At 49.5% G+C, this 115,343-nt stretch carries 112 protein-coding genes, 2 pseudogenes and 1 riboswitch (2 of these 115 running past the window's edge); of the genes and pseudogenes, 70 read left to right on the top strand and 44 right to left on the bottom strand.

Annotation, left to right across the window (positions count from 1 at the left end):
* Positions 1-2,249, top strand: partial view of an insulinase family protein gene (locus C2M29_RS06995; RefSeq protein WP_105189072.1) — the 3' portion only. It extends 628 nt beyond the left edge of the window; 2,249 of the gene's 2,877 nt are visible here — the last part of the coding sequence; the start codon falls outside the window, past its left edge; it ends in the stop codon at positions 2,247-2,249.
* Positions 2,250-2,361: 112 nt separating this feature from the next.
* On the opposite strand, the gene C2M29_RS06990 is transcribed toward C2M29_RS06995, so the two are convergent.
* The 4 genes from C2M29_RS06990 to C2M29_RS06975 all read right to left on the bottom strand — a co-directional run bounded on the left by C2M29_RS06990 (position 2,362) and on the right by C2M29_RS06975 (position 6,907).
* The gene (locus tag C2M29_RS06990) at positions 2,362-2,997 is read right to left on the bottom strand and encodes a PqiC family protein (RefSeq protein WP_105189071.1); all 636 of its coding nucleotides are present in this window, start codon (positions 2,995-2,997) and stop codon (positions 2,362-2,364) included.
* Entirely contained in the window at positions 2,997-4,655 is a 1,659-nt protein-coding gene (gene pqiB / locus C2M29_RS06985) for an intermembrane transport protein PqiB (protein ID WP_105189070.1), read from the bottom strand. The genes C2M29_RS06990 and pqiB overlap by 1 nt, the downstream gene beginning before the upstream one ends.
* Positions 4,648-5,874 carry a PqiA/YebS family transporter subunit gene (locus C2M29_RS06980; protein WP_105189069.1) on the bottom strand — a complete coding sequence of 409 codons (1,227 nt, stop codon included), beginning with the start codon at positions 5,872-5,874 and terminating at the stop codon, positions 4,648-4,650. Before C2M29_RS06980 ends, pqiB begins: the two co-directional genes overlap by 8 nt.
* A gap of 241 nt (positions 5,875-6,115) precedes the next feature.
* A complete protein-coding gene (locus C2M29_RS06975) occupies positions 6,116-6,907 on the bottom strand; it encodes a thioesterase family protein (RefSeq protein ID WP_105189068.1) in 792 nt (263 codons plus the stop codon).
* 185 nt (positions 6,908-7,092) lie between these two features.
* On the opposite strand from C2M29_RS06975, the gene dnaK reads away from it, so the two are divergent.
* Positions 7,093-9,009, top strand: coding sequence for a molecular chaperone DnaK (gene dnaK, locus C2M29_RS06970; protein ID WP_105189067.1), 1,917 nt, complete (start codon positions 7,093-7,095; stop codon positions 9,007-9,009).
* A 145-nt stretch (positions 9,010-9,154) separates the two neighbouring features.
* The gene (dnaJ, locus tag C2M29_RS06965; protein WP_105189066.1) at positions 9,155-10,285 is read left to right on the top strand and encodes a molecular chaperone DnaJ; all 1,131 of its coding nucleotides are present in this window, start codon (positions 9,155-9,157) and stop codon (positions 10,283-10,285) included.
* A gap of 57 nt (positions 10,286-10,342) precedes the next feature.
* Here dnaJ and C2M29_RS06960 read toward each other — a convergent pair whose 3' ends face one another.
* From C2M29_RS06960 to C2M29_RS06915, 10 genes and pseudogenes are all read right to left on the bottom strand, one after another.
* Positions 10,343-10,567, bottom strand: a complete 225-nt coding sequence (locus C2M29_RS06960; protein WP_105189065.1) for a hypothetical protein — start codon at positions 10,565-10,567, stop codon at positions 10,343-10,345.
* Positions 10,568-10,755: 188 nt separating this feature from the next.
* Positions 10,756-11,043, bottom strand: a complete 288-nt coding sequence (locus tag C2M29_RS06955) for a hypothetical protein (RefSeq protein ID WP_105189064.1) — start codon at positions 11,041-11,043, stop codon at positions 10,756-10,758.
* Positions 11,044-11,268: 225 nt separating this feature from the next.
* Entirely contained in the window at positions 11,269-11,655 is a 387-nt protein-coding gene (locus tag C2M29_RS06950; RefSeq protein ID WP_158684661.1) for a hypothetical protein, read from the bottom strand.
* A gap of 617 nt (positions 11,656-12,272) precedes the next feature.
* The gene (locus tag C2M29_RS06945) at positions 12,273-12,707 is read right to left on the bottom strand and encodes a hypothetical protein (RefSeq protein ID WP_105189062.1); all 435 of its coding nucleotides are present in this window, start codon (positions 12,705-12,707) and stop codon (positions 12,273-12,275) included.
* Between the two features lie 102 nt (positions 12,708-12,809).
* On the bottom strand, positions 12,810-13,175 hold the full coding sequence (locus C2M29_RS06940) for a hypothetical protein (RefSeq protein WP_105189061.1): 366 nt from the start codon (positions 13,173-13,175) through the stop codon (positions 12,810-12,812).
* A gap of 13 nt (positions 13,176-13,188) precedes the next feature.
* On the bottom strand, positions 13,189-14,163 hold the full coding sequence (locus C2M29_RS06935; RefSeq protein ID WP_105189060.1) for a hypothetical protein: 975 nt from the start codon (positions 14,161-14,163) through the stop codon (positions 13,189-13,191).
* A 190-nt stretch (positions 14,164-14,353) separates the two neighbouring features.
* Positions 14,354-15,370, bottom strand: a complete 1,017-nt coding sequence (locus C2M29_RS06930) for an ABC transporter ATP-binding protein (protein WP_105189059.1) — start codon at positions 15,368-15,370, stop codon at positions 14,354-14,356.
* Between the two features lie 13 nt (positions 15,371-15,383).
* The gene (locus C2M29_RS06925) at positions 15,384-16,874 is read right to left on the bottom strand and encodes an ABC transporter permease (RefSeq protein WP_105189058.1); all 1,491 of its coding nucleotides are present in this window, start codon (positions 16,872-16,874) and stop codon (positions 15,384-15,386) included.
* Positions 16,874-17,914 (bottom strand): extracellular solute-binding protein, encoded by a 1,041-nt coding sequence (locus C2M29_RS06920; protein ID WP_105189057.1) that lies wholly within the window; start codon positions 17,912-17,914, stop codon positions 16,874-16,876. Before C2M29_RS06920 ends, C2M29_RS06925 begins: the two co-directional genes overlap by 1 nt.
* Positions 17,915-18,726 (bottom strand): annotated as a pseudogene (locus tag C2M29_RS06915) (hypothetical protein).
* 214 nt (positions 18,727-18,940) lie between these two features.
* On the opposite strand from C2M29_RS06915, the gene ybaK reads away from it, so the two are divergent.
* The 6 genes from ybaK to C2M29_RS06885 all read left to right on the top strand — a co-directional run bounded on the left by ybaK (position 18,941) and on the right by C2M29_RS06885 (position 24,310).
* Positions 18,941-19,402, top strand: coding sequence for a Cys-tRNA(Pro) deacylase (gene ybaK, locus C2M29_RS06910; protein WP_105189056.1), 462 nt, complete (start codon positions 18,941-18,943; stop codon positions 19,400-19,402).
* Between the two features lie 311 nt (positions 19,403-19,713).
* A complete protein-coding gene (locus tag C2M29_RS06905; RefSeq protein ID WP_105189055.1) occupies positions 19,714-21,975 on the top strand; it encodes an acyl-CoA dehydrogenase in 2,262 nt (753 codons plus the stop codon).
* Between the two features lie 111 nt (positions 21,976-22,086).
* Positions 22,087-22,479 carry a thiol-disulfide oxidoreductase DCC family protein gene (locus C2M29_RS06900; RefSeq protein ID WP_105189054.1) on the top strand — a complete coding sequence of 131 codons (393 nt, stop codon included), beginning with the start codon at positions 22,087-22,089 and terminating at the stop codon, positions 22,477-22,479.
* Positions 22,472-23,170: an SDR family NAD(P)-dependent oxidoreductase gene (locus C2M29_RS06895; protein WP_158684660.1), complete on the top strand. Its 699-nt coding sequence runs from the start codon at positions 22,472-22,474 to the stop codon at positions 23,168-23,170. The genes C2M29_RS06900 and C2M29_RS06895 overlap by 8 nt, the downstream gene beginning before the upstream one ends.
* Before the next feature lie 21 nt (positions 23,171-23,191).
* Positions 23,192-23,827, top strand: coding sequence for a flavin reductase family protein (locus C2M29_RS06890; protein WP_105189052.1), 636 nt, complete (start codon positions 23,192-23,194; stop codon positions 23,825-23,827).
* An 81-nt stretch (positions 23,828-23,908) separates the two neighbouring features.
* The gene (locus tag C2M29_RS06885; RefSeq protein WP_233998372.1) at positions 23,909-24,310 is read left to right on the top strand and encodes a cytochrome b562; all 402 of its coding nucleotides are present in this window, start codon (positions 23,909-23,911) and stop codon (positions 24,308-24,310) included.
* A 26-nt stretch (positions 24,311-24,336) separates the two neighbouring features.
* On the opposite strand, the gene C2M29_RS06880 is transcribed toward C2M29_RS06885, so the two are convergent.
* The 3 genes from C2M29_RS06880 to C2M29_RS06870 form a co-directional block, all read right to left on the bottom strand.
* Positions 24,337-25,008: a glycine-rich domain-containing protein gene (locus tag C2M29_RS06880; RefSeq protein ID WP_199774866.1), complete on the bottom strand. Its 672-nt coding sequence runs from the start codon at positions 25,006-25,008 to the stop codon at positions 24,337-24,339.
* A 79-nt stretch (positions 25,009-25,087) separates the two neighbouring features.
* Entirely contained in the window at positions 25,088-26,065 is a 978-nt protein-coding gene (locus tag C2M29_RS06875; protein ID WP_158684659.1) for a substrate-binding domain-containing protein, read from the bottom strand.
* A 189-nt stretch (positions 26,066-26,254) separates the two neighbouring features.
* Positions 26,255-26,908 carry a DUF6058 family natural product biosynthesis protein gene (locus tag C2M29_RS06870; RefSeq protein ID WP_105189049.1) on the bottom strand — a complete coding sequence of 218 codons (654 nt, stop codon included), beginning with the start codon at positions 26,906-26,908 and terminating at the stop codon, positions 26,255-26,257.
* A gap of 167 nt (positions 26,909-27,075) precedes the next feature.
* Here C2M29_RS06870 and dapA point away from each other — a divergent pair, with 167 nt between their 5' ends.
* From dapA to C2M29_RS06755, 23 genes are all read left to right on the top strand, one after another.
* A complete protein-coding gene (dapA, locus tag C2M29_RS06865) occupies positions 27,076-27,993 on the top strand; it encodes a 4-hydroxy-tetrahydrodipicolinate synthase (RefSeq protein ID WP_105189048.1) in 918 nt (305 codons plus the stop codon).
* A 115-nt stretch (positions 27,994-28,108) separates the two neighbouring features.
* A complete protein-coding gene (locus tag C2M29_RS06860) occupies positions 28,109-28,819 on the top strand; it encodes a beta-ketoacyl synthase chain length factor (protein WP_105189047.1) in 711 nt (236 codons plus the stop codon).
* Positions 28,812-29,597, top strand: a complete 786-nt coding sequence (locus C2M29_RS06855; RefSeq protein ID WP_105189046.1) for a lysophospholipid acyltransferase family protein — start codon at positions 28,812-28,814, stop codon at positions 29,595-29,597. The genes C2M29_RS06860 and C2M29_RS06855 overlap by 8 nt, the downstream gene beginning before the upstream one ends.
* The gene (locus C2M29_RS06850) at positions 29,594-29,857 is read left to right on the top strand and encodes a phosphopantetheine-binding protein (RefSeq protein ID WP_105189045.1); all 264 of its coding nucleotides are present in this window, start codon (positions 29,594-29,596) and stop codon (positions 29,855-29,857) included. The genes C2M29_RS06855 and C2M29_RS06850 overlap by 4 nt, the downstream gene beginning before the upstream one ends.
* A gap of 14 nt (positions 29,858-29,871) precedes the next feature.
* Positions 29,872-30,117, top strand: a complete 246-nt coding sequence (locus tag C2M29_RS06845; RefSeq protein WP_105189044.1) for an acyl carrier protein — start codon at positions 29,872-29,874, stop codon at positions 30,115-30,117.
* Positions 30,117-30,689 (top strand): hypothetical protein, encoded by a 573-nt coding sequence (locus C2M29_RS06840; RefSeq protein WP_105189043.1) that lies wholly within the window; start codon positions 30,117-30,119, stop codon positions 30,687-30,689. The genes C2M29_RS06845 and C2M29_RS06840 overlap by 1 nt, the downstream gene beginning before the upstream one ends.
* Entirely contained in the window at positions 30,682-32,019 is a 1,338-nt protein-coding gene (locus tag C2M29_RS06835; RefSeq protein WP_158684658.1) for an AMP-binding protein, read from the top strand. Before C2M29_RS06840 ends, C2M29_RS06835 begins: the two co-directional genes overlap by 8 nt.
* Positions 32,012-32,365 carry an ApeI family dehydratase gene (locus tag C2M29_RS06830; RefSeq protein WP_105189041.1) on the top strand — a complete coding sequence of 118 codons (354 nt, stop codon included), beginning with the start codon at positions 32,012-32,014 and terminating at the stop codon, positions 32,363-32,365. The genes C2M29_RS06835 and C2M29_RS06830 overlap by 8 nt, the downstream gene beginning before the upstream one ends.
* Positions 32,366-32,367: 2 nt before the next feature.
* The gene (locus C2M29_RS06825; RefSeq protein ID WP_105189040.1) at positions 32,368-33,108 is read left to right on the top strand and encodes a glycosyltransferase family 2 protein; all 741 of its coding nucleotides are present in this window, start codon (positions 32,368-32,370) and stop codon (positions 33,106-33,108) included.
* Between the two features lie 10 nt (positions 33,109-33,118).
* The gene (locus tag C2M29_RS06820; protein WP_105189328.1) at positions 33,119-34,066 is read left to right on the top strand and encodes an LpxL/LpxP family acyltransferase; all 948 of its coding nucleotides are present in this window, start codon (positions 33,119-33,121) and stop codon (positions 34,064-34,066) included.
* Between the two features lie 3 nt (positions 34,067-34,069).
* The gene (locus C2M29_RS06815; RefSeq protein ID WP_105189039.1) at positions 34,070-35,614 is read left to right on the top strand and encodes an HAL/PAL/TAL family ammonia-lyase; all 1,545 of its coding nucleotides are present in this window, start codon (positions 34,070-34,072) and stop codon (positions 35,612-35,614) included.
* A complete protein-coding gene (locus tag C2M29_RS06810) occupies positions 35,607-36,032 on the top strand; it encodes an acyl-CoA thioesterase (protein WP_105189038.1) in 426 nt (141 codons plus the stop codon). The genes C2M29_RS06815 and C2M29_RS06810 overlap by 8 nt, the downstream gene beginning before the upstream one ends.
* Entirely contained in the window at positions 36,032-36,622 is a 591-nt protein-coding gene (locus C2M29_RS06805) for a LolA family protein (protein WP_105189037.1), read from the top strand. The genes C2M29_RS06810 and C2M29_RS06805 overlap by 1 nt, the downstream gene beginning before the upstream one ends.
* Before the next feature lie 2 nt (positions 36,623-36,624).
* Positions 36,625-38,898, top strand: a complete 2,274-nt coding sequence (locus tag C2M29_RS06800) for an MMPL family transporter (protein WP_105189036.1) — start codon at positions 36,625-36,627, stop codon at positions 38,896-38,898.
* The gene (locus C2M29_RS06795; RefSeq protein ID WP_105189035.1) at positions 38,885-40,135 is read left to right on the top strand and encodes an NAD(P)/FAD-dependent oxidoreductase; all 1,251 of its coding nucleotides are present in this window, start codon (positions 38,885-38,887) and stop codon (positions 40,133-40,135) included. Before C2M29_RS06800 ends, C2M29_RS06795 begins: the two co-directional genes overlap by 14 nt.
* On the top strand, positions 40,135-40,701 hold the full coding sequence (locus C2M29_RS06790) for a DUF3261 domain-containing protein (protein WP_105189034.1): 567 nt from the start codon (positions 40,135-40,137) through the stop codon (positions 40,699-40,701). Before C2M29_RS06795 ends, C2M29_RS06790 begins: the two co-directional genes overlap by 1 nt.
* On the top strand, positions 40,698-41,939 hold the full coding sequence (locus tag C2M29_RS06785; RefSeq protein ID WP_105189033.1) for a beta-ketoacyl-ACP synthase: 1,242 nt from the start codon (positions 40,698-40,700) through the stop codon (positions 41,937-41,939). The genes C2M29_RS06790 and C2M29_RS06785 overlap by 4 nt, the downstream gene beginning before the upstream one ends.
* Positions 41,932-42,387, top strand: a complete 456-nt coding sequence (locus C2M29_RS06780; protein ID WP_105189032.1) for an ApeP family dehydratase — start codon at positions 41,932-41,934, stop codon at positions 42,385-42,387. The genes C2M29_RS06785 and C2M29_RS06780 overlap by 8 nt, the downstream gene beginning before the upstream one ends.
* On the top strand, positions 42,384-43,109 hold the full coding sequence (gene fabG / locus C2M29_RS06775) for a 3-oxoacyl-ACP reductase FabG (RefSeq protein ID WP_105189031.1): 726 nt from the start codon (positions 42,384-42,386) through the stop codon (positions 43,107-43,109). The genes C2M29_RS06780 and fabG overlap by 4 nt, the downstream gene beginning before the upstream one ends.
* On the top strand, positions 43,109-44,326 hold the full coding sequence (locus tag C2M29_RS06770) for a beta-ketoacyl-ACP synthase (protein ID WP_105189030.1): 1,218 nt from the start codon (positions 43,109-43,111) through the stop codon (positions 44,324-44,326). The genes fabG and C2M29_RS06770 overlap by 1 nt, the downstream gene beginning before the upstream one ends.
* A gap of 3 nt (positions 44,327-44,329) precedes the next feature.
* Positions 44,330-45,139 carry a MipA/OmpV family protein gene (locus C2M29_RS06765; RefSeq protein ID WP_105189029.1) on the top strand — a complete coding sequence of 270 codons (810 nt, stop codon included), beginning with the start codon at positions 44,330-44,332 and terminating at the stop codon, positions 45,137-45,139.
* A gap of 2 nt (positions 45,140-45,141) precedes the next feature.
* Positions 45,142-45,570: an excinuclease ABC subunit A gene (locus C2M29_RS06760; protein ID WP_105189028.1), complete on the top strand. Its 429-nt coding sequence runs from the start codon at positions 45,142-45,144 to the stop codon at positions 45,568-45,570.
* A 124-nt stretch (positions 45,571-45,694) separates the two neighbouring features.
* Positions 45,695-47,929 carry a carbohydrate binding family 9 domain-containing protein gene (locus tag C2M29_RS06755; RefSeq protein WP_105189027.1) on the top strand — a complete coding sequence of 745 codons (2,235 nt, stop codon included), beginning with the start codon at positions 45,695-45,697 and terminating at the stop codon, positions 47,927-47,929.
* Here C2M29_RS06755 and C2M29_RS06750 read toward each other — a convergent pair.
* The 4 genes and pseudogenes from C2M29_RS06750 to C2M29_RS06735 all read right to left on the bottom strand — a co-directional run bounded on the left by C2M29_RS06750 (position 47,907) and on the right by C2M29_RS06735 (position 52,329).
* Positions 47,907-49,286 carry a DUF2254 domain-containing protein gene (locus C2M29_RS06750; RefSeq protein WP_105189026.1) on the bottom strand — a complete coding sequence of 460 codons (1,380 nt, stop codon included), beginning with the start codon at positions 49,284-49,286 and terminating at the stop codon, positions 47,907-47,909. The two genes, C2M29_RS06755 and C2M29_RS06750, sit on opposite strands and share 23 nt — an antisense overlap.
* Positions 49,287-49,320: 34 nt before the next feature.
* Entirely contained in the window at positions 49,321-50,271 is a 951-nt protein-coding gene (locus C2M29_RS06745; protein ID WP_105189025.1) for a Solitary outer membrane autotransporter beta-barrel domain, read from the bottom strand.
* 78 nt (positions 50,272-50,349) lie between these two features.
* Positions 50,350-51,946 (bottom strand): annotated as a pseudogene (locus tag C2M29_RS06740) (AbgT family transporter).
* A gap of 125 nt (positions 51,947-52,071) precedes the next feature.
* Positions 52,072-52,329: a DUF3081 family protein gene (locus C2M29_RS06735; RefSeq protein ID WP_105189024.1), complete on the bottom strand. Its 258-nt coding sequence runs from the start codon at positions 52,327-52,329 to the stop codon at positions 52,072-52,074.
* Positions 52,330-52,426: 97 nt separating this feature from the next.
* Between C2M29_RS06735 and C2M29_RS06730 the strand changes: the two genes are divergently transcribed.
* A complete protein-coding gene (locus tag C2M29_RS06730) occupies positions 52,427-53,392 on the top strand; it encodes a ribonuclease Z (RefSeq protein WP_105189023.1) in 966 nt (321 codons plus the stop codon).
* 543 nt (positions 53,393-53,935) lie between these two features.
* Positions 53,936-54,022, top strand: a riboswitch (cyclic di-GMP riboswitch).
* Between the two features lie 76 nt (positions 54,023-54,098).
* Complete coding sequence (locus C2M29_RS06725) at positions 54,099-57,107, top strand: NEW3 domain-containing protein (protein ID WP_158684657.1); 3,009 nt, start codon at positions 54,099-54,101, stop codon at positions 57,105-57,107.
* 86 nt (positions 57,108-57,193) lie between these two features.
* Here C2M29_RS06725 and C2M29_RS06720 read toward each other — a convergent pair whose 3' ends face one another.
* The 7 genes from C2M29_RS06720 to C2M29_RS06690 form a co-directional block, all read right to left on the bottom strand.
* The gene (locus C2M29_RS06720; protein ID WP_105189021.1) at positions 57,194-59,479 is read right to left on the bottom strand and encodes a DUF7507 domain-containing protein; all 2,286 of its coding nucleotides are present in this window, start codon (positions 59,477-59,479) and stop codon (positions 57,194-57,196) included.
* Positions 59,480-60,094: 615 nt separating this feature from the next.
* Positions 60,095-60,844 carry a DsbA family protein gene (locus C2M29_RS06715; RefSeq protein WP_233998371.1) on the bottom strand — a complete coding sequence of 250 codons (750 nt, stop codon included), beginning with the start codon at positions 60,842-60,844 and terminating at the stop codon, positions 60,095-60,097.
* 94 nt (positions 60,845-60,938) lie between these two features.
* Complete coding sequence (locus tag C2M29_RS06710) at positions 60,939-62,309, bottom strand: sigma-54 dependent transcriptional regulator (RefSeq protein ID WP_233998370.1); 1,371 nt, start codon at positions 62,307-62,309, stop codon at positions 60,939-60,941.
* A 317-nt stretch (positions 62,310-62,626) separates the two neighbouring features.
* Entirely contained in the window at positions 62,627-63,430 is an 804-nt protein-coding gene (locus C2M29_RS06705; protein ID WP_105189018.1) for a DUF1338 domain-containing protein, read from the bottom strand.
* 39 nt (positions 63,431-63,469) lie between these two features.
* Entirely contained in the window at positions 63,470-64,930 is a 1,461-nt protein-coding gene (gene astD, locus C2M29_RS06700; protein ID WP_105189017.1) for a succinylglutamate-semialdehyde dehydrogenase, read from the bottom strand.
* Positions 64,931-64,939: 9 nt separating this feature from the next.
* Complete coding sequence (gene astA, locus C2M29_RS06695) at positions 64,940-65,974, bottom strand: arginine N-succinyltransferase (RefSeq protein ID WP_105189016.1); 1,035 nt, start codon at positions 65,972-65,974, stop codon at positions 64,940-64,942.
* A 24-nt stretch (positions 65,975-65,998) separates the two neighbouring features.
* Positions 65,999-67,207, bottom strand: a complete 1,209-nt coding sequence (locus C2M29_RS06690) for an aspartate aminotransferase family protein (protein ID WP_105189015.1) — start codon at positions 67,205-67,207, stop codon at positions 65,999-66,001.
* Between the two features lie 158 nt (positions 67,208-67,365).
* On the opposite strand from C2M29_RS06690, the gene C2M29_RS06685 reads away from it, so the two are divergent.
* Together C2M29_RS06685 and C2M29_RS06680 are read left to right on the top strand one after the other, a co-directional pair.
* Positions 67,366-67,794, top strand: a complete 429-nt coding sequence (locus C2M29_RS06685; RefSeq protein ID WP_105189014.1) for an Lrp/AsnC family transcriptional regulator — start codon at positions 67,366-67,368, stop codon at positions 67,792-67,794.
* Entirely contained in the window at positions 67,795-68,055 is a 261-nt protein-coding gene (locus C2M29_RS06680; RefSeq protein WP_105189013.1) for a hypothetical protein, read from the top strand.
* A gap of 154 nt (positions 68,056-68,209) precedes the next feature.
* Here the strand turns inward: C2M29_RS06680 and C2M29_RS06675 are convergent, their stop codons facing one another.
* From C2M29_RS06675 to C2M29_RS06665, 3 genes are all read right to left on the bottom strand, one after another.
* A complete protein-coding gene (locus C2M29_RS06675) occupies positions 68,210-69,088 on the bottom strand; it encodes a mechanosensitive ion channel family protein (RefSeq protein WP_105189012.1) in 879 nt (292 codons plus the stop codon).
* Between the two features lie 71 nt (positions 69,089-69,159).
* Positions 69,160-70,065 (bottom strand): hypothetical protein, encoded by a 906-nt coding sequence (locus C2M29_RS06670; RefSeq protein ID WP_105189011.1) that lies wholly within the window; start codon positions 70,063-70,065, stop codon positions 69,160-69,162.
* Positions 70,066-70,209: 144 nt separating this feature from the next.
* Positions 70,210-72,363, bottom strand: a complete 2,154-nt coding sequence (locus C2M29_RS06665; protein ID WP_105189010.1) for a M3 family metallopeptidase — start codon at positions 72,361-72,363, stop codon at positions 70,210-70,212.
* A 446-nt stretch (positions 72,364-72,809) separates the two neighbouring features.
* On the opposite strand from C2M29_RS06665, the gene C2M29_RS06660 reads away from it, so the two are divergent.
* The 3 genes from C2M29_RS06660 to C2M29_RS06650 all read left to right on the top strand — a co-directional run bounded on the left by C2M29_RS06660 (position 72,810) and on the right by C2M29_RS06650 (position 75,822).
* Complete coding sequence (locus tag C2M29_RS06660; RefSeq protein WP_158684656.1) at positions 72,810-73,964, top strand: DUF418 domain-containing protein; 1,155 nt, start codon at positions 72,810-72,812, stop codon at positions 73,962-73,964.
* Between the two features lie 168 nt (positions 73,965-74,132).
* The gene (gene rluF / locus C2M29_RS06655) at positions 74,133-75,224 is read left to right on the top strand and encodes a 23S rRNA pseudouridine(2604) synthase RluF (protein ID WP_105189008.1); all 1,092 of its coding nucleotides are present in this window, start codon (positions 74,133-74,135) and stop codon (positions 75,222-75,224) included.
* 10 nt (positions 75,225-75,234) lie between these two features.
* Positions 75,235-75,822: a GDSL-type esterase/lipase family protein gene (locus tag C2M29_RS06650; protein ID WP_199774865.1), complete on the top strand. Its 588-nt coding sequence runs from the start codon at positions 75,235-75,237 to the stop codon at positions 75,820-75,822.
* Positions 75,823-75,836: 14 nt separating this feature from the next.
* On the opposite strand, the gene C2M29_RS06645 is transcribed toward C2M29_RS06650, so the two are convergent.
* Entirely contained in the window at positions 75,837-76,940 is a 1,104-nt protein-coding gene (locus tag C2M29_RS06645; RefSeq protein WP_105189006.1) for a glycosyltransferase, read from the bottom strand.
* 175 nt (positions 76,941-77,115) lie between these two features.
* On the opposite strand from C2M29_RS06645, the gene C2M29_RS06640 reads away from it, so the two are divergent.
* Positions 77,116-77,499, top strand: coding sequence for an energy transducer TonB (locus C2M29_RS06640; protein ID WP_105189005.1), 384 nt, complete (start codon positions 77,116-77,118; stop codon positions 77,497-77,499).
* Positions 77,500-77,550: 51 nt separating this feature from the next.
* Here the strand turns inward: C2M29_RS06640 and C2M29_RS06635 are convergent, their stop codons facing one another.
* Positions 77,551-80,607, bottom strand: a complete 3,057-nt coding sequence (locus C2M29_RS06635; protein WP_105189004.1) for an efflux RND transporter permease subunit — start codon at positions 80,605-80,607, stop codon at positions 77,551-77,553.
* Entirely contained in the window at positions 80,608-81,693 is a 1,086-nt protein-coding gene (locus C2M29_RS06630; protein WP_105189327.1) for an efflux RND transporter periplasmic adaptor subunit, read from the bottom strand.
* Between the two features lie 122 nt (positions 81,694-81,815).
* Between C2M29_RS06630 and C2M29_RS06625 the strand changes: the two genes are divergently transcribed.
* Both C2M29_RS06625 and C2M29_RS06620 read left to right on the top strand, forming a co-directional pair.
* Positions 81,816-82,700, top strand: coding sequence for a LysR family transcriptional regulator (locus tag C2M29_RS06625; RefSeq protein WP_105189003.1), 885 nt, complete (start codon positions 81,816-81,818; stop codon positions 82,698-82,700).
* A complete protein-coding gene (locus tag C2M29_RS06620; RefSeq protein WP_199774864.1) occupies positions 82,693-82,995 on the top strand; it encodes an MGMT family protein in 303 nt (100 codons plus the stop codon). Before C2M29_RS06625 ends, C2M29_RS06620 begins: the two co-directional genes overlap by 8 nt.
* 19 nt (positions 82,996-83,014) lie before the next feature.
* Here the strand turns inward: C2M29_RS06620 and trhA are convergent, their stop codons facing one another.
* Positions 83,015-83,641 (bottom strand): PAQR family membrane homeostasis protein TrhA, encoded by a 627-nt coding sequence (gene trhA, locus C2M29_RS06615; RefSeq protein WP_105189001.1) that lies wholly within the window; start codon positions 83,639-83,641, stop codon positions 83,015-83,017.
* 346 nt (positions 83,642-83,987) lie between these two features.
* On the opposite strand from trhA, the gene C2M29_RS06610 reads away from it, so the two are divergent.
* From C2M29_RS06610 to C2M29_RS06545, 14 genes are all read left to right on the top strand, one after another.
* A complete protein-coding gene (locus tag C2M29_RS06610; protein WP_105189000.1) occupies positions 83,988-84,209 on the top strand; it encodes a hypothetical protein in 222 nt (73 codons plus the stop codon).
* Positions 84,210-84,694: 485 nt separating this feature from the next.
* Complete coding sequence (locus C2M29_RS06605) at positions 84,695-85,252, top strand: sigma-70 family RNA polymerase sigma factor (RefSeq protein WP_105189326.1); 558 nt, start codon at positions 84,695-84,697, stop codon at positions 85,250-85,252.
* Entirely contained in the window at positions 85,245-85,931 is a 687-nt protein-coding gene (locus C2M29_RS06600; RefSeq protein WP_105188999.1) for a ChrR family anti-sigma-E factor, read from the top strand. The genes C2M29_RS06605 and C2M29_RS06600 overlap by 8 nt, the downstream gene beginning before the upstream one ends.
* Entirely contained in the window at positions 85,931-86,881 is a 951-nt protein-coding gene (locus C2M29_RS06595) for a YbgA family protein (RefSeq protein WP_105188998.1), read from the top strand. The genes C2M29_RS06600 and C2M29_RS06595 overlap by 1 nt, the downstream gene beginning before the upstream one ends.
* Positions 86,881-88,278 carry a deoxyribodipyrimidine photo-lyase gene (phrB, locus tag C2M29_RS06590; protein ID WP_105188997.1) on the top strand — a complete coding sequence of 466 codons (1,398 nt, stop codon included), beginning with the start codon at positions 86,881-86,883 and terminating at the stop codon, positions 88,276-88,278. The genes C2M29_RS06595 and phrB overlap by 1 nt, the downstream gene beginning before the upstream one ends.
* Complete coding sequence (locus C2M29_RS06585; protein ID WP_105188996.1) at positions 88,271-88,699, top strand: nuclear transport factor 2 family protein; 429 nt, start codon at positions 88,271-88,273, stop codon at positions 88,697-88,699. Before phrB ends, C2M29_RS06585 begins: the two co-directional genes overlap by 8 nt.
* Positions 88,696-89,403, top strand: a complete 708-nt coding sequence (locus C2M29_RS06580) for an SDR family NAD(P)-dependent oxidoreductase (RefSeq protein WP_105188995.1) — start codon at positions 88,696-88,698, stop codon at positions 89,401-89,403. The genes C2M29_RS06585 and C2M29_RS06580 overlap by 4 nt, the downstream gene beginning before the upstream one ends.
* Positions 89,400-90,656: an NAD(P)/FAD-dependent oxidoreductase gene (locus C2M29_RS06575; protein ID WP_105188994.1), complete on the top strand. Its 1,257-nt coding sequence runs from the start codon at positions 89,400-89,402 to the stop codon at positions 90,654-90,656. Before C2M29_RS06580 ends, C2M29_RS06575 begins: the two co-directional genes overlap by 4 nt.
* Before the next feature lie 64 nt (positions 90,657-90,720).
* Positions 90,721-91,434 carry a DUF1365 domain-containing protein gene (locus tag C2M29_RS06570; protein WP_105189325.1) on the top strand — a complete coding sequence of 238 codons (714 nt, stop codon included), beginning with the start codon at positions 90,721-90,723 and terminating at the stop codon, positions 91,432-91,434.
* Positions 91,434-92,699, top strand: a complete 1,266-nt coding sequence (locus tag C2M29_RS06565; protein ID WP_105188993.1) for an SAM-dependent methyltransferase — start codon at positions 91,434-91,436, stop codon at positions 92,697-92,699. Before C2M29_RS06570 ends, C2M29_RS06565 begins: the two co-directional genes overlap by 1 nt.
* A complete protein-coding gene (locus C2M29_RS06560; RefSeq protein WP_105188992.1) occupies positions 92,671-93,180 on the top strand; it encodes a DUF2878 domain-containing protein in 510 nt (169 codons plus the stop codon). Before C2M29_RS06565 ends, C2M29_RS06560 begins: the two co-directional genes overlap by 29 nt.
* A 14-nt stretch (positions 93,181-93,194) precedes the next feature.
* Positions 93,195-93,695, top strand: a complete 501-nt coding sequence (locus C2M29_RS06555; RefSeq protein ID WP_158684655.1) for a chalcone isomerase family protein — start codon at positions 93,195-93,197, stop codon at positions 93,693-93,695.
* Complete coding sequence (locus C2M29_RS06550) at positions 93,692-94,222, top strand: DUF3833 domain-containing protein (RefSeq protein ID WP_105188990.1); 531 nt, start codon at positions 93,692-93,694, stop codon at positions 94,220-94,222. The genes C2M29_RS06555 and C2M29_RS06550 overlap by 4 nt, the downstream gene beginning before the upstream one ends.
* A gap of 122 nt (positions 94,223-94,344) precedes the next feature.
* On the top strand, positions 94,345-94,620 hold the full coding sequence (locus tag C2M29_RS06545; protein WP_105188989.1) for an HU family DNA-binding protein: 276 nt from the start codon (positions 94,345-94,347) through the stop codon (positions 94,618-94,620).
* Positions 94,621-94,759: 139 nt separating this feature from the next.
* Here the strand turns inward: C2M29_RS06545 and C2M29_RS06540 are convergent, their stop codons facing one another.
* Positions 94,760-95,731, bottom strand: a complete 972-nt coding sequence (locus C2M29_RS06540) for an integron integrase (RefSeq protein WP_105188988.1) — start codon at positions 95,729-95,731, stop codon at positions 94,760-94,762.
* A 243-nt stretch (positions 95,732-95,974) separates the two neighbouring features.
* Here C2M29_RS06540 and C2M29_RS06535 point away from each other — a divergent pair, with 243 nt between their 5' ends.
* From C2M29_RS06535 to C2M29_RS06465, 14 genes are all read left to right on the top strand, one after another.
* Complete coding sequence (locus tag C2M29_RS06535; RefSeq protein ID WP_105188987.1) at positions 95,975-96,463, top strand: hypothetical protein; 489 nt, start codon at positions 95,975-95,977, stop codon at positions 96,461-96,463.
* Between the two features lie 103 nt (positions 96,464-96,566).
* Positions 96,567-96,983, top strand: coding sequence for a hypothetical protein (locus C2M29_RS06530; protein ID WP_105188986.1), 417 nt, complete (start codon positions 96,567-96,569; stop codon positions 96,981-96,983).
* A 108-nt stretch (positions 96,984-97,091) separates the two neighbouring features.
* The gene (locus C2M29_RS06525; RefSeq protein ID WP_105189324.1) at positions 97,092-97,961 is read left to right on the top strand and encodes a PhzF family phenazine biosynthesis protein; all 870 of its coding nucleotides are present in this window, start codon (positions 97,092-97,094) and stop codon (positions 97,959-97,961) included.
* Between the two features lie 102 nt (positions 97,962-98,063).
* A complete protein-coding gene (locus tag C2M29_RS06520; RefSeq protein ID WP_105188985.1) occupies positions 98,064-98,330 on the top strand; it encodes a hypothetical protein in 267 nt (88 codons plus the stop codon).
* Positions 98,331-98,465: 135 nt separating this feature from the next.
* A complete protein-coding gene (locus C2M29_RS06515) occupies positions 98,466-98,870 on the top strand; it encodes a hypothetical protein (protein ID WP_105188984.1) in 405 nt (134 codons plus the stop codon).
* Between the two features lie 120 nt (positions 98,871-98,990).
* Entirely contained in the window at positions 98,991-100,337 is a 1,347-nt protein-coding gene (locus tag C2M29_RS06510; RefSeq protein WP_105188983.1) for a serine hydrolase domain-containing protein, read from the top strand.
* Positions 100,338-100,414: 77 nt separating this feature from the next.
* Positions 100,415-100,876 (top strand): hypothetical protein, encoded by a 462-nt coding sequence (locus C2M29_RS16560; RefSeq protein WP_158677954.1) that lies wholly within the window; start codon positions 100,415-100,417, stop codon positions 100,874-100,876.
* 106 nt (positions 100,877-100,982) lie between these two features.
* Positions 100,983-101,849, top strand: coding sequence for a hypothetical protein (locus C2M29_RS06495; protein ID WP_105188980.1), 867 nt, complete (start codon positions 100,983-100,985; stop codon positions 101,847-101,849).
* 103 nt (positions 101,850-101,952) lie between these two features.
* A complete protein-coding gene (locus C2M29_RS06490) occupies positions 101,953-102,351 on the top strand; it encodes a hypothetical protein (protein WP_105188979.1) in 399 nt (132 codons plus the stop codon).
* A 137-nt stretch (positions 102,352-102,488) separates the two neighbouring features.
* Positions 102,489-103,538 carry an alpha/beta hydrolase gene (locus C2M29_RS06485; RefSeq protein ID WP_105188978.1) on the top strand — a complete coding sequence of 350 codons (1,050 nt, stop codon included), beginning with the start codon at positions 102,489-102,491 and terminating at the stop codon, positions 103,536-103,538.
* A 120-nt stretch (positions 103,539-103,658) separates the two neighbouring features.
* A complete protein-coding gene (locus tag C2M29_RS06480) occupies positions 103,659-104,111 on the top strand; it encodes a hypothetical protein (protein WP_105188977.1) in 453 nt (150 codons plus the stop codon).
* A 124-nt stretch (positions 104,112-104,235) separates the two neighbouring features.
* Positions 104,236-104,739: a peptide deformylase gene (def, locus tag C2M29_RS06475; protein WP_105188976.1), complete on the top strand. Its 504-nt coding sequence runs from the start codon at positions 104,236-104,238 to the stop codon at positions 104,737-104,739.
* A gap of 118 nt (positions 104,740-104,857) precedes the next feature.
* Positions 104,858-105,253, top strand: coding sequence for a hypothetical protein (locus C2M29_RS06470; protein ID WP_105188975.1), 396 nt, complete (start codon positions 104,858-104,860; stop codon positions 105,251-105,253).
* A 127-nt stretch (positions 105,254-105,380) separates the two neighbouring features.
* Positions 105,381-105,590: a hypothetical protein gene (locus C2M29_RS06465; protein WP_105188974.1), complete on the top strand. Its 210-nt coding sequence runs from the start codon at positions 105,381-105,383 to the stop codon at positions 105,588-105,590.
* 226 nt (positions 105,591-105,816) lie between these two features.
* Here C2M29_RS06465 and ilvN read toward each other — a convergent pair whose 3' ends face one another.
* The 8 genes from ilvN to C2M29_RS06425 form a co-directional block, all read right to left on the bottom strand.
* The gene (ilvN, locus tag C2M29_RS06460) at positions 105,817-106,314 is read right to left on the bottom strand and encodes an acetolactate synthase small subunit (RefSeq protein ID WP_105188973.1); all 498 of its coding nucleotides are present in this window, start codon (positions 106,312-106,314) and stop codon (positions 105,817-105,819) included.
* Positions 106,314-108,038: an acetolactate synthase 3 large subunit gene (locus C2M29_RS06455; protein ID WP_105188972.1), complete on the bottom strand. Its 1,725-nt coding sequence runs from the start codon at positions 108,036-108,038 to the stop codon at positions 106,314-106,316. The genes ilvN and C2M29_RS06455 overlap by 1 nt, the downstream gene beginning before the upstream one ends.
* 342 nt (positions 108,039-108,380) lie before the next feature.
* Positions 108,381-109,388: an isocitrate dehydrogenase gene (locus C2M29_RS06450; RefSeq protein ID WP_105188971.1), complete on the bottom strand. Its 1,008-nt coding sequence runs from the start codon at positions 109,386-109,388 to the stop codon at positions 108,381-108,383.
* 210 nt (positions 109,389-109,598) lie between these two features.
* Positions 109,599-111,305, bottom strand: a complete 1,707-nt coding sequence (locus tag C2M29_RS06445) for a hypothetical protein (protein WP_105188970.1) — start codon at positions 111,303-111,305, stop codon at positions 109,599-109,601.
* Positions 111,280-111,672, bottom strand: coding sequence for a DUF3192 domain-containing protein (locus C2M29_RS06440; protein ID WP_105188969.1), 393 nt, complete (start codon positions 111,670-111,672; stop codon positions 111,280-111,282). The genes C2M29_RS06445 and C2M29_RS06440 overlap by 26 nt, the downstream gene beginning before the upstream one ends.
* Before the next feature lie 61 nt (positions 111,673-111,733).
* The gene (locus C2M29_RS06435) at positions 111,734-112,537 is read right to left on the bottom strand and encodes a 5'-3' exonuclease H3TH domain-containing protein (RefSeq protein ID WP_105188968.1); all 804 of its coding nucleotides are present in this window, start codon (positions 112,535-112,537) and stop codon (positions 111,734-111,736) included.
* Between the two features lie 6 nt (positions 112,538-112,543).
* Positions 112,544-113,887: a nucleotide 5'-monophosphate nucleosidase PpnN gene (ppnN, locus tag C2M29_RS06430; protein WP_105188967.1), complete on the bottom strand. Its 1,344-nt coding sequence runs from the start codon at positions 113,885-113,887 to the stop codon at positions 112,544-112,546.
* 25 nt (positions 113,888-113,912) lie between these two features.
* Positions 113,913-115,343, bottom strand: partial view of a GGDEF domain-containing protein gene (locus C2M29_RS06425; RefSeq protein ID WP_105188966.1) — the 3' portion only. It continues 105 nt past the right edge of the window; only the last 1,431 of its 1,536 coding nucleotides appear in the window; its start codon lies beyond the right edge, outside the window; it ends in the stop codon at positions 113,913-113,915.

Below are 115,343 nucleotides of genomic sequence, written 5' to 3'. Positions count from 1 at the left end.
AAGAAGGCAGCTCACTGCATCAGGAAACCGTCGATTTCTATAACACCTATTATTCGTCGAATATTATGAAAGTGGCGATGATCTCGAATCGTCCCCTGAGTGAAATGCGCCAATTGGCCAAGCAGTATTTTGCCGACATTAAAAATAAGGGCATCGAAAAGCCAAGCGTAACCCATGAGCTTAACTACGATAACGTCGGTGGCAAGCGCGTTCATTACAAGCCAAACGAGGACGTCAAACAGCTTAGACTTGAATTCATTATTGAGAATAACCGCGACGATTTTGCCTACAAACCAAACCGTTTCGTTTCGTATCTGTTAAGCAATGAAATGCCAGGCAGCCCAGCGCAGATCCTCCGTGACAAGGGCTGGGTATCGCAGCTTAGCGCCTCCGATGCCTACAATAAATACGGTAACTACGGCGAGCTGAGCATTAACCTTGAGCTGACCGATGCGGGCATGGAAAATCGTGAGGAAATTCTTGCCACCATCATGCGCTATATCGAGCTAATTAAGGCTAATGGTGTTGATGCCAAGTACTTTAGCGAAATTCGCACCTCACTCAATAACCAGTTCCAGTTCCTCGAAAAGAGTGACGAATTCAGTTACGTGTCGGCGCTGACTCAGAGCATGCAGGACTACCCGCTTAATAATGCCATAAACGCCCCTTATTATTACGCCGAGTTTAACGAGCGCGCCATTAATGACGTGCTGGAGCAACTCAATGCCGATACGCTGCGCGTATGGTATGTGTCTAAGGAAGAGCAAACCGACAGCAAGTTACACTTCTACGACGGTGAATATCGCATTGAGGACATCAGTGCCGAAGAGCAGGCCAGTTGGCAGCAACCAAGTCAGTTTGCGCTGGCTCTGCCGAGCGTAAACCGCTTATTGCCAGAAAACTTTGATATTAAAACTGTCAGCGCACAGGCTGAGCAAAAACCAACCCTGAGCTATGATAAAAATGGTATCAAGGTGTGGTTACAACCGAGTCAGTACTTTGCCGAGCAGCCCAAGGGCGTTGTTGAAGTGTATGTGAATAGTCCGCTAGCCCAGCAGGACATCAAGGCCGGTGTGTTGCTAAGCCTATGGGCCGACTTATACAGCCTGTCGCAAGCAGCCTTGTCGACAGAGGCCGCGATAGCCGGTATGGCCGTTAATATGGATCCGGGTAATGGCTTTAGCTTGAGTGTCGGCGGTTTTACCGATAAGCAGCCGGTATTACTGAGCGAGGCATTGGGCAACTTAAAGATCAATGTTGAGCAACAAGCCTTTGCCCAGGCCGTGGACCGTTATACCCGCAGCCTGCAAAATGCTAAGAAGCAATTCCCTTTCTATCAAGCCTTCGGCCTGTACTCCGACCTAGTGCGCTCCGGCAGCCATGATACAGAGCAACTTATCGCCACCGCCAACAGCGTTAGTGTTGAGGATCTCAACGCCCTGATGGATGAGGTGTTAAGCCGCAATAATGTTCGTGTATTTGCCTTTGGTAACTATGATAAAAACAGCGTTGCGGCGATCGCTCAAAGCATTGCCAAGGCCTTGCCTGAGCAACAAAAAGACACCGCCTACACGCGTTCTAAAACCTGGCAGCCTAAGGCCGGTGAGACCTATGTGGTGCAAAAAGACATAGAGGTTGCCGATGTGGCCATTATCGATATGGTTTATCACCCGCAATCGGGCTACGCGCAAAAAGCCGCCGCCGCTGTATTGCAGGGCCATTTCCGTACCGTGGCATTTGATAAGTTGCGTACCGAAGAGCAATTAGCTTATGCCGTTGGTGCCACCGCTCGACCGCTGGAAGACTATGCCGGTATCGGTTTATATATACAAACACCGGTGAAGGACGCTAAAGCAATGCAGGCACGCTTCGATGAATTCAAGGTGCAATATGCCAAGGTGCTATCTGAGCTCGACGAAGCCACCTTTGCCCAGTTAAAGAATGCCTCTTTAGTGGCGCTAAAAGAAAAGCCGAAGAATCTGACCGATGAGCTAGGTCGTTTGATGCCGGATTGGTATCGTGAGCGCTTTGATTTCGACAGCCGTGCCAAGTTGTTGGCCGCCGTCGAGGCACTCACGCTTAAAGACATGCAGGACTTCTATCAGCAGACCATGATGAATCCAGAAGCTGCGCGCTTAAACGTGCAGTTACGTGGTTCCAAGTTTGCCGATAAGCCGTTTGCCGACTTGCCTAAGCAAACAAAAATAGAGTCGGTGGCCGACTTCCACCGCACCGTAAGCTGGCAATAAGCTGATAAAAAAAGGCTCCCTTGGGAGCCTTTTTATTTTCACTTGAATCAGTCCAGCGCAAGGCCGATAAGAGTTCATTCTTAATCGGATGGCAGCTAATTAATCTTACCCCTTAGGCGTTTGAGATAAGAGCATTAATGTCGGTGCTCATCTCGGTCAATGCCTGTTGCCAGGCCTGACTTAAGGCCTTGGCGAGAGCTTCGTATCCATCCTTGGCAAGGGCTTGGCTATGGTAAAAGCGGGCAATCTTCAATACATGCAGTTTTCCCTTGGCATCCACCTTAGACAGTCGCCAGGTGCCCGCTATTTCGGCGTCGTTATTCAGGCCACCATTAAATTGCTCAATATTGACATCGAGTTGGAAAAATGAGGCCTGCAACTGCTCCGCATATACATCCGCCCCTTTGACCACCATCACCTTATCCAGCTGTTGCATCAACTGCGATTGCGCCATGGTTACCAGCAAATGCGCTGGGGCATCAGCCCAAAAATGATAGTTGGCGCTGTAGACCTGATGCTCGGAGCGTTTAAGTACCATGGCGCGATTATTCAGGGTACCGCGTACCGCAATGGGGCTTAGACGCAACAGGTGTTCACTTTGCAGGTGGTCACGGCTAAATAGGGCTTGTTGGTTCGCGTCCTTATTTTGGTTGGCGCCTTGCAACTGATAATGGTGCAAACTTGTGCTGCTACTTGAACACGCACCAAGCAGGGCGCAGGCAGCCAATAATGAAAGTAATCGCGACATTAATCTTTGCTCCTTGGGGTGGGGTCGACGGGCAGCTCCTTATCGAAAATCAACATATTTGGCTGTTCGTTCAGACCTCGGGACAGGGGTTGTAACTCGTCCATCAGACGTTGCACCTGCTGTAATGTGCTTTGCAATTCTTGATACATACCCGAACCAGTTTGGAAGCTGGCCATGGTGATTTCGAATTGCTCCATGCTTTGCTCAAACTGGCGCATACTCTGACTGATGTCGGCCATGTCCTTGCTGATATCGCCGGGCAGGGCGCGAGTCGCAGGTTCATTAATAAAGGTGCGCATATCCGCGGCCAGGGCTTCATAATTCGCCATGGTTTGCTCAAACTGGGACAGGCTTTGCTCGACCTTAAGGTTTTTCACCTTGTTGAGTACATCGTTTAGCTGGTTTGCCAAGGCGGAAATGCCGCTCGATGTGCTTGGGAAAACGGTGTATTCACCGCGTTGAGTAAGCACCGCCGGCTCGGCGTCCGGGTACATATCTAAATCCACATAAACGGCCCCGGTTAACAGGTTGCCTGGCTTGAGCGAGGCTCGTAGGCCCTCGGCCAGCCAGCCGTCGACGCGGGATTGCCAATATTCCCTTGCTTGTTGAGTATCACGATAGAGACGGCCATACTCAATGCGTACCAGCACCGGCACGGCGCTGCTGGTATCACCGAAGTGGGCTGGTGCTCCATCGATAAGCACCTCGGCAGGCACCTGCTCTACGGTGCCGATACGCATGCCCCGGTATTCCACCGGCGCACCTTCGCGCAGGCCGCGGATCGACTGCTCAAATTGGATCAGGTAGTGGTCAAAATCGTAAAAACGTTGCTCTAATGCGGCGCTGTAACTCTCACTGAGGCTGAAGGTATGGCCCTCCTTAACCACGGGCCCTGGCGAGTTGTCCTCGGGGATACCTAAAGAGATGCCGCCTTTGAGTAACTTTGACAGTGAACCGGTTTTTATACTGATACCGTCCGCGTCCAGGTTTACCTCAAGGCCAGATTGCACCCAAAAAATCGTATTAAGGGTAACCAGGTTTTCGTAAGGAGCATTGATAAACACGCCATAGCGCATCAGTTGCTGATCCCAGTCAAATTGGGCAGTTTCAATTTGGCCGATGAGGTAACCTTTAAAGTAGACGCCGGTACCCACATCAAGTACCTCGGCGTTACGGCTGGAGAGCTTATAGCGGGCACCTTTTACATCGTTGCCAATCAGGGCCGGCTCCTCTAACAGGTCAAAGCGATTGACCAGTTTGTCGCTTTCACCGGGGGCAAATTCGATATACACACCCGAGAGCAGGGTGCTAAACCCAGTGACGCCGGTTTCATCGATACGGGGTTTCACCACCCACATTTTGGCATCTTCGCTCAGCAAGGAGTCGTAGTGCTTATCGATTTGGGCACGCACTATGACATGGTCGCGGGAGTTGGCCAGGCGAATTGCATCGACCGTACCTATTTTTACACTGCGTACCTTGATTTCCGTTTTACCGGCGATAATGCCATCGGCATGAGCCATTTTTATATAGATGGTTTGCCCTTTATCTAATTGATATTCAAGCAACATCCATGCACCGACAAACAGCGCCAGCAGGGGGATCAACCAAATGGGTGAAATTCTTGCCGCAGCTTGTATGTATGCAGGTTTAGTCATTAACCACTCCCTTTACCTGTTCAGGGGGATCCCAAATTAATCTTGGGTCGAATGAATGAGCGGCGAGCATTTGACAGATCACCATAGCTCCAAAACACATGGCGCCGAATCCCGGCTCCACAGACATGAGGTTTCCTAGCTGGACCAAGGCCACCAAAAGGGCGACCACAAATACATCGATCATCGACCATTTGCCAATAAACTCGGTAACCTGGTAAAGGCGGGTATAGGTGCTCGAGCGGCTACCCACCTGGCGATAGACGAGTACACACAGGGTCGCTAACACGAGGGCTTTAGCTAAGGGCACCACGACGCTGGCTAAAAAGATAATGGTTGCTATGGGATAAGAGCCCAGCTCCCATAATAAAATGACGCCGCCGATCAGGGTGGACGGCTCCTTGGAGCCTAAAGTCGTGGTGTACATAATGGGTAAGGCATTGGCCGGAATATACAGCAGTACCGAGGTCAGCAGCCAAGCCGCAGCCTTTTGCAGTCCTTTCATGTTGCGAAAGTGCGTGACGCTGTGACATCGGGGACACTGTTTTTCAGGGGTTAACTGGTGACAGACATGGCAGGCCCGTAATTGCGCATCGATGGCGCGAATACCGCTGCTCACGGGGAGTTCCTGATAGGGGCTTATTTGCTGCCACAGACGCTCATTGTTAACTCGGCTCAAGGTGGCGATATAACAGATAACAAAACCCACATAGGCCCAAAAGCTTTGCCCGAAGGACACATCGGCGAGGCTCATAATTTTGACCATGCTGATCAACACGCCCACAAGAAAAATTTCCGACATTACCCATAATTCCAGCGCCATGGTCAGCTTTAAAATGCGTCGCCCCCACTGTTTAGGCAGGCTGCGCAGCAAGCCCATATGCAGTGGTACCAGTAACAACAACATAAGTAGTGGCAGGATAATAATGCTGATATCGATAAATACCCCAAGCAGGGTACTGTCGTAGTTAAATAGCATGCGCCCCGCGTCGGGTAAGGTGATGGTTTGTGTCAGACCGTTACTGGAAAATGAAATAAAGGGATAAAACACCGAGCTGAGTAACAGCATGATGGCGCTCAGGCTTAAGGCGACAACCTGGGAGTCGTTATTTTCGGTGCGCAGATTAATTTGGCTGCGGCAATGCGGGCATTTGGCGACTTGCCCTGGTTCCAAGTCAGGAACATCAACAATGAAATCACAATGTGAGCAGGCTAGACGCATGATTTCCCGAAAATGATAAATTACCACGTATCCGTTAAGAATAGCCGTTTTAGCTTCTTAATCCTAGTAACTTATTGTTACGTAAATGCCGCTAAGTGGTGACTGGCAATGATAAAAATGCTCGGCGTTGGACCTGATGTGTGAGTGGATAAAAATAAGGCGAGAGGGTGGTTGTGCCCATTGTGGATCCGAAAATAGCAGGTCGATGCAAAGCACCGACTCGCTTATGGGTGTATCTTGTCTACGCAAACAAGGCGACGGTTTGCTTACTCTGAGCAATCACATCACCAGACTCTGTGTATAAGGTGGCGTCTTCGTAGGCATAGCCGTTATGGGCCGCGGTGGTGGTAATATCCACCCCCACCCATTGCTCGGTGCCAAGCTCGGGTAAATGCAGGCACTCTACATGCCAGCTCATGCTGCTGGCCGGTGCTGGGACCGGGAAGACCTGCAATTGTGAGGGCGGCCAGCTGTCGATCAGGGCGATCAGGTGGGTCCAATTGTAATTGTGTGTCTGTGCCTTAAAGCGCATCCAGCCGCTCAAATTCGTACTGGTGCTACCGCTGTAGGGCATTCCACCGCTAACTAGGTTTAGATCCACATATTGGAAGAAGTTTGGCATCACACCCTGCACAAAGGGCAGGCAATTCTCGGCGTTCGGCGTTGGTTTTCCCTGCATCCGCGCATAAGGCACCTCGACCACGGAATGCCTGTCTTTAGCAAAAAGGCCCTGCACGGTTAAACATACGTGATTATCTTGTGTAATGGTGGCCGCATATTGACTTGAATTCTTGCCCTCGCGGAGCAAGTTAAAAGACAAGGTAAAGGGCTCATCAGGAGCGAGAGGGCCGACAAATTGGGCGCTGAATGAGCGCAGGGTACGCTCGTCATGGCAATGTAGCAGCATGGACTGTAAGGCAAAGGCACAGGAAAGCCCGCCAAAGGCGGTGCGACCTTGCGTCCATGACTCGGGGAATTGCAGGGTTTGCGTGTCTTTTTCACTGACCAAGGCCATAAGCTGATCAAAAGTCATAATGTGATTCCTTTTCGTTCTTGTCCGACCAGTTTAACGCGTAAACCTTGTTTGTAGAGTGGCCAAAGTGAAAAAAATTTCAAAAAAACGAATTTTTTTTATGGTTCACGCTTGAATTAGCAAAACTGACCCCTATTTAGTAAGCATCAAACAGTTAAACAGATTTTTGAAGTTGGAGAAGATTCATGGGTAAGATTATTGGAATCGACTTAGGTACTACTAACTCTTGTGTTGCAGTACTAGATGGCGACAAGCCGCGCGTAATTGAAAACGCCGAGGGCGATCGCACTACCCCTTCTATCATTGCGTTTACCGAAGACGGTGAAACGCTAGTAGGTCAGCCGGCGAAACGTCAGGCGGTAACAAACCCTACAAACACAGTATTTGCGATCAAACGTCTTATCGGTCGTCGTTTTGAAGACGAGGAAGTACAACGTGATATCGGTATCATGCCGTTCAAAATTGTTAAAGCAGACAATGGCGACGCATGGGTAGAAGTGAAGGGCGAAAAACGCGCTGCACCTCAAATTTCAGCCGAAGTACTGAAAAAGATGAAAAAGACCGCCGAGGATTACCTTGGTGAAGAAGTAACGGGTGCGGTAATCACGGTTCCTGCCTACTTCAACGACTCACAGCGTCAAGCAACTAAAGATGCGGGTCGTATTGCTGGTCTTGATGTTAAACGTATTATCAACGAGCCAACGGCCGCGGCACTTGCTTACGGCATGGACCGTAAACAAGGTGACAACGTAGTTGCAGTATATGACCTAGGTGGTGGTACCTTCGATATCTCAATCATCGAGATTGACGAAGTAGAAGGCGAGCACACCTTTGAAGTACTAGCGACCAATGGTGATACACACCTAGGTGGTGAAGACTTCGATAACCGTGTTATTAACTACCTGGTTGACGAGTTCAAAAAAGAGCAAGGCATCGACCTGCGTACCGACCCGCTAGCCATGCAGCGTGTTAAAGAAGCAGCCGAAAAAGCTAAAATTGAGCTTTCAAGTGCACAGCAAACTGAAGTGAACCTGCCGTACGTTACAGCAGACGCATCAGGTCCTAAGCACATGAACGTGAAACTGACTCGTGCGAAACTTGAGTCACTGGTAGAAGACCTGGTTACTAAGTCTATCGAGCCACTTAAGAAAGCATTGGCCGATGCAGACCTATCTGTAGGCGACGTAAACGACATCATCCTGGTAGGTGGTCAAACACGTATGCCTCTGGTACAGAAGACAGTTGCTGAGTTCTTCGGTAAAGAGCCACGTAAAGACGTGAACCCTGACGAAGCGGTTGCTGTAGGTGCTGCGGTACAAGGTGGCGTACTAGCCGGTGACGTTAAAGACGTACTACTACTAGACGTTATCCCACTGTCTCTAGGTATCGAGACCATGGGTCAGGTTATGACCACGCTAATCGAGAAAAACACGACGATTCCAACGAAGAAGTCGCAAACATTCTCGACTGCTGAAGATAACCAAAATGCAGTAACTATCCACGTGTTACAGGGTGAGCGTAAGCGTTCGGCCGACAACAAGTCACTGGGTCAGTTCAACCTTGAAGGTATTCGTGCGGCGCGCCGTGGTGAACCACAAATCGAAGTTACATTCGATGTTGACGCCGATGGTATCCTACACGTGTCTGCGAAAGACAAGGACACAGGTAAAGAGCAGAAGATCACTATCCAGGCTTCTTCAGGTCTAAGCGACGAAGAAGTAGAAAAAATGGTACGTGACGCCGAAGCGAATGCCGAAGCGGATAAAAAGTTCGAAGAGCTTGTAACTGCTCGTAACCAGGCCGATGCCATGGTTCACGGTACGCGTAAGCAAATCGAAGAAGCCGGTGACGCATTACCTGCAGAAGATAAAGAAGCAATCGAAGCGGCCGTTGCTGAGCTAGAAACAGCAATTAAGGGTGAAAGCAAAGAAGAAATCGATGCGAAAACTCAAGCCCTGATTGAAAAGTCACAGAAGCTAATGGAAATCGCACAAGCGAAAGCCCAACAGCAAGGTGGCGCCGATGCAGGCAGCCAGCAACAAGCTAAGCAAGACGACGACGTTGTTGACGCTGAGTTTGAAGAAGTGAAAGACGACAAGTAATTCACAGCTCACAAGGGGGCGCGCTGGCGAATTCGCTTGACGCGCCCTTAGTGTATGTAGAATTTAGGAAATTGGCACACCCATGCGCGGTGTTACCCAGTTTCGAATTGCAGCCTAGCTGCAACAATCAACAATAGTGGTAGATATGTCAAAACGCGATTATTACGAGGTTCTGGGTGTAGCCAAAGACGCCAGTGACCGCGACATTAAAAAGGCTTATAAACGCCTGGCGATGAAATATCACCCGGATCGTACTGCCGGCGACAAGGAACTTGAAAGCAAGTTCAAAGAGGTGAAAGAAGCCTACGAAATTCTTGGCGACGCGCAGAAACGACAAACCTATGATCAGTTTGGTCATGCTGCATTTGAACAAGGCGGTGGCGGTGGTCACGGCGGCTTTGGTGGCGGCGGTGACTTCGGTGATATTTTCGGTGACGTTTTCGGTGACATCTTCGGCGGTGGTCGTCGCCAGTCGCGTCAACAGCGCGGCGCCGATTTACGTTACAACATGGACCTGAGCCTAGAAGAGGCGGTGCGTGGTAAAGAAGTTGAAATTAAGGTTCCGACCTGGGTGAGCTGTGAGCCTTGTGATGGCTCTGGCGCTAAGGCTGGCTCAACGCCGAAAACCTGTCACACCTGTCATGGTGCCGGTCAGGTGCAGATGCGTCAGGGTTTCTTTGCGGTGCAACAAACCTGTCCAACCTGTCAGGGGACAGGTCAGGTTATTTCCGATCCCTGTAACAGCTGTCATGGCCAGGGCCGAGTAGAAAAAACCAAGACCCTGTCGGTGAAGATCCCTGCGGGTGTTGATACCGGCGACCGTATTCGTCTGGCGGGCGAAGGCGAAGCGGGGGCCCATGGTGCACCAGCGGGCGATCTGTACGTACAGGTGAGTGTCCGTGAGCACCCGATTTTTGTGCGCGATGGCAATAACCTATATTGTGAAGTGCCGATTGGTTTCACCACCGCCGCGCTTGGCGGCGAGATCGAAGTCCCCACCTTGGATGGCCGTGCCAAACTTAAAGTACCGGCCGAGTCGCAAACGGGCAAAATGTTCCGCATGCGTGGCAAGGGCGTGAAATCGGTGCGTTCGGGCTCTGTGGGTGATCTTATCTGTAAAGTCGTTCTTGAAACTCCGGTTAACTTGAACAGCGAACAACGTGAATTGCTGGAGCAGTTGGAAAAGAGCATGAGCAAAGATAGCTCAAAGTATCGTCCTAAGGAGAAAGGTTTCTTCGACGGGGTGAAAAAGTTCTTTGATGACCTAACCAAGTAAGCGAAGAATAGTTAAAAAGCGCCTTAAGGCGCTTTTTTTATGCCTGTTTATACCGCCTTAATTGAGCAAAATGGCCTGCCCATCCTCGACGTTACAGCGACATAGCTCGGCGCTGTCGCTGTAGTGGATATTATCGATAGCCGTTTTCACCTGAGTTAATTGCTCACAGCGCAGCACACATTGGCGCTGCTGCTGCCAGTAACTATACTCGGCCTTGACCAACCAGGTCAGCAGCAGGCAGATCAAAACAAGGGTGAACACCCTGAGTCTTTTTAAAAGCATCTTCGCCTCCGCTCACTAAAGTCCGATACTTTAACTCTAGTGTAAAAACAATGAGCTTACCCAGGCACAGCTGCTTAAGTTTAGGTGCTGGGTGTATAAAGGATGGCCTAGATGAGCTCAGTAACTTCAGTTTGGGAGACTCGATGATAACAACGCCGCGAGCATGCTCTACCTCTACATAGTTGGTGTTATTTATAGATATTCTCGGTAACCCCTTTCAATCCGGCATATGGTAAAAATTGATCGGAAATCGTTAATATTGCATGAAGGTTATTTTTAAGCTTTTCTAGTTCTATTTCGCCGGGGTTGAGTGACGTTTGCAACAGGTGAATTGCCATGTCAGCAAGCAATATACGCTGTTTTTCAAGCCATTCATGCTCCCCTTGGGCTGCCGTATGGGATAAGTAGCCCCTTTCTACAAGGCTATGCATCTCCCAGCTTGCTTTTATTATTTCGTTACGTTGTTCGTTATTCAAACTTAAGCCTGCCCAACTTGTTGACGTGATATAGATTACTTTCTTTCAGTACAGCAATAAGTTAGCAGCATACCTATGATGCAACAAGTGAAGGCTATCGGTTTTAAACCGTGTTTTTAGACGGCGTCGCTATAGTTAAGCTAAATGAGTTATATGAGTAGCATTTGCATACCGAGCGGGAGCTTTGGTCTCACTTGGCACCGCTTGTTTGACGCATTCTTATCTTTACTCCACCCGGCAAAAATACTTTTTAAATTGCCACTTTCTTGAGCGCACATAGTAGCAGTTGTCCTCAAAAGTCAGAATCTGGGTGATATCCGCTCTTTGGGCGCGATTGAAATAGGTGGTTCTAATCGTAGTTTCGCCAAGAACTTCCAACTTATAGGGCTTAAATGTAAGTTGCTCCGGCATGCGATCCGCAGGATAGGTGGTAAAAGCGTCCTGGCGTAGGACATGAACAATACCGGGCTTGATATTGTCCTTCAGCATAAGTCTTTCCTGAGCTGGGATCTCTTGTTGCGTGAGCAGGCTCGCTAGGGTTTTCGCTTCATCGAATTGCCAAGCGCCAACATAAAACGGGGTTTGCCCTGCTTGATATACAAGGTAAGTCAAAAATAATCCCAAACAAAGAGGCACCTTCATAGTTTCCTCTGTTCAACCCGGTGTGCATCAGTTTGCACACCCTTGATGAGCGTTTGCCTGGTCGCAAATTCCCTTGATTGCCGCGTTTCCTTCCGCGTTGACGTAGTAGGCTACTAAACGCTGCAATTTTTCTAGTGGTACCGATACTTTGAAACCAAACCTGTTAGAGAGATCAGTATAGTGCGTAATTCATACGGCGCTCTTTAGACCTACAACTTCATTACTAAGCAACTGAATATGTGTGAATTTTAATCATTTTAATTGCGGAGTTTCTTGGTCTAAACGGGGACAAGCTTTTTAATTTAAAGGCTTAAGAGTTGGTAGATAGGGTGCTCAAGAGCGTCACAATAAGCAGGGCTGATGTTTTAACTAAGCACTTATTATTTATTGAGGTTAGAGTTGCTAAACGCCCGAGCTCACCGGGAAATATCCGGTACTTATTATCACAACAAAGAAAATAGCAAGTCGTTGTATCACTTTAAAAAAGCGGCAGAGTTAGGTGATGAGCCGGCATTGCGACGTCTTAAACGGATAAAAGGCTCGGATTGAACAACCTAGGCTTAATGCTTAGGTTGTATTTGGTACAGCTAGTTAACCGCAAGTTCAAAGGTTTTATCGTCGAGCAACTCTAATTGCCAGACGTCTTCGCAATCATCCGGGCCCAACATAAAATAGGTATAGCCTTTGTCCTTTATCAGATAAAAGTGCATGCTTTGAATATAGAGGGAGGCAAGATCCTTTATTTGCATCGGTGAGAGCGAGCCCTGCTGCTGGGCAAATGTGGATTTTTGTTTTTCTAAATTAGTTTCTACCCAGGCCGAGTCCCTGACTATTTGTACAGCGTAAGAAATTAGCTGCGGGTTTGGCTCTAAGGCGCCCTGTTCATGCTCGAGGGTGATGGCTTTGTTATTATAGTTGCCCACCCATTTATTACTCTCGTTATCGTATTTTAGCATGCCTAAAATAGTGTGGTTTAGCGCTTTTGCCATTTTGGTTTTTTTCTTAAAAATCCATGAAAACATAAGATCCCTTCCTAGGTAACATCTATTGTCAGTCAAGAGCGGGGCATTTTACGGGCAAATATAAAGACTGAAAATTATTTGAGATAGAACTAAGAGTGCACTTTAGGAATAGAGTGCGCCTACGCTTAAATCGATAGCGCCCGTTAGCATAACAATAATGACAAGGTAAGCTAGAAAACCGGCTAATATCTTGCTGCCTCGTTTAAAGCCGAATTTGCTGTAGCCGTAGGCGGGAATGCCGATAAAACCGATTAGGGCGCAAAACAAGGGAAAATAACCAAGATGGGTTATTGAGTTCTCTGCGCCGTGGTACCTACACCAGGCAAAACAGCAAAAGGAAATAAACAGGGTATGAGGTAAAAAGGTAATGCTTTCCTTGCCTTGGGCATAGAAAAAGTAGCTATCGATCAGTGCCGCTATGAGGTAAGAAAATAGCGCCAAGATGATTATTTTATTGGATTTTTTCATCTTCTTTGGGCCGTTAGGCAAGGCTATATTCGCGATTAGCCTTACACAAGTCGTCGTGCAGTCTCATCACATGGATTGCCTTTGGGTCGGTAATATCGGAGCCGAGTTTCATCATAAATTTGCACGAGGCATAGTCATTGGCCTTGCGTTCATAGGCGCGTATCCAATCCTGCCGCTCTTTGAGGCGCTCCGCCTTAATAGGCCAGACTCCCGGGCGTGGACGAAGCCTTTCGATGCCCACGCGCCAGGGTTTGGGGCTGACCCTGGCCCTAAAACAGCGCTGATTGCGACACATTTGCATATAGACCCTGTCCGAGCCAAGACTTTTTAACAGTGCTGCGCTGCTCTCACTGGTGGGCTCATAGGTTTGCTCCATAAAAAGTATCCGAAAGCCCATCGAGGTCTGGTAAATACGCAGATGCAGAGCGGGGTTATCGGCAGAGACCTGTTTAAAGCGCGTGATGGCCTCTTGTTCCAAGCCCCCCCTGCGGTTAATAAGCCGGTTGTTGATAAAGCCAGCCAAGGTGGAGGCGAATAGCAGCGACACCAGCAAGGCGGCAAATAACACCCACCAGGAGCCGGCGACCAAGGCGGCCGCGGCGCCAATCAGTGCCAGGCCAAGAAATGCCCAGGTAACGAGTCTCGTCGAGGGTGAACTATCGAGATCTATGTCTGCGAACATCACATCCGGGGTGTTTAGGCACAGGGCGCCATAGGAGTTTCTGGAAATAACCACGTCTTGATGGTTAGCCACCACCTCTTCGCGGATAGGGATCCCTTCGGCACCGTTATAGGAAATTTTATGATCAACCCGTCTTACGTCACCTTGCTCACTCAGGGTCTTGAGTGCGTCATCAAGGCGCTCGTCCGCGTGGCGTTTCGCATCTTCTTCACTTATATCCGACCAACCAAAGCGTTTGATGGTGTATTGTCGGTCGTTGGCGCGGGTTTTTGCTTGCGATTCTGACCAATACTTGGGGACTATCATGCCGTCTTCCTTGGGTGGCTAAGGCTGGAGAGCGAGAAAAGGTAATGCTTACCTTAGCACCTTTTGAACTCTAAAAACTAGGTTTTATTTAGTAAGGGCAAGGAGTTACCTCAATTTAGACGGGAAAGAATTGGTGAGGTTAGAGTGGGAAACGGGAGCCCAGCACCGCGGGCTCCTAGTGAGGCTTTAATTATTGATGTTGCCGATACACCGCCAGCGGGTGAGAGGTACTGAGCGAGATATGCACCTTATCGCCGGGACGTACCATCACCTCGTGGCTGACTCGGCTGGTGACTAGGGTATTGCAGGTCAGCTCAACCGCACACAGGCGGCTGCCGCCTTCAAAGCGTACCCAGGTCACGGTACCGTTACTGTTCACGCTATTTTGTGCCAAGAGTACGTCATCGGGGCGCAGCAGCACATCCACGGCGCCCGCCTCACAATCTATGCCTTGCGCCGGCGCTATTCCGATGGCGGTGCTGGCTTGGCCATGTTGATAGTCACCGGCAATAAAGCTGGCTTCGCCTAAAAAGCGCGCCACAAAGCGATTGCTGGGCAAGCTAAAACAGAGCTCTGGGGTATCGATTTGCTGAATGCGGCCTTCCTTAAGCACCCCGACTCGATCGCCTACCGACAGGGCCTCTTCCTGATCGTGGGTCACCCAAATCGCCGGGACACCTGCTGCTTTTAGGGCGTTGCGAATATCCCAACGTAAGGTGTCCTTAAGCGCCGCATCCAGGTTTGATAGCGGTTCATCGAGCAGCACAAAGTCGGGCTGGTGGGCCAGGGTCCGGGCCAGAGCCACCCGTTGCTTTTGTCCGCCAGACAAGGTGGCGGGCTTTTTATCACGAAAGGCGCCTAGGCCAAGCAGCTCAATCCAGTGCTCGGCCAAGGAGGTGTCCTTTAAGCGAAAGCAGATATTTTGCTGCACGGTTAGGTGGGGGAACAGGGCAAAGTCCTGAAACACCATGCCGACGCGACGTTTCTCAGGTGGTACGTGCAATTTTGGCGTTGCCCGCCAGGTGCCAAGATTGATTTCTCCGGCGCTGATCGGAATAAGCCCGGCCAAGGCCTGTAAAATGGTGCTTTTTCCGCAGCCGGTAGGACCAACCAGCATCAGGATCTCACTTTTATCCAGGGAGAGATCTAAGTCGCTTACGACCCGATTACTGCCATAATCGATAGCCAACTTACTAACAGATAACATGTATTTTTGATCCTTAATTACTGCGCTTTTCGCCGGAAAGCATAATAGCTAAACCACAGGCGGAGATCACCACAAGCAAGAGCCCGGGGATGGCGGCGCGGCCAAAGTAGCCCGCTTCGTAAACGCGCCACAGGTAGGTGGAGAGCGTCTCGAATCCAGTCGGTCCAAGCAACAAGGTCGCTTCTAACTCACGCATTGATTCTAAAAACACCAGGGCTGCGCCGGCGACTATGCCGCGGGCGGTCAGTGGCAAGGTAATGCGGGTAAAGGCTTCTCTTGGGCTGGCCCCAAGAACGCGTGCCGATTTTACTAAGCTGGCATCCATATGCTCGGTGCTGGTGCGTACCGAGCCGACGGCTAAGGGTAAAAACCGCAGCACATAGGCGATAACCAGCAGGGCCAGAGTTTGATAGAGCATGGGTAGTTGCAGGCCAGCGTACACCAGCGCGGTGCCCATGACGATGCCGGGAATGCCAAAGCCGAAATAGGTGATACGCTCCATAACTCGGCCTGCTTTACCACTGAGTGCCGCATGAGCCACGGGAATAGCGACAATCACCGCCATCAGGGCAGCGATGCCCGAGGCATAGGCCGAATGCCAGGCGATGGTGAAATCGAACTCGGCCAGGCCTTCGCGGACCAGCCACAGCGAGAAAACCCCCAGGGGCAGGCCAATCGCTAGTAATAGCACTGGCACGAAGGTAACGAACATGGCACCGAGTTGCCACGGCTTAGGAAAGAGCATCAGTGGGCGGCCATGGCGCTCGGTGGCGGTTTTAATTTGCGACTCTAAAAACAGCAAAAAGCCGACAATACACATTAACTGGAGCGATAGCATGGCGGCGCGGCTTAAACCAAAGGCATTGTACTCAACATAGATCACCCGGGTGAAGGTATCGAGGCGCATCATCGCCGGGGTACCGAAATCAGACAAGGTATACAGGGCCACCAACAAGGCGCCGGCGGCTATGCCGTTGACCACCCGGGGCAATATGACCTTAAACACGCTCATGGTCATGGTCATGCCCAAAGTTCTCGCCGCATTGACCATGCTTGCGTCCAGGCTCAGCAGTGATGAGCGTGTGGTCAGCATGACAAAGGGGAAGGTATACAGGGTCATCACAATCGCGGCGCCGCTGAGGCCATACATGGGCGGCGTTTCAATGCCAAACAGGGTATTTATTTCACCTCCCGGCCCAAAGGCCGCATACAAGGTAAAGGCACCTATATAACTGGGGATGGCCAGGGGTGCGGCAAACACCACTAACCACAGCCTCTTCAGCGGTAAATGCACATAGGCACTAATAAAGGCCAGGGGCACGCCAATAATAATCGAGCCCGTTACCGTTAGCGCCATCAGCGACAGGGTGTTGCCGAGTATGGTGAGGTTATGGCTATCGAATAGCGTGCTGGCATCACTGGCTAAGGTGAGCAGCACATACAAGGGTGTTAAGGCCACAAGCGCTGCAAGCAGCGCCATGGGATAGGAAGCGGGTAGACGCATCAGAGCACACCGGCATTACGCATTAAATCCAAGGTCGGGCGCAGGTCCGCCAGTTGCGTTAAGTCTATCTTAGGCGGCGAAATACTGGCTAATGACGGCAATCCCTCCGGCTGTTGAATGCCCTCGATAAGCGGGATTTCATAGGCCTCTCGGGCTAGGTAACCCTGTACTTCGGCGCTTAATAGATAACGCATAAAGTTGGTCGCCAGCGGGTCTTTATTCAGCGCGAGAATGCCTGAGGCATTAACCAAACAGCCTGCATCATTTTGGGTAAAGGCCAGATCTAATTTGGCATCGGGCTTGCCCGCTTTAAGGCGCAAGCTGTAGTAATGATTGGCAAAGCCGATGTCTACTTCACCGCGCTCCACGGCCATCACCACCCCCAGTTCACCGGCATAGGACTTGGCTTTCTTTTTGACTTTTTTCAGCCAGTTGGCCGTTTTATCATCGCCTTCGAGCAAACGCATGGCGGTGACAAAAGACTGGAACGAGGCATAGGCCGGAGCCCAGCCTATACTCAGGTCGCTGTCGGCAATGGCCATGATGCTTTGCGGGATCTGTTCCTTGGTCAAACGCTCGGTGTTGTAAGGCAAAGTGCGTACCCTACCTGTGACCGGCGCCCAGCCCTCATAGCGAAACTGAGGTTGCAGTTGTGCCGATAAGTCAGCAGGCAGTGGCTGCGCCAGACCAGCGTCGGTCACCAAGCCAATGGCGCCGGAGTCCACCGCCCAAAATAAATCGGCGCGGCGCACGCCCATTTTCGCTTCTGCGACTATGGTGTTGGCCAGGGCAGCCGTAGGGCTGCGGCGAATACCCAGTTCTAAATTCGGGTTCTTATCTTGAATCGCTTGCAGGACATTTTCATACAGACCGCCTTCGCCACGACCAAGATACAAGGTCAACTTACCTTCGAGGGCGGGCAGGGAGTCCACCGACACCGGGTTGGCAGCGGTTGCTGCAAATGCCTGTGATAGAGACAGCGGCAAGGTACTGGCCACTCCAAAGGCAGCCAATCCTTGAATAAAGGTTCTACGTTTCACTTAAAACACGTCCTTGCGGGCTTTTTCGGCCTTTTCAATGAGCTTTTTAGCGCGATCTAGTTTGCCCTGCATGGCAACGACCACAGCACGCACGTCATCGACGCTCTTGTTATCGGCGATCGCCTTTGGCAGAGTTACATTGAAGTCTTTTTCTAGCTCTTCAACCAGGTTGGCATCTTGCTCAATTAAGGTGCCTTCAACGCCTTCAAACAGGTGCAAGTAGGTGTCATGAACGATCTGCGTGGCTTCATCGCCAAGGCGTTCAGCATACTTAGCAACGACGCGGTCGAGCTTGTGCTTGATCTCGTCCATGGTGGCGCTTTGCGTCATGGTTTCTGTGGCCGTGGCCTTAACGCTCTGGAGCAGGCCTTTTTGCTGGAATTGCGCCGCCAGTTTAACTGCCCCCAAGCCTTGCCATAAGGCCGCATTGAGCGCTTCTTGCTGTTTGCGTGCTTCGGCCGCTGGCGCTTTATTGTCTATGGCCATCTTGATGCCGTAAAGCCCTTGCCAGATAGAGGCATAAACGGCACATAGTTAGTTTCAATGGCGCTGTGAAATTTAACCGATTCCCAGTATTCGACCAGATCATCGCTGTTTACCGCCTTGTTGCCCTTGGCCTCGTAATCACTGACCATGGTATCAACCTTGCCAATCATCCATTGTACTTCTTCGGAGTAATCTTTTAGGTTTTCTTGTAAGTGATTCACGTGTTCGCCGATAGGACCGTTGGCAAAGGCCGGCTGAAAGCTAAATGCAGAGGCGAATAACAGGCTCACGCCCAAGGTTTGGACTGATTTAAACAATGAATTCATAGCGAGGGGATCCAAGGCTAATTGTAAATGATAGTTATTATCATATCCGTACAACTTGCTTAAATCAATACATTAAAGTGTCGCATTAGGTTACTTTCGTGCCGATGAGCTTAAGGCGAAGTGCATCGCTTAATAACCCGGCTGGAGCATGGACAAACGCCTAGGGCTAACAGTATGCTGACTAATGTCAAATACTCACAACAAGGGAATGGTCATGACGCCAGCAGTAACCTTTCTAACCAAGCACAAGGTGGCATTTGAACTTATCAGTTTTGAGCATGATAGCGGTGTCGAGAATTATGGTCAGGAAGTCATAGATAAATTGGCACTGGACGCTGCCCGGGTATTTAAAACCTTGGTGCTGGAAACCGCAGAGCAGGGGTTCGTGGTCGCCATTACCCCTGTGCATCAACAGGTGAATACCAAATCCCTGGCCAAACTGGCGGGCAGTAAAAAAGCGGCCATGGCCGCGGGGGCCGATGTGGAGCGGGTAACCGGCTATGTGCTCGGTGGCGTGAGTCCGTTTGCACAGAAAAAAAGACTCCCCGTGTATGTGCATCAAAGCGCTTTGGCGCAGGATACCATCTATGTCAGTGCCGGCAAGCGCGGCGTTGAACTGGCCCTGGCGCCGCAAGATTTAATTACTCTTCTTCAGGCTCGCTGCGGTGAATTTTAGCCCTGCCAGCAATTTCTCACCTCCTGTACCTTTTTAGGCGCTACTCTCGTAATTCTCCCAAGCACTCTTTTCTATACGCACTTGTACCACTTTTATGAAGAGCAAACTCGCCGTTGCTCGATTGTTTGTTTGCGAGTAAAAATTTATTTTTGCGTACACCTGTACGCTCAATAGCAGGGAATTCAACCGTCTTAGCGCCATTACGCAAATAAGTTATAAATTTTGTGTTAAAAAAACTGGTTGGACCAATTGATCTATTCAGATATTTATGCCGTAATAAGGGGTATGTTAACTGGTCAGATGAGTTGGTTATGAGCTTACGTACAAAATTAAAAAAAATCCTTCCTAGTATTTCGATTACAGAGCAGGAGGCGCTGGACGCCGGTGATGTGTGGTTAGAAGGTTCTATCTACCGTGGCAAGCCTGATTTCGCGGCGCTGCGCGATGTGCCCGCGGCAACCTTGAGCCAAGAAGAGCAAGCTTTCCTTGATGGCCCTGTGGCCGAGCTGTTGGAAATGATCGATGAGTCCGAAATTCAATCGGGCACGCATCTGCCAGCGCATATTCTAGAGTTTCTGAAAAAAGAGCGCTTCTTCTCGCTGATTATTCCGAAGAAGTTCGGCGGTCTTGAGTTTAGCCCCTATGCTAACTCGACCATAGTGGCCACCATTTCAACCAAGTCATCGGCGGTTGCCGTGACCGTGATGGTGCCAAACTCCTTGGGCCCGGGTGAGCTTTTGCTGCACTATGGTACCGAAGAGCAACAGAATCATTACCTACCACGTTTAGCTAATGGCCGCGATATTCCTTGTTTCGCCTTGACCAGCCCGGAAGCGGGTTCGGACGCCGGCGGTATTCCGGATATCGGCGTGGTCAAAGAAGGCGAATACCAGGGCGAGAAGGTACTTGGCCTGGAGGTTACCTGGGACAAGCGTTATATCACCCTGGCGCCTATTGCCACCGTATTGGGTCTGGCCTTTAAGGTGCAGGACCCGGATCACCTGCTGGGTGATAAAGAAGACCTGGGCATTACCTGTGCGCTTATTCCTAATACCCACCCGGGTGTGGAGCTGGGTAATCGCCACGACCCCATGGGCGTGCGTTTTTACAATGGGACGACGCGCGGTGAAAAAGTCTTCATTCCTATGGACTTTATCATCGGTGGACAAAAGAACATCGGCCGCGGTTGGCAGATGTTGGTGAGCTGTTTAGGTGCCGGCCGTGGTATTTCATTGCCTGCGTTAGGCGTGTCGGTATCTCAGGTGGCATTTAAAGGCTCTGCTGAATACGCCGCGGTGCGTGAACAGTTTGGTCTGGCCATCGGTCAGTTCGAAGGTATTCAGGAAAAGCTGGCCGATATCGCCGGTAAAACCTACTTACAAGAAGCCATGCGCGTACTCACCACAGAAGGTCTGGGCATGGGTCTAAAACCTTCTGTAGTAACCGCCATCGCCAAGTACCATATGACCGAAATCGGCCGTGACGTGCTGAACTCCGCCATGGATATTCAAGCCGGTAAAGCCATTCAGCGCGGCCCGCAAAACACCCTGGCCAGCGGCTTTGTTGCCCAGCCCATCGCCATTACGGTAGAAGGGGCGAATATCCTGACGCGTAACCTGATGATCTTTGGGCAAGGCGTGATGCGCTGTCACCCCTACTTGCAGAGCATGGTGGAGTCCATCCACTCGCAAGAAAAAGATGCCGATGCCACCTTTAATCGTATTTTGCGTAAAACTGTGGGTTACAGCACCGCCAATGCGCTGCGTGCTTTCAAACATGGTTTACTGCCGTTTACCGCGCCGAGCGCATCGTCTTTGCCTGAAGTACGCCAGTATGAAAAGGCGGTTCACAAGTTGTCGTCACGGCTAGCCGTGTATGCGGATTTCTCCTTGTTGGTTCTGGGTGGAAAGTTAAAGCAGGCGGAAATGCTGTCGGCGCGCCTGGGCGATGTAATGAGCTATATGTATGCGGCCATGGCCTCGATTAAATATTATGAGCAAAAGGTCAGCAGCGCAGATCGCGCGCAAGCGGCGCCATACTTCCACTATGCGACGCGCTGGGCATTGCAACAGGCAGAGCAGGCACTGCATGCCTTCTTGGATAACTTCCCGGCATCGGGCACCCGTAAGTTTATGCGCTTCTTAACCTGGCAGTACGGCTACAAAATGCCAACCATTGGCGACGATCTGGTTCGCGAACTGGCCCATCAGGCGCAACTGGATACGGCCATTAAAGCCCAGCTGACACACCTGGTGAAACCAACGCCGGGCGATGGTCACGATATCAACGAGCAGGCCTATAAAGCCAAGCTGGCAAACCTTGAGAGCCTGGCCAAGGTACGCAAGGCCATTAAGTCGAAGCAGATTCGCTCTGGCGTGCGCTTTGCCGAGACGCTGGATAATGCCCTGGCGGCCAGTGTGATCGATGCCAACGAATATGCGTCTTTGGTTGATTATAACCGCAAGCGTGAGCTGGCTATTCGCGTCGATGAATTCGATTTCGATATGAACCTGCTGCGCCCGGACGGCACCCGTGCCGACGGCCAGGACGTGAGCCTGCGCAGCGCCAGCTAATTATTCCTTGTCACATTTGCATTACCACCAAGCCCTTACCTTTGCGTAAGGGCTTTTTTATTGGGTGATCTTAAGGCGACCTCTGCTCGTAATGCCAGACGGAGGGAATGTATGCTTACTTTGTTTTATGACGGCAATTGTCCTTTGTGCACCGCCGAGATAAGAAAACTTAAAGGGTATGATCAGTGTGGAGCCCTAGCCTTGGTCGATATCAATAGTGACGAAGACTTGTCTCGCTACCCCATGATCGACTATCACGCCGCCAACGCGACCTTGCACGCCATTGATGAAAATGGACGGGTGTTACTTGGTTTGGATGCCAATGTCGCCGTGTGGCGGGCAGTTGGCAAGTACCCATGGTTAAGGGTGTTGCGCTGGCCGCTGATCCGTATTGTCGCAGACTGCTGTTATCGCATTTTTGCTAATAATCGCCACAGAATAGCGGGTTGGCTATCGGCTCGATCATGTAAAGAGCAATGCCATGTGGGTGAACGCCATGACTAGGGCCTTGATCATTGGCGCTTCGAGTGCGATTGCCCGAGCCCTAATCGATGAGTTGGAGTCACAGGGCACCCAGGTACACAGCGTGAGCAGATCCAGGCTCGAGCGCGAGCGCCATAGCTGTTTGGCTTACAGTGAGCAGGCGATTGCTAACTGGTGTCTTGATGCCCAGCAACAGGGATTGGCCTTTGAGTACATTTACATTTGCAACGGCGTGTTGCATAGCGAGGAGGTGCAGCCGGAAAAATCCCTAAGTGCATTTTCGCAGTCGGCTTTTTTCGAGGTGATGCAATGCAACACAGTGGTGCCTATGTGGTGGCTGTCGAACCTAACCAAACTCTTGACGCCTAACGCGCAAAGCGTGGTCACCATTTTGAGTGCGCGCGTAGGCAGCATCACAGATAACCGCTTGGGTGGCTGGTACAGCTACCGCGCTTCAAAGGCGGCCTTAAATATGCTTACCAAAACCACCGCTATTGAAATGAGGCGTACACACAAGCACAGCAAATTTTTGTTGTTTCATCCCGGCACCACGGACAGTGACCTGTCTAAGCCGTTTCAAAAAAATGTGCCTGCGGGCAAGTTGTTTACCCCTCACTTTGTCGCCCGGCGTTTGCGGGAACTGAGTACAGATTACGCCTTTCTCCCGTCCTGTGGCTTTTATGATTGGAATCGGCAAGCTATTGAGTTTTAAAGTTTATAGAGAATCTAATGTATGCAATTTAGTAAAGACGATCTCGACGCCATGCCCTCACGCTATAGAGCGCACTTCGTAAATAGCCTGTCGGGGTACAAAAGTGCAAATCTGGTGGGCACCACAGATGGCCAGGGTAATCATAACCTAGCCATTGTCAGCTCGGTGGTGCACCTAGGAGCGCATCCCCCCTTGGTCGCCATGATCATGCGCCCGGATGTGGTGGAGCGACATACCCTGAGTAATATAAGGTCTACGGGTTGGTATACCCTTAACCAGGTGAATAGTCACTTTTGGCAGGCGGCCCATCAAACATCGGCCAAGTACGGGGTTGATGAAAGTGAGTTTGATGCGGTGGGTTTGGAGCCACAATTTATCGGTGAATGTCCCGCTCCTTTTGTCAGCCAAAGTCTGTTGAAATACTCGGTGAAATTGGTTGCCGAGCAGGTCATCGAACAAAACGGTACCTTGTTACTGATAGGTGCTATTGAGCAGGGGGAGGTGAGTGATGAAGCCCTGTGTGGTGATGGTCATATCGATCTTAACAGCATAGATACCGTGGCCGTAACTGGGTTAGACGGGTACCATGTTGGCAGCCGTCTTGGGCGCCTCAGTTATGCACAACCTCATGTATGGCCAAGCCCTATTGATGACTAGTGTAAAGGGGATTGACAGTGCTCTTGTGTCGGCAGTGTGCTCAGGTACAATGTCGGCAGTTTGAATTAAGAGGTTTCTCCCATGCGTTTAGTATTCACCCTATTTCTTAGCGCTTTTATCGGTATGGTGTCCGTGCAGGCATCTGCTCAGCAGAGCATAGATCTTGAAGCTGTGATGAAAAAAATGGGTCACAGTTACAAGCAGGCGGTTAAAGCCGAAGACCAAGGACAAATGCTTATGGCCTTGGATGAGCTTCAGACCTTGGTAGAGCAGGCTAAGCAGGCTCGCTTTAACAAAGAGCCGGAACAGTCGCTGCAGGGCTTAGACAAGGTACTGGAGCAAATTTCACTGGCGCGCACCCTGGCGAAAAACAATGAGTTGGCCGAAGCCAGTGTGGCCCTCAAAAGCATTGACTCACTGCGTAAAGAGTACCACGAACTGCATGAGCCTCCGGGTTTGTGGCAATTATTGTTTGGTCAATAATATCTAGTTTCCCATTGGTTGCGGTGTTAGTCGCCGCCGCCACAGCCTCCACCGCAGCTTGAGTCACCCCCGAGACTATCGCTCGAGCTCGACGTCGAACCACTGTCACCTGCACATCCCGATGAACAACCTATATGGGCGGCACAATAGCCATCACCATACAGGGGCGACTTTTTATTCTTGCAATCTAAGGCGTAGACAAAGCCATCTTTAATTTTAAGCTGGCTATCAATAGCGAACAGTAGGGGCAACTGCGTGGGTGCCGCTGCGGGCAGGTTGCTTTTGGCGCAGGCCAGACGCCAAGCGCGCCTGATACCATCCTGGGCCACCACCTTGGTTCTCATGGCCTCGCTTGGGGTATGGTGCAAAAAGCGCCCGAGTGCCTTTTTACAAAACTGCTGGTAGTTGCGGGTAAAGAGGATAAATTCATGCCAGGCCACGTCGACCACTTGCGAGGGCATGGCTACCATTTTATTGCGGGCCTGATTACAGATATAAAAGTAATCTCGTAAACCCTGAAGCACTAAGTCTAGATCCTGCTCAGTTAGGTGAGGGTAGGTGTTTTTCACCTTGGCCGCAATCGCGGGTGCAAACTGGTATTGCTCTATATAGACACGCTGTGCTTGCTTTTTGCGGCGATGGTATAAATAGACGCTCAGACCTAAAACGATCAGTGCCGTGATGGATGTCATTATCATTTGCTGTCCCTGCCCATAGGTAATTCTTTTTATTATTCAGCTAACTACGGGTTGCCCTTGGAAGCAAGTTGTTTTTTGGCTAACAACCTTTTTGTAAACACAGGGCAAGGTTTTGCAAGGTAAAGGGCCAGGTGTCTTCATGCTCTTTGCTAAAGCGTTTAAAGTTGATATCGTCCAGGGTGCGCTCTTGTATGGCCTTAATCAGGATGTGATATTGCTCAACATCGGGTTCGAAAATAGCAAGGTTACTATCGGAGATAAAATTACTGCCTTGTCTATGACTGTCGTGCAGCATGATCAGGGCCGCAGCACCTAATAACACATGGCCGCCAACGGACACATCTAAGTGTTCATCGGTGCCCATCTTATCCCAATTTATACCGCCAACCACAGGGAGCACGGGGGCGTTGACGTTTTTTGCAGCTCTGAGGGCGCCACCGGCAATGGGGTCGTTGGCTGCCCAGATTATATTAATGTTTTTGATATGACTGAGTACGCGAATGCTTTTACGATAGCCTTCTTTTTCGGACCAATTGGCTACCTCGTGATACACCAGGTTTACCTCAGGGTGCTGGCGTAAGAAGAGTTCCAAACCCCGTTGGCGACTGAGCGCCGAGTCGGTACTGCGATCGCCATACAAGGCCAGCATGTTCAGTTGCGTATCTTCGCCAAAGCGTGCGGTGGCGCGATCAAACAAGCCGCGCGCCAACTTATAACCCGCCTCGAAATGATTGGGAATGATGTAACCGAGCAGCCAATCTGGCTTGGTAGTGAGTATGTGCTCTTCCGGGGCGTTATAGATAAATAAAATCGGCTTGTCTAATTTGGCATCCGCTTTAATAAGCTTGGTGATGGCTTTTTTTTCATCGACCACTATTACATAGTCGGCGTCGCTTCTGAGCGCGTCATTAAGTTGCGACTTCATTAAAATATGATTGCGATTGGCATAGGTGACCGACAATTGTATATCCAGATCTTCCGCCACCGCTTCCATCGCCAACGTCACGTTACGCCAAAACAGCCCGGTCGAGTTATCAAACTGGTGACCGGGATTCACAAAGCGCACCTTGAGTGGCTGCGTTTCGGACTCGGCGTAAGTTCTCTCACTGATAAGCAGCAAGACGAAGCTGAAAAAAACGAATAAAAGGCGGAAAATTGTCATCACCTCAACACATAGTTAATGTAGGCCTAGTGTATGTGGCGCTCGCGCATCAGTAAAGGAAGGACAGCTAATTTCCGTTTTAGTTTAGCGCTTTAACGATAAATCATACTTTAGCACCAAGGCATCCAGGTATTTGGCACGCAGCGAATGTTGGTATTCATGGCCGGGCGGTTCGATAACCGCCTTAGAAAACTGCTTCATCAAGGGGTGCAGTTGCTGTCTTTGTTCGGCACTTAGAGTGGTGATCGTCATCCCTTCGGTCAGCGTGTCTATACTGTAGCGCAGCGCATCCATCTGGATAATTTCCTCAATCTGCCCCTGGCGGGTTTGGGTTCCGAACTGGCCGCTTAAAAATTGCTGCCACAGATGGGTCAGTCGTTCACCGATATCATCCAGGTAGTCGTCAACCAGGTAAAGTCCTTCGCTTTGCAAATAATTCAGGGCCTGCATCGCGCGCTGGGCAAAAAGATTAAAGGCAACACTGGCCGAGTCAATATTTGCCTTACTTATTTGTCGCCCCCAATCTTGCATGGCGATAGGATAGTACTGCCAAAATACCTGACAGTCATAGATCCCCTGCACCGAGTGACACTGAATACTGTTTTCTAGGCTATAGCTGGCTTGTGGAAAAATGCACAGGTGTTGCCAGTGCTCCAATTGTTCACGGTCGATGCCCAGGTGTTGGCAAAGCTGATCTTCCCGGTAGAAAAACTGTTCCAAATAATCCAAAAGATGCATAGATAAATTAATAACTGTATATTTATACAGTTATCTTGATTCAAAGCTGATTAAGTTGCAAGCCTTAAAATGGAGAAAATTTATCAGGCAATTGGGTCGACCCCCTCGGCATAGGCGTTTGAATATGATTAAATTAGTAAAAATAGCTAGTAAGAGAAGCCAATAGTATGGGAACTATGGAGCAATTAAGACAAGCACGGGTGATCACGGCGATAAAAACCCCGTACAACGACGATGGCGAAATTTGCCTAAAGACCTTTGATACTTTGGTGGAGCGCCAGATTGCCGCAGGTGTTGATGGTATAGTCGTCGGTGGTACCACGGGTGAAGGGCAACTGATGAATTGGGAAGAGCATTTAATGCTGATTGCCCATAGCGTCGCCGCCTTTGCCGAGCGCATCTTGATCATCGGCAACACCGGCAGTAATAATACTCGAGAAGCCATCAAAGCCACCAAGTACGGCTTTGCTACCGGCATGCACGCATCGTTGCAGATCAATCCCTACTATGGCCGCACCTCCGAGCTGGGGCTAGAGGCGCATTTTAAAGGCGTACTGGATATTGGACCGGCCTTTATCTATAACGTCCCAGGACGTACAGGCCAGGACTTAACTCCTGAATTTATCGGCTCATTGGCCCAGCACGACAACTTTATCGGTATGAAGGAGTGTCAGGGTAACGAGCGTATTGCCGCTTATGAGCGCCAAGGCATCGCCTGTTGGTCCGGTAATGACGATGAAGCCCATGACGCGGTGCATCAGCACGGCGCCCATGGTGTGATCTCGGTGGCCACTAACCTGATCCCCGAGCTGTTTTGTGAGCTGCTTAAATCACCCCAGCCGGAACTCAATGCCGAGCTAACGCCGCTGATGAATTGGCTGTTCTGCGAACCTAATCCTATTGCCATTAACACCGCCCTGGCGATGACCGGTGCGGTGAAACCGGTACTGCGTTTGCCTTATGTGCCATTAACACAAAAACAACAAGAGCAGGGTGTTGAACTCATGTCCAAGTTGGACAAAAAACACCTAGTTGGCGAGCAAACAGCGGCTATCATCGCTGAAAATGCGTTTAAATTGTACTAATTGTAGGCTCGTTAACATTTAGTGACTTAACAGCCGGTTAATTGTACCGGCTTTTTTGCTATTTTTTTTACAATCCATTACTATTTGCGCCTTATAGATAAACGGACTTTTGGTGATGAAGTGTGCTGTCGAAAAGTTGGCCGTGTATGTGGCACAGCCAGCCTCAACAGAAAATATTGAGCTTAACGAAATCTTAGATGCGTTAGCGTCAGAGTTTATTGCGCTTGATGTCAGTTGGGTCAAGCCGATTCAGCGCCGCCGTTTAAGTCATTTTGCCAAGATGATCCTCAGTTGTGCCCACCAGGTAAATCCCGAGGCGCAGCCGATGCCGATCATTTTCTCCTCCCGCCATGGCGATTTGCATAAAACGTCGGACTTGTTGGCCCAATTACAAGCGCGAGAACCCTTATCACCCACTCAGTTTGGCTTATCCGTTCACAATGCCGTAGCCGGACTGCTATCAATTCTGACCAATAACAAGGCACCCATTGTCGCCCTGGCCGGCGGTAGTGACAGCATTAACAGCGCCCTGTGCGAGGCCTATATGCAGTTGCAAGACCCGGAGGTAGAGCGGGTGATGGTGATCCATGCCGACCGCGCTTTGCCCGAGCTGTATCAGGAGTTTGCCGATGAGCCACAATTGGACCACTGCGTAGCACTGGTAATGAGCAAGGTCCCCGAGGCCATCAAGGGAGGCACTAGCTTTCGCCTTGAGCAAAGTAATGATGCAGCGAAATTGACTCAGCTGCCGGCACTGCATTTGGCCCAGGCTTTGCTTCAGCAACACAGCACCGAGCTTTGTGGATGGCGATTGCACTATGATTAGCAAGCTGAACTACTGTTGGCGGGTACTTGGCACTGGTTTTTGTTTTGCCCTCTTTGGTCTCGGTGGTATGATCTTAAGCCTGACTATCTTGCCTTTGCAGCGGCTGATATACCGTCAAACCGAGGTGCGTCAGCGTAAGGCTCGAAAACTGGTGCACTACACCTTTCGCTTTTTTGTTGCCGTGATGGATACCTTAGGAGTGATAGGTTTTCATGTACATAACCGCGACGCCTTTAAAAATCTGCGTGGGCAACTGATCCTTGCCAATCATCCAAGCTTAATTGATGTGGTGGTGCTGATTGCCGCTGTGCCCAGAGCAGATTGTGTGGTTAAGGCGCATCTGTTTAAAAACCCTTTTATGCGCGGCGTGATCCAAAGTACCGGTTATATCAGCAATGATGATCCCGAAGGCTTGCTGGTGGATTGTTGTCGCTCTTTGGCCGCGGGCAATAATTTGATTATTTTCCCCGAGGGAACCCGCTCGGATCGGGGCTCACTGCAAAAGTTTAAACGCGGGGCTGCCAATATCGCCTTGCGCTGTGGTTTGCCAGCGGCCTCGGTGATCACCTCGGTGCTGATCACCATGAAGCCGTCCACCCTAACCAAGGGCACGCCCTGGTATAAGGTGGCGCCGAAGAAAGCGCATTTTTCAATGCATATTGCCGCCGAGCAACCGCAGCCCTGGCAGGGCCATGACCATGAACCCATGAGCATGCAATCGCGGGGCTTGACCAAACACTTAGAAACTTATTTTCATAATCAAGTAGCGAATTTATGAGTGATTTAAAACTAGAACTAAAACAACTGATTATTACCAGCTTGGATCTGGAAGACATCGAAGTCGCAGACATAGACGACAGTGAGCCCTTGTTCATTGACGGCCTTGGCCTAGATAGTATCGATGCGCTGGAATTGGGTCTGGCCATTAAAAAGGCATTCGATGTGAAAATCGATGCCAACTCAGAACAAACGAAAGCCCACTTTGCATCTATCAATGCATTGGCTGAGTTTATTGAACAATCGCGCAACAACGCTTAATAGTGGAATAGAAGATGAAAACTGCTGCTGAAATTTATGACGTATTACGTGGCATTTTAGAGAACGACTTTGAAATTGACGCCGACGACATCAGTATGGATGCCAACCTATACGAAGAGCTGGATTTAGACAGTATCGACGCCGTTGATTTGGTTGTGAAACTAAGAGAAATCACCGGTAAGAAAATCGAGCCTGAGGCCTTTAAACAGGTGCGTACCGTATCCGACGTAGTAAAAGAAGTCGAACAACTCGTTAATTAATGATGCTTAAAGGCATAGTGAATGCGCTGATCTCCCTGTGCCTCTTGGCCTATCCGGTATTGGTATACCTGGGGTTAAGCCAGGGGTATGAGCAACAGGTGGCCTGGCTATTGGCCCTGTTGTTAGGAGGGCGAGCGCTGCTGGCGCTGCGTCACAAGGCAATCGGCAACTGGTTATTACCTATCTCTGCCGTCGGCTTACTGCTGGTGTTGATGGCGCTGATGCGTGGCTCATCCCTGTGGTTGCAACTCTACCCGGTGATGGTAAACCTGATCATGGCCATCACCTTTACCCTGAGTTTGCTGCAAAAGCAGAGCATGGTGGAGCGTTTTGCCCGTTTGCAAGAGCCGCAACTCAGTGCGCAAGGCGTCCGTTATACCCGCAAGGTCACCATGATCTGGAGCGCCTTTTTTGTGCTCAACGGGCTCGCCGCGTCTTACACGGTCTGGCTTGGTGATGTGGCTTTGTGGACCTGGTATAACGGCTTTATCGCCTATGTGCTTATCGGTATCTTGGCCGCCAGCGAGTGGACATATCGCCTGTGGTTAAAAAGGCAGGGCAAGCTTGTATAAATTAAAACATCTCCTTGGCGAACACATGGCCAGTCGCAGTGGCTGTGCGTTTGGTCGCGAGCAATTTCTTGCTTTAGTCGAGGACTTATATCGCCGTTATGCGTCCCTTGAAGCCGGCTCCTCGGTGTTGCTGCATCACAGCGATAGCATAGAATTTGCTGCACGCCTGCTGGCCTTAGCGCAATTGCCGGTGGATATTGTTTTACCACCAAACGCTCAACCACAAACACTACGTGACCTGCAAAAGATCACCCGCTTCTATGCCGGTGAGTTGGAGGCGGATTGCCCGCCAGGCTTTACCTGTGTGGACGCCTTTGATCCAGATTCCACATTGGCCAGCGATTTACATTGGCCCAGCAGTGCACAGGGCGCAGGCAGATTAGTGTTCTTTACCTCAGGTTCCAGCGGTCCCGCCAAGGCAATTTATAAACGCTGGGATGCCATTAACTGCGAACTAGAGACTCTAGAGCAGACTTTTAACGGTACTGAGCAGCAGTCGCTGTCATTTATTGCCATGGTCTCGCACCAGCATATTTATGGGCTCTTATTTAAACTGCTGTGGCCGCTGCGTTATGGGCATTTTTTTGAAGCCAGCAGTTACCAATACCCGGAGCACTTAGTTAAACGACTTGGTGCTCATCAGCGTTGGCTGGTGGTGGCCTCGCCAGCACAGTTATCCCGGCTTGTGGATGACAATGTCTTGGTGGCAAAGCGCACCCAGATAGAGCGAATTTTTTCCTCCGGCGGACCCTTGGCGGACTCCGATGCCATTACCTTGGCCGAACAGCTCCACCAGGGGATCGTGCAAGTTTACGGCAGCACCGAAACCGGCGGCATAGGCTATCGCAGTGTGCTTTCAACGGCAGCAACGCCCTGGCAGCCTTTTACTGGGGTAAGCCTAAGCGAAGAGCTGGGCCGATTAGTACTACAGTCTCCCTTGATTGATGAAGCAACCCGGCTTTTGGATGACAAGGGCCAGGTATTGAGTGACGGGCAGTTTTTATTACTTGGGCGCGCCGACAGAACCGTGAAGGTAGCGGAAAAGCGAGTCGATCTGGTTGGTATGGAAGCGCGCTTGCGCCAGCACCCCATGGTGCGCGCCTGTGCGCTGCTGCAACTGCCATCGGGACGTTTGGGGGCCTTGGTGGCGCTCAGCAAGGCAAGTGAGTTGCAGACTCCCAGCAGGGAAGTCACGGTGCAGTTAAAGGCCTGGCTGGGGCAGGAGTTTGAAGCCGTGTGTGTGCCTCGTAAATGGCGTTATTTTGAGCAGCTGCCGTACAACAGCCAGGGCAAGCTGATTTATTCGCAATTGGAGCAATATTTTGTCTGATCTAGTGATAACCGAACCGCAGATCCGTGCCATTGAGCAAACGGACGATCAGGTTTCGCTGACCTTGTATTTACAGCCGGAGCTGGATTATTTTCGTGGCCATTTCCCCGGTGCACCTATTCTGGCTGGCGTCGTGCAGCTTGATTGGGCAGTGCAGTATGCCCGTCAACACTTCGGTATGGAAGGCGACATAGCCGATATCGAAGTGCTGAAATTTCAGGTGGTGATGACTCCCGAGCTGGAAGTGACCCTGCAGTTGGTAAAGAAAAATAACGACAAGGTGCTCTTTAGCTATCACTCTGAAAAAGGCCAGCATGCCAGTGGCCGCCTGGTGTTTGCGAGTTAACCATGAACCTCTGTATCGTCATCCCCAACTACAACCATACCCATGCCATTGACCAGGTGTTGGCCCAATTGTGTGGCGCCGGTTACAACATAGTCATGGTCGATGATGGCAGTCACGGCGAAGCGCAAAGCTATTTCGATGAGCTGGCACCCCGTTACCCGCAGCTGACGCTGCTGCGTCATCAGGTTAACCAAGGCAAGGGCGGGGCGGTGCAAACCGGTCTGCGCTGGGCATATGAAAACGGTTACAGCCATGCCTTGCAGGTTGATGCCGATGGCCAACACTGCATCGCCGATATCGACCGTCTGGTGGAATGCGCGCGGAAAAACCCGGAGGCCATTATCAGTGGTCGTCCCCTGTATGACGAGTCGGTGCCTAAGCATAGATATTTGAGTCGCTATATCACCCATGTTTGGGTGTGGATAGAAACCCTGAGTTTGTCTATTAAAGATTCCATGTGCGGCTTTCGGGTTTACCCTTTAACGCCCTGTATGGCGCTCTTTGAGCGCTGTGAGCTGGGTAAGCGCATGGATTTCGATATCGAGATCATGGTGCGCATGTATTGGCGTGGCACGCCCTCTCTCTTCGTCGATACCAAGGTGATTTACCCCGAAGACGGGGTGTCGCATTTTCAGCCCCTGGCCGATAACGTCAAAATAAGCTGGCTGCACACCCGTTTGTTTTTCGGCATGTTAGTGCGCCTGCCTAAATTGCTGTGGCGTAAGTTCAGTGGCCAAAGGTAAGCGGCGCAGCATGAGTGGGCAACATTGGTCAAAAACCCAAGAGCGCGGCAGCTATCTAGGCATGCAGTTTTTACTTGGCGTATATAAGCTCTTTGGTCGGCGAGTACTCTGGCTGTTTATGTTTGTGGTGGTGTTTTATTTTTATGTCAGCGGCACCAAAGCGCGCCAAGCCTCCATCGATTACTGGCGACGCTTACACCGTTTTGATCCCAGTCAACCCAAACCCAGCTTTGGCACTGGCTTAAAACATTTTTGTACCTTTGCCGACAGCGCCTTTGATAAGATTGATGCCTGGCTTGGGCGCATTACGCCGGCGCAATTGCGTTATCAAAATCAACATCTTTTTGATGATCTGGTGGCCCGTCGCCAAGGCGCCATTTTTATCGGCTCACATTTGGGTAACCTGGAAGTATGCCGGGCCTTGGGCATGCGTCATCAAAACTGTGTGATCAATGTGCTGGTGTTTACCGAGCACGCGGTGGAGTTTAATCGCACCTTGGGGCGTATTAACCCCAATGTCAGCGTCAACCTTATCCAGGTCAGTGATATGGGCCCGGATCTGGCGATTTTACTTAAAAGCAAGGTCGAGCAGGGTGAGTTTGTGGTGATTGTAGGCGATCGCACCAGCACCAGTGCGGTAGGCCGGGTGCACTATGCGTCCTTCCTTGGGGAGCCGGCGCCTTTCGCGCAGGGGCCTTTTATTCTTGCGGCACTGCTGGAGTGCCCAATATACTGGCTTTTTTGTACCCGAAGTGATGATGGATTTGACGTCCATTTTAGTCATTACAGCGAAGCATTATCCTTGCCGCGTAAAACCCGGCAGCAGGCCCTGGTTCAGGTAATAGATGATTACGCCCAGGAGTTGCAGCGAGTGGCGCTGCAATACCCTTATCAATGGTTTAATTTTTACGATTTTTGGCAACGCGACGAAGACAGCGTCCGCCACGAGGAGAAGTAGTTCGTGTCTAGTATTCAATCCATCGAGTTTGGCGCCGCGCCGCTGCGCATTGAAGATATCGTTGCCTTTGCCCGCACCGATACTGTAGCGCACATTAGTAATGACGAGGCATTGGCACGCAAAATTGACTCGGCGGTGGCCTTTTTAGATGAACTGCTTGAAAAAGAAGGGGTGATTTACGGCGTTACCACCGGCTACGGCGACTCTGTGACCGTGGGCATTCCCCTTGAGTTAGTGCAAGAGCTGCCTTTGCATCTCACCCGTTTTCACGGCTGTGGTATGGGCGCACATTTCTCTCATGCCGAGTCGCGTGCCATTTTGGCAACCCGATTGACCTCGCTCACTCAGGGGTATTCCGGCGTAAGCTGGGAATTGTTGCACCTGCTGCGCGATATGCTGAATCACAAAATTCTGCCCTTGATCCCGCAAGAGGGTTCGGTGGGCGCCAGTGGCGACCTGACACCGCTTTCTTACGTGGCCGGTGCCTTGGTGGGTGAGCGCGATGTGTATTTTCAGGGGGAGGTGATGGCCGCCAAAGACGCCTTTGCCAAGGTGGGCCTGAAACCCATCACATTGCGCCCAAAAGAAGGCCTGGCAATCATGAATGGCACCGCGGTGATGACCGCCATCGCCTGTTTGGCCTTTGACCGCGCCAATTATCTGCATAAGCTGGCGACCCGCATTACCGCCTTAAGTTCATTGGCGCTCAAGGGCAACAGCCATCACTTCGATGAAATCTTATTCTCGGTGAAACCGCACAGCGGACAGCAGCAGGTAGCGGCTTGGATCCGCGATGACCTGAATCATCATAGTCACCCCCGCAACGCCGAGCGTTTGCAGGACCGTTATTCGATCCGCTGTGCGCCCCATGTCATTGGTGTGTTGGCGGACTCCTTGCCCTGGTTGCGTCAGTTTATCGAGAACGAGCTGAACTCAGCCAATGATAACCCCATTATTGATGGCGAGGGCGAGCATGTATTGCATGGCGGTCATTTTTACGGCGGTCATATCGCCATGGCCATGGACAGCATGAAAACCGCGGTGGCGAACCTGGCCGACCTGGCCGACAGACAAATTGCCTCCTTGGTGGACACCAAGTACAACAATGGTCTGCCCAGCAACCTCAGCGATGCCCATGACGACCGCAAGTACATCAACCATGGCTTTAAAGCGGTGCAGATCGGGGCTTCGTCCTTTACCGCCGAAGCCTTGAAACTGACCATGCCCGCCAGTGTATTTTCCCGCTCCACCGAATGCCATAACCAGGACAAGGTGAGCATGGGCACCATCGCCGCCCGCGATTGCATGAGAGTGCTGCAACTGACCGAGCAGGTGCTGGCCTGCACCCTGTTGGCGGCGGTACAAGGGCTGCGCATTCGTATTGCCCGCGGTGAGGTCGATGAACAAGGGTTAAGCACAAATATTCGCGCCATGTATAGCGATGTTTGTCGCTATTTTGATAACCTAACAGAGGACAGACCACTGGAGCAGACCCTGCGCACCACGGTGGATTACATAGTGCAGCAACGTTGGGACCTGTATGAATAATAAAAATGCCTTGCTGGTTAGCTCAGTTGAAATAGAGATCCCATTTCACGATTGCGATCCTATGAATATCGTTTGGCATGGAAACTATGCCCGCTACCTCGAAGTGGCGCGCTGCGAGCTGTTGCGTCAATTCGATTATGACTATTTGCAAATGCGTGAGTCGGGCTATGCATGGCCCATCGTCGATATGCGCATTAAATACATAGACTCGGCGCTGTTCACCCAGCGTATACGTGTCGAGGCTTACCTTAAAGAATACGAACAACGCTTAAAAATCGACTATGTGATCTTCGACGCTGCAACCAATAAGCGCTTGACTAAAGCCTATACGGTGCAGGTCGCTGTTGCGCAAGAAAGTGGTGAAATGCAATATGTGTCGCCGCCGATTTTAATGCAAAAACTGGCCAAGGTATTGTGATGAAGAAATTGATAGTCGGCCTTTGCTTGAGCCTTGCAGCCCTGGTAAGCGCTTGTGTAGCCGCGTCTGCAGGTGCGACTGCAAGTGCAAGTGCGGAAAAGGCAAAGCAGCCGGAACAAGGTCGCTTTAGCCAGGCTAAAATCTTTGCCGGTTTTAATCAGCCCTTTATCAGTCAGGGTGAATTTACTCTAAGTAGCGAGCAGCTGTTATGGCATACCCTGACGCCAATCGATTCGCTGTTGAAAATCGATGGTGATGGCGTGTTTGAGCGCCAAGCGGATGGTCAATTTCGCCGGCAAGGCCAGGCCGGGCCCTATAGCCGCTTGTTGCAAGCCCTGTTGGCACAAGATCAACAGCAGCTGACGCAATTCTTTACCAGCAGCGAGGCCGAGTTACCGGCATCCCTGTTAGAGAAGGACTATTCATGTCAGCAACTTACTCCTATCACACAAGAGCTGCAAAGCTTGTTTAGCCGCTTTATTAGCTGTGCTGATGGTGATACACGGGTGCGCTTTATCGGCTTGTATGAACACAGCGGCACGGCCACAGAAATCACCCTTAGCTTTGAGCCCGGTGTAAGCCCAGAGTAGTTATGAAACACTGGCTGACACGCGCCTTAATTCTGACGGTAATGCCCCTGTTATTGGTGGGCAGTCTCGCCGTGCTGTGGCAACTTAAACCCATCGCCATAAAAAGCGATATGCTGGCCTTGCTTACACCCATTGCCGATGCGCAAAGCGGCGATAAGGAAGCGCTAGATAAGGCCCAGAACTTTTATCTTGCCCAACAACAGTTGCTCGGTGAGCAGCAAAAGCGCCTGGTGTTTTCGCTGCAAGGCGCCAACAGTGAGCAGGCCTATCGGGATCTAGCCCAGGGTTTGGCGCATGCAGGCCTTAAGGTACAAGGGCAACAGCCGCAGCTAACGCAAATCATCGACTTCTACGCGCCGTATCGCGGCGCCCTGATGAGCCAGGAATATGCCCAGGCCATTGGCGAACCGGCCAAGTTTAATCAGTATTTTCAGCGCCAGTTGGCGCAAACTGCCTCGCCCTGGTTAAGTCAGAGTCTAAGCCAAGACATGTCCTTGGCGACCTATAGCTTTGTGAGTACGCTTAGTAACGAGCAAGCCCTCGCCCTGGTGGATGGAAAGTTACAAGGTCGCGATGAGCAAGGTGAGCCGGTGTGGATCCTGCTGGCGCAAACGAACGAAAGCGTCAGTAGCATCGCTGCCACCGAGCGTACCGTCTCGGCCATTGATGCGCTACTGAATCAGTTGCGACAGGATCACCCTCAGGTGCAAATCAGCCATTCCGGTTTACTGTTCCACAACGCTGAAAATGCCACTCAGGCCAAATGGGAGATGAACCGCTTTGGCCTTGCCAGCATAGTCTTGTTATCCATGTTTGTTTTTCTGTCTTTACGTGGCGTCTGGCCCTTGTGGGTAAGTATGCTGACGGTCAGTACTGCCATACTCAGTGGTCTCTTGGCGTTGTTATTGCTGCGTCCTGAAATACATCTCCTGACTCTGGTTTTTGCCACCACCTTGATTGGGGTCGCCATAGACTACGCGTTTCATGCCCTGGTTGATAAAGCGGCGCACAAGGGGCGATATTCTCGCGCTCTTAAACGTGGCTTGCTGTTGGCACTGTGTTCAACCGCCATTGGCTATTTGTGTTTTCTCAGCGCCCCCTTGGTGTTGTTGCAAGATGTGGCCATCTTTGTCGTTGCGGGCTTGATAGGTGCCTGGGTGTTTACCCGTTTCTGCCTGGCTCCGGTGGCCATGACCCTAAGTTTTCGGGCCCCGGTGGTATCGAGCGCCGAGCGTGCTCTGCAATGGCAAGGTCAAGCTCGTCGCCACAGTGGCAAGGTCTACCTGGGCCTGGCGGTGCTTTGTGTGCTGCTAAGTGGGTGGCGTATGCCTGAGACTAATGATTCCATTGCCAGCTTTAATGCCAGCAGCGCCGAGCTGATGGCTGCCCAAGCTCAGCACCAGATATACTTACAAGGCTCTGAGCCAGTGCAGCGTTTGCTGCTAAAGGGCCAGGACGTGCAGCAACTGCTTCGGCGTGAAGAGCAGGTAAGCGCTTGGCTGCGGCAGCTAGGCGCCCACACTCAAGGCCTCAGCAGTGCTTTGCCTAGTTTGGCGCGTCAGCAAGAAAATGCTCAGGCCTATAACCGAGCTGTGGCAGCCGGGGTATTTGCACCGCTGCAAGCCTTTAGCGGTAAGGTCATAGCACCGACGACGATTGATTTGCTGGATTATGATGCTTTCGCGATGAGCCCTCTGAGGGCTGCTTTTGCCGAGCTGGTGCACCTTGATGGCGAGGTCTATTCCCTGCTCAACGTCAGCGGCGTCAGCGCGGCGCAACTGCAAGCCATAGGCGCCGAACACGATTATGTGGCGATTGTCGATGTGCCGGGGCAGCTCAGTGCCATGCTGGCGCATTTTCATCGTGGAATTCACCTTGCCTTATTCTTGGCGGCAGTGGCCATTGTGCTGATTTTCGTATTTAGCTTCGGCTGGCGTCATGGCCTTAAAATGGCGGCCTGGTTGGCCTTATCCACGGCGCTGATTGTCAGTCTCATAGCTCAGTTCAGTGCCATATCGGTGTTTCATACCTTAGGGCTGATTTTGGTGCTGGCACTGGCGGTGGATTACTTTATATTCTATCGCCAAGGTGGCCATAGCGCTCATACCCTGGTAGCCATCAGTTTGTCGGCGCTGTCGTCGCTGGCGGTTTTTGCCATGCTGATTTTTTCCAAAACGCCTGCAATAAGCCAATTTGGTGGTGCCGTCTTACTGGGGTTGCTGGTGGTTTACTTTTTGGCACCTTTAAGTATCGAGAATAATAATGACAAACAATGATTATACAGTGGATGTAGTGGTGATCGGTGCAGGCCCCTCGGGCGCCTTGGCCAGCGCCTTGTTGCAGCAATTGGGTTGGCAGGTCAGGGTTTTGGAAGGACAGCATTTCCCGCGGTTTTCCATAGGTGAGAGCCTGTTACCTCAGTGTATGCAGTTTCTTGCTGAAGCTGGCATGGATAAGCTAGTGGACGAGTACGCCGAGAAGCTGGCATTTCAATATAAAAATGGCGCCGCCTTCCATTATCGTGGTACCGACACCGAAATCGACTTTACCGATAAATTCAGCCCTGGGCGCGGCACCACTTATCAGGTCAAACGTGCCGACTTCGATAAGTTGCTGGCCGATGCGGCCGCCGCCAAAGGGGTAGATATCTGTTATGGCCATAGGGTGCAGGCCATAGAAGAAAATAGTGAAGGCATGGTGCTAACGGTGAGCAAGGGCGAGGAGCAGTATTGTTTGCAGAGCCGTTTTGTCCTCGATGCAAGTGGTTTTGGTCGGGTATTGCCACGTTTATTGGATTTGGATAAGCCCTCAAGTTTACCGCCGCGCAGTGCCTACTTTTGTCATGTTAAAGACGGCATCAAGGCCCCGCGCTTTGACCGTAATAAAATCCTTATTAGCGTGCACCCCGAGCACAGAGATATCTGGTATTGGTTGATCCCTTTTGCCGATGGCACCGCAAGTTTGGGGGTGGTGGGTGAGCCTCATCATTTTGACTCGTCCCTCAGTAATTCCGAAAACCTCTGGGATAAGGTCAAGGCCGAGCCGAATCTAGCCGAGTTGTTGGCCGATGCCGAAGCCGTTAACCCGGTGCAAACTCTGGGCGGCTATTCCGCCGATGTGTCCAGCCTATACGGTAAACACTATGCCTTGCTGGGCAATGCCGGAGAGTTTTTAGACCCGGTATTTTCATCCGGGGTGACCATAGCCCTGAAATCCGCCTCCCTCGTGGCCCCCGTGGTTGATGCACACCTGCGTGGTGAGCAAGCGGACTTTGAGGGCCAGTTTGCAACACCCTTAAAGCAGGGGGTGGAATGCTTTAAAACCTTCGTTAATGCCTGGTATGACACCCGTTTTCAGGACGTGATTTTTTATCCCGAGCAAAGCGATGAGGTGCGTCGCATGATCAGTGCCATCCTCGCAGGATATGCCTGGGATGCGAACAACCCCTATGTGCTGCAAAGCGAGCGTCGATTAAATGTGTTAGCGCAATTGTGCCAGATGGAGCCTTGTTAATGCCTTGGTTATTCATGCTGCTGTTACTGCTTAGTGGTTGTGCCAGCCATCCAAAGATCGGGCAGGATGCAGGATTCGGTGCGGTAATGTTAACTCCCGAGGTGGGCTTGGCACTGAGCGCTCCGCCCGCTGAGTTGCATAATAGCCAATGGCAAAAACGTATGTATGTGACCAAGGCGCGAACCCAGCAGGCACTGCTGAGTCAATTGGCCATTGATAACGACGGCGAGCTGCGCCTAGCGTTAATGAGTGCCGCCGGTTTACCTGTGTTTACCTTAAGTTACCGCGTCGAACAAGGTGTGGTGGCCCAGCGTTTTATCGCCGCCGAGGACTTAGACCCAAGTTATATTCTGGCCGATATTCAACTGGTGCATTGGCCTATAGCGCAGTTAAACAATCAGTTACAAGGGGCGCAATTGCACCAGTATCGCCAAGATGGGGAGCTTATCCGCGAGCTACGCCAAAATGGCATGACCTTGCTGGATATACGTTATTCCGATGACGCCGTCATATTGAACAATAAAATTCATCACTATGAGATCCGCTTTGAAGAGGTGAGGCCATGAGCGCATGGTTAAATGATTTAGGCATAGTCAGTGCCTTGGGCGTAGATAAGGCGGAGCACTTACAGGCCTTTTGTGGCCTTGAACAAACGCCGTTAACTCAGGGCAGTGGTCTACATTATGGTGTGCAAGAGAGCGACCAGCATGGTGAGCCTGCTATCCAGCAAGACCCTTATGTGGGCTTGGTGCGTGCAATTCCTTTGAGTGAAAAACAACGAAACAACCGACTGCTTGATCTGGCCCTGGCACAACTGACGCCGACGTTGCAGCGCATGCGAGCTCGATATAACCCGGCGCGTATTGCCGTGGTGGTAGGCACCAGCACCGCGGATATTTACGACGGCGAGCGGGCCCGCGAACATAAAGCGCATACCGGCTGCTGGCCCGAGGGTTATCATTATAACCAGCAAGCCCTCGATGCTCCCGCCGTTTATATCAAGGAAAAACTGGGCTTAGAAGGGATTGCCTACAGTATCTCCACCGCGTGTAGCTCCAGCGCGAAGGCCCTGAGCAGTGCCAAAGGACTGTTGGCTGCCGGTTTAGCCGATGCGGTGATTTGCGGGGGGGCAGACAGTCTATGTCAGTTGACCATCAATGGCTTTAGTGCCTTGGCCTCGACCAGTCATGGATTGTGCCAGCCCTTTGGAGCCGAGCGCGATGGCATCAATATAGGCGAGGGGGCAGCGCTCTTTGTGATGAGTCGCGAGCGCGACTTGGGTGAGAGTCACTGTGCTCTGTTGGGGAGCGGTGCCAGCTCGGATGCACACCATATGTCGGCGCCCGAGCCCAATGGTCATGGCGCCATTGAAGCTATGCGCCAGGCTTTAGCGAACGCTAAGCTGAGTCCAAATCAGATAGACTATCTTAACGCCCATGGCACGGCGACGCCGAAAAATGATGAAATGGAAGCCAAGGCCATCGCCGAGCTGTTTGCCGACCCCGTGCCGGTAAGCTCGACTAAGCATTTAACCGGACACACCCTGGGCGCCGCCGGCGCCATCGAGGCGGGCCTTTGCTGGTTGCTTATTGAACAGCAGCGTTTAGGTGCAGAAGTATTGCCGTCGGCAACGCAGGCGGGACTGCCTTTACCCTGGCACCAGGGCTATGAGCTTGACGCCAACTTGGCACCCATCCAAGTATTACAACAACCCATAACGAAAACCCCAAAAATCTGTATGAGTAATTCCTTTGCCTTTGGTGGCAATAATGCCAGTTTAATTATCGGAGAAGTCGATGCCTGATATTGCCATGACCGAGCTTATCGCTCACCGTCCACCCATGGTGCTGATCGACTCCCTGGTATCGTTTGACGATAACAGTGCCCACTGTCAGGTACGCATTCGCGAAAATAGCCCCTTCTATGACGCCGAACAGGGCGCGGTGCCAAGTTATATTGGCAGTGAGTACATGGCGCAGGCCATCGCCGCCTACGCCGGGGCTCATGACCTAGATCAGAGTCGAGATATTAAAATCGGCTTTCTCCTCGGTAGTCGCAAAATTCGCTGTCATAAACCGCGCTTTGACCATGGTATGCTGTTGGATATTTTGGTCGAAAAGGTGATTCAAGACGAGTCCGGATTAAGCGTGTTCGCTTGCCGCATTGAGCACCAGGGCGACTGCTTGGTCGAAGCCAAAATTAATGTGTTTCAACCCGCCGACCCAATGAAATTTATAAAGGAAAATCAATGAATAGACGTATTTTAGTCACAGGCTCAAGCCGTGGGATCGGCAAGGCCGTTGCGTTGCAACTAGCAGAGCAAGGGTTTGATATTACTTTGCATTGCCGCTCGCAGGTGGCTCTGGCCGAGCAGGTGGCCGAGCAAATTAAGGCCTTGGGCAGAACGGTCAATATTCTGGTTTTCGATGTGACCGACAGAGCCGAGGCCAAGCAAGCGATTGAAGAGGATATCGCCGCCAACGGCGCCTATTACGGCGTAGTGTGTAATGCCGGCGTGACGAGAGATACCGCATTCCCGGCGATGACGGACGAGGAATGGGACACCGTCATAAGCACGGGTCTTGATGGTTTCTATAACGTGGTACGCCCTCTGGTTATGCCCATGGTTAGTGCGCGCAAGGGAGGGCGTATCATTACTCTGGCCTCTGTGTCTGGCATCGCCGGAAATCGTGGTCAGGTCAATTACAGTGCCGCCAAGGCAGGTATTATAGGTGCCACCAAGGCGTTATCGCTGGAATTGGCGAAGCGTAAAATCACGGTGAACTGCGTGGCTCCCGGGTTAATCGAAACCGAGATGACCGCCGAGCTCGATACCAAGATGTTGCTTGAGCACGTGCCGATGCGACGCATGGGCAGTGTTGATGAAGTTGCCGCGACGGTGGCCTTTTTAGCTTCTGATCAGGCGGGTTACATTACCCGTCAGGTTATTTCCGTTAATGGTGGATTAGTATAATGAAACGCGTGGTGATTACGGGCATGTCGTGTATTACGGCATTGGGCGATGATTGGCAAAGCTTTCGTGGTGCGCTGGAGCGTGGCGAAAATGCCGTGCAGACGATGGAGCAATGGGGTGATATCAGCGACCTCAATACCAAGCTGGCGGCGCCGGTCACCCATTTTGAGCGCCCCAGCCATTATAAGCGGAAAATGGTGCGCTCCATGGGCCGCGTGGCCCTAATGGCAACCGTAGCCACCGAGCGCGCCTTGCAGCAGGCTCAGTTACTGGAACACCCGGCGCTTACCAATGGCGATACCGGCATAGCCTATGGTTCATCCACCGGCTCGACGCCGCCGCTCATTGCCTTTGCCGATATGATGAAGTCGGGGCAAATGAATGGTGTAACCGCTACCAGCTATATTCAGATGATGGCACACACGGCGCCGGTGAATATCGGCGTGTTTTTTGGTCTTAAGGGTCGGGTGATCACCACCAGCTCCGCCTGCACCTCCGGCTCTCAGGGTATAGGTTATGCTTATGAAGCGATCAAATACGGTCGTCAGAAGGTGATGGTGGCCGGCGGTGCCGAAGAACTGTGTGTCACCGAGGCGGCGGTATTCGACACCCTGTATGCCACCAGTTGCAATAATGACAATCCCAAAGCAACGCCGCGCCCTTTCGACAGCAAACGCGACGGTTTGGTCATAGGTGAGGGAGCCGGAACCTTAATCCTCGAGGAATACGAGCACGCTAAAGCGCGCGGGGCCACCATCTTGGCGGAAATCGTGGGTTTCGGTTGTAACTCTGACGGTCAGCATGTTACTCAGCCCACCAGCGACACCATGCAGGTTGCCATTGAAATGGCACTGCAAGACGCCGAACTCAGTGCCGATGACATTGGCTATGTAAACGCCCATGGTACTTCCACGGATCGCGGCGATATTGCCGAGTCTCACGCCACCTTTAATGCCTTGGGTGCCAAGCCGATCAGCTCATTAAAAAGCTACCTTGGCCATACCCTCGGCGCCTGTGGGGCGATAGAGGCCTGGGCCTGCATAGAAATGATGCGTGATGGCTGGTTTGCGCCCACCATTAATCTCGACACGGTAGATGAACAGTGTGCGCCACTGCATTACCTGACAGAAGGCAAAGAAATACATTGTGATTATGTGATGAGCAATAACTTTGCTTTCGGCGGTATTAACACCTCTTTGATCTTTAAACGGGCCTAAGCAATGAACAAGGCAATGGTGTTATGCGTGTTACTCTTACTGTGTCCGGCGGTGAAGGCCGCCAGCGAGCTTGAGTTGGGGGCGGGCATTTTTACTACCTCCTTACCCCATTATCTTGGCTCCAGTGAGCATAACAACTACACCTTGCCTTTGCCCTATGTGCGCTATCGCAGCGAGCGCATGTGTGTCGACCGCAACAGTGCGGTGGGCTACCTTTGGCAAAATGACAATTGGCACCTGGATGTGTCGGCCACGGCCAGCTTGGCGGTGGACAGCAAGGACAACCAGGCTCGCTCAGGCATGGACGACCTGGACTGGGTATTTGAATTGGGTCCAGCCTTAGATTATTATTTCGCCGGGCAGCCGCGTAGTAGTAACTCCCTCAAAAGTGGTCTGTTTGTGCGTAAGGCACTGGCCACCGACTTCTCTTCCATTGATGATATCGGCTTTCGTATGGGCCCTTATATGCAATGGCAGCAGTTAGTTTGGCAAAAGGCAGAGCAGACGGTGAGTGTTACCGCCCGTGGTGCCGTTAACTTTGCCACCAGTCAGTATGTCGATTATTTTTACGGCGTAGGCGCGCAGCAGGCAACGGCTGGACGCGGTGAATACGACCCTAAATCCGGTTACAGTGGCAGTGAGCTGTCCCTTGGGGTTAACTACGATAGCAAGCGCTGGTGGGTCGGTGGCTTTGTAAAATATTACCGCATCAAGGACGCGGTCTGGCGCGACAGCCCCCTGGTTGAGCGACACCATAATCTTGCCTTTGGCATCGGCCTGGCATGGAAGTTTTATAATGTAGAGGGAAATTAAGGATGAAAACATCACTGTTTTTAGCGCTGGGATTGGCGCTGACGGCGAATACGGCCCTGGCTCGTGACGATATCGGTCACTACAATATTGCCGAGCTACTGGAAACCACTAAGGCCAAAAATGCGCTTCTGGATGTGCCGTTGTATTTTGGCAATCAGGCATACGGCAAGGTGCAGGAAACCTATGGTGAGGTGACCACCAACCAAAAAACCAATGCCTTTAACAAGTCTGACAAGGAAGCCTGTCAATGGGTGATGCTGAGTGCCCTTAAGGCCTTGCAGGAGCGTGCCAAGCGCGAGGGCATGAATGCGGTGGTGAATATTCAGTCGTACTACAAAAAGCGCGAATTTGTCAGTGAAACCGAATTTGAATGTGGTGCCGGCTTTCTGATCGCCGGTGTTGCCCTAAAAGGCACCCTAGTTAAACGCTAAGCGCTTGTAATACGTATCCTTGTTGCACTATTGCCCCTGAAAAAGGTAGCTTTTTCGTTTGCCTTTGTTAACATGAGGTAAATTTTTGCTAAGGCAAATGAAAGTAGTACCAATAAGGACGTTTATGGCGCGTTATGCTCGTTTTTCATTTTTTGCATGTGCGGCCGCAACTCTCTGCAGTGCAGCGGCGCATGCTTATCCCCCAGCACAACACTATGCCTTGGTTCAGGCTCAGGACGAAATCCAGCTTGATGGCCAGTTAAACGAAGAGGTGTGGCAGCGCGCCACGCAAATTGACGTTAATACCCAAAACGAACCACTCGAGCGGGCGCCTTCTCCGGTGCAAACCACCGCTTACCTGTTTGAAGATGGTCGTTATCTGTATCTCGGCATCGATGCCAAAGACCCCAACCCAAGGGCCATTCGTGGCGCCCTGCGCGACAGGGATGAATTATGGCAGGATGACAATGTCGGCATTGTCATCGACAGCCTGAATGATGAGCGCAATGCCTTTGAGTTTTTTGTAAATGCCTATGGCGCTCAGGGAGACATACTCTCTACCGATTTCGATACCTGGATAACAGATCCTAGCTGGGATGCCACCTGGTATAGCGGCGCACACATCTATGAAGGCGGTTACAGTGTGGAGATGAAGATCCCGCTGACCGTATTAAACCTTCCAGAAACGGACGAAGAGATCACCTGGGGCATTTCCATCGCCCGCAACTATCCTCGCGATGTTATGTACCGTATCTCCAACGTGGGCTTTGATCTGGATATCAAGTGTAGCTTTTGCCAGTTTGATAAGCTGACCGGTCTGTCCGAGCGCCATGAACAGCGAGATCTATCCGTTGCCCCTTATGTCAGTGCTAAACGCAGCGATAGCAAGGATCCTGTTCCGGGTCCTTGGCAACAAGGTGATACCGAGGTCGAAGTCGGTGCCGATCTACGTTGGCGCGTCAATGATGAGACCTTGCTTAACGCCACCATTAACCCTGACTTCTCACAAGTGGAAGCCGATGCCGTACAACTGGACGTTAACACCAATTATTCCTTGTACTATGCGGAAAAACGGCCGTTTTTCCTTGATGGCTCCTCGTTTTTTCGCACCAATCAGTTAGAGCTTTTGTATAGCCGTACCATAGCCGAGCCGGACTACGGCATTAAGTTAAGTGGTAAAAACGGCGCCCATACCTATGCCGGGCTGGTCACCGATGACAATAATGCCTCGGTGCTGTTGCCAGGTAATCAGGGCTCTTCGTTGGCACAGTTAGAGGACGATGTTACCAATACCGTCGCCCGTTATCGCTATGATTTGGGTCAGCGCAGTGGCCTTGGGGTGATGTTGACCCACCGTCAGGGGGGGGACTATCACAACACCGTAGGGGCGCTCGACGGCACCTACGGACTCAATGCCAGTGACTCCATCAATTACGCCATTGCTTATGCGGACACCGAAAACAGTGCCCAGTTCGCCAGTGGCTGGCAAGTGGATGAACAACAATCCGGCACCGCCGTCAGTCTGGCAGTACAACGACTCAAGCGAGACTATGAGTTGCGAGCCCAGTACGAGCAAATCAGCGAAGATTTCCGCGCCGATATGGGCTATCAGCCTAAGGCCGACTATCGCGAGGTGGAACTCGGTGGCGGCCAAATTTGGTATGGCCAGGAACAGGATTGGCTGAGTAAGTGGGGTTATGACCTTGAGTGGCAGAAGGCCTACGATCTCGATGGTGAATTACTGGAGCAGCAATACCAGGGTTATGTCTATGGCGAAGGGCCCTGGATGTCGAGTTTTGAGCTGGGCATGTGGCACAGTGACGAGTTGTATTACGGCGAGTACTTTTTACAAAACAACGGATATGTGGTGCTTTCCGTGCGCCCCTTGCAGGACTTAACCTATCAGTTCTATGGCGACTATGGCTCGCGTATCGACTACAGTAACGCGCGTCTAGGCGAGGGCAGCGACATTGAAAACACCCTTACCTGGGACGCCAATCAGCATTTACAACTGCAGTTAAGTTATAACTACAGCACCTTAGAGGTGGACAACGAGCGGGTGTTCACTGCCGATCAGTGGGATGTGCGTCTTTATTACAAGTTTAATATTCGCAGCATGCTGAAACTGATCTGGCAACACGAAGACGTTGATCGTAATCAGCAAGCCTATTTATACCGTCAGGTTCATCAACGTAACCGTAATTTTGGTTCGCAACTGGTGTACTCCTATACCATCAACCCGCAGTCGGTGTTTTACCTTGGCTATTCCGATAGCGGTTATCAAAATGATGATCTCGACAGCCTTACCCGCAATGAGCGTACCTTCTTTACCAAGATCAGTTATGCATGGCAATTGTAGGCCCGGCCTCTTTATCGTCTAGACTAAAATGAATATCGTCGCCGCGCTTGTTGGCGACCTCATTCATGCGCGTTAGCATGCGATTAATGCGGGCCCGCTCGTAGGGGTTGTCAATACAGTGCTCGGCGTCATAAACGGTGGCTTGCACATAGCGGTATAACGCCTGGGTATATTCCTTGTTGTAATCACAGACAAAAAGAATATTCTTCAACGCCTCAATCAGGTTAACCAGTACCGTGGTGTCATTGCAGCCATAGTGGCGGATAGGGTCGAAGTTTTCTTCCAACAATGACGCCAGACTGGGCTCATAAAACCATAACAGCGGTGATTGTTGCTGTTCGGTATTGAGCAGGGTGTAGTTGTGATCCGCGACATGTAAGCGAGCGATAGTAAGGATACTGAGCATATCTATGGCCTTGACCGCAGTGCCTGGGTCGTTAATGCCCGGGCTCAGAGCCTTAATCGCAATTTCGGCGATTTGCCGCAGACCATAGCTGTAATGATCGCCAATATACTCCTCAATATAAAACACGCTGCATTTATGAATTTGTTCGCAGAGCTCTTCATCTGCGCTAATGTCTCTGTCCAGCGCCAGGTAGGGAAAGCCCTCTACACAGAAAAAGCCGGGCTCCACTTCCGCTACCATACGCAGTTCGTGTTGGGCCAACAGCTTGCATAGTTGATGAGTATGCACGCCCTTAAAATAGCCAGCCCGTGGACTTTTGAGGCGATACCAATCGCTGTAATCTGGCACCGCCGCAGCAATTCTCGGGTCTTGATAGGCGATCAGGTTTTGCAACTGCTTATTGGTTTGCGCAAACAAGGTATTCAACACGCTGTCGACCTGGATGGAGCGAGAGATGGAATGGATAAAGAATACAAAGAGCACCAGATTGTAAATGCCAATGGCCAAAGCGAAAAAGGTGCCCAGAGCCGGAGTTTGCAAGGTCTCCCCCTTGGTGTGGATATTCATCAGGGTAAGCAGGGTAAAAACGATGCTGCCCAGATACATACCGAGCACATATTGGTGCGCCTTATTACTGATTAGCCCTGGTAACACCCGCGGCGACAGGGTGGCGGCGGCATTGTTTAACACCACCATGACCATGGAAAAGCTAAACACGGTGAGCGAGATCAAGCCGCCGGCGAGTATGCTGAGCAGGGTTTTGGCGGTATCGACATCGGTGACAAAGAGCACCGGCCAGGCCTGCTTTATGCGCATTACCCAGCTTTGGTATTCTATATTGGCCAGTACCATGGCGAACAACATAAAGAGGGTAATAATAATCGCTGGGTAGAAGCCAATGCTGCTGACCATAGCGCGGTATTGATCTGCTATTTTCCGGGGTGTGCGCATGAATACCTCATTATTCTATGTTGTTGTCAGCGAGCTACTCGTTAAAATAGAGCACTATACTGCCCCCTTCGAGGGCGCTGCCATGATGATAGTTTAGGCCAATACCAATGTTTTCCAGCCACGAAGACCAGGTACTGGTATCGAGTAAGACACCCACGCCATATTCATAAAAATGATTCGTAGCAAACGAGCTGGCGCTGTCACCACCTAGATCGACGCGATGGGCCTTAATATAGATGGCTTGAGTAAACTCGCCTATATGCGCGGTGTCGAAGCGCGCCTTAATGCCATTTTGGTAACGCCAGCCCTCTGGCCTGATTTTACCCAAGGCCGAAGGCTCCACCAGAGTGGTGCCGTAGTAATAACTATAACTGGTTTTATATTCATAGTAGCCCCAATGGCGAGGTAGGCGGTACATCATCTCTACATGCGGGCTGGCGACAAGGGCGTTGGCGCTGATGTTAACCACGCTGCCATCAAGGGAGGGCGCCAATACCTGCCTGCTGAGCTGAGAGTTATAGTCGTAGTCGTTGTAATAACGAAAACCCTGCAGGCGAGCGCCAAAACCGAACCACCATTTAGAGCTGATTGGCCGCTCAAATATCCAGTTGGCGCCAAACCCATAAATGCTTTCTTCGAAGCTATCGGCGCTCTCTTGGTTAAAAAGATTTAGGCTGTTTTTTTGATCTATGTAGCTACCTTGCAGATGCAACTCACTGTTATATTTACTGAATATTTCCGGGCTGGTGGTCTTGATACCAAACGGGACGTTAAACACATTGAGGTCCTGGCGTAGCTCATTGCCACCCTGCGGCTCATCATCAAACAGCGCCGCCGGACTGCTGAAATGGCCATAACCTAGGCTCACGGACTCGCCATTGGTAAGCACCATGGCGGTGGCAAAGTTTTGCTCCAGTAGCTTAGCTGCACCAGCGATGCTGTAACAAGGCAGGCAAACCAGGGTGATAAGGAAGAAAATACGCACAAGAGTAATTAATAACTAATTGAATAATAAACACTATAGCAGCTAACAAAAAGCCGGCAACATGGCCGGCTCTTATCATTAAGGTTGGTAATAGATTGGTGAGCCCGGGCCCACCGGCATACCGAGTACGAATACCCAAAGGTAGAACAAACACACCCAACCAACGAAGAAGATCATGCTGTACGGCAGCATGGTCGCGACCAGCGTGCCTATGCCCATGTCCTTCTTGTATTTACAGGCCACTGCGAGTATCAGGCCAAAATAACTCATCATGGGGGTGATCAGGTTGGTTACCGAGTCACCAATACGATAGGCCGCCTGAATGGTCTCCGGCGCGTAACCAATCAGCATCAGCATGGGCACGAAAATAGGTGCGGTAACCGCCCATTGTGCCGACGAAGAGCCCAGGCTAAGGTTAACCAGCGCACACATCAGGATAAAGAACACGAACACCTCGGGGCCGGTCAGATTCAGCGCCTGTAACAGGGCTGCGCCGTTTACGGCCAGGATGGTACCCAGGTTGGTCCATTTAAAGAAGGCAACAAACTGGGCGGCGAAGAACACCAGCACAATATACATGCCCATGGAGCCCATGCTCTTACTCATGGCATCAATGACATCGCGGTCATTTTTCATGGTGCCAACAACGCGGCCATACACAAAACCAGGGATTGCGAAGGTAATAAAGATAATCACCACTATGCCCTTTAAGAAGGGTGAGCCCTTAATTTCGCCGGTGGCTTGGTGACGCAAAATGCCGTCATCCGGAATAACGGTAAAGGCCAAGAGTACACCCAGGGCCAGGAAGGTAAGACCGGCCCATTTAGACCGCTTTTTTCGCGTTGGCTGAGGTGCTCAATTTTGTTTTCGCCTAAATCGATACTGGCTTCACTTGGGTCGTATTTGCCCAGGCGCGGCTCAACAATCTCTCGGTCACCCAGGTACCCAGGATGGCGATAAGGAATACCGAGACAAACATAAAGTAGTAGTTAGCTTCGGCGCCGACCTGATATTCCGGGTCGATCATTTGCGCCGCCGGGGTAGTAATACCGGCCAACAAGGGGTCTATGGTACCCAGTAACAGGTTGGCGCTGTAACCGCCAGATACACCAGCGAAGGCGGCTGCCAGACCGGCCAGTGGATGGCGGCCTAGACTATGGAAAATCATCGCCGCCAGCGGAATAAGGACCACGTAGCCAAGCTCGGAGGCGGTATTAGAGAGAATGGCCGCAAACACCACCATAAAGGTCACCAGGCGTTTTGAGGCGCCCATGACCATGCCACGCATGGCCGCAGAAAGCATACCCGAGTGCTCTGCTACGCTAACGCCTAACAGCGCAACCAGCACGGTACCTAAAGGCGCAAAGCCGGTAAAGTTAGTAACCAGGCCTTCGAAAATGCGTCTTAGGCCCTCGGCACTCATCAGGCTCACAACCTCGATAACGCCATCGGGATCGCGGCCTTTGGCACCCTCGGGGCGCGGGTCGATGGCACTAAGCCCTGCCCAGTCGGCGATGCCGCTGATCACCACGATGGCAACACAGAAAAGTGCAAATAATGTAATGGGGTGAGGGAGCAGGTTGCCGAGAAACTCGACGGTCGCGAGAAAGCGATTAAACCAGCCCTTTTGTTGTTCTTGTTGTTCCGGTACGGCGGAGGATACTGCCTTGGTCATACCTTATTTATCCCTTGGAGTCACAAATGGGAGCAAAGATACCATTAATGGCCATTGGGATCATGGTGTTTCGGCAAATCCGCGCCTATAAGCGGTGAAATGCGGGGAAAATGAGCATGGCGAAGTTAGGGCTCTTTGCCAATACTCAACAGCTTTTTCATAAAATCCGATTTGTTCTTGTCGCTTTGATAGTCGAGGTGATAGGTGTTATGAAAGCCAAAACGCAAGAGCACACCGCTGCCTTGCAGATACAAGGTGTAACCATCGACATCGGAATAAGCGTATAGTCCCTGGTAAAACTTGCCTTGCTCGGTTTGTTCACCATATTGTTGAATATGCTCGTAAGCGCGTAGCAGGATTTTACTGTCTATTTCATTTTTCATAACGGATATCCAGCTTCTTTGTGGCCTAGGGTTAGTTATAATCTTTGGGCAAGTGACGTAAAAGTAAAGAGTTTAGTTGAAAAATAGGAGTCAGCGTGTGCAGGTACAGGTATTGGGCAGCAGCTCGGGAACACCAACAAGAAGCCGAAATGTTTCCGGTTATGCCGTATTTCGTGACGATCAAAAGCCCTGGTATCTCGTCGATTGTGGCGAGGCGACTCAGCACCAGATATTAAGAAGTAAGCTGTCGCTTTATCATCTTGAGGCGGTGTTTATTACCCATAAGCATGGCGATCACTGCTACGGTTTACCCGGGCTGATTGCCTCGGCGGGGCTATCGGGGCGCACCCACCCCATGAGGATAGTGGCGCCTGTAGAAGTGCTTGAATTTGTTCATGCCGCCATGGCAATGAGTGAGTGGAGTTTGCCCTTTAATCTGGAGTTATGTGCTCTTGAACGCCTGAATGAACAGGCCTTTAGTTGGGTTGAGGTACAAAGCTGCCCATTGCAGCACAGGGTGCCAAGTTACGGCTTTAAATTTACGGAAATTCAGATCCCGCGCAAGTTGGCTATTGACCGACTTCAAGCGCAACACATAGCCAGTGGACCCCATTATAACCTGCTGCAGCGAGGTGAGGACGTTAGCTACCAAGGCACACTTTTGTCTGCCGATGACTACACCTATTTAGCCTGGCAGCCCAGGGTGATCATTATCTGTGGTGATAACGAGGCGCCGTCTTTTTTAGACCCTGTGATTGCCGGCGTGCATCTGCTGGTTCATGAAGCCACCTTTTTGGCTGCGGACTTACGAAAGGTTGGTGCGCATACCGGCCACAGCGATGTACAGCGTATCAGCGCCTATGCACAAGAACACAAACTGCCAGCCTTACTGCTTACTCACTTTAGTGCGCGCTATGCTCCTGGAGAGGGCATGAAGCCACTGATCGCTGAGGCCAAGGCCGAGTATTCAGGTCGGCTTTTTTTGGCCACCGATGGCATGATAGTCGAGGTGGATAAAAACGCGCAAGCAGGAGTCGTGCGGGAGGGTTTTAACCCAGAATAAGACGCCGTCTCTTTGCTGGGTAATTTATTACCGAAATATAGGTTGTTTAAAGCGCCAATAGGAACCCTAAAGGAACTATTAAGCCGATCGAAAAGCCTTGCCTCATTAGGCAGTTAGCTGAATTTGACGGTTTTATGAGAGGAATGTTATTTTCTGCACAATAAACATACAATTAGTTTTAAAAAACCATTAAATACAACTTGTTAATATGTATTGATTTTACTTTTACTGCGGCTCTGCTGTACCTTTAATAGCATGCGTATTGGTGTGAGCCGTTTCTGCATTGTGTGCAAATACCAGCTAAATCCCCTGTTCAGTTGATGTTAATCGAGATTTTTATCTAAAAAACGTCTTTTTAACGCATTTTTATCCTGAACGGCTTGTTCAGTTACAAATTTGTTCGTTTCTTGTCCATTGATTTATAAAAAGTTTCAAAAATCGTCTAAAAAAAGATCAATTTCACCATTGAGAATCTTTAAATCACCTTGTTAGAATGCGCCTTCGTTTGGATCCCAATGGTCCATGAAGTAAGATTCGAAAGCACTCTCGAAACGGCAAACATTACGAAATTAATGTACGCAAAATCACAGGCCCTAACTGATTTAGGCGGTGGGCAGCTGGGTTACCGAAAGAGGCGCGTTGATAGAGCTCGGTCGCTGTGCTGAGAGCTTTCGAAGTGATGTATAAACTTTGAGAGGTTCTAGTAGTGACTATAACTAAAGGCGTCGTAGCGCCTAATAAACTTTCTTCTTCTGTTTTAAAAGCCTGTGGCCTAGGACTTTTGGCAACTACTTTGGGCTTTACCTCAAATAACCTTTATGCTGCAAACGCACAGGCCAGTACGGTGCAATTAGAGCAACAAACCCTGGAGCTTGCCGCTAGCATGGGTGAGCTTCGCCGTGCAAAGAAAGGCACCAAGGGTGCCGAGGCTGCTTTTGAACAACAGCTTCAAGAACTCGTTGCAGAGCGCCAGGCAAGTCAATACGCTTTGTTGAAACTTGATGCCAATGCTGCATTGCGCACCATAATGCCCAAAGCCAAGCGTAACGGCATGCCCGCTCATATCGAAGCTAAGTTAGCACAGCAAGCCGAGCTAGTCGGTGAGCTGGAGCTGGTGTATGAAGATTCAGAGCAACCGGGCCAAACCCGCCTAAGCTACTACCTAACTACCGCAAACAAAAAGGTACAGCTATTTGTACCGGACAATATCGATACCCATTTATTGCAATCGGGTGCCAAGGTGCGCGTTAAGGGCTGGCAATTTAACAATGGTGAGCAGGAAAACACGCAAACGTCACTAGTACTGGGCGAAGAACAGAATAACCTAGAGGTGCTTGCCGCCGGTGGCGACATTGAAAGCACCAGCGTTTCTACTCAGGCCGCACTGACCGGCACCACGGGTGAGCAAAAAGTACTGGTACTGATGCTGAACTTCCAGGACAACGCAAGTGCCCGCCCTTGGACGGCGCAGGAAGTCGAAGACATGGTGTTTGGCCGCGTTAACGACTATTACAAAGAAGCCTCCTATGGCCAAACCTGGCTCACGGGTGATGTGCGCGGTTATTACACCATGCCTATCGACACGACCTGTGATTATTTTGGCATGGATAAGTATGCCCAACAGGTGGCCGAAGACAATGGTATCGACCTAAGCCAGTATCAGCGTCTGGTCTATATGCTACCTAAAAACGATAGCTGTACGTGGCGTGGTCAAGGAACCGTTGGCGGTAATCCTTCGCGTGCTTGGTTAAACGGTGAGCTGAACTTGATGACCATAGGTCACGAGTTGGGCCATAACCTGGGTCTTAAACACGCTAAACGACTAAATTGTGGTAGTGGTTATCTCAGCGACGACTGTGTTGCCATTACCTATGGCGACACCCTGGATATTATGGGTAAATCCGAAGGGCACTTCAATGTGTTCAACAAAGAGCGACTGGGCTGGTTAACGGCAGGGCGCGGCGAAATCATTACCGCCGATGTGGATGGAAGTTATCAGTTGGAGCCTTATGAGCAAGCCTCACAAGGTCACGCCAAGGGCTTGAAGGTACGCCGTGGTACCGATGCCACCACGGGTGAGCCGCTTTACTACTACCTGGAATATCGTCAAGGCACGGGCTTCGACAGCTTTTTAGCAGGTAAGCCAGTAACTCAAGGGGTGTTAGTGCACCTTAACAGCTCAGCCGAAGACATTCGCAGCAGCCAACTGCTGGATATGACGCCACTTAGTTCTATCTATGACTTGGACGATGCCGCTCTGATCAGTGGTAAAAGCTATAATGATGCCGAGGCTGGTGTCACCATCACCACTGAGTGGGCCAATAGCTCGGGTGTGGGTGTTAATATCAGCTATTCAGCACAGCAAAGCTGTATTGCTGCGCAGCCAAGCATCGCGCTGGCGTCTAACGGCAGTGTTTGGGCTGCGCCGGGTGAAACCGTTTCTTATAGCGCGACCTTAACCAATAACGACAGCGCCGAGTGTGGCAACAGCAATTACAGCGTTTCTGCGCAAGTACCGTCGGGTTGGAATGCAACGCAGCAATCGGTGAGCTTGGCGCCGGGTCAAAGTACTACGGTCAATGTAAGCGTAACCTCAAGCAGCACCGCCACCGACGGTTTCTATGATGTCACTATCAACGGCGTAAATACCAGCGATAGCCGTTATCAAGCCAGTACCACTGCTTCTTATGTGGTTGAAGCGCCTGTGGCCGCCTGTGTATCGGCAAATCCGCAATGGACCTTGCTTAACAATAGCTCTGCCGAGGTGGCTGCGGGCACTGTGGTTACCTATAAGGGCACACTAACCAACAAGGATGATGCGAACTGTGCTGCGTCGACCTTTGATGTAAAGGCAAGCTTACCTGCAGGTTGGAAAGCGACAAGCCCGAGTGTGAATTTGTTGCCGGGTCAATCACAAACGGTGAGCGTCAGCGTTACTTCCGCTGCGGATGCCAATGCCGGTGTATATAACTTTAGCCTGGTTGCGCTAAAGCGTGATAACGGCGGCTATCAGAGCTCAGCAAGCGCGACTTATCAGGTGGCGGCACCGGTGGCCAGTTGTCAATTAGCGGCACCTAAACTGAATGTGGCTGACGCACTAGGCGCTGAAGTTGATGCGGGCACCGTGCAACGCTATAACGTAGAAATCACCAACCAGAATCAGGACTGTGCCGATGCGACCTATAACCTGAGCATTGCTACGCCAAGCGGTTGGAGTGCCAGTAACAGTTCGGTGACCCTGGCCAGTGGCGCCAGCACAACGGTCAGCGTGAGCGTGATGTCACCGACCAGCGCCAGCGCCGGTAGTTATAATCTGATCTTGACGGCTAAGGACGTAGCAAATACGGCTTACAGCAGCACCAGTACCTTGGTTTACCGTGTGGCACAGCAACAAAACAATGCACCGGTTGCCTATAGTGATTCTGCAACGCTGACCGCTAAAACGGCCATTTACATCAATGTGCTTGGCAACGACAAGGATATCGACGGCGATACGCTGATGGTTAAGAGCGTGACTCAAGGTGCAAAGGGCAGTGTGCAGGTGCTAAGTGATGGCCGTATTAAATATACGCCGGCGAAGAATTTTAAAGACGGTGATAGCTTTAGCTATACCATTAGTGATGGTCAATTACAGTCATCTGCGACGGTAAATGTTACTCTAGCCAGCGACGGTGGCAGCACAGGTGGTGGTAATAAAGGGAAGGGGAAACGTTAAACCTTCTCACTACTATTGCAAAAAAAACCGGGGCAGTTGCCCCGGCTTTTTTGTTTATATTCTCCAGATTGTTGTTTACCCGCTGACTATTCTTGGGTAATGACCTGAATCAACACGTCATTAGTAGAAGAGTCCCCTTCATCGTCTTCAACCGTAGCAACTACGCTGTTGAGGAAGTTGATGGGCAGGGTATTTTCCAGACCCGGAATGAACTCGATTGTAAAGGCGCAGGCGTAGGTGTCGCCTGGTGAGCCATTATAGGTGAGTTCTTGGTTCAGAGCACAGGCGGGGTACAATACGCTGTCGAACGTACCGCCGCTGTTAAGTAACCTAAACCCTGGTGTTGCCTGGTTGCCGAAGACATTGGCACCGCCCACGGTAAGTAGGGTCAAGTTGACGTTTTCGATACCGGCATTTTGCAGCTCGATTACCACTAGCATGCTGGCAGCAAACTTCATGTCGGTTGCAGGATCGCCAGGAATAAAGGTCACAGTGGCGTCATCCATCGCTTCGACTGGCTGACCATCTTCGTCGGTACCGTTGATGGTGGCCACGTTAACATGGATGTCGCCGGCGTTACCGGTTAGATCCAGTGGAATGGTACAGCTTGCGTTATGTCCTGGGGCTAACTCAAAGCCAGCAAGTGGCACAGCTGTAATGGGGCTGCCATCGAGCATGTCTACCCAACAGTCACCGGTGAGATCGCCGAACATGTTGTCGTTAAGGGTTTCGAAGAAGACATTATCAACACCGCTGGCATCGACACTAAATTCGAAGGTAAAGTCTACGGTACGAACCTGACTAGGATCGTCACCAGTTTCAAGCACTTCGATAGGATCGGCGGTTTTTTCCAGCGCGATTGACGACGGGATATCGTTGATTTGCACGGTTTCCGATTCGGAAGCCATAGCTTCGTCCAGTTCGTTATCCGTGGCTTTGGCGGTGGCCGTATTGGTGTGCGAGCCGGCGCCTGTGCCGCTGATAAATTCAGTGAAGCTACAGGTATAGGTTGCACCCTGGGCAATGTAGCCGCCGATAGCACAGCTACCTTGGCCATCTAAATTACCGAATTTGTCATCCATCAAGTAGGTTAGAAGTACGGGTGAATCCCATGCATCCGAAGTGTTGGTGACTTCGATGGTGTAGGTCACGTCAGCACCCGACTCGGGAACTTGTGTTGGGTTGGCAGTTTTCAGCACGCTGATAGTAGGTGGCAAGTTGGTAACGTTGACCTGTTCAACATTACTACAGTGGTCGCCATCGATGCCGCCGACCGCCGCACAGCTATTGCCGTTGGTCACAGCTGTACCGTTTTTGTCTTCCAAGGTCACCTTAATAAGGTCGTTGTAAAGCTCTGGACTTTGATCGTCGGGCAGATCCGTATCTACTATATGCACTGTGAACTGACAGCTATAGCTGCCACTGGGGGCGATATAGCCGGGCTTTCCATCTGCATCCGGACCTGGTTGTGAACAGTTGCTGGCGGTCAGGTAGATGCCATCTGCTCCCCCCGCAGCGCCGGTGGCGCCCCAGAGATCCAAGGTGGTTTCAAAACTGCCATCGGCGCCTGTGTCTACCTTATCTTCAAGGCCTGTGATATACAAAGCGGTTTCCGCATTGGGGTTGGTAAAGCTGAGATCAAAGGTATAGGTGCCACCCGGTTCTGGGCGTGTGTCGGTGCTCACCAGGTCTTTCACAATGGTTGGCGGATTGGGTTTGATAAATACATCTATGTCAAACGAATCACAGCGACACTTGGACGGCGTGCCCGGTGCTGCTGGGTCGGCTATTGAACAATCGGCGTCTTCTTTATTGTGCCAGGCGGCGCAATAGTTAAACTCGGCCTTACCCGAATTATCATCGTCGCGACAGAACATGGTGATGGTTTCACCGGCATATAGGTGCGTTGGGCTAAAGCCTGCGGCTTTACTGATATCGGCACAGGCGTCTAGACCCTCTTCAAGGTCAACCCCTGGAAGATCATTTTGACCAATCAAAATAGAGCAGGTGTTACTCGTATTAAAGTCCTGAGCGCTCCAAGGACCTTCGGGCAAATAGACCGAATAGTCATAGCGCCTATTGGCTGTGGTGGTAATGGTAACATCGGCTTTAAAGGTGAATAGCTCTCCGAGGTTACATTCAACCCCTTCGGAGCCATCAAGGTTTCTTACATTGTCGACCTTACTGACCCTGACGTCATTGGCGGTACAATTAAGGGCAAACCCCGCTTGCTCGGCCATACAGGCCTCATTATTTTGCTGCGGGAAGAAGGATGCGTGTGCGGGTGTGGTGCTAATGCCATATAGGCTGGCGGCGCTTATCAGAGCGACACCCAAGGCCCGGACAAGCTGCTTACAGTTAAATCGTTTCATAATCATGACCTCAGTCAATCGTTAATTTTGATTAAACCTCACGTAAGTCCATCACTTTTAACTGCGGAATAAGACATCATTTCGATAAAAGTGAGTACTTTCCTTTACTACAGATTTCGGCGTTTTTGCCGTGTCTAGCTACTGTCTATGGCGGCTCATATCTAAGTGGTGTCCATAGCGCAGAACCTTATCTAGAACGATTAAGAGCAAGCATTACGCCAACCTTTTATCTATATGTTTTTATTGGAATTTATTTGTTTTTGGATGTGTTTATTCGGTATGAGTGTTTCACTGGTGTAACACTATGCGCAAAACAATAGGGGATTAAGTCTTTAATTCTTTAATTAATTATAAAAATATCAATGGGTTATTTGTATTACGTGGCAGTCAGTTATTGGTGGTGAACAGTTACGAACACTTTTAGGTCAAGTGAGTCGGTTCTGCTTGGTGAAATTGTGTTCAATGCAAGGGTGTATATGGGGTGAAGTCAGAACTATCGAGAGATAAAGGCAAGACGACGATAAGAATGAGGGGTTACTCCGCTGTCATCGTAAAAAGGAGTGATAGCGCGTCGCTGACTTGGGCTCGCCCTGCCGCGCTATCAGAAAAGGTATGTTATTCTCCAGCCTCTTGAACCGGAGCGGCGGCCAATTCGTTTAATACGGCGGCAAAGGTTTCATAGCTTTGTGCACCGACCAGCAAGGTTGGGTTGAGCAGACGACCGTCCTCCACCTTACCGATTAAGAAGCTGGGGGTACCGCGGATGCCTAATGACGAGCCATAGGTAATGTCCTGCTCCACCTTGGCAAGTACTTTTTCATCTTCAAGACACTTGGCAAACTGATCCATGTCAAGCGACAGTTGCTCGGCGCTGCTTTGGTACAACTCATCGCCCAGTTGACGCATGTTGTTAAACAGCCGTTCGCGCATCGGCCAATAGGCACCCTGTTGTAAACTGCAGTTAGCTGCTACCGCAGCTCCCTTGGCCTGTTTGTGGAACGCCAGCGGGAAATCCCGGGCGATATATTTTACCTTACCCTTGTCGATAAAGTTGGTTTTAAGTTTGGTAAATGTGGTGTCTATATAACGTTTACAGTAGGGGCATTGGTAATCAGAAAACTCGACAATGGCTAAGCCTGCTGTAGCTTCGCCGAGGTTTGCTAATGCACCGTCGCCATCAAAGTTCTCTTGCGTTGTTAGGGTTTTGTGTTGAGGTCGCTGCGAGTCAAGAGCAATATTGTGAATGTCCTTGACCTGGCTACCTATAATCGCCAGCTGTTTTTTTAGCTCACTCACTTCTTGTTTTAGTGCGCTCAGCTCCTGCTCAACTTTACTCTGAATCGCTGTTTTGTGCCTCTGCTTCACAGGCATTGAGTAAGAATAAGGCGATTAATAAGACTATATACTTGGGTATAAATGTTAACATGGGGTGGTCCTCTAGATTGCAACTTAGGTTTAGTTACAGCTTTATCTTGCACTTCTTAATTAAGCGATAAAAAGTCGTTCGCGAAATATTTAGCTCTCTAGCCGCCGCCGATATGTTGTAGTTATTCCTTCTAATAGCCGCGAGTATTAATTCGGTATCAATTTCAGTTCGATGTTTTACTAAATCGATCACCTCAGAGTTTTGTTTTGAAGATTTCGGTAAGGCTATGCCCATGTCCGTCTCGGTGATAACGTCATTTTCGCTCATGATAATGGCGCGCTGTATACGATTTTTTAACTCGCGTACGTTACCCGGCCATGAGTACTGTTCCATTGCCTGTAAGGCCCGGTCGCTAAAACTGAATTGGTGGTTAGGAGGTGTCAGTTTTGCTAAGCAATCATTGGCGAGTAAGGGGATATCGCTTTTGTGATTTCTCAGGCTGGGAATTTCCAGCTGAATAATATTGATGCGATAGTATAAGTCTTCCCTAAAAAGCCCTTCTTCGACGGCATTTTCTAAATTTACATGGGTTGCGAAAATAATGCGGCAATCCACTTCGGTGGATTTATTGCCGCCTAAGCGCTCAATATAATTTTCTTCAAGAAAATGCAGTAAATTAATCTGCAATTCCAAGGATAGATCGCCTATTTCATCGAGAAACAAGGTGCCTTTATGGGCGCGCTCAATCCGGCCTATATATTGTTTATTCGCCCCAGTGAAGGCGCCTTTTTCATGACCAAATAGCTCCGAATGAATCAGTGTCGGTGGCAGTGCACCACAGTTGACCGTGATAAAGGGGCCGTTACGCCTGGGCGATAGCGAATGAATATATTGCGCGCATAATCCCTTACCGGTACCGGTTTCTCCGCCTATCAGTATGGTTTCATCGGTACCGGCGACCTTGTCCAGGGTCTCTTTTAGTTGCTGCATTTCCTTGGACTCACCAAAGCAAATGCTATTGGCTTTGCTAGTGGCAACTCCTTGTTTGGAGCGCAGTTTAAGCTGCGCCATGCCATAGATATGCCCCAGGGTATGATCCAGTCTCGCCCAGTCGACGGGGAGATGATGATAATCAAGAAAATAATCGGTGAAGCAATAGCTGATATTGTCCAACAGGCTATCGCCATCGCGAAACAGGGCCAGCCATAGCAGTGAGTCCTGGCGTGCTGACAGCTGCTTAACGGCTTTGAGCACCGCCTGCTGTTGACGCTGTCCAACTAAGGCAATGGCGACGTAACACTCGTGCTCCTCGAGAATCTTAAAGGCACAATCTAGGCTTTTGGCATCTATAAAATGCCAGTTGGGTAATTTCTTCCGTGAGTCATTTAAGCATGTTTCATCGGTAAAATTTAATACCAATACATCACGCTCCATGTGGGTCGTTGTTGTATTGCGCTTACTCACACTAAACCCTTAGCTATGAGACTATGCTATTGCGAGGTGATTAGCTTAAAGTCTAGAAGAGCTGGGGCTATTCGCAAGCTAATAGCAAGCAAGTATTGACGGGAGTTAGCGCTTTATGGTGCCCCTAAAAAAGGTATTTGAATTGGTACTTTATCCTTAGGCGGCATTTATGTTGAGTTGCAGAGGAGTCAAGGCGCAATCGATAATAAAAAAACCGACCAAAGAGCTGTAATAAGGTGTAACAAATATTGACGTAGATCATTAAAAAAGCCCCTGACGGGGCTTTTACTTAGCATGCTAACTTACAATATCAGCAATTAACGAGCGTTGGTGCTCTCAAAAATTTTGTCCGCAGAGGCGGCAACAAAGCCTGTGTAGATTTTACCGTCTGGCTGCAAGTAGCGTAGGGCAAACTCGTAGAAGCAGCTTGGTACCGCAAACTCACCGTCGCTAAACTGCACCTTCGCGTCATCGGCAAGCGTCGATGATTGCTCAAGTAGCACCTCGGGTGAACCTTTGATCTCGCCACCTGAGGTGTTTAGCGCAAAGCCAGCATCTTTCAGCTTTTGGTTTACCTGCTCGATGGTGTCGAACTGAGCTAGGTGGTTAATGCTTACCGTAAAGTGATTAGCACGGTAACCCCAGGCCGCCATCCAGGCCGCATACTCACTCTCGGCAAGCAGTGCCTTGTAAGTTTCATGGCTCACTTGCCAGTGTGTACCCGAGTACAAGAAGTTATCTGCGGTCACGGCGGCTTCATCGATTTGCTCAACCATCTCATGCACTACTTTTTGTAGCTCTTCAGAGCATTGTTCAACTAATAGCTCAGAGATAAACACCTTAGGCTGAGTTGGATCTTCATGTTCGAAGTGCTTAGCGTACAGCTTTTTCGCTTCGAAGTGATATTCACCGCATTCTTTATAACCCACGGCTTTAAAATGGGCGGCTAGTTTCTCCAGGCCCACTTTCGGCAGGTTGAAGGTTCGCAGGGCAATGTGGTCGTTGATCACATCGTCTTGCTGCGTAGAGCCCAATAGCTCATGAACTTTTACCGCAGAAGGAGTTACCTCAAGGTAGTTGTCCCACAGCTTTTCAAATAATGTATTTACATCGTTGTGCATGTTTTTTCCTTAACGCATGTGCGCGTGAATTATTCTCTATTAAAGCATTAAGCCCGGCGCTAATTTTTCTGGTAACGTGCTTTTCGGCGCTTCCACAGAAGCCACAGGGTAAGCACAGTAATCTGCTGCATAGTAGGCACTCGCACGGTGGTTACCACTGGCACCGATACCACCAAACGGAGCGGCACTTGAGGCCCCAGTGATTGGACGGTTCCAGTTAACAATACCGGCGCGAATGCGCTTTAAGAAATAATCATAATCGTCTTGTGAGTCGCCAAGCAAACCCGCAGACAGCCCGAATGAGGTGTTGTTGGCCTCGGCTATCGCACTGTCAAAATCGCTATAGCGATATACCTTTAACAGTGGGCCAAAGTGCTCTTCGTCGGCCATGGTGATGTTTGATACGTCGACGATACCCGGGCTGACAAAGCCGGTGTTTTCATCAAGGTGTTTCATCTCCAGGAGTGATGTTGCACCTTGGGCGATCAGTTGCTCATAAGCGGCGCGCATACCCGCAGCCGCTTTTTTGCTGATCATGGCACCCATAAAGGGTTGCTCTTCGGCAAAGCTGTCGCCAATTTGGATGTTCTTGGTCACTGCAATCAGGCGCTCGATAATGGCATCGCCTTGTGCGCCTTGCTCGATAAACAGACGGCGAGCACAGGTGCAACGCTGACCCGAGGTAATAAATGCGGACTGCACAATGTCGTGCACCGTGGCATCAATATTGCTCACCCCTTTCACGATAAGCGGGTTATTACCGCCCATCTCTAGGGCCAGGATCTTACCCGGGTGGCCACCAAATTGTTGATGCAGTAGATGACCCGTTTGCGAGCTGCCGGTGAAGAACAGACCGTCGATATCCTGGTGCGATGCCAATGCCTTACCAGTTTCGATTTCACCTTGTACCAGGTTAATAACTCCGTCTGGAAGGCCGGCCTTTAGCCAAAGTTCCAGGGTATGCTGTGCTACCTTAGGCGTCAGTTCAGACGGCTTAAACACCACGGTATTACCGGCTAGGATAGCGGGTACAATATGCCCGTTGGGGAGATGGCCCGGGAAGTTATAGGGGCCGAATACCGCCACCACACCATGAGGCTTATGGCGAATAAAGGCTTGGGCACCTGGCATGGGGTTTTCAACCGTGCCGGTACGCTCATGGTAAGCTTTTACAGAAATAGCAATCTTGCCGGTCATGGCGCCCACTTCGGTGCGCGTTTCCCACACAGGTTTACCTGTTTCTTCGGCAATCGTGACCGCCAGCGCTTCGGCATTTTCTTTTAGCTGCTCAACGAAACGTTCTAAAAGCGCGATACGCTCTTCTAGGTCGGTTTGAGCCCAGGCGAATTGAGCCTTACGCGCACTTTTTACCGCCGTGTCTACCTGTTCGGCACTGGCGCCTTGGCCATGCCAGATTTCCGTGTTTTTACTTGGGTTGATTGATGAAAACGCAGGGCCTTGGCCCGCAACCCATTCGTTATTGATTAATTGCACTTGCATAGCCATTCCTTAACGACTAGATAGCGCGAAAAAACGCACTGAATCACCCTGGGATACCCCAAGCGTCTGTGCGGTTTGCGCATTTAAATAAAGTTGATGCTTAATATCACAGTATTGTACGGCATCGCTAAATATAGCCCTGAAATCGCCAACCTTGTCATTACATATGGCCCAGGTGGTGCCCTGAGGACGCAAATCCTCTTTAATGAGTACCGGGCATACCTTGGATTGGCGTACCGTGTTGATATTACCCAGTTTGGCTTCCACCGTAGGGCCGGCATCAAACAGGTCAACGTAACCGCGGTGTTCAAAGCCTTCCCGTTGCAATAAACGAAGCGCAGGAGCGGTGTTTTCATGCACTTTCCCGATCACCGCTTGTGCCTCAGGGCTCAATAGGCTGACGTATATAGGGTATTTAGGCATCAGCTCACTGATAAAGGTTTTATCCCCTAAGCCCACCAGGTGATCCGCCTGTGGAAATTCGATGGAGAAAAAGTGTTGCTGTAGCCATTGCCAAAAAGGAGAGTGCCCTTGCTCGTCGCTCACCCCACGCATCTCAGCGATAATGGTGTCGCTAAAGCGATCACTGTGCTCGGCCATAAACAAAAAGCGAATACGGGATAAGAAGCGCCCGGTTAATCCACGGCGGTAATTTTCACGTAGGAACAGCGTACATATTTCCGAGCAGCCGGTGTAATCGTTACACATGGACAGAATGTCAACGCTGTTGTAAACGCCCAGGCTGGCGCTGTGATGCACCGAGGTCGAGACGCGATAATGATACAAGGGCACCGACATGCCCACCGCAGCTTCAATGCCTGTGGTGCCGACAATTTCGCCGTTGTCTGTGTCTTCTAACACAAACAGATAGCCTTCATCGCCCGGGCCATTGACCTGCTTATTGAAGCTGGCCTCGGCGCGAGCGATTTTGGCCTGCAACAGGTCATCATCGACGGGCAAGGAAGTGAAGCCGTGCCCTGACTCGGTGGCTATTTGTTTTAAAGCGGCGAAATCATCGCCGCGTATAGGTCGTAAAACTAGCATAAGATAATGTGTCGCTAGCGGCTGTTACTTAGCAGCAACAACCTGAGCAACTGCCTTTTCAAAGCGCGCCAGGCCTTCTTTAATATCCGCTTCTGGGATAACAAGAGAAGGAGTAAAACGCACTACATCCATGCCTGCAACTAGACTCATTAGGCCGTTGTCCATTGAGGCGTTAAGGAAATCACGGGCACGCCCCTTGTAATCTTCATTAAGTACGGCACCTAGCAATAGGCCCTGACCGCGTACTTCGCTAAATACCTTGTATTTGTCGTTGATGGCAGCCAGGCCGTCACGGAATAATTGTTCACGTACCTTCACGCCCTCAAGGACCTCTGGGGTGTTCACTGTGTCGAAGGCAGCTTCGGCAACGGCACAGGCCAGAGGGTTACCGCCGTAGGTAGAGCCGTGAGTACCCGGCTTGAGGTGCTCGGCGATCTCGGTGGTGGTCAGCATGGCACCGATAGGGAAGCCACCGCCCAGCGCTTTGGCCGTGCTCAGGATATCTGGCGTTACACCCAGACCTTGGTATGCGTACAGGTGACCCAGGCGGCCAACACCGGTTTGCACTTCATCAAAGATAAGCAGGGCATTGTGCTTATCACATAACTCGCGCACGCCTTTTACGAAATCGGCGTCAGGGGCGATAATACCGCCTTCACCTTGGAGTGGCTCCATCATCACCGCGCAGGTGTTGTCGTCGATAAGCGATTTGAACGTTTCCAGGTCATTGTAATCGCAGTGTACGATATCGCCCGGCTTAGGACCGAACCCATCGGAATAAGCGGCTTGACCACCCACGGTCACGGTGAAGAAGGTACGACCGTGGAAGCCCTTGTTAAAGGCAATGATCTTAGATTTTTGTGCACCAAATTTATCCAGCGCCCAACGACGTGCCAGCTTAAGCGCTGCTTCGTTGGCTTCGGCACCCGAGTTGGCGTAGTACACCTTATCGGCAAAGGTGGCATCGGTTAGCTTTTTCGCCAGACGCAGCGCCGGCTCGTTGGTCATCACATTAGCCAGGTGCCAGATTTTCTCGCCTTGCTCTTTCAAAGCGCCAACGAGCGCCGGGTGACAATGGCCTAAACAGTTAACGGCGATACCACCGGCAAAGTCGATAAACTCGTTACCTTGCTGATCCCAGACGCGAGAGCCTTCGCCCTTAACCGGGATAACCTCAGACGGGTTGTAGTTAGGTACCATTACTTCATTAAATAGTTCGCGGTTTACTTGCATGACACACCTTCAAAATGAGAGAGCGGCTCGACCTTGGTGGCCGCTAATTAGAGTCGATTGGTATACCCTTATATTGACCGCTTAAGCATTAAATTTGCAGTGTCATATTGATAAATTTGCGTATAATCTCTATCAAAATGACGAAAACGGCAACCATAATGATAAATTCACAAGACGAAAAGCTCTTGGCTATGCTTAGAACCAATGCCCGAGCCAGTATTTCGGATCTTGCCCGCGCGTTAGATTTGTCGCGCTCAACGGTGCAAAGCCGGATGCAGAAACTAGAAGAAAGTGGGGTGATCAAAGGATACAGCGTCGAATATGGCGATGCGTATTTATCCGCCATGGTATCGGCCCATGTGTCTATTAAGGTGAAGCAAAAACTCACCACCAAAACCAATATCGAACTTAAGCATATTGATGCCATTACCGAGCTGTATGCCATCAGTGGGGAATACGATCTAATCGCCGTGGTACAGGCACAAAGTCTGGAAAAGCTTAGCCACCTTCTCGATGATATAGGTAATCTCGATGGCGTAGAGCGCACCACCTCGTCGGTGATTTTGGAGACCAAGTTTAAGCGTTAAATGCATCTTGAACGCGTAACTATCACACGATCGGTGGGAAATGCCGCGGGTTATCACTTCAACAACCTCTATGGTTTTGGTCGTGTCGATGCCGGTGCGGCGGTTAAAATGGCTTTTAACTATGATGTTGATTCAGGTGAACGTGAGCAAACACCTTGGCTTGGTGTCGGTGTACAGGCCGAACAGGGCTCCTTGAATCTAACCATTGCGGATGACAATGCGGGGGAGCGACCCATAGCATCGAAGTTACCGAAGACATGACCACCTAAGCCATGCAATTTAGCTTTACCATGGCGAATGCGCAAATGGGTTCGGATTACTTTCACCCGGATATCCCTGGCTTTATCCGGCGTTGAAATCCGATTACCGGTTCGCCCTAGGCTATAGGCCCATTTGCCTTCGGTACACTTCCCTTCTAGAGCTTTTTATGACTGATAACAAGCTCGCCATCCATATGCAGATCCCGTTGCGGGAAGGCGATCACCACCTCATGGGCGGCAAATTTGGCACAAATGGCAAAGCGGATATCGCTCTTCACCTTGCGCACGCTGGCCTCGGCCTCGGCGTTAACCCAAAATACCGCGTCGAATACCAGGGAGTTGTCGCCAAAGTCTGCAAAAATAACCGTGGGCACCGGGGTTTTGAGTACCGCCTGGTTTTCGCTTAACACCTCATTGATCAATTTGGCGACCAAGTTAACGTCGCTGCCATAGGCGACACCGACTCGCACATTGGTTCTGGCCATGGTATCGATCAGCGTCCAGTTTGTGACTGTATTTTCAAGCAGTTGACTGTTGGGCACCAGCATATGCACGCCGTCGCTGCGACGAATACGGGTCGAGCGGGTATTGATGGTTTCCACCACCCCCTTAGCATCACCGACCTCTAAAAAGTCGCCAATGCGTATGGGGCGCTCCCAGATCAGTATCCAGCCGCTGATAAAGTTATTAATAATATTCTGGGCGCCAAAGCCTACCCCTATGGCCACCGCACCCGAGACGAAGGCAAAGGCGGTAAGGGGGATGTTAAGCACTTCCAAGGTGGTGAATACGATAATGACAACGCAGAGCACCAGGTAGATGCGCTTAAACAGCAGCGCCGCATCCGGACCTATTCGTTTACTGATGATTTTATTGTGGATCAGTTTGCCGACATAGCGTACCAAAACCCACACCACCAGTATGATCAGCGGAATTTGGATCAGCTTGGCAACGGTGAATTCCGAGCCGCCGTAACTGAACACCACGGTCTGTAGCGCTTGTGTGAGTTTCTCTAAAAAAGGGCTATTTAACAAAGTCGTATCCTTTCAATCTTGATTCTAATTAGCATGATCACTAAGCCGGTAACAGTCAAGGTGGTTAATTATTACTTGTCCATGGGCTCAAGTTGTTGCTCATCCAGCTTAAAGACGTAAATATTGCGGCCTATGCCTTGGAATTCTTCGTCGGCGATGACTACGGTGTTGTTGTCATAAAAGGTCACCGCTTCTTTTTGCGTAACTATACCCAGGTTTACTTTCTGTACCTCGCCGGAGAAAAAATTATCTCCCTGCCAATTCTTAAACAGCCAGAGATCGGTAGAGTCGAGCAGGGCCAGGGTGGTGCGGTCCGGGCTCATGGCCGCCGAGGTGACCCAGCAAAGCTTTTCCGCTGTGGTACAGGTTTTAAAGGAGCCGATAAACTCAGCCTCGTAGTTATCGGCATGGTTGCCGATGCGGTAGAGATTGGTTTTGCCATCAAAAGGGCGAGTACGGTTTTTAGTAAATAAATACAGCTTATGTTTGTATTCGACAAAGGCTTCTAAATCGAAGTTTTGGCGCTCCGGCGTCATTGGCTCTTCCCACAATTCCTTGTAGGTAAATTTAATGATCTCGGCAAAGGCCTTGCCGGATTTTATATCTATGGGGTTTTCTATTTTATAAATGGTCAGCCAGCGGCGATCGTGTTTGTTGTTACCAAAATCCCCTAAAAAGAAATGGCCAAACTCGTTTTGGGTCATGTCTTCCCAGTCGATATTTTTAGCATTAGTGACTTCGATGCGCTGCTTTACCTGGCCCTGGTCATCGACCTGATATAAATAGGGGCCGTTGCCACCGTCATTAATGGCCCATAAGCGCCCATGTTTATCGAATTCGATGCCGGAGACTTCTCTTAACTGTGGATCCAGGGTGACAAATTTGTGCTGATAAAGGTGGTAAATGAGGTAAGAGGCGATGGCCCCCAGCACCACAACGGAAACTGCGCTGATAAAAACGAACGACTTTTTAAGCATAACAACACCAGAAGAATCAACGCCCTATAGTATAACAACAGGGGAATGGATATGCTTGTGCAGAAATGTAAAAAACGCGGCCAGATGACCGCGTTTTGTAAATCTGGCTTGGCTGGTTAGTCAAGCCGAAAGGCTAGCGAACGCTTACTCGGCGTTGCCGTCTACCAGACCACGGCGCTTAAGAAGTGCCTCTGTAGTTGGTTGTTGACCACGGAACTCGATGTAGCTTTGCATCAGGTCGCGGCTATTACCACGAGATAGCACTTCTTTACGGTAGTGGTCACCGTTTTTACGGCTTAGACCACCTTCGTTTTGCATATGGGCGAACGAGTCGGCCGCAAATACTTCTGTCCATAGGTAGGCGTAGTAACCCGCGCTGTAGCCACCGGCAAAGATATGGCTGAAGTAACAGCTTTTATAACGTGCTGGTGCCGGGTAGTAGTCAATACCGTGACGAGCCAGGGCATTTTTCTCAAAGGCGGCCACATCATCAATTTGCGTACCTGGGGCGATCGAGTGCCATTCCATATCTAGTAGCGCTGCTGCAAGATATTCTGTGGTATCGAAACCTTGGTTAAAGGTGTGTGAATCCAATAGCTTATCTAACAGCTCCTGAGGAATTGGCTCACCGGTTTGATAGTGTTTGGCGTAGTTGGCCAACACGCTCGGCTCGATATTCCAGTCTTCGTTCGCCTGTGATGGGAACTCAACGAAGTCACGCGCGGTAGCTGTACCGGCCAGTGACGGGTATTTCACGTCGGAGAACAGGCCGTGAATGGCATGGCCGAATTCATGGAACATGGTGGTCACTTCCGAGAAGGTCATCAGCGTAGGCTGGCCTTCTGCCGGTTTAGGAATATTCTGCGCATTGTAAATAACCGGCTTGGTGCCTTGCAGGTGGTTTTGACCTACGTAAGCACTCATCCAGGCACCGCCACGCTTACCTTCACGGGCGTATGGGTCGAGGTAGAATAGGCCGATAGAGCTGCCATCTTCGTTAAATACTTCCCACACGAACACGTCTTCATGATAGGTCGGCAGATCGTTGCGCTCTTTCATGGTGATGCCGTATAGCTTGTTCATCGCGAAGAACAGACCATCGTTGATCACCGTATTCATTTCAAAATAAGGCTTAACTAGGCTGGCGTCGATGTTGTAAAGCTCTGCACGTACCTTGGCACCATAGTAAGCCCAGTCCCACGGTTGGAGTTCGAAATCTTTACCGTCTTTTTTAATCGCTGCTTGAATAAGCTCGGCTTCTTGCTTGGCTTTAGCCACGGCTTTTGGTGCCAGGTCATCAAGCATGGTGAACACGGCTTCAGGTGTTTTCGCCATGCGGTCGTCAAGCTGGTAGTGAGCCCAGGATTCAAAGCCTAATAGTTGAGCTTTTTCGGCGCGCAGTTGCGCTTCTTTAATGGCGATAGGACCATTGGTTTTTTGCGCGCGCTCAGATGAAGTACGCCATACTTTTTCACGTAGTTCACGGTTTTCAAGGCTGGTAAGGATAGGCTGACGCGTGGTGTTCACTAAGGTGATCATGTAGCCTTCTTTACCCGCTTTTTCCGCAGCCGCCTTAAGGCTGGCAATATCATCGTCGCTCAGACCCGCAAGTTCAGCCTTGTCGCTCACCAAAATGGTATCTTCTTTGAATGACTTCATGACGTTTTGTGAGAACTGTGTGCTTAGTTTAGAAAGCTCACCGTTGATTTCACGCATGCGCTGCTTTTGTTCTTCGTTAAGCTTGGCACCGGCGCGCACAAATTGCTTGTAGTAGTAATCAACCAGGCGCTGATCTTCTTTAGAAAGTGCATCTTTCGCATCGTATACGGCGGCAACGCGCTCGAATAGTGCCTTATTAAGGAAGATGTTGTCGCGGTGCTCGGCAAAGATAGGCGCCATCTTGGTGTTGATACGCTGATATTCGTCATCAGAGATCAAACCCGATAGGTTAGAGAATGCGGCACGGGTGCGCTTTAAAATAGTACCCGACAGCTCCATCGCGACTAGCGTGTTCTCAAATGTTGGTGCATCTGGGTTGTTGGCAATAGCATCGATTTCAATGCGTTGCTCTTTAATACCAGCATCGAAAGCAGGCTCGTATAACTCGGTGCCGATTTTATCAAATTCTGGCGCCATGTAGGGCAGAGGGCTTTTGCTTAGAAACAGATTTTCCTGGGCTACTTGTTGTGTCGCCGGTGCCTTAGCCGCGGCTTGAGTTTGGTTGTTGCTTGGTTGCTCACTACAGGCGGCCAATAAAGTTGTGGCGCTAAGGGCGGCAGCAATAACGGATAAACGCATCGTTTACTCCAAATGTTGTTAAGGTTGTGTCGTTGTTATGGTGCGCTGGTATAGCAATGCATGCCGGGAGGCGATAAAGCATTATGGATGCCCGATCATGCCGATGTCAGCGACCTTTAGGGTAACCTCCTAGTGGGGAACCTAGTGTGACGCGCTGACACCCGTGTACCAAAACTACCACATTACTGTGGATAACGCCGAACAACAAGTAACTTGACCCTTATTTACGGGCATTTTGTCGAAAATAAGCCATTTGTGCGTCATTTATTTGCCCCTTGCATCACAGCTTTGTGACTAGCTCACTCATAATGAGGGAGAACATGGGTGGTTTTATGCATCACAAGGAGTGCCTTCGCACGGTCGCTAAATTTAGCTACTGAATAGGCATAACCCTATGTTAGCCTGAGTTTAATTTTTATTTATAGAGAATGGCGTCGGAGTTTCGTGTGTTTACATCGAGTTTATTTCAATCGTCTGGGCCGTATCATGCCCTGGTAGGCGAAAGCCGACGGCCCGATCTCGACATCCTCAGAGGCATTGCTATTTTAGGGATCTTTTTTCTTAATGCTCCTTATTTTATTGATTTTGCCAATGGCTATGTGCCACCCCTACCGCTTTCGAGTAGCGATGCGCTGCTGACGCGGTTATCCGATCTAGCCCTTGAAGGACGCTTTCGCGGTCTGTTTTTGGTGTTGTTCTCCTTAGGGTTAGTGATCCAGTGGCAACGCTGCTATAAACTTCAGTCGCCGATCCCAAAATTACAGCGTCGTTTAATGATATTGCTGGGGTTTGGCCTGGTCCACAGTCTGCTCATTTGGGCCGGTGATATTCTTGTCGGCTATGCACTGGCCGGTTTGTTGGCCTTACCCATGCTGGCTAACCCTGGACGTAAATTGACTATGCAGGGGGTGGCATTTCTAGCCTTTGGCAGTGCCATGTTATTGCTCCTGGCTGTACTGGCCAATGAGCCGCAAACCCAGTTTAGCGACCCTAACTATCAGGCCTATTTAGCGCAGTTCGACGGGAACTTTTGGCACACTCGGGGAGCCAATGCCAGCAATGGGGCGCTGATGTTGTTAGCCTTGATGCTGGCAATACTCTGGCAGCAACTGGGAATGGTTTTGCTAACTGTGGCCGCCTGGCGCAGTGGCTGGCTGGTGAGACCCTGGCCATTGGCTCATTCGCTGGCGCTGCTCGTAGTCGTACTGGCTTGTGCTTATTTAAGCACCTGGCAATGGCAAGATAGCGGCGGCTTTAACGAAGTCCTGGCCATGGTTGTCAATTCTGTCAGCGGTTTTTGTACGGCGCTGATCGCGGTGCATCTGTTGTATCGCTGGTCGTTTGCCGACAATGTGCTGACCCGGGCCCTGGCCGCTGTCGGTAAAATGTCCTTAAGCTGTTATTTAAGTCAGTCGCTGTTTATGGTGGCCCTGCTTCATTTTGTCGGCAACGAAATGGCTAACGGGTTCCAGCTGCTGGATTATGTGCTGTTATCCGCACTGGTCAGTCTGGTGCTCTTGGTGGTTTGCCCTGTCTATTTACGTGCCTTTAAACTGGGGCCGGCAGAATGGCTGTGGCGCCGGTGTTATAAAGGAGAGTAAAATCAAGGCAAGAGTTGTTGCCAGCTGACATTTTTCAGGATTTACGAGTCGGCTTTGAGAGTTAAATAACCACGCGGCGATACAAAGCCGGTTTAGAGAGACTTTTAAACGGATTTTTCCTGTCGAGTCGATTACAATAGGGCCAACACAAGCTAGATTGAAGTGAACATGAGCCAAGCTACCCGCCTGAATAAATACATTAGTGAAACCGGTTTTTGCTCGCGCCGTGAGGCCGATGCCCTGATCGCCGCAGGGCGCGTGACCGTCAATGGTCGGTTGCCGCAAATGGGCGATAAGGTCAGCGATGCCGATGCCATTTTGATCGATGGTAAGGCATTAAAGGCGAAACCCAAGCGGGTCTATATTGCTTATCATAAGCCTGTGGGCGTGACCTGTACCACAGAGCGCAAGATCAAAAGCAATATTGTCAGTGCCATCAATTATCCTGAACGCATTTTTCCCATCGGTCGTTTGGACAGACCGTCAGAAGGGCTGATCTTTCTGACCAACGAGGGCGATATCGTCAATAAAATTTTGCGCTCGGGCAATAATCATGAAAAAGAATACGAGGTGGTGGTCGACAAGCCGCTGAATAAGCGTTTTGTTGAACGTATGGCGCAGGGGATCCCGATTCTTGGCACGGTTACCAAAAAGTGTAAGGTGGAGCAAACAGGCACCCACAGTTTTCGTATTATTTTGACTCAAGGTCTAAACCGACAGATCCGCCGCATGTGTGAGTATTTGGGGTATGAGGTGACTAAGCTCAAGCGTACCCGCATTATGAATGTGACTCTCAGCGGTCTTAAGCCCGGACAATGGCGCCACCTAAGCGAAAGTGAAATGGCCACCATAAATGCCCTGGTAGCCGATTCTGGCAAAACCGAAGAGCATTCTCAGGATGCTCCCAGCGCGCGCCAACAGCCAAAGCACGATGGAAGTCAGCAGAGCGCACGAACGCCAGCACACGAGTCACGCGCTAAACATTCGGGGCGCCAGCAGGAAGATAATCAAGGTCCACGTACAAAGTCGCCCCACAATACCGAGCCCGGCGCTAAGCAAAAGTCTCAGGGCAAGCCGTATGCTAAGCCTGCTGCTAAGTCATCCGGGAAACCCGGTGGTAAGCCTCCTGGCAAGCCTTATGGCAAGCAAACCGATAAACCGAAAGGTAAGCACACGAGTGGCACAAAATCCAATAAAGCAGGGGCGGGCTCTGCACCGAAAAAGCGTCGTGTGAGCGGCACACTCAGTTTAAAGAAATAAGGTAATCGACGTGACACGCTGGCTTGCCCCCTTATTAATATTATTCCTGAGCGCTTGCTCCGAGCCGGCGCGGATTGAGCTTAATCGCGACGCGAAAGTGCTGGCCTTTGGCGACAGCCTCACTGTGTCGGTGGGCGCCAAGCACAGCAGCTACCCCGAACAGCTGGCGCACCTTACCGGTTTGGAGGTGATTGCCAGTGGCGTTTCCGGTGAACAAACCCATCAGGGCCTGGCGCGCCTTAATGATACTCTGGCAAAACATCAGCCTGGAGTCCTGGTCTTGCTTGAAGGTGGGAATGACTTTTTACGCAATAAACAGCCGCACGCGGTTAAAAATAACCTGGCGGCCATGATTGAACTGGCACATCGGCAGGGCATTGAGGTGATCCTGGTGGCGGTGCCGCAAAAGTCACTCTTTCTTAACGATGCGCCCTTGTATCAAGAGTTGGCCGAGCAATACCAGGTGCCCCTTGTTGCCAATACCTTAAGTGACTTGCTAGGCAACAACCAGTATAAGTCGGACCAAGTTCACCTTAATGATACGGGATATAGACTATTGGCCGAGGCCGTTGCCGAGCAAATCCACGTCGTTAAATAGGTGTGCCTTACAGCTTAATTTTCTAGTAAGCCCTGATAAATCGTCAGTGTTTTATCAACACCCTGCTGCACATTAAATTTTTCGATAACACGTTTTTTAGCCGCTAGGCCAAATTTGTCACACAGGTCACGATCTTGGTAGAGGGTCATAATCGCATCGGCCAAGGCTTGGGGATCGGATGGAGGGACAACTATACCCGTAGTCCCATCCGCTACCAGTTCTGCATTGCCGCCGGTATCAGAGACAATCGCTGGCACACCATAGGAGTTCGCTTCTAACACGGCGCGACATAAACCCTCTCGTTTAGTTGTTGGCAACACCACGGCATCACAAGCCGCAGCCACCTCAGGCGCGTCTTCTCGATATCCCAAGGCATGCACTCTTTGCGGTTTACCACTGCGTTTTATCATATCTTGAATTGCTGCCGCTTGAGGATCTGCGCCCACTAACAACACATCTATATTGCAATCTTCTGGTAGCAACTGGACTGCGTCCATTAACACATGCAATCCTTTTCTTGGCCTCAAGTTTGCCACCAGTGATATCTTAAAACTGTCGGCATGCATTGGTACGTCACTGAGATCGGCCGGAGAGTTTTGATACCAGGATTGGTCATGCCCCTTATAGACGGTGATGGCTTTATTTTTATTTCCCCAAACATGTTTCTTTAAATCTTCAGTCACCGCATTTGCTACACAGATAATTTTATCCAGCCTAGGATGAAGCATGGTTAGATATACTGTTGGATCCCAACGCGACACATTCCCCGTTTGCCCCCTGTAAGCAATAACTTTGGCTTTAGTGCCAATGGCTGCTGTTGCGCCATTACTACAGGCAATGTTGTTAAACAAATGCAAGATATCAATGTTGTTAGCCTTGATGTGTTCCCGAATGCGTTTAATCGTTGCCAGGGATAATTTCTTATCTAAAGGATCGGTTATGACCTCTATCCCATGCTCTTCAAAGTAAGGGATTAATGTAGAACCGGGATTACACATAACCGTTACATCAACAGCACCACTTTGATGAAGACCTATTATTTGCGATGCTTCAGGGCGAATCGGATTTATATTTTTCCGATTGTGATGTGTAATCGCTAACAACTTAATTTTTTTCATATAAATAAAATCAATTCATTTAATTGTAATTTAAATTTCTTAACTCCAATTAAACAAATATCCCTTGAAAAAATAACTGGATCGGCACTAATATTATATAACTCTTACTCTACAAGAACACCTGTTTCATAAAAGAATTTTTATTGGAAGTTATAATAAAGATAAGGAAATAATAATGAAACTTTTACTACCCATCTTACTGGGAGCCACATTACTTGGCGGTTGTATGGCTACTCAAGAGCAGCATCTAAGTGCCGAGCCAATAGAAATTAGCTCCGAACAATTAGCTAAATATTGGCGCCAGGAGCGCTCGGAATTTACCTTTACCACCCGCACTTTCAAAAAGCCGCCAACTGAAAATGGCTACATAAAACTACGCTATCTTATTGACTCTAATGGGGAGATTTTCGATGTCGCGATCCTAGAGTCTCAGCCAGAAGGGCTATGGGATACCCACGCATTGCGCTCGCTCAAGCATCTAAAATATGTCCCTAGTCGCGAGAATGCCGAGATGACGCCGGTTTATGTGACCACGGACTACCATTTTAACGTTAACTAAAGCGGCATTCGTAACATAAAAAAGCCAGCCCTAGGGCTGGCTATTTTGTGTTTAGCGACGGTGGCTATGAATGCCAAAGAACTTGCAATACAACACGGGGATCACTACCAGTGTGAGTATGGTGGCAAAGCCGAGGCCAAACATGATGGTTACCGCCATGGACTTGAAGAACACATCAAATAATAAGGGGATCATACCCAAGATGGTGGTGATCGCCGCCATGGCCACGGGACGTACTCTGGAAACACCCGAGTCAAATACCGCCTGGTAAGGGTCTTTGCCTGATGCCAGCTCTAAATTGATCTGATCCAGCAGCACGATGCCATTTTTAATCAGCATCCCCGACAGGCTCAAGAGCCCCAGCAAGGACATAAAGCCAAAAGAGGCGTTCATGCTCAGCAGACCGGCGCTGACCCCAACGATGGCCAGCGGCACTGTGGCCCATATGACCAGGGGTTTGCGTACCGAATTAAATAATAAAACGGTGATCACAAACATCGCCAAGTAACCCAGCGGCAATGAACCAAAAATGGCGCTGCGCGCCTTGCTGGCAGACTCAAATTCGCCACCCCATTGCAGTTCATAGCCTCGCGGTAGGGGAATGGCTTCTATGTCGGCGCGAATGCGAGCAAACAGTTTGGCCGGCGTTTCCTCGCCAAGTAGATCGTGGTCGGCCTTCACCGTCAGAGTACGTTTGCGGTCGCGGCGCATGATCAAGGGGTCTTCCCAGTGCACCACAAAGTCGTCCACCACCTGAGTCACGGGTACAAAAACCCGCAGCACCGGACTGTATATTTGTAAGTCGCGCAGGCTTTCCACATTAAGGCGTTCTTCGGCGGGGCTACGGGCAATGATCGGCAGCAGCTGAGTGCCATCGCGGTACAGGCCGACGGTTTTACCGCTGACGCTGGTCAACAGCAATTGGTCGAGATCGCTTTTACTAATGCCCAAGCGTCGCGCCTTTTGTTCGTTCAGAATAGGGCGGATCAACTTAGAGCGCTGACGCCAGTCATCACGAATATGGAAAGCACCGCCGTCGGCGGCAAGGATGCTCTTGGCCTGCTCGCCAAGCTGGCGCAGCACCACGGGATCGGGCCCGGAAAAGCGCGCCTCGATTTTGGCATCGGTGGAGGGGCCTATTTCCATGCGTTTAATCTTAAGCTTGGCATCGGTTATATGGGCCCGCTCGTACTCTCGCACTCTGTCTATCATGGTCAGTACCGCGTCGCGGTCGCGTACTCGGACTATTAACTGGGCAAACGCCGGATATTGTTTTTCCGGTGCATAGGTGAGCATAAAGCGTGGCGCACCCTGGCCTATGGTGCTGGTGACTTCGCTGACTAGCTCATCGCTAAGAAGGAAATGCTCAAGCTTAGCCACCCCTTCGCTGGTGGTGCGAATATCGGCGCCCTGGTAGTGCCAATAATCGATATAGAACATGGGGGTATTCGAGGCCGGAAAGAAGGATTGTTTCACCGACTTAAAGCCCACCAGCGCCGCCACCAGCAGCAGTAACATCAGCACAATGGTGGTTTTTCCAAAGTGCATGGCACGGCTGAGCACACACTTATAGGCACTAAAGAGCACACCCCGATAAGGGTCATCAGCACTCTTATCGTCGCTTTGTTTTTGCCTAAACATCATATCGGCAAAAAATGGCGTCAGGGTCATGGCGGTCACCCAACTGAGTAGCAAGGAGATAAACAATACCCAAAACAAACTACCGGCAAACTCACCGCTGGCATCCGAGCTCAGGCCGATGGGCGCAAAAGCGGTAATGGCGATAATGGTGGCACCAAGCAGGGGCCATTTGGTTTGAGCAACGATATTGACCGCCGCCTGCAATTTGCTTTGCCCGCGCTTCAGGTTAATGAGAATGCCCTCGGTGATGACGATGGCGTTATCCACCAGCATCCCCAGGGCAATGATCAGGGCCCCGAGGGAAATGCGCTGCAGGTTGATGTCGAACAGCGCCATGAAAATAAAGGTGCCGAGCACGGTGAGCAGCAAAATACCGCCAATCAGCAGGCCGCTTTTAACACCCATAAATATCAGCAGCACGACGATAACTATGGCCACCGCTTCAAACAGGCTGAGGATAAAGCTTGAGACCGAGCTTTCTACTTCCGCAGGTTGATTGTAGATGGCATTGATTTCCATGCCGTGCGGACGCTGGTATTCCAGGGACTGAAGGTGGCGATCGATACGTGCTCCGACATCGACCACGTTGACGCCGCTGGCAAAGGATAAACCAAGCAACAAGGCCTGCTTTTCGTTATAACGCACTATGTGGCTGGGGACCTCTGCATATTCACGGTACACCCGGGCAACATCGCCAAGATAAATAAGCTCACTGGCACCTGGGCTGGAGATCAGCAGGTGCTCAAGCTCGGCGACATCGTCAAATTCACCGGTAGGATGTAGGCGAATAGACTCGCCATCGACCATAATTCGACCGGCATTAGAAACCGTATTTTGGGCCTGCAGCAGGGAAAAGATATGGTTGGGGCTCAGTCCCAATTGCGCCAGTTTATGGGTGGAGATCTCGACAATCACCTGGCTTTGCTGCTCGCCGGCCACCGTTACCTTGCCCACGCCCTCAACCAAAACCAATTCGCGTTTTAAAAAGTCGACATAATCCTTTAGTTCGTCGTAAGAGTAACCATCGCCGGTCAAGGCCAAGGTCACACCATAGACGTCGCCAAAGTCATCGATAACCTTGCTAGGATACACGCCAGGTGGCATGGACGAGGATAAGTCATTAATCTTGCGTCTTAGTTCATCCCAAATTTGTTTGAGATCTTCCTTGCGATAGGTGCTTTTCATCTCTACGGTGATCTGGCTTTTGCCATTGGAGGAGATGGAAGTTACGTAATCGACATAGGGAAGCTCTTGAATCGCATTCTCTATGGGGTAGGTCACCTCTTCTTCCACCTGGCGAGGCGAGGCCCCGGGGTAGGCGGTGATCACCATGGCTTTTTTCAAGGTGAATTCCGGATCTTCGAGTTGGCCGAGGGATAAATATGAAAAGATACCGCCAAGCAGAAGAAACAGCGCAAACATCCAACTAATGACTTTGCGCTCAATGGCCAGTGCTACCAGATTCATTTATAGCCCCCGCTCTTTTTGCCAGGGACGCACCTGCATGCCCTCTTGCAGGTAATGCACACCGGCGGCAACCACCTGCTCACCGGACTCAATGCCAGAGCGGATCTCTATGCCATCTCGTTGTAATTGCCCGACCACCACGGCGCGCTTGTGCACCCGCGCGGTTTCGCTGTTGTATACCCATACATAGCTGTTGCCCTCGGTGCCTTGCTCTGGGTCCGAGAATACGGCTTCGGCGGGCAGCTTATGCCAGGCTTTTGCATCCTTGGTGATCTTACTGACATCGATATAGACGTGCCCGGTCATGCCCGCCAGCAGGTTAAAGTCTTTTGGCACCGGCAGGGAAAAGACCACCTTGTAGGTCAGAGTGGCGGGATCCGCCTGGGTATCGTATTCCTTGATAGTTAGCTTATAGGCTTTATCTGGGAAGCCGTCGAAAACCACCGTTGGCTGATACAGGGTATCTTTGTTCACTCGGGCCACCAGCTTTTCGGGCACCTGAATTTCCACATCCATCATATCGCGCGTTTCCAGACGCAAAATGTTCTGCTTGGCCTGAATGTTTTCAAAGTTCTTTACAAACACCTTGGCGACGGTGCCGGCAAAAGGGGCGCGTAACTCGGAATTTTCAAGATTGGTTTTGGCGATGTTAAAGGCCGACTCAGCCACCCGGGCGTTGGCCACGGCCTGATCCAGCTCGGCGCGGCTGGCGATATTTTTGTCAAATAAGGCTTGCACACGCTCTAATTGCGAGGTCGCTAAATCATAACGGGCCTTGCGCTCATCGTATTGCAGTTGGAAGTCTTGCGGATCGAGTTTCGCCAGTAGCTCCCCTTTTTCTACTTGCTGGCCTGCGAGTACAGGGAACTCAAGCAGCTCGCCGTTAACGCGAAAGGCCAGGTAGGAGCCCTGGTGTGCCACCACTTCGGCGGGAAAACTGCGCATCATGCTCTCGTCGCTGTTACCGACGGTGATGAGTTTAACCGGACGGATAGGCGCGGGTTGCTCATCCTGCTCGACCGGGTCACTGCAGCCGAACAGCGCTGCGTAAAGGATCAGCATGGTTAAAGAAAGGATATGCCGCATAAATACTAGACTCCCTGTTGGTGGTTGACGGTTGAGGTTGTGGCCATTATTGCGACATAGATTACTGTAGGATAAGATGAAATTAAAATTATAAATATCTTTAAACAACATTAGATTTGCTTATGAAGTTGGCGTGGCTCCAGGTTTTAGACGTGCTCTCGCGCAGTCGCTCTTTAAGCGAGGCGGCCGAGCGTTTACACAAAACTCAACCGGCATTAACCATGACGGTAAAAAAAATTGAGGAAGCGGTCGGCTTTGCGGTCGTAGACAGAGGTGGCTATCGCTTTTCCCTGACCGAGCAGGGGCAGGCCTATTGTCGGCGCGCTCAGTACCTACTGCGCGACTTAGAAGAGCTCAATGAATTTAGCAGCGAGCTGGCCAATGGCAATGAGCCGCTGTTTCGCCTGAGCTACGAGCAGGTGTGTGTCGGCGAAGAGCTCAGCGCCATTCTTAAAGCCTGCTATCACGAATTTCCTCACACCGAGTTTGCCATCGATAGCGGTAAACGTTTTAGTGCCCTGGAGCAGGTTAACAGTGGTCAGTCGGATTTAGGCATTGGCCCCTGGTTCGATATTTTTCATGCCACCGGCGACTTAGAGAGTATTGCGGTGGGTGAAATTAAGGTTGGGCTGGTGGCCTCGCCACAATTGATCAGCGAGCCGCGGCTAAGTTATAAGCGGCTGCAGCAATATCCCTGTGTGGCCATGTATGAAAGCGATATGCCTTTTGAACACGGACGCATGCCGTTTTTAAATCAGGTGGCTAAGCTCAAGATAGATGATATTTTTGCGCTACGCTCACTATTACTCAACGGCGCCGGTTGGGCCCTTATGTGTTTGGATTTATGCCAACAGGAAATCGAATCCGGGCAGTTGCAGGTGTTGGCGCTAACCGATAGGGAGCACTCCTTTACGGCGCAAATTCGCGCTTTTCGCCGCCACTCGGCACACCATGGTCCGGTAGCACGCAGTCTCTGGCAACGTTTGGAGGCGCTTGCCAATGGATAAAAAAACGATGATTTATCAGGTGGTGGCCGCCATTCCAAAGGGCAGAGTATGCAGTTATGGCGAAGTGGCAAAAAGAGCCGGTTTACCCGGATACGCCCGTTTTGTTGGCCATACGCTGAAGACGTTGCCATCCGATTCGCGGATACCTTGGTATCGGGTCCTCAATAGCCAGGGCAAGATCTCTTTCCCCTCGGGCAGCGATGGCTTTATACGCCAACAGCAAGCACTGTTGGCCGAAGGCGTGCTGGTCACCGATGGTAAGGTTAGTATGGCTAAGTTTGCCTGGAAGCTATAACTGAGTCTGTTTACAGACCTTAAATCACATACAAGTAGATAGCGAGAAAGTGGCAGAGGCAGGCGGCCAGTACAAACAGATGCCAAACGGCATGACTGTATTGGCGGTGTTTGGCACTGTAAAACACGGTGCCCACGCTAAAGATGACGCCACCGAGTACCAAAAGCCAGAGCGCCGGCCCCGGCAGGGCCAAATACAAGGGGTAGACAAAGGCCAGTGCTATCCAGCCCATGATCAAATAGGTGGCCAGTGACACCCGAGGGCGAGGAACCTTGGCACAGAGTTTAAATATCACCCCAAATAGGGCCAAGCCCCAAATGCAGAACATTCCCACCCAGGCCCAATAGCCGCCTAATGCCACCAGTAAAAAAGGCGTGTAGGTACCGGCAATCAGAAGATAAATGGCGCTGTGATCGAGCTTCTTCAGAATCGCTTTAAGGTTATTGTGGCTAATGGCGTGATAGCAGGTGGAGCTGACAAACATTAACAATAAACTGGCACCGTAAATGGTCGAGGATATGACCGCCGTCGTGTTTTTACTGATCACCAGCATGGCCACTAAAGCGGCCAGCGCCAACAGGGCGCCAAGTCCATGACTAAGCCAGTTAATTTTTTCTTCTGCGGCTGAGTAGGTGCTTATTTGCATAGGGCTCACTTTGCTTTGACTCAATAGGTACAAGCCTGACTATAACGATTGGGCGTACACTTGTACACCGAAATTTCATCATAATACACAAGTGGTCAAAAATACAAAACAGCCTGTTAAAACCACTATTTTTTGGTCAAAAATTTTTGTTCAATTTCTAATCGCAACTAAGGTTAAAAAATTAAATCTTTTTAAAACAACAAGATAAAAAATATTTTTATCATGGCACAACCTTTGAAATAGATATTGCGACTAACTTAATGACACGTTAACAGGAACACCACAGGACAACCATTATGAATACTTTTACTAAAGCGCAATTGTAGCAGCAAGCTTAACCCTTAGTATGGGCGCACATGCCAACAGCCTAACCGATGATATTGAACGTGCGGTTAAAGACGCGGCAAACGAGGCATTTGCAACATTAATCAGCACGCAAAAAGCGTCGTTACGCGAAGCAACTCAAGCCTTGTTCGAGAGCAATGTGCAAGAGCAGCAAAGCCAGGGCGAAGATAAATCGCAAGCGCAACCTAAGGCGCAAAAACAAGGTGATAACCATGACGCTTAATTTGGCACTGCTAGGCTTGATGTTATTGCCCGTCGCCAGCTTATTTGGCACCTACCTGGGCTTAAGCTTCTGTCGTCAACTCGGTTGGTGGGCTAAGTAGTACCTACCACCGAGTCTTTTTATAGACATTTGTTCCCGTATCCATGCGCTAACCCGCCACCATGCCGATCTCGGCGCACACCTTAATACAGGGCAGGCATCCAGCCTAATTATCTTCCTTTTTTTAAAATCCCTACTTATTGATTATTAACAATAAAGCTCAGGTATTTCGTCTATATTCTTTGCTCAATATCCGCTTCTCCCCCATACTGATAAGTATCTAAAAAATAAGTGATCCATTGCTCGTCAGCAGACGTATTGGTCGCTATCAATTGTTTTTATTGAGATAGCAGATGACCTTGCAATTAGCGTCCAATGCCCCGAACAGACGGCAATACTCACTGCTTTCCTCTAAGGTGGAGGAAGGCCAAGGTGAAGGACAAAAAATGATGTCGTCAACCGAGCATCTGAGTGATGCCTTGGTCAAGGTAGCCAATGAGCGCGACAAAACTGCGTTCGCCAGTTTGTTTCGGTATTTCGCGCCGAAAATTAAGCGCTTTGGCTTAAAACAGTTTAACAACGAGGCGGCGGCCTTGGAGTTGGTGCAAGACACCATGACGTCTGTGTGGCGTAAGGCGCACTTGTATCATCCTGGCAAGGGAGCCGCAACGACCTGGGTTTATACGGTCATGCGTAACGCTTCGTTCGATGCCTTGCGCAAAATCCGCAGTAATAAGGAAGACTGTCTGAGTGAAGATATCTGGCCGACCTTGCCGAGCCCGGAGCCAGATCAGTTTGATGACCATCTCGAAACCCAGCTGTTATTAAAACATTTAGACAAGCTGCCTCTGGCACAGCGCGAAGTGGTTAAGGGCGTTTATTTTCAAGAGCTCTCTCAAGAGCAGTTGGCGCAACAATTGGGCGTCCCGGTGGGCACCGTGAAATCACGGTTACGATTGGCTTTAGCTAAGCTTAGAAATTATCTCGGAGCAGAGTATGATTAAGTTTCATCCCAACTCAGATTTACTCCTGCAATATGTGCAAGGGGCATTACCAGCCTCCATCAGCGTTGCCATTGCGGCACATCTGGAATTATGTGCTCACTGCGCCACTCACATAGAAACGCTTGAGCGTCAATGTGCCCAAAGTGCCTTTGCCGACGAGGAAGGTGAGGAGCAGACGTTGCAGCAAGAGGCTATGCTAAATGAAGAGTTAAGCGAGGAGTACGCAAATATGCTGGCGGACATCACCGCTGACAGCCTGCGCGACGATTTCAGCATTGCCAGCTCGAAGGAGCTACGCTTTGGTGATAACACCATCACCTTGCCGCGTGCCCTGAGTCACATAGGTATGGGTCGTTTTATGCAGGCGGGTAAACTGGCACGTTCTCGCTTAGAGCTGGACGAGGGCAGCATGCGTACCAGTTTATTGTACATCGCCCCCGGCGGTACTATCCCAGAGCATACGCACACGGGTTTTGAGTTAACTCTTTTGCTAGATGGCAGCTTCAGTGATGAACAAGGGACCTATGAGGCCGGCGATTTTATCTGGCTCGATCACCGTCATCAGCATACCCCCTACACCGAGCATGGTTGCTTGTGTCTAGCGGTGGTAAATAGTGCGCTGCACTTTAACAAGGGCCTAAGTAAGTTATTGAATCCTATTGGTGAGCTGATCTACTAATGAACCAAGATATTAAAATTGGCATCAGTGCCTGCTTAAGCGGCGAGAAGGTGCGCTTCGACAGCGGTCATAAACGTTCCAACTTTTGTATGGATGAACTGGCGAGGCATGTTCAGTACGTGCCTTTTTGTCCCGAGGTCGCCATTGGCCTACCAATACCACGACCTACTATCAGGCAAGTACGCAAAGGGGACGTAATCACAGTGTGTCGTCCTGACGGCACCGGTGATGTTGGCGACAAACTGACCGAGTACGGCCAGCGCATCGGGGCCAAGTATGGCTCTGAGCTTGACGGTTTTATCTTTTGTGCCAAAAGCCCAAGTTGCGGGATGGAGCGAATTAAAGTTTTTAACGAAGAGGGCACCGGCAACACCGCAGAAGGGGTTGGCTTTTTTGCTGCCCAGATCATGGCTGCAAACCCCTTACTGCCTTGTGAGGAAAATGGTCGCCTGAACGATATGCACCTGCGTGAAAACTTCGTGATGCGCGTCTATGTCTATCATAGCTGGCGTCAGTTGTGCCGCGAGCCCTTAAGTGTGCACAGGTTAACGCGTTTCCACGGCATGCATAAATATCTGCTGATGAGTCACAATTATCAGGCTTATCGTGACCTTGGTCGCCTATTGGGACATCATCAGGGTGACAACCTTGATGACATCGCCGAGCAATACATCAGTGGCCTGATGGCGGCGTTGAAAAAGCCAGCCAGTCGCAAGGCACACACCAACACCTTGATGCACTTGCAGGGCTATTTTAAGCGTCATCTCAGTAAGGGAGAGAAAGAGGAACTGCGCGCCGCCATCGAAGACTATCGCCAGGGTTTGGTGCCCTTGTATGTGCCTCTGACTTTATTGAAGCACCAGCTCAATGTTCATCCCAACCCCTATTTGGCGCAGCAGGTGTACTTTAATCCTCACCCTAATGATTTAAAACTAAGATACGGGATCTAATGACGCCTCTTTTTTGGTTTCGGCGCGATCTGCGCCTTTACAGCAATGAAGCTTTGATAGCCGCTCTCGAGCAAGGTGCCGAGCATGCGGTTTTTTTTGTCACCGAGCAACAATGGCAAGCGCACGATATGGCACCAATACAGCGTGACTTATTGTTACGCCGTGTCGATTACCTGGGTCAGCAACTGAGCGAGTATGGCGTGCAACTGCATGTATTGGCCGTCCCCGCGTTTGCTCAGGTGCCATCTGCACTTATGGACCTGTGCCAAAAGCTATCCTGTACTGGTGTGTATGCCAACCGCGAATATGAAGTGAATGAGCGTGCTAGAGACAGGGCTTGCGTTGATGCCGGCGAGCAATTGAATGTGTCCTTTCACTTTTTTGATGGCGACGTGATTGCCCCACCGGGCACGGTCACGACGCAAAATAATGAGATGTTTAAGGTGTTTACGCCCTTTAAACGCCAATGGCTTAGGCAGTACGAATGCACTCAGTTTAGCTTACCCGCTTGGCCTCGCACTAAAACCTCAGGCCAGTGGCTGCGCCCAGACTGTTTAGTCGGTGATGGCAGTTCAGATAAGTGGCCGGTGGATGATCCAGCCTTAGCCCGGGTGGTTGAACGTTTTATCGGTGAAAAGTTGCCAAGATACGACGAAGACCGGGATTTCCCTGCCATTAAAGGCACTTCCGGGCTCAGCCCCTATTTGGCGCTTGGTATCGTTGGTATGAAGCAGTTGTTGGTGCAACTGCAAACACGGCATCCGGATATTCTGCAAAGCGCTAAAAGTAATTTGTTTAGCTGGGTTAATGAGTTGATTTGGCGTGAGTTTTATCGTCATTTGTTGGTCGCCTTCCCACAGCTGTGTAAACACCAAAATTTCAACACCAAGTATGACCGGCTGCAATGGCAGGATGATGAGGCTGGCTTTAAGGCCTGGTGTGAAGGTCGTACCGGTTACCCCTTGGTCGATGCAGCGATGCGACAGTTGCTGCGTACCGGCTGGATGCACAATCGGTTACGCATGGTGGTGGCCAGCTTTTTAACCAAACACCTGTTAATTGATTGGCGTCGCGGTGAAGCGTTTTTTATGCGGCATCTGATCGATGGCGACCTGGCTTCCAATAACGGTGGCTGGCAGTGGGCGGCCAGTACCGGCTGTGATGCACAGCCTTACTTTCGTATTTTTAATCCCATCACCCAAAGCAAACGCTTTGATCCAGACGGTGAGTTTATTCGTAACTATCTACCAGAGCTAGAAAAGGTGCCGACTAAGGATATCCATTTCCCGCACCAGTATATGGCAAAGGTGGGAGGAATAGATTATTGGCCGGCAATTGTCGATCACCAAAGTGCGCGTGCGCGTGCACTCGCAAGGTTTAAGGTTGAGCATGAGTAAACGCATTGCCGATTTTATCGCCATGTATCAGCGTCTGGATAAAGATAACTTGGCGCTACTCGATGAGATATATCATCAAGATATACATTTTATCGATCCGCTCCACGAGGTCCATGGCCGAGATCAACTACATCTATACTTCGCAAACCTGTATGCCAACATCAAGGACTGCAGTTTTACCATCATCGAGAGTTTTGAATGCGAGGATCGGGCCTTCTTGTATTGGACCATGGCGTTTTGCCATCCCCGCATCAATGGGGGCCGAGAGGTATTGGTAAATGGTCATAGCCTGCTGCGGTTTGTCGATGGGCAGGTGATTATGCACCGCGACTATTTTGATGTCGGCCAGCTGCTCTATCGCAACCTTCCGGTCTTGGGCGGTTTGATTAAGTTTATTGAAAAGCGAGCGAGCGGCGTATGAAGATATTGATCACCGGCGCAACTTCGGGAATTGGTGAAAGTCTGGCGCGCCTATATGCGCAAGAGCATCAGGTGTTTGCCTGTGGACGTGACCAGGAGGCGCTGCAAAGTCTGGGCGAACATGATTCGATAACGCCACTGCGTTTTGACGTCACGGATTTGGCGCAAATAACCGATGCCACCGCCGACATCCAAGACCTGGATTTAGTGGTTCTCAATGCCGGGGTGTGTGAATACATAGATGATGCCCGTCATTTCGACAGTGCTTTGTTTGAGCGGGTGATCCGCGGCAACTTGCTGAGCCTGGGTTACTGCTTGGAGGCGTTACTGCCCAAGATAAAGTCCGGTGGACAATTGGCCATCGTTTCTTCCAGTGTGACCTATTTACCCATGACCCGTTCCGAGGCTTACGGTGCAGCCAAGGCCGGTGCCACGTATTTGGCCCGCACCCTGGCCGTCGATTTGCCAGATATTGATGTCAGTGTTGTGCATCCGGGGTTTGTGCACACCCCATTGACCGCTAAAAACGATTTTGCCATGCCCATGGCCATTAGTTCTGAGGACGCCGCCAAGCGTATTGCTCGCGGCCTGCACAAGCGTCAGGCTGAAATTCATTTCCCAAAACGATTTACCCTAATATTGAAAGCGCTGCGGGTGTTACCCCAGTCGCTTTGGTTACGAATAGCAAAAGGAATGGTACGGTGAAAAATATCGCCATCATCGGCAGTGGTATTGCCGGTTTAACCAGCGCTCACTTGTTGGCAAAAAAACACCAGGTAAAGGTGTTCGAAAAAAATAACTATATTGGCGGACATACGGCTACGGTGGATGTAACCATTGACGGCCAAACCCTGGCCGTGGATACCGGGTTTATTGTCTTTAACGACCGCACCTATCCAAAATTCGAGAAACTGCTGGAAGAGATAGGCATTGGCCGGCAGGCGACACAAATGAGTTTTAGCGTGCATCATTGCGAGAGTGGCTTTGAATACAATGGTCATACCCTGAGTACCTTGTTTGCCCAGCGACGCAATCTGTTGCGCCCGAAGTTCTGGCATTTGTTATGGCAAATAGTGCGCTTTAATCGCATTTGTAAGGACATGTATAACACCGGTGATTTTCAAGATGACGTTACCCTAGGACAGTTTTTGGATCGCCACGGCTTTAATGACTTCTTCCGCCAGCACTATATTTTGCCCATGGGGGCGGCAATTTGGTCCACTTCACTGAAGCAGATGAATGACTTTGCTATCGACTTTTTTGTTCGCTTTTTCTACCACCATGGTTTGTTGGATATAGCCAACCGACCTCAGTGGTATGTGATCCCCGGCGGCTCCCGCCAGTACATTGATCCTTTGATTGCCTCTTTTAAAGACAGAATAGAATTGGGTGCCCATATAGACAGGGTAGAGCGCAATGAACAGGGAGTAGTCATTCACCTTAATGATGGCCGTAGCGAGCACTTTGATGCCGTGGTGTTTGCCTGCCATTCGGATCAGGCCCTCGCCCTGCTTGCTGATGCCAGCGAGGCAGAGCAGCAGGTGCTCGGTGCTATCCCCTATACCGCCAACTCTGTGGTTCTGCATACCGACAGCTCCTTATTGCCCAAACGTCCTGCAGCCTGGGCCAGTTGGAACTATCGCCTCGACAATAATGTCGATAGGGCCGCGGTAGTGACCTATAATATGAATATTCTTCAAGGGCTTAGCTCTGAGCAACCTATTTGTGTCACCCTCAATGGAGATGAGGTTATCGCCGAGGAACATATTTTGCGCCATTTTACCTATCATCATCCGGTGTTTAACCAACAGAGTTTGCAGGCTCAGCAGCGCCGCCCTGAGATTAACGGTAAACAGCACACGTATTTTTGCGGTGCCTACTGGTATAACGGTTTTCATGAAGACGGAGTGCGCAGTGCCGTCGACGTAGCCAAAGCACTGGGAGTGGATTTTGACTAGCGCACTGGCGTTTGACATTGATCCCCATGAGGTGGCGCAGGCGGCCCTATGGCAAAGCGCGATCATGCTCGGCGATATACGCCATCGGCGCTTTGATCCCAAACCTCATCACTTTCATTATCCGCTCTATATGATGTGGGTCGACCTTGCTCACCCGGAACAACTGGACAATGTTCATCCCTTACTGGGCACAGGGAGAGGTAAACTACTGCGTTTTAAGCAAAGCGATTACGTGCCCTTGCAGGAAGGGGATGTGAGTACACGGGCAATCAAGCAACTGCATACCCTAGACAGTAGCATCGAGGTTGAGTCCGTATACCTGCTTGCTCAGTTGCGCTGTTTCGGTCTGTACTTTTCGCCGGCAAATTTCTACTTTTTTCAACGCCGTGGGGCTGTCAGTTTTACCCATATGATGGCAGAGGTCAGTAATACGCCCTGGAATGAGCGCCATTATTACTTAGTCGATCTGCACACTAAAGTGAACTTTAAGAAATGTTTCCACGTATCTCCTTTTATGAATCTGGACATGCATTATCACTGGGCGGTTAAAGTGCTGCCCAAATCCCTGCTGATCCATATCGAGAACAAGCGCCAGGAGAACCTGCTGTTCGATGCCACTCTTCGCCTGCAACGACGTAAATTGGATAAACAGGCGGTGAGTGAGTTGCTTAAGCGCTTTCCAGCGATGAGCCTGAGCATAGTCAAAGGGATCTACTGGCAAGCAGTTAAATTATTTTTGAAACGAGTGCCTTTTTACGCTCACCCTGGGAAAGAATGATGGATAGAGTTACCGAGGTAAAAATAAATTCAAATGTAAGTTGGAAAACCAAGTTGGCCAAGCGTCTGGTTTTTGCCGCGTTTAATACGCTCGAGCATGGGTGTATCGAAATTCATGAGCGAGGCGAGCCGGTGCATGCTTTTGGTGATAAGTCAGCGCGGCCTAAAGCAGTGGTCAAGGTTGTTGACGCCAAGATGTATCAGGCGTTCGCATTTTCTGGCAGCATTGGCGCCGCAGAATCTTACATTGACGGCCACTGGGAGTGCGATAATCTCACGCGCCTGATTGAAATATTTGTTTTAAACCAGGCACAGCTGGATGCTTTTGAACGTCGCTTTGCGCTGCTGAGCGGGCTTGCGTATCGCCTTAAGCATGCGCGCAACCGTAACTCCAGCGCCGGCTCAAAACGCAATATTGTCGCTCATTACGATTTAGGCAACGAGTTGTACGAGTCATTTTTAAGTAATGAAATGCTCTATTCCTGCGCCGTGTATCCGCATAAAGAAGCCAGCCTCGAGCAGGCACAGCAACATAAACTCAAGCTCATTTGCGAGCGCGCACAGCTCAAAGATGGCGACACAGTCATAGAGATTGGCACCGGGTGGGGCGCTTTTGCCATCTATGCCGCCACCCATTATGACGTGCATGTAACCACCACCACCATATCCGAAGAGCAACATGATTATGTGGCAAACAAGATAAAAGCCCTGGGCCTCGAAGACAAGATCACCCTGCTCAAACAGGACTACCGTTTACTCGAGGGCCAGTACGACAAGCTGGTATCCATTGAGATGATTGAGGCCGTAGGTCATCAGTACCTCAGTGGTTTCTTTGCCAAATGCAACAGCCTGCTTAAGTCCGATGGTGCCATGCTGCTTCAAGCGATCACCATCAACGACCAGCGTTATCATACTTACGTCAAGCAGACCGACTTTATCCAGCAGTATATTTTTCCTGGTGGCTGCTTGGTCAGCATTGATGAAATGAGCCGTCACTTGCGACAAGGCACAGATCTGGTGATGCACGAGCTCCACGATATTGGTTTGCATTACGCTCGCACGCTGGCCGATTGGAGAGAGCGGTTTGATAAAGCCTGGCCACAGTTGCAGGGCGCTAAATTTAATACACAATTTTACCGTCTATGGCAGTACTACCTGGGCTATTGTGAAGGCGCATTTCGTCAACGGGCCATCAGTACCGTGCACCTAGTTGCGCGCAAGCAAGGGTTTAAGACCAATGACGCGGCGCTGGCTTTGCATTACTAACTTTCTGCTGTTTCAAAGCTGCTGGTGGGCAGCTTTTTATGCCCAGCAGCGGGCACTGCCTTTTATGGCGCTGTGTGTGCTTATGATGCTGTGGCTGTCCTCAGAGCGTCGCCGCGACCTCTACTTATGTAGCACCCTGGTGTTGGCCTTTGCCTGTGAGGCATTGGCCCAATGGCTCGGGCTTTTACAATTTGCCGATGCCCTGGTACCTGCCTGGCTTTTGCTCTTATGGTTGGCGTTGATCCTCACCATTAATCATTCCTTGGCTTTTATAAAGCGTTTTAACTGGTGGCAATGCTTTCTACTGTGCTGGCTCTGTGCACCATCCAGTTATATCACCGCCGCCCACTTTGAGATTTTTGCCTTGGGGGTGCCCTGGTGGCAATTTTACCTTCTTTACGGTGGCCTATGGGCCGTTACTTTTACCCTCATGGTAGTGATCAATCGACGCTTGCAACACGTACTGACACATACGAGTTGATGAGGAGCACCGTTATGAATGCTTGGAAAAGTGCAATACTGTCAGCGGCCTTTGTGCTCGCGCTTCCGGCCACGGCGACCACAGATAAGTGGCAGGACGTTGGCGAAGGCGTGATGCGTTACCTGTTTTGGGATATCTACCGCGCTGAACTGGCCACGGATACTGGTGAGTATCGCTTTGGCCATCACCCCATGCGTTTGTCCTTAACCTATTTGCGTGATATTGAAGGCGACGACATTACCAAAGCCACTCTGGACCAATGGCGTAAGCTAGATAGACCTGAGTACGTGACTGCCTATAAAGGCCTATTAAAGGGTTTGTGGCCGGATGTCAGTGCCGGAGATACGCTAAGTTTTGTCACCGATGCCAGCGGTAAGGGTACTTTTTACTTCAACGGCGAATTACTGCACCAGGTTGACGACCCAGCGTTTAGCGACGCTTTTACCTCAATCTGGCTGTCGCCACAGACAACAGAGCCCGGGCTTAGGGCGCAATTATTGGGAGGTCGTCCATGAGGCACTTAGTCATACTGCCACTGTTGATGCTGCTAGTGTCCTGCAGCGTTAGCATAGAGGATTATCAAGGCACAGAGCCGCAATTCGACTTTAAGCGCTTTTTTAACGGTGAGCTGGTGGCCTATGGCATAGTCCAAGACTATAGCGGTATGGTCACCCGGCGTTTCAAAGTCGATATGCAGGGCTCATGGGATGGGAATAAGGGCATTCTTGATGAGCAGTTCTATTACTTGGGTGGAGAGCAAGACGGAGAGCAGAGCACCCGGGTCTGGTATCTGGAACTGGGTGAAGATGGTAAGGTGTTTGGTCGCGCCGATGATGTGGTGGGGCAGGCTGAGGGTAAAGTGGTCGGCAACGCCTTGCACTGGCAGTACAGTTTGCGTATTCCCTATGGCGATGACACCATCACTGTAGCCCTTGATGACTGGATGTTTCTTGTCACCGAAACAAGGTTGATCAACCGTACCGCAATTGATAAGTTTGGAGTCGAAGTTGGCGAAATCACGCTAGTTATCGAAAAACGTTAACAAATAGCCCATTTTTATGAAGTTTTTTCTCAAAAATGTGTGGTTTGCAGTTGCCAAGTTAATAAAAATACTTAAATATAGGTCTTGCTAAGGCAAAAAAAATAACGAATAGGAATCAAACAATGAACAAAGCTCAATTAGTCGAAAAAATCGCCAACGATGCTGAAATCTCAAAAGCAGCGGCGAGCCGTGCGCTAGATGCATTCACTGGTGCAGTAACTGACTCTTTGAAAGACGGTAACTCTGTTGCGCTAGTTGGTTTCGGTACTTTCTCTGTAAAAGAGCGTGCTGCTCGTACAGGCCGCAACCCGCAAACAGGCGCGGAAATCCAAATCGCGGCTGCGAACATTCCTAGCTTCAAGCCAGGTAAAGGTCTTAAAGATTCAGTTAATTCTTAATAGTAAAGAATACTGTTGAAAAAGGGCGCTAACGCCCTTTTTTTATGCCTGTTTTTTGGTGCAACAACTCTTGCTGTGAGCTAGTACAAAAGCTCATACTCGAAGGCTGCTGAGAGCGAATTGCTAACCTTGATAACGATTAAAATATTTTACTCAGCGGGCTGATAACTCCATTTGCCCCTTGCTGCAACACATGAGTGTATATTTGCGTTGTCTTGACATCGGAATGACCAAGTTGAGCTTGCACGGTTCTGATATCGGCACCACTTTGTAGTAAATGGGTCGCAAATGAATGTCTAAAAGTGTGGGGCGTTATAGGTTTTGTTATTTTTGCTTTTTTGGCTGCCTCTTTAACTGCTTTACGTACTCCTGTTTGATGAAAATGGTGTCGGCGAATCTCGCCCGTTTCAGGGTCTGCACTTAATTTAAATGAAGGAAACAAATACTGCCAAGCAAGTGATTTATTGGCGCTAGGATACTTTCTTGCTAATGCGTTTGGCATCCAAACACCAGCATATTGCTTATTCTGGGAATCTAATTTTAAGTATTCATCAGCTTGAGCAATTTGATTTCTTAGCAAAGGCATTAGTTCTGTGGCGAGTGTAACTACCCTATGTTTATTCCCTTTTCCATTCCAGACCCGAATGCACTTGTAGTCAAAGTCAATATCCTGAACTCTTAGTTGAACAGCTTCCATGACACGTAAGCCGCTGCCATACATTAAACCCGAAATTAAATAATATCGTTTATTTAAAAACGACATGAGAAGTTTAACCTCCTCGGGGGTCATGACAATTGGTAATTTAGCTTGGCGCTTGCTTCTGACAAACGTTAGATTAGGACACAAATCCTGTTTAATTATATGCTTATATAAAAAAGATAACGAATTTAGTGCTGTCGCTTGTGTTTTAGGCGACACATTACATTTGAGTACGAGGTAGTCGAGGTATTCGACAACCTCGTTATCTCCCATTGAGGCTGGGTGACGCTTACCATGAAAATGAATATAAGAAGAAATCCACTTAAGGTATGTATCAACGCTTCTGAGCGAATATTGCTTTGTCAGCATAAACTCGGCGATGTGGTTTAGAAATGGTGAGCGAGTTCTCATTGGGTCACCCTACTGAATACTGTTTATAAATACAGTATTGCTGTGTTTCTCCTATAGTCAAGAAAACGACCCAATGGGTCGTTTTTGTCTTTCCCACGCCGCTAAGACTTTGAGAAACTTAAGTTCTGGCAAACACTTCCTGAATCTGCTATCAATGGTAAGAGGACTAAAACGAGACAGGTTGCGGTAGAAAAACGACCCAATCGCTCGATATTAAATTGTTAAGTGGCCACGGAAGAATCGATGAACATTGAACTAATTGGAAACATAGTAGGGCTTATTCTTGCTCACAGCGCCTATATCGGAAGTGGCCAAGATGGAGAATTAATGGTCCCATATGTAATTTTCCAATCTGGAGAAAGCAGAGAGTTACAGAACTTTGAAGCCGATACCCAGCAGCAAGCTGTAGACCTTGCTCATGAGACAATCGAAAAGTATCAGCACCTAGTTGATGTTTGGGCATATGCACAAGAGGGTCTAGTAACCCTTGGAGATGGTTCAAAGCAGGATGTATATTTAATCAAAGCATGGGGGCAAGGCTTAAGTGAGCCTATCCAGCTATATCAGATGTTTCAGCCAAAGCCATTTAAACTCATTGGCAATATTAAAATGCTCAATTTTGAAGATGCAGGCTTCCGCTTAGAGCAAGCTGAAGCGTTTCATTCGGCCCTAGATGCAGGTATTACATCGCATCAAAAGGCCAACGAAAAGTGGGAAGGCTGGTTTGAGTAAAATCCACTTAACAAGCAAAGGCAGCATCGCCCTACGGGCTGGACGCGCTACCGCGCGCCGCTGCTTTGGGCGTTATGTGTTTAATTAAGCCAAGGAGTATTAAATGGCAATTTTTGGAATTGGTGCATATTACGATGAAGATGTGAGCCAAGAGTTTATTGATAATTCAATTGCAGGTCCTGGTTGGGACGAAACCGATGCACCAGAACTTTTTCAATACGTTGCGTCCCTAAAAGTCGGTGACATTGTTTATCTAAAATCTTGCCCCCCAAGCAGTAAAGATATTCATGTTAAAGGTATAGGCTTTATTGCAGACCATAAACTGTTAACCGATATAAGTGATACTAAAAATCTTGTTAGTGCTGGGCGTAAAATAAACTGGGTTAACACTCAAAAATTCACTATTCCAAAACCACAAGAAAAAAACAATGTTCGCTCTAATACTATGTATGAAGAGTTTCATCCAAAGGTGCAACAAATAATCATGGAAAAGGTTATTGGTGCTGTAAAAAACACATAACAAACGCTTCAAAAAAGGACGCAAAAAGCTTGGCTTGCACTCCTTCGTCGCTAATTTTAGCCAAGCCTTTTGCGCCTGTTAAGCGGGCGTTATACGGAGAAATTGATATTGAAGAACGTTGAAGCTATTTTAGTTAATTCCTTTACTGCGAATGGGACGGGTGGAAACCCTGCGGGTGTTGTGCTTGACGCCGATTATTTGTCGAACGAAGAAAAATTACAAATAGCACAAGTTGTTGGTTATTCGGAAACTGCATTTGTATCTCGCGATAATGAAGCTGATTTTGAGGTGTCCTTTTTTACCGTAACAGGTGAAGTTGATTTCTGTGGACACGCTACATTAGCTGCATTTTCAGCAATGTATCAAGACGGAATCATAAGTGAAGGTAAATACGTTCAAAGGACTAAAGCAGGTTTACTCGTCGTAACCATAGAGACAAGCGGTCTTGTCGTCATGGATCAGAAGTTACCAGAATACGGTGCACAGTTCAGTTATGAACTTATATCGGAGTTAGTCGGGCTAGACTCGAAAGTCCTTGAGTCTACACGGTTGCCGATTGAGGTTGTTTCAACAGGTTTACCCGATATTATTGTCCCAGTCCCATATGGGTATCTCGATAAAATTCAAGTGAATGAAAATCTAACCATTAATTTCTGTAAAAGGCATGAAGTAATTGGTATTCATGCTTTTGAGTTATGTGAAAAAACAAACATGGTTACAGCAAGCTGTCGTAACTTCGCTCCACTGTTTGGTATTTCCGAGGAATCAGCGACGGGGAGTGCGAGTGGTGCATTAGCGTGTTACCTAACTAAACACCTTCTTAATACACATTCGAATAGTTTTGTTTTCGAACAAGGTCGGGCAATGAAATGTATTTCAAAAATTACCGCGTCTGTAGATTCAAACGAGCAAGGTATTATTAAGGTTAGAGTTGGTGGTTTCGCTCACAAAATTGGACGGCGGGAAATCTCCGTATAACAAAGCGTTCAAGAGTGATTCCAAACGCTTGCCGGTTTCGCTTCGCTCACAGTATGGCAAGCGCTTGTCACACCTTAACGCAGCGTTATATGAATCTTGAGTATGATTGAAATCGTCATCGTAATTTTCGTTGGTTTTATCTTGATAAAAGCGGTTCGTCATTCGCGAAAAGTTAACAAAGATTTCTCTCAACTTGACAAGCAACAAAAAGATGAGTTGGTTGAATTAGTTAATACCAATCCCAAAAGGTATTTCCTGTCAGGCGGTTCATTTACGAAGTTACCTAAGCCGTTGGCAATCATCGGAAATATTCTAGCTATTTGTGTAATTTTGTTTTTTGTGGTCTTATTTATCGCAGCACTTTCATAGCGTTATTGGGTTAAATTCATATAACAAGTCAATAATGGCATGGACGCAAAACGCATGGCTTGCGCTCCTTCGTCGCTGAGTATAGCCATGCATTTATGCGCCCCATATTGAGGCGTTATATAGCCTAAGAGGCTTATGAGAAATCTACTGATTGGGTTAACTACTGTTTTTGCCTGGGTGCCATCAACTTTATTGGTTTTACTCGCATGCTTTGCTTTAATTGGTGCACTAGGCAGTATTTTTGATTTACCGATAACATTTAGCCTTAAATGGATTCTGACTTCGCTATTTGGGATTGCAGGCTATATTGCTTTAACTTCAGTAAGTTGGGGTTTAAAGCTTAATCTTAGAACGCGGTTGGTATTTCTTATTTTAGGCTTAATATCCCTGGTATTTACCTATTGGTCAGGTGTTAAATTTGACGGTGAAATTTTTACACTCGTTAGTGGCTGGTTTGGGATTTATTTGTTTTTATGCCCTGCTTTATTTTTGTTTATTCATATAGTTTTGCATCTACTTTGGTTACGCAAGGCTATATAACAAGTTACTAAATTTCGTTCCGGCCACAAACAGCGTGGCCTCCACGGGACTGCCTACGCTGCGCTGCGGCAGCCCATTAGTAAAGCGTTATATTTCCATTGCAAAGGAGTGTTTATTTTCATGTTGAGAAAGTTACTGTTTAGCTCTCTATTTTTTGTTTCCTGTGTTGATGCACAAGAACATGATTTTCCTACCATATTATCTTGCCATGCATCATCGGATAAACCGGGACTTGCAGTTAGCATCGAACAATCTGGAAAGCATGTTTTCAAAGGCGCTCTTGGTGTTGCAGACCTAAACACTCGCGAACTATTAAGAGTTGATGACACTTTTCAGATCGGCTCCATTTCAAAGCAGTTTACTGCCGCTGCGATACTTCAACTCGCTGAAAATAAAAAGTTATCCTTAAAAAGTACCCTAGGTGATTTTATTACAGATATTCCAGTCGAGTACGCAAGCCTGACGATTGAAAGTGTTCTAAGCCATACTTCCGGGCTGCCAAATTACAACTCGGATACAGAGGTCAGGCAGCGATGGAACAAGTACGCCCCCATTGATGAAGTGATCAATGTTGTGAGTAAAATGCCAGTCCTGGCTAAGCCTGGTGTTGATTATGCGTATTCAAACACCGGATATATTTTGTTGGGAAAGGTGATAGAGGTTGCTTCTGGGCTGACATATAGCGAGTATTTACAACGGAATATTTTTTCCCCTTTAGGCATGAAGAATTCGTTTGTTGTTACTAAAGGGGTAAGTTCAAAGCGAATTGTTAAAGGCTATACCTCAAACAGAAACGCGCCTGATCTGTATGTGGCTCCCGAAAACGTTGACCGCAGTTGGATTTATGCAGCGGGGGCAATTGCATCTACTCTTGATGACATGAGCCAGTGGCATCGTGGTTTAAGTTCAGGGAAGGTAATTTCGGCTGAAAATTATCAGCTGATGGTAACTAGAGCAAAATTAAACAACGGTGAATCAGTAAATTATGGATTTGGTACTGATGTATACCCTATAAGTGATCAACCGTCGTACAGTCATCAAGGGCAGGTGCCAGGTTTTATGGCATGGTCAGTCTATTTTCCATCGCATGATTTACTTGGCACAGTATTCGGTAACAATGACGCTGTTCACCCAGGCCCGGCTTTGTTAAATATGATTGCAAGGCAACTTAACCTTTCACCAGCGCCAATTGCTGAGAAAGACATCACGGAGCAAGCTAAGGCTCTGATTGGTACATACAAAGGTGCAGACGATACGGTTATGACTGTTACATTCGATAATGGTCAACTCAGCGCCAAAAACGGCAATGGTGTCATGCAAAAATTAGTGCTTCGGGAAAATAACTCATTTTCTTATGAATGCACCGAAGATTATTATCAACTTCGAGAGCAGGATGATAAGCGTTTACTTGTTCCTGTCAGTATTTACATGGGTGAACGAGCACCTTTAGTTAGAATGGAAATATAACAATCGCCATCAAAAACGACTCGCAACACGTTGCTCACGTTTGTGGCGGGCGTTATATTGCTTTGTAAGGTCAAGCGTTGAATACAAAAGAAAGCAAGGAAAGTGGTATCTTATATGCGGTGTTCATTACCGTGTTGTTGTATTTCTTTTTTAAGATTACTTTGATCTTTTCAATAGTGTCAGGCAGAAATATCACTTGTTTAAGCTCTATTTGGAGTAACTCTGATACTTTAATAACTCCTTTCTCTGCGTTTTTCATTCTGGCGATATTTAGCAGCATTTGGTTTTTTTATTGCGGCATAAGGTACAAACGAAAAGTAGGTAAATCGGTATATTTGCTATTAGCAGTCGGAACTGTGTTCTATTACTTTTGGTTCAAAGGTTTTTACGGTTTCTGGCAGCTAATGAGCTACGAGCAAAAGGAAATTACATTACAAGAGTTTTTTGAAAAAACAGGTGGTACAGAAAGGTTAAAGCTGTATGGTAGTGGCGCTAATAAAAATGTATTGTGTAAATCGCAATATAACAAAGCAAATTAAAAGTGCGGACAAAAAACAGTGGGCTTTGTTCGTACCTCACAAATTATAGCCCACTATTTTTAGCCGTTTATTTGCGGCGTTAGCATTACAAGCGTGGAGAACAAATTTGCCGCTAGTTTTATTGTCAGGTCCTGCAAGTATTGTGCAGGCTAAAAATATTGGTTTATTAGACTTGGCTCCTACTAAAGAAGATGAACTTTATGTGCATCAAGAGAGTCATGATCACAGATTATTTTTTCACGGGGACTTTAGTGGGTTTCACGCTTATGCTTTGGTAACTCATACTAAATTCAAGGTTAATAAGGATAGCGTTAGACTATTAGATGAGATCTCATTTGAGGCAGAATTAATATTTGAAAATGAGTTAGGTGAAGAAAGGTCACAACTTACTAAGTTCGACTCTCCGTTGTTACCTTTATCTGATGTTGCCGCTTGTAAATATGGAAGGGATTACGATAGTTTTGAGTTTTCTTTTGCTAATGGTGCTGCAAATCAAAAGTTTCCATGTGATCTTGTTTTTGTAACTAATTACGCTAAGAACCTAGAATACTCTATCCCACTATGCATTGAATACATTGGGATGGCGGCTAAAAATGGAAGAACTGCTCAAGATAGGCTTGGTGAGGGGCATGAAAAGCTTCAAACCATCTTGGCTAAGCTTAATGCTAGAGATCAGTTCAAAAGCGCATCGATTATTCTATATAAACCCGGTGAGTTAGATTGCGATGAAATCACTTTCGAACAAGTTGTTGAAACATTAGAGGCAAGCTTGATTCAGCATTTTAAACCTACACCATTAAATGTCGAGCACTTAAATTTCCCTAATAACAAAACTAAATTAACATCTACGTTAAAACACATTGGGGCAAATGAGATTGTTGTAAAACTAGAGAGCCCTGAAGGCACGTGTTTGTATTCTATACACAAACCCGAAAAATTGGACGAGCACTTTATTTTTGTTCAAGTTCCGTAATGCTAACAAGGCCATAAAGTCGGATTCGTAACAGTTGGCTCGGTTCCGCTTCGCTACACATTTTAGCCAACAATTACTCACCGCTTATGGAGGCGTTAGGCATATGAAAAAAGTTCTGTTATCCCTCGAAGCTTTGATAATTCTCATTCCATTAGGCTGCTTCATAATTTACATGTCTGCTCTTCAGCTCATATTCGGAGTGCCGGCTCATTTGTTTAGAGAAAGTACAGAGTTTTCACCTGAGCTGTTTTTAGCCTTTATCGGCAATTTAGCTGGATTATTTGCGTATTGGGTCTTGATAGAGTTGAGCTATAAAACTATTAATGGGCGGGAAATTAGTTTTGATAAAAGGCTCAATTTAGCTCTATTTTGTGGTTCTTTTGCCTGCGCTGTATTGTATTTTATTTACGACTTTTGGCTAGCGTCATATGTAGTTATACCTTCGGTTGTAATTACGTTTCACTTTATTTATCTTCAATTTAAGTGTAAAAAATATGCCTAACAAGAGCCTGATGTTGCTCGTAAACTCGCTGGGACAAATTTTCGCGGGCTTTTCGCTTCGCTCAAGTTTAGCCCACTCAATTTGCCCCATAGGCGGGCGTTATATTCCTAGGGTTTCATCAACATGGAGAGTTATAAATGAGAGTATTTATTTTTAGTTTTGTTTTACTTTGTTCACAGTTTTCATTCGCCTCAGATTTAATTTTAGCTGAGGAAATTAAGTTAAAGTCCGATACACTTGGGGAAGAAAGAAACTTATTAATAAAACTTCCAAAGAAATATCACGATGAAGATAATTCGTATCCAGTATTATACGTACTACACGGTCAATGGGATATGCTTTCAACCCTATCGACTATTGATCTATTAGAAGATCAAATTCCAAACTTTATAGTTGTAGGTATCGAAAGTAGAGGAAAAGAACTTAGTCCTGAAAATGGAAAAACAACGCCCTTTGCTGAGTTTCTTGCGACAGAAGTCGTATCTTTTGTTAATGATAATTACCGAGTTGCGCCTTATACAATTCTATCTGGGCATTCTAATTCAGGCCGTTTCGTCTTAGATTATTGGTTAAGTAATAATCCTGGTTTTTCTAAATACTTCGCTTTCAGTCCTTCTCTTGACGATAATTACATCTTAGATATGGTATCCAAATCAAAAATTGAGGATTTAAAAAAGAAAGCTCCTCTTACGATCACCATCGCAAATGAAGGTGAGCATATGCAAAACCCTTTTACTGAATTAACTCAGAAGTTAAGTAACTTATCTAAAAGCTCTTTTGAATTCCAAAAATTCCCAGAGCAATCTCATAGAACCACTAAACATTCTTCTATGCAATATGCTTTACAATCAACATTTGCGGGCTGGGAACCAACCTACGAAGTAAAAACTTCAGGGTTAAACGGTTTAAAAAAACACTATACAGATTTATCTAAAAAGTTTGGGTTTAAGGTTTCTGTTCCAATCGAAACCTTGCAAAAGTTAGTAGCTCATTATGCTATTTCTGAAAATGCGACTGAAGAACTTAATAAGCACATAGCTTTCACAATTAATCAATCTTCAGAAGGCATAGATTCACTGTTTGAAATATCTGACTATTTATCTAGTAATGGATATAAAGAAGCCGGTGAAAATATTCTCAATGTAATATGTAATCAGGCTAAAAATAATCAAAGGTGTAGTGGTTAGTACGGAATATAACAAGGTAATTAAACGGAAAATTAACAGTTGGCTTTTTCCGCTTCGCTTCAAATTATAGCCAACTATCAATTTCCGCTTATTGCGGCGTTAGCTTTAAAGGAGTAACCATTGAAATATATTTTTTCGCTTCTGGCATTTATAAGCTTAAATGCCTTTGCAAATGACGAGTTAAAGTCTATCTATCTTGCATTTGAATCAGATTACATGAGTAATGATGCTAGTAAATATTCCCAGTGGCTTACTGACGAATATCAAATAGTCCAAACTATGCATGTCCCAGGTATGGGCAGTGATAGCCGCAAGGTAACAGGACAACAAATGATTGGGTTCATGAGAAAAATGAATAAGCCTAACTCTACACCACGATCTACGTTCGAAAATACAAGCGTGCGTTTAACTGACAATACCGGTTTTTGTGCCACTTCTAGTACAATTGCAACAACCAAGGTCGCAGGAAAAGATTACGAAGAAAAAGAAACAAGAGAAGTTTGTTTTCTCAAAATCAAGAGTGACTTCAAGGCTATTGAGCACAAGATAGACGTGTATTACAAGAAGCTATAAACCTAACAAACGTATTAATGAATGAACGCTTTAAGCTTGGCTGGCTCGTTCCTCGCTAAGTTTAGCCAAGCATTTATCAGCCCTTATTGGGGCGTTATAAGCCAAAATCAGACATCGAGGTAAAATGGCCGTTTTAGAAATACTGAAAGCTCCAAATGAGAAGTTAAAAGTTCAAGCAAAGAAAGTTGTTAATATTGAAGAGGTCCAAACGTTAATTGATGACATGCTTGATACTATGTACGCCACTGACGATGGAATAGGTTTAGCGGCTACACAAGTTGGAAGATGCGAAGCGATTATAATTATCGATATTTCAGAGGAAAGAAATTCTCCCCTGATACTTATTAATCCAAAGGTCGTTAGTGGCTCGAATAAAGAGATGGGGCAAGAGGGCTGTTTATCTGTTCCTGGGTACTACGCTGATGTAGAGCGTTTTACAACGGTTAAAGTTGAAGGCTTAGATCGTAATGGAAAAGAAGTGACTGTGGAGACCGATGATTTTCTTGCAATTGTCTTACAACATGAAATCGACCATTTGACAGGCAAGTTGTTTATTGATTACCTTTCCCCATTAAAACAGAAAGTAGCGCTAAAAAAAGTCAAAAAAGCAGTTAAAACAGCGGCGTAATAATGGCTTATAACAAGCTGTTTAAGGCAGGACTGCTAACGTTTGCCTTGGTTTCGCTCCGCTTCACATTATAGCTAACCAAATTTTGCTTTTTAACAGAGGCGTTAGGCGCTCAATCATGAAAACGATATACGTAATATCATTTTTAGCTTTATTGAATTCGTTCTCTAGCTATGCTGCCGTGCCTGATTACCGTTTAGACCCGCTGAAGGCTATGGAAGGAAAATGGGTATTGAAAGGTGCATCATGTGAAAAAGACGGATTCGTATATAGGCTCTCAAGTGACAAGAAAAAACAAATTTTTATTCCCACTAAAGGATATAAAAGCGAAGCAGAAATACTTGAAGTTAGAGGTGATAAATTTCTTCTGATTTACGATGGTGAGGAAGAGCTAGGCTCGGACGGGACGCTGGTTAAATGGTGGTTTTTATTTGACGGTGTGAATACTTATAGAATGAGACGACACGATTGGCCAAATTTCGGTGCAACGATTCAGTCGTGGATCAGATGCTAAAAGTGTGAAGAAGGTCCAGCCTAACAAGGTCGTATACGCGGACAAAAAATGTTGGCTGTTTAACATGTTAGCCAACTATTACTCGCTCCTTAGTGGGGCTTATACATATTAATAGATGAGAAATTAGATGGAAAAATATAGCCTTAAAACATTATCCATTTTTATCACGCTAGGATTGGTCGTATCTTGCTCAACTGTAAAAGAAGTGGGAAGAGATGTTGGAGGTGCTGTCAAAGAAGTGACAACAGAAATTGGTCATGCCTCAAGGGATGCAGCAAAAGCTATTAAGAAAGAGACGAAAAAAGCAGTCTCAGAAATTAATAGTAATGAAGAATGATTAGCATACGGTATAACAAGTGCGTGATGGAATAAATTGCACAGGCGTTAGGCATACAATGAAATCTATCAGCGGAATTCTAATTTTGATGTTTACTTCGGTCGCTTTTGCTAGTGACTGCATAGTTGATGTTCGCTCCCCCTAGCACTGCATGGGCATAGATCTTTATTTCTCTTCGACAATCGCCATAGTAAGCGGCACAAAGAGTACCGCTTCGACTGATTGCTTACCCTTTTAGCGCTTTATCGCCGCGGCCTAAGCCTATGGCGCCAGAGCGCACCATTTCGATAATATCGGTTTCATGACGCAGGGTATCGAGGAAGGACTCCAGCTTTTCCGTGCTCGCCGCCAGTTGCAATGAATAACTGGTACGGCCCATATCCAAGATGGCGCCACCAAAAACATCCACTACCCGGGTCACCGCGGCGCGAGTTTTCTCGTCCTGGGCTATCACCTTAACCAAGAGCAGCTCGCGCTCGATATGGCTTTGCTCGGTTAAGTCTATCACTTTGAGCACATCGACCAGCTTATTCACCTGCTTGAGGATTTGCTCGAGGACGCGATCGCCCCCCTGAGTGGTGATGGTGATGCGCGAAAGCGAGGCATCGTCCGTTGTACCTACCGCCAGGCTGTCAATATTATAGGCGCGTTGGGAAAACAGGCCGACGATACGTGACAAGGAGCCGGGTTCGTTTTCAAGTAAGATGGAAAGTATACGACGCATTATGCTTTTACTCCTTTTTTCAACCACATATCATCAACGGCACCGAGTTTAATTTGCATTGGGTAAACATGTTCAAGCTCATCGACGCGGACATCGAGAAACACCAGGCGATCAGTAATACTCATCATTTTTGCGATGGCGGCATCGAGTTCATCGGGGTGATCGACGCGAATACCCACATGGCCATAGCTTTCGGCAAGCTTGACGAAATCCGGTAAGGATTCCATGTAAGAAGAGGAATGACGACCGCTGTAGAGCATGTCCTGCCACTGTCTGACCATGCCTAAAGAGCGGTTATTCAAGGAAACGATTTTAACCGCCAGGTTATATTGCAAACAGGTGGACAGCTCCTGGATGTTCATCTGAATCGAACCATCGCCGGTAATGCAGATTGATTCCTGGTCGCGAAACGCCAGCTTCACGCCCATGGCCGCAGGTAAGCCAAAGCCCATGGTGCCAAGGCCACCGGAGTTAATCCATTGGCGTGGCTTTTTAAAGGGGTAGTACTGGGCGGCAAACATCTGGTGCTGGCCCACGTCCGAGCTGATATAGGCGTCGCCATTGGTGGCCTGATACAGCTTCTCGATCACGGTTTGCGGTTTGATTTTTTCTTCACCCGGGCTGTAGCTCAAACACTTTTGCTCGCGCCAGCGATTGATTTGTCGCCACCAGTCTTCCTGTGCATGGCGGTCAATGCTTTGCCCCGACTTGGCAATGGCGCTTAATAGTTGCGGCAACACCATGTCCAGGCTGCCGACCACGGGAATATGGGCGCTGATGGTTTTGGAAATCGAGGTGGGGTCGACATCCACATGCACTATGGTGGCGTTGGGGCAAAACTTTTGCACATTATTGGTAACACGATCATCAAAACGGGCGCCCAAGGCCAATATAACATCGGCATGGGCCATGGCCTTATTGGCTTCTAAGGTACCATGCATACCCAGCATGCCAATAAAGTTCGGGTGTTCGCCGCTTAGCGCACCAAGCCCCATCAGGGTGTTGGTGCAAGGTGCGTTGAGGGTTTCCACCAGCTCGGTGAGCTGTTCGCTGGTATTGGAGAGGATCACCCCGCCGCCGGCGTAGATCACCAGCTTCTGCGCCGCCATCAGGGCATTCACCGCTTTCTTGATTTGTTTTGGGTGGCCCTTCTTACTGGGATTGTAGGTGCGAATAGCCACATCCTGGGGCATTTTAAAGTCAAACTTGGTCGCCGGGTTGAGTACATCCTTAGGCAGTTCGACCACGACCGGGCCAGGGCGGCCGCTGCTGGCGATATAAAAGGCCTTAGCAAGCAGAGTGGGGATTTCCTCGGCGCTGCGGCAGTTAAAGCTGTGTTTCACTATGGGGCGAGAGCAACCAACAATATCGGTTTCCTGAAAGGCATCATCGCCAATAAGATGAGTGGGGACCTGGCCGGAGATCACCACCATGGGGATGGAGTCCATATAGGCGGTGGCGATACCGGTAACACAGTTGGTGGCACCGGGTCCGGAGGTGGCCAACACTACACCTACCTTACCCGTGGCGCGGGCATAGCCATCGGCCATATGGGTGGCTGCCTGCTCATGACGCACTAAAATATGCTCTATATCATTTTGTTCGAACAGCGCATCGTAGAGATCCAGCACCGAACCGCCGGGATAACCAAAAATATAGTTTACGCCCAGCTCTTTCAGTGCCCCGACAACCAGCTCACCGCCGTTGTATTGTTGCTTACTCATCCTCATTCCTCAAAAAAAAACCCCCGCATAAGGGCGGGGGTTGTTTAGCCTAATCGTTGGCTCACGCCTACCCCGCAGTCTGGTTAAAGACCACCACGAGTAGAACCATGAGAACCAACATAATTGACATATTTTTACCTAAGTAGAAACTTTTAAACTCACCTAATCATTGTTAGTTTTTTGGGCAACTTATGTCAACCCTAAGGGAAGGGTTTTTGGATAAAATATTCTTATAGTGAATATTAATCTGTCTTTTAGGGTTATTTTTTTCTTTTTGATCCGTTTTAAAAACGAAAAAAAGCCAGCTTGCGCCGGCTTAGGTATTTTACGTCGAATGCCGGGTTATAGGCGTTCGATCACCGCAGCGGTGAAGTCTGTGGTGCCGTGCTCGCCACCTAGATCGCGCGTGGTGCGGTCACCGGTTTTGATCACGTCGGCCACGGCCGCACGGATACGCTCGGCGGTCTCAGCCATGCCTAGGTACTCAAGCATTTGAATAGATGCAAGGATCACAGACGTTGGGTTTGCTAGGTTTTTACCTGCGATATCTGGGGCACTGCCGTGCACCGCTTCAAAGATAGCGGCATTTTCACCGATATTGGCGCCCGGAGCCATGCCCAGACCGCCGACTAGACCTGCACACAGATCAGAGAGGATGTCGCCGAACAGGTTTGTAGTAACGATGACGTCGAATTCTTCCGGGTTCATCACCAGTTTCATACAGGCGGCATCAACGATCATCTCTGCCGACTCGATGTCTGGGTAACGCTCGGCTACTTCGCGAGCGACCTTTAAAAACAGGCCCGATGTTGATTTAAGGATGTTCGCCTTGTGTACCGCGGTCACCTTTTTACGGCCTTCACGACGGGCAAGCTCATAGGCAAAGGTCACGATCTTCTCGGCACCTTCACGCGTGATTTTTGACATGGCTTCTGCTTCGTTGCCATCGTCCGATACCACTTGGCCAAGACCTGAGTACATGCCCTGGGTGTTTTCACGCACCGTGATAATGTCGATGTCGTCGTAGCGGGCCTTGGTGCCGGCGAAAGATTTAACCGGACGCACATTGGCATAGAGGTTGAATTGCTTACGCAGGGTGACGTTGATTGAGGTAAAGCCTTCGCCTACCGGCGTAGTCAACGGCCCTTTTAGGGTGATTTTGTTGCGTTCAATGGCTTCCAAGGTCTCTGGCGGTAATAGCTCACCGGTTTTTTCCAGTGCGGCCAGGCCGGCGTCAACAAATTCGTATTCAAAGTCACAACCGGCGGCGTTTAAAATTTCCAGAGCTGAGTCAATAATACTTGGACCTATGCCATCGCCTTTGATGACAGTAATGGTTTGCTTAGCCATTTAACAATTTCCTTAAAACTGATAGAGAAGTCCGACACCAAAAGCATAGCCGCACAACACTGTTGTGGGTAATAAGAAAGCTGATGAGGGTGGCGGAAATTTACGTGAGAATTCAGGGCGATTTATAGCAGTTAAGCCCCGATTTTTCCAGTATATGGCATTTAAATATATATTATTTCCAATATAAATAAGGTGAATTTAGCCTATTTATTAGATGCCGTTGTAGGGGCCTATATTCAAGGTCTCGCTCACCAGTTTATCGAGTTGCGTGCTGGGTCCCTGACTCTCTAACATGGCTTTTTTTACCAGTTGCTGTTGCCAGGGAGCGTGCGGGTGGTCATATCCATAGAGGTGAAACAGCACCAGCTTAAAGCTATAACAAACCAAGGCATTGGTGCTGAGCTCATTATAGGGCTGTTGTTCACTTTGCAGCAGGGCATTGAGCCATTCGCCATCGCCCAAATGTCGCTTGAGGTAAGCCGCAAGGTCCGCGTGATCATACTGGCTGACCCCAAGGAGGGCGGCCATGGGCCGTGGGTTTTGCTCTGTAAAGGGCAGCTTGAGTGGGTCGAGGGCGAGACTGCGGGACAAAAGCTGCGGCGTTTGTTCGACAAAATAGCAAAAATAACACAGATACAGTGCCATTAAGCGCTCTGGATGGAGGTTTTTCATCCGCGCACTCAGGTGCTTTATGACAGCACAGGCGGTATTGATGCGCCCGAGTAAAAAGCCCGATAGCGGATGACGCAGTTGTGCAACTTGTTGGCTTAAGATCACCCGGGTAATAAAGTCGCCAATATTATACAGACCCACCATGGATAAGGCATGGCGTACATTCGCCGCCGCTTGCGTGGTGCGGTTATAGGCGCCGGCAGCTTCGAGCACATGGGCTTGCAATTGCGGCTCGTTGCTGAGCAGGTGCTCCATGTCGGCATAGCCTTTTGCACTTTGCACCTGTTGCAGTAGCTCGGTGGGTAGACCGGCTCGCACGGCGCTTGGTGTGTGGCGTTGTAACGGCGCGCTTAGCCGCTGCAGAAACGCATCCAGCGTAGAGTAGTGCTGCTGAGTGTCCTCATACTGCCACTGCGGCTTAGGGATGAGCCGATAGCGGTGATCATCGGCTCCCAGCTCGGTGAAAATATACTCGTCCTGTTGGCGTTGACCTAAATAGACTAAGGTCTGCTCGCCACGCTGCCAAGAACTGCCGAGAATTTGGGGAGAGAGGTAAGCTACCAGGAGGCGACAGTCTTGCTGCACCGCCTCGTTATTACTTTGCTTAAATACTGAGGCGCAGGCATTAAAGAAATGCAGGCCAGGGCGCGTGCTTGCGCTGGTATTAAGGCTGGCAAGATGCTGTGCCAGGGCCAGGGTACGAGTAAAACCACAATATAACTGCACATTTTTATTGCTGCTCAGCACCTGTTGATAGCGTCTGTTTTTCGCCACTATCTGGACTAAGGCCGGTTGCTGCTCGGTATTAATATTGAGCATTTTCAGGCTCAATAATCCGCCTTGTTGCCACTGTTTTTGCTCTCGCTCACTCAGTGCTTGGTTTGCGTCACGTTTATTGAGCAAGCCGAGGACGGCGAGATCGCAGCTCAGTGCCGCCATCATTAACAATTCGCAGTCTTTGCGGTGATATTGTTGTGCTTGAACCAGGCAAGCCAGCGCCGCGATTCGCTTGATATGTAAGCGGGTGGCGTAATTGTATTGGTGTAATTCTGCCGACAGCAGCCAATGAAATAATGAGCCCTGCTGGCCATTGAGGCGACTTAAACGCTCGCTTAGGGCGAGTATGGCGGGATAGAGACTAGGCCATTGACTTTTATCACGGCTGGCACGATGTAAGCGGGCAATATAGGTGATCAGCTTGCCCAGCTCCTGCACCTGCTTAGGATTGTAAGTCGACTTTGTCATAGGCGAGTTCGGCCTGTTGCCCCCATACTAGTAGCTTTTTATTCTTAAACAACAACCCGGTGCACTCGTCCTTGGTGGTGATGCCATCGGCTTTGACGTGCTGGGTGCGATAAAAAACGATCTGGTAGATATCCTCACCACGGCGCTTCACAAAGGTGAGATCCGGTGTGCCCAAGGTGGCCAGCACTTCTTCAATATGCATCGGCGTGGTGGAATCAAGCTTAGCAATAAAACGCTTGTTATAGGCCTCACGGTCTTGCCACACCATGGCGCCGGGGTCGTCCTTATACAGGCTCATCACTAAGGTGGCTATTACCGCATACACGCCAATACCGAGAATTATGTATTTTAAAACCTTGGTCCACATCAGTTTGTTACCCTTGGAGCCGAACACCTGCGCCCAGTATACCTAGTTCATTTTCGCAATGCTAAATTTGCGATGTGTGAAGCGTAATTTGTGGCGCATCCGCGCTTAGGCGTAATTGCTTTAAGGATATTCCTAAATCGATGTCGGTGCGCAGTGACACCAGGGCCAAGGCGCGCACATAGTCTGGCAAATGTCGCGTTAATAGCTGCTGAACTTTTCCTTCGGGCTCGGCACTGAGGGCATCGGCGACGCTGGGGTACTGGCTTAGCAGTGCCTGTGCCGACTTGGCGCCTATGCCACTGACCCCGGGAATATCATTGGTTTTATCACCCACCAGAGCAAAATACTGCCACAGTCGGGCGGCATCGATGCCGTATTTTTGTTGCACCTCGGCGGCGCTGCGTTCGGCCTTGGTAAAATAGTCAAATACGGTGATGCCTTGTTCTATCAGTGGCAGGTACCCTTTGTCGGTGGACACTATTACTACCTTGATACCCTGCTTATTGGCCTTGGCGGCTAAGGTGGCCAGTACATCATCCGCCTCTTCGTTGACGGCGCGAACCACGGCTATCTGCTGGGCATTGATGGCGTGCATAAAACGGGGCAGTTGTTTACTCAGTGCCTCTGGCATGGGTTTGCGTGAGGCCTTGTAACCACTGAAATACTCGTAGCGCCAACTGCTGTCGCCATCGAAGGCGGCCAGCGCATATTGGGGTTGATGTTGGGCTTTGAGTTTCACTAACGCGCGCTCAAGGCGGCTAATGGCTTGCTCTACGGCTTGCTCGCTTTGAGTGCCGTATTGGCTTTCGCAGACCGCGTATATGCGCCGAATGAGATTCAGCGCATCGATAAGTAATAATTGCATTAGACCCTACGTCTGAATGGTGTAACAGGGGATATAGGCGCTGCCAGGCAGCTTCATACGGCGTTGAGCGACAAAAGCACTGAGCAGGGCATCCATTTTAACCATCAGCTCGGGATCGCCGCACAGCTCGAACACCCCATGTTGGCTGATGGCGCGAATGCCCTCGTCCTTGACGTTGCCGGCGACGATGCCGGAGAACGCGCGACGCAGGTTTGCCGCCAACTGCTGCTTAGGCTGCTCGAGGAACAGGTTTAGTGACGACATATTATCATGCGTTGGCACAAAGGGCGCCTGAAACTCGGGGTCGATTCGCAGCGTCCAGTTGAAATAATAGGCATCACCATGCTGACGGCGATAATCACGTACGTCCTGCATGCTTTGCTTCAGCGTACGGGCTACCAGTGCGGGATCGCCGATGATCACTTCGAATTTGTCCAGCGCTTCTGGGCCCAAAGTATCGCCAACAAAGGTCACGATTTCATCGAAATAGGCGCGGCTTTCTGCTGGCCCCGTGAGGATCACCGGCAGCTGTTGTTTGTCGTTGTCCGGATGCAACAGGATGCCGAGTAAATACAACAGCTCTTCGGCAGTACCAGCGCCACCGGGGAAAATGATGATGGCATGGGCCACGCGCACAAAGGCTTCCAGGCGTTTTTCAATGTCTGGCAAGATCACCAGTTCATTGACTATGGGGTTCGGCGGCTCGGCGGCGATAATACTCGGCTCGGTCAACCCTAAATAGCGGGGATTGGCGATACGCTGTTTGGCATGGCCTATGGTGGCTCCCTTCATCGGCCCCTTCATGGCTCCTGGACCACAGCCGGTACAAATATTAAGGCCGCGCAGCCCAAGCTGATAACCCACTTCCTTGGCATAATGGTATTCCACTTCGTTGATGGAATGACCACCCCAGCACACCACCATATTGGGGTCGGTGTTTACTTCAAGGGCGCCGGCGTTGCGCAGCATATCAAAGACCATGTGCGTAATGGCTCTGGCGTCCGCTTCGTACATGGTGTGATGTCTTTGACAAATAAATAAAATATCGCGAATGACAGAAAAAATGTGCTCATGGATACCACGAATAATATCACCGTCGACGAACGCCGTTTGCGGTGGATTGGTTAACTCTATTTTAATGCCACGCTCGCGGACCACTAAGCTGATATCAAAGTCTTTATAGCTGTCATAAATCTCGGCGCTGGAGTCGGTATGGCTGCCAACGTTGAGCACCGCCAGCGCACAGTTGCGAAATAACCGATAGCGGTCGGTGGTTGATTGTTCTAGTAAATCCACTTCCAATTGCGAAAGTAAGTTGAGTACCCCGGTAGGGTTGAGCTGTATTTTCATAGCCTACTCCTTTACTGAAACTTGGCTATTGCTTGACCACTAAGCGATCGCGGCCGGCATGTTTTGCCTCGTACAACGCCTGATCGGCGCGGTCAAAGGCACTAAGGGCGGTGTCATTGGCTTTAACCTGAGTGGCACCGATAGAGACGGTGATTTGCACCTGCTTATCTTTAAATTTAAAGGGAATGCTTTTCACACTGGCGCGCAATTTTTCTAACGGCAGCACCACATTTTCCAGGTCGACGTTCGGCATCACCAAAACAAATTCTTCACCGCCGTAACGGGCAATAAAATCACTGCTACGAATGGCTTTTTTCATTGCCGAGGCGAGCACCTGTAGGGTTTTATCGCCGGCGCTATGGCCGTAGGTATCGTTAATTGACTTAAAGAGGTCGACATCGATAACGACCAAGCAAAGTGGCGCGCCATTGCGTTGGCATTGCTTTAGCTCTAAATCTAAACGCTCATCAAAGGCAAGGCGATTAGGGAGCTTGGTTAGCCCGTCCTGCAGATTCATCAGCCGCTGACGCTCCAAAGAGGCCTCGTATTGCTGCACCTGTTGCTCCAGGTTCTGCACCCGGGATTGCATGGACTGTAAGCCTTGGTGCAAGGCATCGCGATGTTCGGCTTCGAGCTGCTCTTTGTTTATCAACTGCGCGGTGAGACTGGCGAGACGCGATTCCACCGTGCTTTTAAGCTCGGCGATATTGGTGGCCAGCTCGGTATGCTGGCTTAATTGGTTGATATTCTCATCGATCTGCTGGTACACCGCGGAGATTTTACTGTCGAGCTGACGTGACTTATCTACCGTATTGGCAAGCAGTTGTTGCAGCTCACTCAGGCTTTCATTGAGGGCTGCCAGGAAGTGCTGCGCCGATCTGCGCTCGCGGCTGAGACTGGTGACGATAATGCGGGTGAGTTCAATGCTGGCTGCGAGCAGCTGCTCGAACTCGGTCGCCGCATTAATGTTGTGTTTGAGGGCTCGCATTTGCTCGATAAACTCGCCTTGCACGCTGACCTCGGTACTCAATTGTGTCAGCTCGTTGGCAAAGTGGGCGACTTCTTCGGCGTTATCTTTGCCATCGGTGGCGTTGCTGGCACTAAGCACTTGATCATAAATACTGACCAGGCGCGCGAATACGGGGATAAAATCCAGTGGCGTCTGCACTTCATGCAGGTGCGTGTTGAGCAGGTCTCTTAAGGTGCGGCGTGATTCGTTAGGCAGGCCCTGGCGCTTTTGCAGATTAACACCGGCCTGATTAACACAGGTGTGTAACTGGCGCAGTTGAGCTTCGATTTTGGCCTCGTGGCGCGCGAGCAGGGTCGTCAATTCGGCAATGATGGGGCCGAGTTCCTGAAAATGGGCGCCTTGCTGCAGATGCTTGCGAAAACTGGCTAAACGATTATCCAGTTCAAGATCAATGCCTTTGCAGACTAACGATAATTTCGCAATAAA

The organism is Pseudoalteromonas sp. T1lg48 (genome assembly GCF_002964785.1).
Lineage (GTDB): Bacteria > Pseudomonadota > Gammaproteobacteria > Enterobacterales > Alteromonadaceae > Pseudoalteromonas.
The sequence above is the reverse complement of the archived record's forward strand: the minus strand, read 5'-3'. Positions and strand labels throughout refer to the sequence as shown.

Bases quoted from the DNA above. Each gene is read 5' to 3' on its own strand.
- C2M29_RS06785 (WP_105189033.1), top strand. From the start codon at position 40,698: ATGAGCGCATGGTTAAATGATTTAGGCATAGTCAGTGCCTTGGGCGTA.
- C2M29_RS06735 (WP_105189024.1), bottom strand. From the start codon at position 52,329: ATGAAAAATGAAATAGACAGTAAAATCCTGCTACGCGCTTACGAGCAT.
- C2M29_RS06565 (WP_105188993.1), top strand. From the start codon at position 91,434: ATGGATAGAGTTACCGAGGTAAAAATAAATTCAAATGTAAGTTGGAAA.
- C2M29_RS06585 (WP_105188996.1), top strand. From the start codon at position 88,271: ATGAGTAAACGCATTGCCGATTTTATCGCCATGTATCAGCGTCTGGAT.
- astD (WP_105189017.1), bottom strand. From the start codon at position 64,930: ATGCAAGTGCAATTAATCAATAACGAATGGGTTGCGGGCCAAGGCCCT.
- phrB (WP_105188997.1), top strand. From the start codon at position 86,881: ATGACGCCTCTTTTTTGGTTTCGGCGCGATCTGCGCCTTTACAGCAAT.
- C2M29_RS06550 (WP_105188990.1), top strand. From the start codon at position 93,692: ATGAGGCACTTAGTCATACTGCCACTGTTGATGCTGCTAGTGTCCTGC.
- C2M29_RS06580 (WP_105188995.1), top strand. From the start codon at position 88,696: ATGAAGATATTGATCACCGGCGCAACTTCGGGAATTGGTGAAAGTCTG.
- C2M29_RS06610 (WP_105189000.1), top strand. From the start codon at position 83,988: ATGGGCGCACATGCCAACAGCCTAACCGATGATATTGAACGTGCGGTT.
- C2M29_RS06975 (WP_105189068.1), bottom strand. From the start codon at position 6,907: ATGACTTTTGATCAGCTTATGGCCTTGGTCAGTGAAAAAGACACGCAA.
- C2M29_RS06680 (WP_105189013.1), top strand. From the start codon at position 67,795: ATGCATCTTGAACGCGTAACTATCACACGATCGGTGGGAAATGCCGCG.
- C2M29_RS06790 (WP_105189034.1), top strand. From the start codon at position 40,135: ATGCCTTGGTTATTCATGCTGCTGTTACTGCTTAGTGGTTGTGCCAGC.
- C2M29_RS06515 (WP_105188984.1), top strand. From the start codon at position 98,466: ATGAGAAATCTACTGATTGGGTTAACTACTGTTTTTGCCTGGGTGCCA.
- C2M29_RS06465 (WP_105188974.1), top strand. From the start codon at position 105,381: ATGGAAAAATATAGCCTTAAAACATTATCCATTTTTATCACGCTAGGA.
- C2M29_RS06720 (WP_105189021.1), bottom strand. From the start codon at position 59,479: ATGAAACGATTTAACTGTAAGCAGCTTGTCCGGGCCTTGGGTGTCGCT.
- C2M29_RS06670 (WP_105189011.1), bottom strand. From the start codon at position 70,065: ATGCTTAAAAAGTCGTTCGTTTTTATCAGCGCAGTTTCCGTTGTGGTG.
- C2M29_RS06450 (WP_105188971.1), bottom strand. From the start codon at position 109,388: ATGGCTAAGCAAACCATTACTGTCATCAAAGGCGATGGCATAGGTCCA.
- C2M29_RS06890 (WP_105189052.1), top strand. From the start codon at position 23,192: ATGCAATTTAGTAAAGACGATCTCGACGCCATGCCCTCACGCTATAGA.
- C2M29_RS06445 (WP_105188970.1), bottom strand. From the start codon at position 111,305: ATGACAAAGTCGACTTACAATCCTAAGCAGGTGCAGGAGCTGGGCAAG.
- C2M29_RS06795 (WP_105189035.1), top strand. From the start codon at position 38,885: ATGACAAACAATGATTATACAGTGGATGTAGTGGTGATCGGTGCAGGC.
- C2M29_RS06560 (WP_105188992.1), top strand. From the start codon at position 92,671: ATGACGCGGCGCTGGCTTTGCATTACTAACTTTCTGCTGTTTCAAAGC.
- C2M29_RS06845 (WP_105189044.1), top strand. From the start codon at position 29,872: ATGAAAACTGCTGCTGAAATTTATGACGTATTACGTGGCATTTTAGAG.
- C2M29_RS06825 (WP_105189040.1), top strand. From the start codon at position 32,368: ATGAACCTCTGTATCGTCATCCCCAACTACAACCATACCCATGCCATT.
- C2M29_RS06820 (WP_105189328.1), top strand. From the start codon at position 33,119: ATGAGTGGGCAACATTGGTCAAAAACCCAAGAGCGCGGCAGCTATCTA.
- C2M29_RS06990 (WP_105189071.1), bottom strand. From the start codon at position 2,997: ATGTCGCGATTACTTTCATTATTGGCTGCCTGCGCCCTGCTTGGTGCG.
- C2M29_RS06630 (WP_105189327.1), bottom strand. From the start codon at position 81,693: ATGCGGCATATCCTTTCTTTAACCATGCTGATCCTTTACGCAGCGCTG.
- C2M29_RS06880 (WP_199774866.1), bottom strand. From the start codon at position 25,008: ATGATAATGACATCCATCACGGCACTGATCGTTTTAGGTCTGAGCGTC.
- astA (WP_105189016.1), bottom strand. From the start codon at position 65,974: ATGCTAGTTTTACGACCTATACGCGGCGATGATTTCGCCGCTTTAAAA.
- pqiB (WP_105189070.1), bottom strand. From the start codon at position 4,655: ATGACTAAACCTGCATACATACAAGCTGCGGCAAGAATTTCACCCATT.
- rluF (WP_105189008.1), top strand. From the start codon at position 74,133: ATGAGCCAAGCTACCCGCCTGAATAAATACATTAGTGAAACCGGTTTT.
- def (WP_105188976.1), top strand. From the start codon at position 104,236: ATGGCCGTTTTAGAAATACTGAAAGCTCCAAATGAGAAGTTAAAAGTT.
- trhA (WP_105189001.1), bottom strand. From the start codon at position 83,641: ATGCAAATAAGCACCTACTCAGCCGCAGAAGAAAAAATTAACTGGCTT.
- C2M29_RS06895 (WP_158684660.1), top strand. From the start codon at position 22,472: ATGACTAGGGCCTTGATCATTGGCGCTTCGAGTGCGATTGCCCGAGCC.
- C2M29_RS06530 (WP_105188986.1), top strand. From the start codon at position 96,567: ATGGCAATTTTTGGAATTGGTGCATATTACGATGAAGATGTGAGCCAA.
- C2M29_RS06690 (WP_105189015.1), bottom strand. From the start codon at position 67,207: ATGCAAGTAAACCGCGAACTATTTAATGAAGTAATGGTACCTAACTAC.
- fabG (WP_105189031.1), top strand. From the start codon at position 42,384: ATGAATAGACGTATTTTAGTCACAGGCTCAAGCCGTGGGATCGGCAAG.
- C2M29_RS06800 (WP_105189036.1), top strand. From the start codon at position 36,625: ATGAAACACTGGCTGACACGCGCCTTAATTCTGACGGTAATGCCCCTG.
- C2M29_RS06490 (WP_105188979.1), top strand. From the start codon at position 101,953: ATGAAAAAAGTTCTGTTATCCCTCGAAGCTTTGATAATTCTCATTCCA.
- C2M29_RS06545 (WP_105188989.1), top strand. From the start codon at position 94,345: ATGAACAAAGCTCAATTAGTCGAAAAAATCGCCAACGATGCTGAAATC.
- C2M29_RS06805 (WP_105189037.1), top strand. From the start codon at position 36,032: ATGAAGAAATTGATAGTCGGCCTTTGCTTGAGCCTTGCAGCCCTGGTA.
- C2M29_RS06625 (WP_105189003.1), top strand. From the start codon at position 81,816: ATGAAGTTGGCGTGGCTCCAGGTTTTAGACGTGCTCTCGCGCAGTCGC.
- C2M29_RS06855 (WP_105189046.1), top strand. From the start codon at position 28,812: ATGATTAGCAAGCTGAACTACTGTTGGCGGGTACTTGGCACTGGTTTT.
- C2M29_RS06645 (WP_105189006.1), bottom strand. From the start codon at position 76,940: ATGAAAAAAATTAAGTTGTTAGCGATTACACATCACAATCGGAAAAAT.
- C2M29_RS06770 (WP_105189030.1), top strand. From the start codon at position 43,109: ATGAAACGCGTGGTGATTACGGGCATGTCGTGTATTACGGCATTGGGC.
- C2M29_RS06705 (WP_105189018.1), bottom strand. From the start codon at position 63,430: ATGCACAACGATGTAAATACATTATTTGAAAAGCTGTGGGACAACTAC.
- C2M29_RS06925 (WP_105189058.1), bottom strand. From the start codon at position 16,874: ATGCGTCTACCCGCTTCCTATCCCATGGCGCTGCTTGCAGCGCTTGTG.
- C2M29_RS06640 (WP_105189005.1), top strand. From the start codon at position 77,116: ATGAAACTTTTACTACCCATCTTACTGGGAGCCACATTACTTGGCGGT.
- dnaJ (WP_105189066.1), top strand. From the start codon at position 9,155: ATGTCAAAACGCGATTATTACGAGGTTCTGGGTGTAGCCAAAGACGCC.
- C2M29_RS06885 (WP_233998372.1), top strand. From the start codon at position 23,909: ATGCGTTTAGTATTCACCCTATTTCTTAGCGCTTTTATCGGTATGGTG.
- C2M29_RS06905 (WP_105189055.1), top strand. From the start codon at position 19,714: ATGAGCTTACGTACAAAATTAAAAAAAATCCTTCCTAGTATTTCGATT.
- C2M29_RS06945 (WP_105189062.1), bottom strand. From the start codon at position 12,707: ATGTTTTCATGGATTTTTAAGAAAAAAACCAAAATGGCAAAAGCGCTA.
- C2M29_RS06485 (WP_105188978.1), top strand. From the start codon at position 102,489: ATGAGAGTATTTATTTTTAGTTTTGTTTTACTTTGTTCACAGTTTTCA.
- C2M29_RS06635 (WP_105189004.1), bottom strand. From the start codon at position 80,607: ATGAATCTGGTAGCACTGGCCATTGAGCGCAAAGTCATTAGTTGGATG.
- C2M29_RS06665 (WP_105189010.1), bottom strand. From the start codon at position 72,363: ATGCGTTTATCCGTTATTGCTGCCGCCCTTAGCGCCACAACTTTATTG.
- C2M29_RS06870 (WP_105189049.1), bottom strand. From the start codon at position 26,908: ATGCATCTTTTGGATTATTTGGAACAGTTTTTCTACCGGGAAGATCAG.
- C2M29_RS06755 (WP_105189027.1), top strand. From the start codon at position 45,695: ATGGCGCGTTATGCTCGTTTTTCATTTTTTGCATGTGCGGCCGCAACT.
- C2M29_RS06840 (WP_105189043.1), top strand. From the start codon at position 30,117: ATGATGCTTAAAGGCATAGTGAATGCGCTGATCTCCCTGTGCCTCTTG.
- C2M29_RS06750 (WP_105189026.1), bottom strand. From the start codon at position 49,286: ATGCGCACACCCCGGAAAATAGCAGATCAATACCGCGCTATGGTCAGC.
- C2M29_RS06810 (WP_105189038.1), top strand. From the start codon at position 35,607: ATGAATAATAAAAATGCCTTGCTGGTTAGCTCAGTTGAAATAGAGATC.
- C2M29_RS06850 (WP_105189045.1), top strand. From the start codon at position 29,594: ATGAGTGATTTAAAACTAGAACTAAAACAACTGATTATTACCAGCTTG.
- ybaK (WP_105189056.1), top strand. From the start codon at position 18,941: ATGACGCCAGCAGTAACCTTTCTAACCAAGCACAAGGTGGCATTTGAA.
- C2M29_RS06960 (WP_105189065.1), bottom strand. From the start codon at position 10,567: ATGCTTTTAAAAAGACTCAGGGTGTTCACCCTTGTTTTGATCTGCCTG.
- C2M29_RS06595 (WP_105188998.1), top strand. From the start codon at position 85,931: ATGAACCAAGATATTAAAATTGGCATCAGTGCCTGCTTAAGCGGCGAG.
- C2M29_RS06930 (WP_105189059.1), bottom strand. From the start codon at position 15,370: ATGTTATCTGTTAGTAAGTTGGCTATCGATTATGGCAGTAATCGGGTC.
- C2M29_RS06555 (WP_158684655.1), top strand. From the start codon at position 93,195: ATGAATGCTTGGAAAAGTGCAATACTGTCAGCGGCCTTTGTGCTCGCG.
- C2M29_RS06540 (WP_105188988.1), bottom strand. From the start codon at position 95,731: ATGAGAACTCGCTCACCATTTCTAAACCACATCGCCGAGTTTATGCTG.
- C2M29_RS06935 (WP_105189060.1), bottom strand. From the start codon at position 14,163: ATGATAGTCCCCAAGTATTGGTCAGAATCGCAAGCAAAAACCCGCGCC.
- C2M29_RS06520 (WP_105188985.1), top strand. From the start codon at position 98,064: ATGATTGAAATCGTCATCGTAATTTTCGTTGGTTTTATCTTGATAAAA.
- C2M29_RS06510 (WP_105188983.1), top strand. From the start codon at position 98,991: ATGTTGAGAAAGTTACTGTTTAGCTCTCTATTTTTTGTTTCCTGTGTT.
- C2M29_RS06860 (WP_105189047.1), top strand. From the start codon at position 28,109: ATGAAGTGTGCTGTCGAAAAGTTGGCCGTGTATGTGGCACAGCCAGCC.
- C2M29_RS06470 (WP_105188975.1), top strand. From the start codon at position 104,858: ATGAAAACGATATACGTAATATCATTTTTAGCTTTATTGAATTCGTTC.
- C2M29_RS06685 (WP_105189014.1), top strand. From the start codon at position 67,366: ATGATAAATTCACAAGACGAAAAGCTCTTGGCTATGCTTAGAACCAAT.
- C2M29_RS06780 (WP_105189032.1), top strand. From the start codon at position 41,932: ATGCCTGATATTGCCATGACCGAGCTTATCGCTCACCGTCCACCCATG.
- C2M29_RS06900 (WP_105189054.1), top strand. From the start codon at position 22,087: ATGCTTACTTTGTTTTATGACGGCAATTGTCCTTTGTGCACCGCCGAG.
- C2M29_RS06435 (WP_105188968.1), bottom strand. From the start codon at position 112,537: ATGCAATTATTACTTATCGATGCGCTGAATCTCATTCGGCGCATATAC.
- dapA (WP_105189048.1), top strand. From the start codon at position 27,076: ATGGGAACTATGGAGCAATTAAGACAAGCACGGGTGATCACGGCGATA.
- ppnN (WP_105188967.1), bottom strand. From the start codon at position 113,887: ATGAAAATACAGCTCAACCCTACCGGGGTACTCAACTTACTTTCGCAA.
- C2M29_RS06535 (WP_105188987.1), top strand. From the start codon at position 95,975: ATGAACATTGAACTAATTGGAAACATAGTAGGGCTTATTCTTGCTCAC.
- C2M29_RS06620 (WP_199774864.1), top strand. From the start codon at position 82,693: ATGGATAAAAAAACGATGATTTATCAGGTGGTGGCCGCCATTCCAAAG.
- dnaK (WP_105189067.1), top strand. From the start codon at position 7,093: ATGGGTAAGATTATTGGAATCGACTTAGGTACTACTAACTCTTGTGTT.
- C2M29_RS06570 (WP_105189325.1), top strand. From the start codon at position 90,721: ATGCTCGGCGATATACGCCATCGGCGCTTTGATCCCAAACCTCATCAC.
- C2M29_RS06760 (WP_105189028.1), top strand. From the start codon at position 45,142: ATGAAAACATCACTGTTTTTAGCGCTGGGATTGGCGCTGACGGCGAAT.
- ilvN (WP_105188973.1), bottom strand. From the start codon at position 106,314: ATGCGTCGTATACTTTCCATCTTACTTGAAAACGAACCCGGCTCCTTG.
- C2M29_RS06765 (WP_105189029.1), top strand. From the start codon at position 44,330: ATGAACAAGGCAATGGTGTTATGCGTGTTACTCTTACTGTGTCCGGCG.
- C2M29_RS06980 (WP_105189069.1), bottom strand. From the start codon at position 5,874: ATGCGTCTAGCCTGCTCACATTGTGATTTCATTGTTGATGTTCCTGAC.
- C2M29_RS06600 (WP_105188999.1), top strand. From the start codon at position 85,245: ATGATTAAGTTTCATCCCAACTCAGATTTACTCCTGCAATATGTGCAA.
- C2M29_RS06940 (WP_105189061.1), bottom strand. From the start codon at position 13,175: ATGAAAAAATCCAATAAAATAATCATCTTGGCGCTATTTTCTTACCTC.
- C2M29_RS06605 (WP_105189326.1), top strand. From the start codon at position 84,695: ATGATGTCGTCAACCGAGCATCTGAGTGATGCCTTGGTCAAGGTAGCC.
- C2M29_RS06455 (WP_105188972.1), bottom strand. From the start codon at position 108,038: ATGAGTAAGCAACAATACAACGGCGGTGAGCTGGTTGTCGGGGCACTG.
- C2M29_RS06440 (WP_105188969.1), bottom strand. From the start codon at position 111,672: ATGTGGACCAAGGTTTTAAAATACATAATTCTCGGTATTGGCGTGTAT.